This is a genomic window from Pseudomonas sp. GW823-FHT02E01, from assembly GCF_058797535.1.
This window is the reverse complement of record NZ_JBXAJS010000001.1, coordinates 87,951-199,776: the sequence shown is the minus strand read 5'-3', so window position 1 is coordinate 199,776 and position 111,826 is coordinate 87,951. Positions and strand designations below refer to the sequence as shown.

The 111,826-nt window shown below is 60.3% G+C and carries 106 protein-coding genes and 4 pseudogenes (1 of these 110 running past the window's edge); 53 read left to right on the top strand and 57 right to left on the bottom strand.

Annotated elements, in window-relative coordinates; translation table 11 throughout:
* Nucleotides 1-1,137 carry the 5' portion of an alanine racemase gene (gene alr / locus AC1RDQ_RS00900; protein WP_492585940.1) on the bottom strand. It extends 93 nt beyond the left edge of the window, so only the first 1,137 of its 1,230 coding nucleotides appear in the window; the start codon lies at nt 1,135-1,137; the stop codon falls past the left edge of the window.
* A 337-nt stretch (nt 1,138-1,474) separates the two neighbouring features.
* Between alr and AC1RDQ_RS00895 the strand changes: the two genes are divergently transcribed.
* Entirely contained in the window at nt 1,475-1,708 is a 234-nt protein-coding gene (locus AC1RDQ_RS00895; protein ID WP_090456285.1) for a hypothetical protein, read from the top strand.
* Nucleotides 1,692-1,859 carry a hypothetical protein gene (locus tag AC1RDQ_RS00890; RefSeq protein ID WP_407516494.1) on the top strand — a complete coding sequence of 56 codons (168 nt, stop codon included), beginning with the start codon at nt 1,692-1,694 and terminating at the stop codon, nt 1,857-1,859. Before AC1RDQ_RS00895 ends, AC1RDQ_RS00890 begins: the two co-directional genes overlap by 17 nt.
* A 71-nt stretch (nt 1,860-1,930) precedes the next feature.
* Here the strand turns inward: AC1RDQ_RS00890 and AC1RDQ_RS00885 are convergent, their stop codons facing one another.
* Nucleotides 1,931-2,344 (bottom strand): DoxX family protein, encoded by a 414-nt coding sequence (locus AC1RDQ_RS00885; protein ID WP_218496475.1) that lies wholly within the window; start codon nt 2,342-2,344, stop codon nt 1,931-1,933.
* A 270-nt stretch (nt 2,345-2,614) separates the two neighbouring features.
* A complete protein-coding gene (locus tag AC1RDQ_RS00880) occupies nt 2,615-3,247 on the bottom strand; it encodes a cysteine hydrolase family protein (protein ID WP_090456283.1) in 633 nt (210 codons plus the stop codon).
* 99 nt (nt 3,248-3,346) lie between these two features.
* Between AC1RDQ_RS00880 and AC1RDQ_RS00875 the strand changes: the two genes are divergently transcribed.
* Together AC1RDQ_RS00875 and AC1RDQ_RS00870 are read left to right on the top strand one after the other, a co-directional pair.
* Entirely contained in the window at nt 3,347-3,862 is a 516-nt protein-coding gene (locus AC1RDQ_RS00875; RefSeq protein ID WP_492585938.1) for a winged helix-turn-helix transcriptional regulator, read from the top strand.
* A gap of 183 nt (nt 3,863-4,045) precedes the next feature.
* Nucleotides 4,046-4,498 carry a cupin domain-containing protein gene (locus AC1RDQ_RS00870; protein ID WP_090456280.1) on the top strand — a complete coding sequence of 151 codons (453 nt, stop codon included), beginning with the start codon at nt 4,046-4,048 and terminating at the stop codon, nt 4,496-4,498.
* 173 nt (nt 4,499-4,671) lie between these two features.
* On the opposite strand, the gene AC1RDQ_RS00865 is transcribed toward AC1RDQ_RS00870, so the two are convergent.
* Nucleotides 4,672-5,091: an organic hydroperoxide resistance protein gene (locus AC1RDQ_RS00865; protein WP_349736731.1), complete on the bottom strand. Its 420-nt coding sequence runs from the start codon at nt 5,089-5,091 to the stop codon at nt 4,672-4,674.
* A gap of 232 nt (nt 5,092-5,323) precedes the next feature.
* Nucleotides 5,324-6,208, bottom strand: coding sequence for a LysR family transcriptional regulator (locus AC1RDQ_RS00860; protein WP_223531991.1), 885 nt, complete (start codon nt 6,206-6,208; stop codon nt 5,324-5,326).
* 244 nt (nt 6,209-6,452) lie between these two features.
* On the opposite strand from AC1RDQ_RS00860, the gene AC1RDQ_RS00855 reads away from it, so the two are divergent.
* The 7 genes from AC1RDQ_RS00855 to AC1RDQ_RS00825 all read left to right on the top strand — a co-directional run bounded on the left by AC1RDQ_RS00855 (nt 6,453) and on the right by AC1RDQ_RS00825 (nt 13,434).
* Nucleotides 6,453-7,871 carry an MFS transporter gene (locus tag AC1RDQ_RS00855; RefSeq protein WP_492585936.1) on the top strand — a complete coding sequence of 473 codons (1,419 nt, stop codon included), beginning with the start codon at nt 6,453-6,455 and terminating at the stop codon, nt 7,869-7,871.
* Nucleotides 7,872-8,028: 157 nt separating this feature from the next.
* Nucleotides 8,029-9,150 carry a pyridoxal phosphate-dependent aminotransferase gene (locus AC1RDQ_RS00850; RefSeq protein ID WP_492585934.1) on the top strand — a complete coding sequence of 374 codons (1,122 nt, stop codon included), beginning with the start codon at nt 8,029-8,031 and terminating at the stop codon, nt 9,148-9,150.
* A gap of 120 nt (nt 9,151-9,270) precedes the next feature.
* A complete protein-coding gene (locus AC1RDQ_RS00845) occupies nt 9,271-10,032 on the top strand; it encodes an ATP-binding cassette domain-containing protein (protein ID WP_223473811.1) in 762 nt (253 codons plus the stop codon).
* A 27-nt stretch (nt 10,033-10,059) separates the two neighbouring features.
* Nucleotides 10,060-10,842 (top strand): transporter substrate-binding domain-containing protein, encoded by a 783-nt coding sequence (locus AC1RDQ_RS00840; protein WP_090456270.1) that lies wholly within the window; start codon nt 10,060-10,062, stop codon nt 10,840-10,842.
* 170 nt (nt 10,843-11,012) lie between these two features.
* Nucleotides 11,013-11,726, top strand: a complete 714-nt coding sequence (locus AC1RDQ_RS00835; RefSeq protein WP_057396652.1) for an ABC transporter permease — start codon at nt 11,013-11,015, stop codon at nt 11,724-11,726.
* 5 nt (nt 11,727-11,731) lie between these two features.
* Nucleotides 11,732-12,430, top strand: a complete 699-nt coding sequence (locus AC1RDQ_RS00830; protein ID WP_154908666.1) for an ABC transporter permease subunit — start codon at nt 11,732-11,734, stop codon at nt 12,428-12,430.
* Nucleotides 12,430-13,434, top strand: coding sequence for a DMT family transporter (locus tag AC1RDQ_RS00825; protein ID WP_489338722.1), 1,005 nt, complete (start codon nt 12,430-12,432; stop codon nt 13,432-13,434). Before AC1RDQ_RS00830 ends, AC1RDQ_RS00825 begins: the two co-directional genes overlap by 1 nt.
* Here AC1RDQ_RS00825 and AC1RDQ_RS00820 read toward each other — a convergent pair.
* Nucleotides 13,390-13,875 (bottom strand): annotated as a pseudogene (locus AC1RDQ_RS00820) (TetR family transcriptional regulator C-terminal domain-containing protein); the annotation flags it as partial. The gene AC1RDQ_RS00825 and the pseudogene AC1RDQ_RS00820 overlap by 45 nt on opposite strands.
* A 167-nt stretch (nt 13,876-14,042) precedes the next feature.
* Between AC1RDQ_RS00820 and AC1RDQ_RS00815 the strand changes: the two are divergent.
* Nucleotides 14,043-15,059 (top strand): M14 family zinc carboxypeptidase, encoded by a 1,017-nt coding sequence (locus AC1RDQ_RS00815; RefSeq protein ID WP_492585932.1) that lies wholly within the window; start codon nt 14,043-14,045, stop codon nt 15,057-15,059.
* A 211-nt stretch (nt 15,060-15,270) separates the two neighbouring features.
* On the opposite strand, the gene AC1RDQ_RS00810 is transcribed toward AC1RDQ_RS00815, so the two are convergent.
* Nucleotides 15,271-15,639 carry a type 1 fimbrial protein gene (locus AC1RDQ_RS00810; protein WP_340317033.1) on the bottom strand — a complete coding sequence of 123 codons (369 nt, stop codon included), beginning with the start codon at nt 15,637-15,639 and terminating at the stop codon, nt 15,271-15,273.
* 263 nt (nt 15,640-15,902) lie between these two features.
* Here AC1RDQ_RS00810 and AC1RDQ_RS00805 point away from each other — a divergent pair, with 263 nt between their 5' ends.
* Entirely contained in the window at nt 15,903-16,364 is a 462-nt protein-coding gene (locus AC1RDQ_RS00805; protein ID WP_492585930.1) for an HvfA family oxazolone/thioamide-modified RiPP metallophore, read from the top strand.
* A gap of 363 nt (nt 16,365-16,727) precedes the next feature.
* Nucleotides 16,728-18,863 carry a calcium-binding protein gene (locus AC1RDQ_RS00800; RefSeq protein WP_492585928.1) on the top strand — a complete coding sequence of 712 codons (2,136 nt, stop codon included), beginning with the start codon at nt 16,728-16,730 and terminating at the stop codon, nt 18,861-18,863.
* 218 nt (nt 18,864-19,081) lie between these two features.
* On the opposite strand, the pseudogene AC1RDQ_RS00795 reads toward AC1RDQ_RS00800, so the two are convergent.
* A pseudogene (locus AC1RDQ_RS00795) lies at nt 19,082-19,261 on the bottom strand (nucleotidyltransferase family protein); the annotation flags it as partial.
* A gap of 364 nt (nt 19,262-19,625) precedes the next feature.
* On the opposite strand from AC1RDQ_RS00795, the gene AC1RDQ_RS00790 reads away from it, so the two are divergent.
* The gene (locus AC1RDQ_RS00790; RefSeq protein ID WP_090456259.1) at nt 19,626-20,285 is read left to right on the top strand and encodes a hypothetical protein; all 660 of its coding nucleotides are present in this window, start codon (nt 19,626-19,628) and stop codon (nt 20,283-20,285) included.
* A 198-nt stretch (nt 20,286-20,483) separates the two neighbouring features.
* On the opposite strand, the pseudogene AC1RDQ_RS00785 reads toward AC1RDQ_RS00790, so the two are convergent.
* Nucleotides 20,484-20,726: pseudogene (locus AC1RDQ_RS00785) on the bottom strand (SDR family oxidoreductase); the annotation flags it as partial.
* A gap of 51 nt (nt 20,727-20,777) precedes the next feature.
* Between AC1RDQ_RS00785 and AC1RDQ_RS00780 the strand changes: the two are divergent.
* From AC1RDQ_RS00780 to AC1RDQ_RS00770, 3 genes and pseudogenes are all read left to right on the top strand, one after another.
* Entirely contained in the window at nt 20,778-22,154 is a 1,377-nt protein-coding gene (locus AC1RDQ_RS00780; RefSeq protein WP_492585926.1) for an NfeD family protein, read from the top strand.
* Nucleotides 22,155-22,156: 2 nt separating this feature from the next.
* Nucleotides 22,157-22,346 (top strand): annotated as a pseudogene (locus tag AC1RDQ_RS00775) (slipin family protein); the annotation flags it as partial.
* 564 nt (nt 22,347-22,910) lie between these two features.
* Complete coding sequence (locus AC1RDQ_RS00770) at nt 22,911-23,162, top strand: hypothetical protein (RefSeq protein ID WP_492585924.1); 252 nt, start codon at nt 22,911-22,913, stop codon at nt 23,160-23,162.
* A gap of 189 nt (nt 23,163-23,351) precedes the next feature.
* Here AC1RDQ_RS00770 and phnE read toward each other — a convergent pair whose 3' ends face one another.
* The 6 genes from phnE to AC1RDQ_RS00740 all read right to left on the bottom strand — a co-directional run bounded on the left by phnE (nt 23,352) and on the right by AC1RDQ_RS00740 (nt 29,420).
* A complete protein-coding gene (gene phnE / locus AC1RDQ_RS00765) occupies nt 23,352-24,119 on the bottom strand; it encodes a phosphonate ABC transporter, permease protein PhnE (RefSeq protein ID WP_218497774.1) in 768 nt (255 codons plus the stop codon).
* Nucleotides 24,116-24,943 (bottom strand): PhnE/PtxC family ABC transporter permease, encoded by an 828-nt coding sequence (locus AC1RDQ_RS00760; protein WP_090456254.1) that lies wholly within the window; start codon nt 24,941-24,943, stop codon nt 24,116-24,118. The genes phnE and AC1RDQ_RS00760 overlap by 4 nt, the downstream gene beginning before the upstream one ends.
* Complete coding sequence (locus AC1RDQ_RS00755) at nt 24,937-25,734, bottom strand: phosphonate ABC transporter ATP-binding protein (RefSeq protein WP_492585922.1); 798 nt, start codon at nt 25,732-25,734, stop codon at nt 24,937-24,939. The genes AC1RDQ_RS00760 and AC1RDQ_RS00755 overlap by 7 nt, the downstream gene beginning before the upstream one ends.
* Nucleotides 25,731-26,582: a putative selenate ABC transporter substrate-binding protein gene (locus AC1RDQ_RS00750; RefSeq protein ID WP_090456250.1), complete on the bottom strand. Its 852-nt coding sequence runs from the start codon at nt 26,580-26,582 to the stop codon at nt 25,731-25,733. Before AC1RDQ_RS00750 ends, AC1RDQ_RS00755 begins: the two co-directional genes overlap by 4 nt.
* Nucleotides 26,583-26,868: 286 nt before the next feature.
* Nucleotides 26,869-28,047, bottom strand: coding sequence for a trans-sulfuration enzyme family protein (locus tag AC1RDQ_RS00745; RefSeq protein ID WP_492585920.1), 1,179 nt, complete (start codon nt 28,045-28,047; stop codon nt 26,869-26,871).
* Nucleotides 28,044-29,420, bottom strand: a complete 1,377-nt coding sequence (locus tag AC1RDQ_RS00740; protein WP_102671909.1) for a pyridoxal-phosphate dependent enzyme — start codon at nt 29,418-29,420, stop codon at nt 28,044-28,046. Before AC1RDQ_RS00740 ends, AC1RDQ_RS00745 begins: the two co-directional genes overlap by 4 nt.
* Nucleotides 29,421-29,696: 276 nt before the next feature.
* On the opposite strand from AC1RDQ_RS00740, the gene AC1RDQ_RS00735 reads away from it, so the two are divergent.
* The 7 genes from AC1RDQ_RS00735 (at nt 29,697) to AC1RDQ_RS00705 (ending at nt 37,337) form a co-directional block, all read left to right on the top strand.
* The gene (locus AC1RDQ_RS00735) at nt 29,697-31,058 is read left to right on the top strand and encodes a flavin-containing monooxygenase (RefSeq protein WP_492585919.1); all 1,362 of its coding nucleotides are present in this window, start codon (nt 29,697-29,699) and stop codon (nt 31,056-31,058) included.
* Complete coding sequence (locus AC1RDQ_RS00730; RefSeq protein ID WP_003201555.1) at nt 31,058-31,468, top strand: RidA family protein; 411 nt, start codon at nt 31,058-31,060, stop codon at nt 31,466-31,468. Before AC1RDQ_RS00735 ends, AC1RDQ_RS00730 begins: the two co-directional genes overlap by 1 nt.
* A gap of 10 nt (nt 31,469-31,478) precedes the next feature.
* A complete protein-coding gene (locus tag AC1RDQ_RS00725; RefSeq protein ID WP_090456242.1) occupies nt 31,479-32,153 on the top strand; it encodes a DUF1028 domain-containing protein in 675 nt (224 codons plus the stop codon).
* Nucleotides 32,146-33,315 carry an acetylornithine deacetylase gene (argE, locus tag AC1RDQ_RS00720; RefSeq protein ID WP_492585917.1) on the top strand — a complete coding sequence of 390 codons (1,170 nt, stop codon included), beginning with the start codon at nt 32,146-32,148 and terminating at the stop codon, nt 33,313-33,315. The genes AC1RDQ_RS00725 and argE overlap by 8 nt, the downstream gene beginning before the upstream one ends.
* A gap of 35 nt (nt 33,316-33,350) precedes the next feature.
* Nucleotides 33,351-34,391, top strand: a complete 1,041-nt coding sequence (locus AC1RDQ_RS00715; RefSeq protein WP_090456239.1) for an ABC transporter substrate-binding protein — start codon at nt 33,351-33,353, stop codon at nt 34,389-34,391.
* A gap of 341 nt (nt 34,392-34,732) precedes the next feature.
* The gene (locus tag AC1RDQ_RS00710; RefSeq protein ID WP_090456237.1) at nt 34,733-36,148 is read left to right on the top strand and encodes a purine-cytosine permease family protein; all 1,416 of its coding nucleotides are present in this window, start codon (nt 34,733-34,735) and stop codon (nt 36,146-36,148) included.
* Between the two features lie 124 nt (nt 36,149-36,272).
* Nucleotides 36,273-37,337 carry a GGDEF domain-containing protein gene (locus AC1RDQ_RS00705; protein ID WP_492585915.1) on the top strand — a complete coding sequence of 355 codons (1,065 nt, stop codon included), beginning with the start codon at nt 36,273-36,275 and terminating at the stop codon, nt 37,335-37,337.
* Nucleotides 37,338-37,455: 118 nt separating this feature from the next.
* On the opposite strand, the gene cls is transcribed toward AC1RDQ_RS00705, so the two are convergent.
* On the bottom strand, nt 37,456-38,751 hold the full coding sequence (gene cls / locus AC1RDQ_RS00700; RefSeq protein ID WP_223503007.1) for a cardiolipin synthase: 1,296 nt from the start codon (nt 38,749-38,751) through the stop codon (nt 37,456-37,458).
* 286 nt (nt 38,752-39,037) lie between these two features.
* Nucleotides 39,038-40,939 carry a potassium transporter Kup gene (locus AC1RDQ_RS00695; RefSeq protein WP_492585913.1) on the bottom strand — a complete coding sequence of 634 codons (1,902 nt, stop codon included), beginning with the start codon at nt 40,937-40,939 and terminating at the stop codon, nt 39,038-39,040.
* 415 nt (nt 40,940-41,354) lie between these two features.
* Between AC1RDQ_RS00695 and AC1RDQ_RS00690 the strand changes: the two genes are divergently transcribed.
* Entirely contained in the window at nt 41,355-42,170 is an 816-nt protein-coding gene (locus AC1RDQ_RS00690) for a lytic transglycosylase domain-containing protein (protein ID WP_492585911.1), read from the top strand.
* A 70-nt stretch (nt 42,171-42,240) separates the two neighbouring features.
* On the opposite strand, the gene AC1RDQ_RS00685 is transcribed toward AC1RDQ_RS00690, so the two are convergent.
* The 3 genes from AC1RDQ_RS00685 to AC1RDQ_RS00675 form a co-directional block, all read right to left on the bottom strand.
* Complete coding sequence (locus tag AC1RDQ_RS00685) at nt 42,241-42,810, bottom strand: DJ-1/PfpI family protein (protein ID WP_159390200.1); 570 nt, start codon at nt 42,808-42,810, stop codon at nt 42,241-42,243.
* Between the two features lie 787 nt (nt 42,811-43,597).
* The gene (locus AC1RDQ_RS00680) at nt 43,598-44,557 is read right to left on the bottom strand and encodes an HlyD family secretion protein (protein ID WP_150814616.1); all 960 of its coding nucleotides are present in this window, start codon (nt 44,555-44,557) and stop codon (nt 43,598-43,600) included.
* Nucleotides 44,558-44,560: 3 nt separating this feature from the next.
* A complete protein-coding gene (locus AC1RDQ_RS00675) occupies nt 44,561-44,932 on the bottom strand; it encodes a DUF3302 domain-containing protein (RefSeq protein ID WP_090456221.1) in 372 nt (123 codons plus the stop codon).
* A gap of 118 nt (nt 44,933-45,050) precedes the next feature.
* On the opposite strand from AC1RDQ_RS00675, the gene AC1RDQ_RS00670 reads away from it, so the two are divergent.
* The gene (locus AC1RDQ_RS00670) at nt 45,051-45,713 is read left to right on the top strand and encodes a VIT1/CCC1 transporter family protein (protein WP_090456219.1); all 663 of its coding nucleotides are present in this window, start codon (nt 45,051-45,053) and stop codon (nt 45,711-45,713) included.
* Between the two features lie 77 nt (nt 45,714-45,790).
* Nucleotides 45,791-46,873 carry a sterol desaturase family protein gene (locus AC1RDQ_RS00665; RefSeq protein WP_492585909.1) on the top strand — a complete coding sequence of 361 codons (1,083 nt, stop codon included), beginning with the start codon at nt 45,791-45,793 and terminating at the stop codon, nt 46,871-46,873.
* A 205-nt stretch (nt 46,874-47,078) separates the two neighbouring features.
* Here AC1RDQ_RS00665 and AC1RDQ_RS00660 read toward each other — a convergent pair whose 3' ends face one another.
* Nucleotides 47,079-48,017 carry a cupin-like domain-containing protein gene (locus AC1RDQ_RS00660; protein WP_492586390.1) on the bottom strand — a complete coding sequence of 313 codons (939 nt, stop codon included), beginning with the start codon at nt 48,015-48,017 and terminating at the stop codon, nt 47,079-47,081.
* A gap of 349 nt (nt 48,018-48,366) precedes the next feature.
* Complete coding sequence (locus AC1RDQ_RS00655; protein ID WP_492585907.1) at nt 48,367-48,843, bottom strand: hypothetical protein; 477 nt, start codon at nt 48,841-48,843, stop codon at nt 48,367-48,369.
* Between the two features lie 1,805 nt (nt 48,844-50,648).
* Here AC1RDQ_RS00655 and AC1RDQ_RS00650 point away from each other — a divergent pair.
* The 3 genes from AC1RDQ_RS00650 to AC1RDQ_RS00640 all read left to right on the top strand — a co-directional run bounded on the left by AC1RDQ_RS00650 (nt 50,649) and on the right by AC1RDQ_RS00640 (nt 52,955).
* A complete protein-coding gene (locus AC1RDQ_RS00650; RefSeq protein ID WP_492585905.1) occupies nt 50,649-52,013 on the top strand; it encodes an OprD family porin in 1,365 nt (454 codons plus the stop codon).
* 78 nt (nt 52,014-52,091) lie between these two features.
* Complete coding sequence (locus tag AC1RDQ_RS00645; protein ID WP_349736776.1) at nt 52,092-52,625, top strand: molybdopterin-dependent oxidoreductase; 534 nt, start codon at nt 52,092-52,094, stop codon at nt 52,623-52,625.
* A 33-nt stretch (nt 52,626-52,658) separates the two neighbouring features.
* Nucleotides 52,659-52,955 (top strand): hypothetical protein, encoded by a 297-nt coding sequence (locus AC1RDQ_RS00640; RefSeq protein ID WP_090456212.1) that lies wholly within the window; start codon nt 52,659-52,661, stop codon nt 52,953-52,955.
* Nucleotides 52,956-52,967: 12 nt separating this feature from the next.
* On the opposite strand, the gene AC1RDQ_RS00635 is transcribed toward AC1RDQ_RS00640, so the two are convergent.
* Nucleotides 52,968-53,726, bottom strand: coding sequence for a DUF899 domain-containing protein (locus AC1RDQ_RS00635; protein ID WP_492585903.1), 759 nt, complete (start codon nt 53,724-53,726; stop codon nt 52,968-52,970).
* Nucleotides 53,727-53,810: 84 nt separating this feature from the next.
* On the opposite strand from AC1RDQ_RS00635, the gene AC1RDQ_RS00630 reads away from it, so the two are divergent.
* Together AC1RDQ_RS00630 and AC1RDQ_RS00625 are read left to right on the top strand one after the other, a co-directional pair.
* Complete coding sequence (locus tag AC1RDQ_RS00630) at nt 53,811-55,031, top strand: helix-turn-helix domain-containing protein (RefSeq protein WP_090456209.1); 1,221 nt, start codon at nt 53,811-53,813, stop codon at nt 55,029-55,031.
* 34 nt (nt 55,032-55,065) lie between these two features.
* Nucleotides 55,066-55,698, top strand: a complete 633-nt coding sequence (locus tag AC1RDQ_RS00625; protein WP_090457930.1) for a Vgb family protein — start codon at nt 55,066-55,068, stop codon at nt 55,696-55,698.
* A gap of 253 nt (nt 55,699-55,951) precedes the next feature.
* On the opposite strand, the gene AC1RDQ_RS00620 is transcribed toward AC1RDQ_RS00625, so the two are convergent.
* The 5 genes from AC1RDQ_RS00620 to AC1RDQ_RS00600 all read right to left on the bottom strand — a co-directional run bounded on the left by AC1RDQ_RS00620 (nt 55,952) and on the right by AC1RDQ_RS00600 (nt 60,014).
* Nucleotides 55,952-56,353 (bottom strand): GFA family protein, encoded by a 402-nt coding sequence (locus AC1RDQ_RS00620; RefSeq protein WP_492585901.1) that lies wholly within the window; start codon nt 56,351-56,353, stop codon nt 55,952-55,954.
* Between the two features lie 388 nt (nt 56,354-56,741).
* Entirely contained in the window at nt 56,742-57,602 is an 861-nt protein-coding gene (locus tag AC1RDQ_RS00615) for a CAP domain-containing protein (RefSeq protein ID WP_492585899.1), read from the bottom strand.
* A gap of 175 nt (nt 57,603-57,777) precedes the next feature.
* Complete coding sequence (locus AC1RDQ_RS00610; RefSeq protein ID WP_223502976.1) at nt 57,778-58,443, bottom strand: helix-turn-helix transcriptional regulator; 666 nt, start codon at nt 58,441-58,443, stop codon at nt 57,778-57,780.
* 19 nt (nt 58,444-58,462) lie between these two features.
* Entirely contained in the window at nt 58,463-59,092 is a 630-nt protein-coding gene (locus AC1RDQ_RS00605) for a hypothetical protein (protein ID WP_150814595.1), read from the bottom strand.
* 133 nt (nt 59,093-59,225) lie between these two features.
* Nucleotides 59,226-60,014 (bottom strand): alpha/beta hydrolase, encoded by a 789-nt coding sequence (locus AC1RDQ_RS00600; RefSeq protein ID WP_492585897.1) that lies wholly within the window; start codon nt 60,012-60,014, stop codon nt 59,226-59,228.
* A 129-nt stretch (nt 60,015-60,143) separates the two neighbouring features.
* Here AC1RDQ_RS00600 and AC1RDQ_RS00595 point away from each other — a divergent pair, with 129 nt between their 5' ends.
* On the top strand, nt 60,144-61,088 hold the full coding sequence (locus tag AC1RDQ_RS00595; protein WP_492585895.1) for an aldo/keto reductase: 945 nt from the start codon (nt 60,144-60,146) through the stop codon (nt 61,086-61,088).
* A gap of 122 nt (nt 61,089-61,210) precedes the next feature.
* Nucleotides 61,211-61,864: a peroxiredoxin gene (locus tag AC1RDQ_RS00590; RefSeq protein ID WP_056727305.1), complete on the top strand. Its 654-nt coding sequence runs from the start codon at nt 61,211-61,213 to the stop codon at nt 61,862-61,864.
* A 144-nt stretch (nt 61,865-62,008) separates the two neighbouring features.
* Here the strand turns inward: AC1RDQ_RS00590 and yghX are convergent, their stop codons facing one another.
* The 6 genes from yghX to AC1RDQ_RS00560 form a co-directional block, all read right to left on the bottom strand.
* Complete coding sequence (yghX, locus tag AC1RDQ_RS00585) at nt 62,009-62,896, bottom strand: YghX family hydrolase (RefSeq protein ID WP_492585893.1); 888 nt, start codon at nt 62,894-62,896, stop codon at nt 62,009-62,011.
* Between the two features lie 150 nt (nt 62,897-63,046).
* Nucleotides 63,047-63,448: a heme-binding protein gene (locus tag AC1RDQ_RS00580; protein WP_090456193.1), complete on the bottom strand. Its 402-nt coding sequence runs from the start codon at nt 63,446-63,448 to the stop codon at nt 63,047-63,049.
* A gap of 19 nt (nt 63,449-63,467) precedes the next feature.
* Complete coding sequence (glcF, locus tag AC1RDQ_RS00575) at nt 63,468-64,685, bottom strand: glycolate oxidase subunit GlcF (protein ID WP_218497698.1); 1,218 nt, start codon at nt 64,683-64,685, stop codon at nt 63,468-63,470.
* A gap of 3 nt (nt 64,686-64,688) precedes the next feature.
* A complete protein-coding gene (gene glcE / locus AC1RDQ_RS00570; protein ID WP_492585891.1) occupies nt 64,689-65,753 on the bottom strand; it encodes a glycolate oxidase subunit GlcE in 1,065 nt (354 codons plus the stop codon).
* Nucleotides 65,753-67,252, bottom strand: a complete 1,500-nt coding sequence (gene glcD / locus AC1RDQ_RS00565; protein WP_218497694.1) for a glycolate oxidase subunit GlcD — start codon at nt 67,250-67,252, stop codon at nt 65,753-65,755. The genes glcE and glcD overlap by 1 nt, the downstream gene beginning before the upstream one ends.
* 272 nt (nt 67,253-67,524) lie before the next feature.
* The gene (locus tag AC1RDQ_RS00560) at nt 67,525-69,288 is read right to left on the bottom strand and encodes an L-lactate permease (protein WP_218497691.1); all 1,764 of its coding nucleotides are present in this window, start codon (nt 69,286-69,288) and stop codon (nt 67,525-67,527) included.
* A 178-nt stretch (nt 69,289-69,466) separates the two neighbouring features.
* Between AC1RDQ_RS00560 and AC1RDQ_RS00555 the strand changes: the two genes are divergently transcribed.
* Entirely contained in the window at nt 69,467-69,703 is a 237-nt protein-coding gene (locus AC1RDQ_RS00555) for a hypothetical protein (RefSeq protein ID WP_090456183.1), read from the top strand.
* A 38-nt stretch (nt 69,704-69,741) separates the two neighbouring features.
* Here AC1RDQ_RS00555 and AC1RDQ_RS00550 read toward each other — a convergent pair whose 3' ends face one another.
* Nucleotides 69,742-70,002, bottom strand: coding sequence for a hypothetical protein (locus AC1RDQ_RS00550; RefSeq protein WP_090456182.1), 261 nt, complete (start codon nt 70,000-70,002; stop codon nt 69,742-69,744).
* Nucleotides 70,003-70,385: 383 nt separating this feature from the next.
* Here AC1RDQ_RS00550 and AC1RDQ_RS00545 point away from each other — a divergent pair, with 383 nt between their 5' ends.
* The gene (locus AC1RDQ_RS00545; RefSeq protein WP_492585889.1) at nt 70,386-71,450 is read left to right on the top strand and encodes a hypothetical protein; all 1,065 of its coding nucleotides are present in this window, start codon (nt 70,386-70,388) and stop codon (nt 71,448-71,450) included.
* Between the two features lie 17 nt (nt 71,451-71,467).
* The gene (locus tag AC1RDQ_RS00540) at nt 71,468-71,821 is read left to right on the top strand and encodes a DUF1428 domain-containing protein (RefSeq protein WP_090456179.1); all 354 of its coding nucleotides are present in this window, start codon (nt 71,468-71,470) and stop codon (nt 71,819-71,821) included.
* 14 nt (nt 71,822-71,835) lie between these two features.
* Here the strand turns inward: AC1RDQ_RS00540 and AC1RDQ_RS00535 are convergent, their stop codons facing one another.
* The gene (locus tag AC1RDQ_RS00535; RefSeq protein ID WP_056727280.1) at nt 71,836-72,030 is read right to left on the bottom strand and encodes a hypothetical protein; all 195 of its coding nucleotides are present in this window, start codon (nt 72,028-72,030) and stop codon (nt 71,836-71,838) included.
* Nucleotides 72,031-72,152: 122 nt separating this feature from the next.
* Between AC1RDQ_RS00535 and thpR the strand changes: the two genes are divergently transcribed.
* Complete coding sequence (gene thpR, locus AC1RDQ_RS00530; protein ID WP_492585887.1) at nt 72,153-72,695, top strand: RNA 2',3'-cyclic phosphodiesterase; 543 nt, start codon at nt 72,153-72,155, stop codon at nt 72,693-72,695.
* A gap of 268 nt (nt 72,696-72,963) precedes the next feature.
* Here thpR and AC1RDQ_RS00525 read toward each other — a convergent pair whose 3' ends face one another.
* From AC1RDQ_RS00525 to AC1RDQ_RS00505, 5 genes are all read right to left on the bottom strand, one after another.
* Nucleotides 72,964-74,061, bottom strand: a complete 1,098-nt coding sequence (locus AC1RDQ_RS00525) for a polyamine ABC transporter substrate-binding protein (RefSeq protein ID WP_492585885.1) — start codon at nt 74,059-74,061, stop codon at nt 72,964-72,966.
* 204 nt (nt 74,062-74,265) lie between these two features.
* The gene (locus AC1RDQ_RS00520; protein WP_340316946.1) at nt 74,266-75,150 is read right to left on the bottom strand and encodes an ABC transporter permease subunit; all 885 of its coding nucleotides are present in this window, start codon (nt 75,148-75,150) and stop codon (nt 74,266-74,268) included.
* A complete protein-coding gene (locus AC1RDQ_RS00515) occupies nt 75,147-76,061 on the bottom strand; it encodes an ABC transporter permease subunit (protein WP_150814396.1) in 915 nt (304 codons plus the stop codon). Before AC1RDQ_RS00515 ends, AC1RDQ_RS00520 begins: the two co-directional genes overlap by 4 nt.
* Nucleotides 76,058-77,200, bottom strand: coding sequence for a polyamine ABC transporter ATP-binding protein (gene potA / locus AC1RDQ_RS00510; protein WP_102672777.1), 1,143 nt, complete (start codon nt 77,198-77,200; stop codon nt 76,058-76,060). The genes AC1RDQ_RS00515 and potA overlap by 4 nt, the downstream gene beginning before the upstream one ends.
* A 366-nt stretch (nt 77,201-77,566) precedes the next feature.
* Nucleotides 77,567-78,328: a gamma-glutamyl-gamma-aminobutyrate hydrolase family protein gene (locus tag AC1RDQ_RS00505; RefSeq protein WP_492585883.1), complete on the bottom strand. Its 762-nt coding sequence runs from the start codon at nt 78,326-78,328 to the stop codon at nt 77,567-77,569.
* A 284-nt stretch (nt 78,329-78,612) separates the two neighbouring features.
* Here AC1RDQ_RS00505 and AC1RDQ_RS00500 point away from each other — a divergent pair, with 284 nt between their 5' ends.
* From AC1RDQ_RS00500 to AC1RDQ_RS00485, 4 genes are all read left to right on the top strand, one after another.
* Nucleotides 78,613-79,989, top strand: a complete 1,377-nt coding sequence (locus AC1RDQ_RS00500; protein WP_090456168.1) for a glutamine synthetase family protein — start codon at nt 78,613-78,615, stop codon at nt 79,987-79,989.
* A gap of 184 nt (nt 79,990-80,173) precedes the next feature.
* Nucleotides 80,174-81,664 (top strand): aldehyde dehydrogenase, encoded by a 1,491-nt coding sequence (locus AC1RDQ_RS00495; protein ID WP_492585881.1) that lies wholly within the window; start codon nt 80,174-80,176, stop codon nt 81,662-81,664.
* 51 nt (nt 81,665-81,715) lie between these two features.
* Nucleotides 81,716-82,999 (top strand): NAD(P)/FAD-dependent oxidoreductase, encoded by a 1,284-nt coding sequence (locus AC1RDQ_RS00490; RefSeq protein ID WP_150814400.1) that lies wholly within the window; start codon nt 81,716-81,718, stop codon nt 82,997-82,999.
* Nucleotides 83,000-83,436: 437 nt separating this feature from the next.
* On the top strand, nt 83,437-83,985 hold the full coding sequence (locus tag AC1RDQ_RS00485) for a cupin domain-containing protein (protein WP_007975263.1): 549 nt from the start codon (nt 83,437-83,439) through the stop codon (nt 83,983-83,985).
* Between the two features lie 128 nt (nt 83,986-84,113).
* Here AC1RDQ_RS00485 and AC1RDQ_RS00480 read toward each other — a convergent pair whose 3' ends face one another.
* A complete protein-coding gene (locus tag AC1RDQ_RS00480) occupies nt 84,114-84,821 on the bottom strand; it encodes a CatB-related O-acetyltransferase (RefSeq protein WP_407516452.1) in 708 nt (235 codons plus the stop codon).
* 341 nt (nt 84,822-85,162) lie between these two features.
* On the opposite strand from AC1RDQ_RS00480, the gene yecR reads away from it, so the two are divergent.
* Nucleotides 85,163-85,633, top strand: a complete 471-nt coding sequence (yecR, locus tag AC1RDQ_RS00475) for a YecR family lipoprotein (protein WP_349736854.1) — start codon at nt 85,163-85,165, stop codon at nt 85,631-85,633.
* Nucleotides 85,634-85,768: 135 nt separating this feature from the next.
* Here yecR and AC1RDQ_RS00470 read toward each other — a convergent pair whose 3' ends face one another.
* Nucleotides 85,769-86,062 (bottom strand): fructose-bisphosphate aldolase, encoded by a 294-nt coding sequence (locus AC1RDQ_RS00470; protein WP_349736855.1) that lies wholly within the window; start codon nt 86,060-86,062, stop codon nt 85,769-85,771.
* Between the two features lie 648 nt (nt 86,063-86,710).
* On the opposite strand from AC1RDQ_RS00470, the gene AC1RDQ_RS00465 reads away from it, so the two are divergent.
* Complete coding sequence (locus AC1RDQ_RS00465) at nt 86,711-87,514, top strand: hypothetical protein (protein WP_218497660.1); 804 nt, start codon at nt 86,711-86,713, stop codon at nt 87,512-87,514.
* Between the two features lie 33 nt (nt 87,515-87,547).
* On the opposite strand, the gene AC1RDQ_RS00460 is transcribed toward AC1RDQ_RS00465, so the two are convergent.
* Nucleotides 87,548-88,285 (bottom strand): hypothetical protein, encoded by a 738-nt coding sequence (locus AC1RDQ_RS00460; protein ID WP_218497658.1) that lies wholly within the window; start codon nt 88,283-88,285, stop codon nt 87,548-87,550.
* A 190-nt stretch (nt 88,286-88,475) separates the two neighbouring features.
* Entirely contained in the window at nt 88,476-88,712 is a 237-nt protein-coding gene (locus AC1RDQ_RS00455) for a hypothetical protein (protein WP_090456158.1), read from the bottom strand.
* A 341-nt stretch (nt 88,713-89,053) separates the two neighbouring features.
* Here AC1RDQ_RS00455 and AC1RDQ_RS00450 point away from each other — a divergent pair, with 341 nt between their 5' ends.
* The 3 genes from AC1RDQ_RS00450 to AC1RDQ_RS00440 all read left to right on the top strand — a co-directional run bounded on the left by AC1RDQ_RS00450 (nt 89,054) and on the right by AC1RDQ_RS00440 (nt 92,324).
* On the top strand, nt 89,054-89,500 hold the full coding sequence (locus AC1RDQ_RS00450) for an anti-virulence regulator CigR family protein (protein ID WP_090456156.1): 447 nt from the start codon (nt 89,054-89,056) through the stop codon (nt 89,498-89,500).
* 117 nt (nt 89,501-89,617) lie between these two features.
* On the top strand, nt 89,618-90,133 hold the full coding sequence (locus AC1RDQ_RS00445; RefSeq protein WP_492585879.1) for a hypothetical protein: 516 nt from the start codon (nt 89,618-89,620) through the stop codon (nt 90,131-90,133).
* A 271-nt stretch (nt 90,134-90,404) separates the two neighbouring features.
* Nucleotides 90,405-92,324, top strand: coding sequence for a tyrosine-protein phosphatase (locus tag AC1RDQ_RS00440; RefSeq protein ID WP_492585877.1), 1,920 nt, complete (start codon nt 90,405-90,407; stop codon nt 92,322-92,324).
* Between the two features lie 518 nt (nt 92,325-92,842).
* Here the strand turns inward: AC1RDQ_RS00440 and AC1RDQ_RS00435 are convergent.
* A complete protein-coding gene (locus AC1RDQ_RS00435) occupies nt 92,843-93,790 on the bottom strand; it encodes a helix-turn-helix transcriptional regulator (RefSeq protein WP_223473444.1) in 948 nt (315 codons plus the stop codon).
* A gap of 280 nt (nt 93,791-94,070) precedes the next feature.
* Nucleotides 94,071-94,523: a hypothetical protein gene (locus AC1RDQ_RS00430; RefSeq protein WP_090456151.1), complete on the bottom strand. Its 453-nt coding sequence runs from the start codon at nt 94,521-94,523 to the stop codon at nt 94,071-94,073.
* A gap of 382 nt (nt 94,524-94,905) precedes the next feature.
* Here AC1RDQ_RS00430 and AC1RDQ_RS00425 point away from each other — a divergent pair, with 382 nt between their 5' ends.
* Together AC1RDQ_RS00425 and ppk2 are read left to right on the top strand one after the other, a co-directional pair.
* Complete coding sequence (locus tag AC1RDQ_RS00425; RefSeq protein WP_492585875.1) at nt 94,906-96,663, top strand: SulP family inorganic anion transporter; 1,758 nt, start codon at nt 94,906-94,908, stop codon at nt 96,661-96,663.
* A gap of 22 nt (nt 96,664-96,685) precedes the next feature.
* Nucleotides 96,686-97,504 (top strand): polyphosphate kinase 2, encoded by an 819-nt coding sequence (ppk2, locus tag AC1RDQ_RS00420; RefSeq protein ID WP_090456147.1) that lies wholly within the window; start codon nt 96,686-96,688, stop codon nt 97,502-97,504.
* A 49-nt stretch (nt 97,505-97,553) separates the two neighbouring features.
* Here the strand turns inward: ppk2 and speF are convergent, their stop codons facing one another.
* A complete protein-coding gene (speF, locus tag AC1RDQ_RS00415; RefSeq protein ID WP_090456145.1) occupies nt 97,554-99,737 on the bottom strand; it encodes an ornithine decarboxylase SpeF in 2,184 nt (727 codons plus the stop codon).
* Nucleotides 99,738-100,179: 442 nt separating this feature from the next.
* Here speF and AC1RDQ_RS00410 point away from each other — a divergent pair, with 442 nt between their 5' ends.
* On the top strand, nt 100,180-100,962 hold the full coding sequence (locus AC1RDQ_RS00410; protein ID WP_492585873.1) for a DeoR/GlpR family DNA-binding transcription regulator: 783 nt from the start codon (nt 100,180-100,182) through the stop codon (nt 100,960-100,962).
* A 171-nt stretch (nt 100,963-101,133) separates the two neighbouring features.
* On the opposite strand, the gene AC1RDQ_RS00405 is transcribed toward AC1RDQ_RS00410, so the two are convergent.
* The 7 genes from AC1RDQ_RS00405 to AC1RDQ_RS00375 form a co-directional block, all read right to left on the bottom strand.
* Nucleotides 101,134-102,417 carry an NAD(P)/FAD-dependent oxidoreductase gene (locus tag AC1RDQ_RS00405; protein ID WP_492585871.1) on the bottom strand — a complete coding sequence of 428 codons (1,284 nt, stop codon included), beginning with the start codon at nt 102,415-102,417 and terminating at the stop codon, nt 101,134-101,136.
* 472 nt (nt 102,418-102,889) lie between these two features.
* Nucleotides 102,890-104,248, bottom strand: a complete 1,359-nt coding sequence (gene chrA / locus AC1RDQ_RS00400) for a chromate efflux transporter (RefSeq protein ID WP_090456140.1) — start codon at nt 104,246-104,248, stop codon at nt 102,890-102,892.
* A 44-nt stretch (nt 104,249-104,292) separates the two neighbouring features.
* The gene (moaE, locus tag AC1RDQ_RS00395; RefSeq protein WP_492585869.1) at nt 104,293-104,781 is read right to left on the bottom strand and encodes a molybdopterin synthase catalytic subunit MoaE; all 489 of its coding nucleotides are present in this window, start codon (nt 104,779-104,781) and stop codon (nt 104,293-104,295) included.
* 3 nt (nt 104,782-104,784) lie between these two features.
* Nucleotides 104,785-105,036, bottom strand: a complete 252-nt coding sequence (gene moaD, locus AC1RDQ_RS00390) for a molybdopterin converting factor subunit 1 (protein ID WP_090456136.1) — start codon at nt 105,034-105,036, stop codon at nt 104,785-104,787.
* Nucleotides 105,033-105,539, bottom strand: a complete 507-nt coding sequence (moaC, locus tag AC1RDQ_RS00385) for a cyclic pyranopterin monophosphate synthase MoaC (RefSeq protein WP_492585868.1) — start codon at nt 105,537-105,539, stop codon at nt 105,033-105,035. The genes moaD and moaC overlap by 4 nt, the downstream gene beginning before the upstream one ends.
* A 43-nt stretch (nt 105,540-105,582) precedes the next feature.
* A complete protein-coding gene (gene fdhD / locus AC1RDQ_RS00380; RefSeq protein WP_492585866.1) occupies nt 105,583-106,410 on the bottom strand; it encodes a formate dehydrogenase accessory sulfurtransferase FdhD in 828 nt (275 codons plus the stop codon).
* Nucleotides 106,411-106,556: 146 nt separating this feature from the next.
* Nucleotides 106,557-107,447, bottom strand: coding sequence for a LysR family transcriptional regulator (locus AC1RDQ_RS00375; RefSeq protein WP_223502058.1), 891 nt, complete (start codon nt 107,445-107,447; stop codon nt 106,557-106,559).
* Between the two features lie 284 nt (nt 107,448-107,731).
* Here AC1RDQ_RS00375 and moaB point away from each other — a divergent pair, with 284 nt between their 5' ends.
* On the top strand, nt 107,732-108,271 hold the full coding sequence (gene moaB / locus AC1RDQ_RS00370; RefSeq protein ID WP_150814417.1) for a molybdenum cofactor biosynthesis protein B: 540 nt from the start codon (nt 107,732-107,734) through the stop codon (nt 108,269-108,271).
* Nucleotides 108,268-109,473, top strand: a complete 1,206-nt coding sequence (locus tag AC1RDQ_RS00365; RefSeq protein WP_492585864.1) for a molybdopterin molybdotransferase MoeA — start codon at nt 108,268-108,270, stop codon at nt 109,471-109,473. Before moaB ends, AC1RDQ_RS00365 begins: the two co-directional genes overlap by 4 nt.
* A 399-nt stretch (nt 109,474-109,872) precedes the next feature.
* Here the strand turns inward: AC1RDQ_RS00365 and AC1RDQ_RS00360 are convergent, their stop codons facing one another.
* Both AC1RDQ_RS00360 and moaA read right to left on the bottom strand, forming a co-directional pair.
* Complete coding sequence (locus AC1RDQ_RS00360) at nt 109,873-110,772, bottom strand: bestrophin family protein (protein WP_492585862.1); 900 nt, start codon at nt 110,770-110,772, stop codon at nt 109,873-109,875.
* Nucleotides 110,773-110,777: 5 nt separating this feature from the next.
* The gene (gene moaA, locus AC1RDQ_RS00355) at nt 110,778-111,776 is read right to left on the bottom strand and encodes a GTP 3',8-cyclase MoaA (RefSeq protein WP_154908571.1); all 999 of its coding nucleotides are present in this window, start codon (nt 111,774-111,776) and stop codon (nt 110,778-110,780) included.
* Nucleotides 111,777-111,826 lie beyond the last annotated feature (50 nt).

The following is a 111,826-nucleotide window of genomic DNA, read 5'->3' as shown; positions in this document are numbered from 1 at the left end:
GCTGACTTCGCTTGCGCCTTGTTTGCCAAACAGCACTACTTCATCACCCGCCTTGACGTCGGGTGCATCCGTGACATCGACCATCACGGTGTTCATCGAAACCTTGCCCACCACCGGCACGCGATGACCATTGATCAACACCACGCCTTTATTGGTGAACACGCGGCGATAACCATCGGAGTAACCGACCGTGATGTTGGCCAGTTTCGAATCACGTGACAGGGTGAATGTACGGTCGTAACCCACGGTGTTTCCAGCGGGATAGCTATTGACCGAGGCCACATGCGACTTGAACTGCATCACGCGCCGATACTCAGTGCGCGAGATGACGGTATCGCCAAACAACGCGCCGCCCGTGCGCACCATGTCCAGGCGCGACTCGGGTACTTCCAGGGTGGCGAAGGAGTTGGCCGCGTGCAGGGTGATTTTCTTGCGATCGAGCTGGGCCACGTCCATCAGCCAGGCCGCTTGTTCGTTGAAGGTTGCCAGGCCCTTGCGTACGTCGTCCTTATCCTCCACGGCGAAGTGGGTCATGATCGCAACCACTTCGACATTTGGCAGTTTGGTGATCGCCAGCGCGTCTTGTTTACCCTGCTCGGTAGCCATTTCCACGCCGTTACGGCTCATGCCGCTTGAGTTGAGACCGATGTGCACCTGCAGTTTGCGACCGTGTTTATGTGCAAGATCGGCCGCTTGGCGGGCGAAATCGAGGTTGCCAACCAGTTCCTCGATGTTGTACTGCAGAGCATTTTCCAGCTCCCCCAGGGAGGCGGTGCGAACACGGATTAACTGGCCTTTAAAGCCGCTTTCGCGAACCACTCGCGCCTCTTCGTTACTGGCGACCGCCACACACGGTACACCCAGCGCGATCACTGAAGGCATCACCAACCCGATACCATGACCATAAGCGTCGGCTTTCAGTACCGCACAGAGTTCCGACTTGCCGGCGAGCTCGGCTTGCAGGGTACGGATATTGTGCTCTAACGCGGTCTTATTGATTTCTATCCAGGCATTACTGATTTGCGCAGTCAGCTCGGAGTTGCCGTTAGCGAGCGACAGCGGCGCCGCCGCCTGGGCATTGCTCTGTAAAAAAAACAGGCCGAGGGACAACGCTAGAACAGTACGGGTAAAGGGCATCTGAAACTCTCCATGTAATCGGTCTTTTTATTATTCCGGTGCCGATTATTGGAAGGCGATGTAAGTTGCCGTTGTACGCCGGGTTCGAAGATGTAAAAACATGTAAGGAATTTGTTCGCGCTCAGCTTGACCCCAAGCGATGGCATCAGGAAGGTTTGTTGCCGGAACGGTTACCGCACAACAGAAATTCATGTCGCGACATTGGAGAGGGCATGACCAACGTCACTCGCCTGCACGCTCAGGTGCAGACCAACATCATGGTGAAGTGAACTGTTCAATGCTGTGGATTCATCTGCCTGCACCAGCTACTTTGAGATTTCACGCAAGGAGTTCGGACATGGCAGATAAATATGTTGGAAAAATAGTTGGGGTTGGCACAGATAACCTGGAATACGTGATTAACATCTATCAGGACGAGACCATTGAGCGCTCGCCAAACGGCATGGTTCGACATGAAGGTCTGAAGCATTTCGAAATGCAATTTGGTGGTGCCGTGAATAAAATTTCCGAAACTGAGTACGAGATTGTCGCTACGGGAGTTAGGGTCACTGTGCATGATGGTGAAAGCTAAGAGGGTCGGCCTCTCATGCCTGACGGTGAATGAGTTCGGCTTCAGCATTGCCTGGTCATTCGCAACGGCTGGCTTCATCGGCGTGCTCGGCGTAGAGCAGGCTCGTCAGCTTGGCAAGCGCTGGGCTGAGCGAAAGGCAGACGAGAGCTAATTCGCGATACGTTTCGCGAATTAGCAAATTGTGTCGCGGATACCGGGAAGGCTCGAGTGATGTTCGCGAAGCTATCTGCCATCAATCGAATACTTGCCAGGACCAGTAATGCCCAGCAGCAGCAAGCCGCCCATGATACTGAGGTTCTTGAAATATTGGGTCATGTTGGCTGCGCGCTCTGGGTCAACCATAGTCCAAAAGTGATGTCCGATTAGAGCAGTACCGAGTACGAACAAGACGAAGAGAAATGCGAGTGGGCGGGTGTAGAAACCCACGACTATCGCTATAGCGACAAAGAACTCCATGACGACCGCAATCCCCGCAGCGACCATGGGCATGGGCACGCCGAGAGAGCTCATGTAAGTAGCGGTACCGTCAAAGTTGGTCAGTTTGCTCCAGCCGGAAATGATGAAAAGGATCATCAGAAGGATGCGCGCGAGCAGGATGATCTCGTTTCTCTGATTCTCGAACAGGTTGTATCTCATGACTACCTTCCTTTTGTGATGGGCAGTTTTATATTAGCTGCCGCCTGGAAGTTCGCCTGGGCACGACAACGCACTCTCTTCTGGTAGGACTCTGAAGGATTCCCATGACAACCAAGCAACCCGACTGGGAGGCAATTGAACGTGCCTACCGGGCCGGATTGCTTTCCACCCGTGAGATCGCATCTGCCCAGGGCATCACCCACGGTGCAATCAATAAGCGCGCCAAGCGTGATGGGTGGGAGCGAGACCTCAAGGTGCCGGTCAACTGCATCACTCACCTGCCTGTGCCAGCGCGGCAACCAGTTCATCGGTGGTCAGGATGGCGTGAGCGAAGGTCGGACCGTTCAGCTCATGGGCCGAATGCATCATCTCCGGCATGAAGGCCGCGGTCGCATCCCGCACCAGGGTGACGTGATAGCCGAGTTCCTGAGCGTAACGGGCGGTTGCCTCGATGCAGGTATTGGCCAGCAGGCCGACGATGATCACGTGGGTAATGCCCTTTTGCTTGAGGCGAAAATCGAGGTCTGTATTGGCAAAACCGCTGGAGCCCCAATGTTCCTGCACGACGATGTCACCGTCCTTCGGCGCGAAGTCGGGGTGCCATTCGCCGCCCCATTCACCCCGTGCGAAGTGATGCATATGCATGACCTTGCACTGGGTGGGGCTTGGGTGATCCCAGTTTTCATAGTCGCCTTTTTCCCAGCGGCGGTGCGGTACGATGACCACCGGGATGTTGAGCGCGCGAATGGTGCGATCAAGCGTGCGCAGGTTGTCGAGCAGGCCGACTTGCTTGGCCATTGGCTCGATCAAGGGGTAGATCTTTCCGCCCTCCGACAGAAAGTCGTTGTAGGGGTCGACCAGCAGATAGGCAGTCCGGTCAAGAGGGTAGGTGGCGTTGGGCATGACGGTTCTCCGCAAAACAATCCGTGGATGGTGAAGTGTAGTTGCTCAGGATTTACGTTGATATGATAATCATAGCAACTAGGAAAGAGGCAATGCCGCATGTCGGTGAAAACAACCGTTTCTGAAACCCTGTGTCCGATCTCCCGGGCCGAAGTCATCGTTGGCGACCGCTGGACGGTGCTGGTGTTGCGGGAGTTGTTCATGGGTAGCCATCGCTTTGATGACATCCAGGCGCAGACCGGCGCTACGCCGCAAATGGTCGCGGCGCGCTTGAAGAGCATGGAGGCCGACGGGCTCGTAGAGCGCCGCGCTTATAGTGAGCGGCCAAAACGCTACGAATATCACCTCACGGAAAAAGGCGACGCGTTCTACTCGGTGGTCCTGGCGTTGCGGGCGTGGGGTGAAACCTGGTGCAAGTCGCCCGAGGAAGGCCTGGCGGTGGTCTATACCCACCGCAGTTGCGGCGAGCCGGCCGGGCTCGGACCGATGTGCGTCCATTGCGGGCAGCCCTTGCGCCGCGCGGACCTGATCAGTGAGCCGAGTGCCGCCTATGTCGCCGAACGCAGCGCCCGGCGCGACGCTTTCAAGGGCAGTCGCGGGGCGGCGGGGGAATAAGACCAACGACGTGCCCGCAGCTGCGGGTTTGTATCCGCAGGTATCCGCAACGCCCGCCGTTACCGGGGCATACAAAACCGCCGTTTCCCGACACCCGGGCGATACACGGCGGCCTTCAAATGGAACCACCGGCACCGCGCCACTTTCGGCGCGGCCTGGCGTGGTTCAACTGGAGGAAAGACAATGTTGCGTATCCACACCCGTCACACCCTCGGCAAGCTTGGTCTGGCTCTGGCCGCCGCAGGGCTCGCTACTGTAGCGAGTCTCTCTCAAGCCCAGGAAACACAGCCGGCCCCGGCGATGAAAAGCTGGCAGCAGGGCCTGCATCGCACCGACCTGGTACGCGAAGACCTGGGCGCCGCCGATCGCGAAGTCCTTCAGGTGCTCGTGGACTTCGATCCGGGCGTGACTTCGCCCAAACATGCTCACCCTGGCGTAGAGGTGGCGCACGTGATCAGCGGTACCTTTGAGTATCAACTGGAAGGTCGGGCACCGGTGACGCTCAAGGCCGGTGATTCGTTGTACATCCCTGACGGCGTCGCCCATGTGGCGAAGAACGTGGGTGGAGGCAAGGCCTCGGAACTGGCGACCTACATCGTGAAGAAAGGCGAACCGCTGCTGATCCTGAAGGAGTAGTAGGAGCGAGCTTGCTCGCGATGGTCGTTAACGAAAACGCGCGCTTGCTGGCTATGCGCGGCGCTCTTGAGACCATCGCGAGCGAGCTCGCTCCTACACCTACAGCAATTGCGGTGCTCAAAAAGCCTGGCCTGACCGGTATCAAGACGTCAGGCCAGGCTTTTCTGCATCGGTCAAACCAGATTGATTTCGACGTCGATGTTGCCGCGGGTCGCTTTGGAGTACGGGCAAGTCTGATGCGCCATTTCCACCACCTTGCGTGCGATGGTCGGGTCCAGGCCCGGCAGGCTGACATTCAGACGGGCTCGAAGGAAGAAAGCGTTTTCGGACTTGCCCAGATCGATTTCGGCATCCACCGCAACGTCGTTCGGCAAGGCCACGTTCAGCGCGACGGATGCCTTGCCCATCGCCCCGATGAAACAAGCCGACCAACCCGCCGCCAGCAGTTGCTCAGGATTGGTGCCGGCACCTGAAGAGCCGGGAGGCGAAAGCTTGATGTCCAGACGTCCGTCGGTGCTGCGCGCCTGACCGTCGCGGCCGCCGGTGGTGTGGGTCTTGCCGGTGTACAGCACGGTATCGATTGCATTGATCATGGTGGTTTTTCCTGTCAGTGGGTCGCTGGAGTGCTCGGAAAACCTGCGCTTTCCGATGCGCCACACTTTTTCATTTCCATGTACTGCACATATGTCCTGAACCTGGCGGATTTGTATCGCTGTGTAAGGTGGCCGGGGGGAAGTACAGTTCGATACAAACCGCTTGAATGCCTTCGACTGGGGAGGGTGTGGCGGTCAAGCTTGGCGTTCCACACTCAGTGTCCCGGTGGTGTTATTGACTGCAAACCTCCCACACGCACCCGCGTAGCCAGCGATGGGCCGGGTCGGCGTCCATGCGCGGGTGCCACAGCATCGAAACCGTGATCGCCGGCGTGGGGAACGGCAGGGCAAAGCAATGCATTCCCTGGCACAGGTTGCCGACGTGCCGCTGCGGTACGCTGGCGACCAGGTCCGAAGCCCGCGCCAAAGCAATCGCCGAAGAGAAGCCAGCGACAATGGTGGCGATGTCGCGCGTCAGTCCCAGCTCATTCAAGGCATCGTCCATGACGCCTTTTTCGTGGCCCCGACGCGAGACTAGGATGTGCCGGGCGGCGGCATAACGAACCGCTGTCATCTCGCCTCGAGCCAGTGGATGACCCTTGCGCACCACGCCAATGAACCGGTCGCGAAACAGCATCCGGGTCCGCACTTCCGGGCTGGTCGATTCGCCGATCACACCGGTTTCCAGGTCCACCGAGCCGTCGCGCAGCAGGGTGCTGTCCTTGTTCAGCTTCTGCACGAAATTCAGGCGGACACCGGGTGCTTCCTGATGGAGGCGTGCGATCAGTGGTGGTCCGAAATTTTCCACGAAGCCATCGCTGGTGCGCAGGGTGAAGGTGCGCGCCAGTTGATTGAGATCCAGTGCCTCGGCGGGGCGCAGGACGGCTTCGGCGTCCTGCACGAGCGCGCCGACGCGTTCACGCAGCTCCAGCGCCCGGGGCGTGGGAACCAGTCCGCGACCGGCCCGCACCAGCAGCGGATCACCCGTGGTTTCGCGCAACCGCGCCAGCGCCCGGCTCATGGCTGAGGGGCTCAGGCGCAAACGCTGCGCGGCGCGGGCCACGCTGCCTTCTTCGAGCAACACGTTCAGGGTGATCAACAGATTCAGATCTGGCATCGAATCAATTCCTGTGGGAGCGAGCCCTGTGGCGAGGGGGCTTGCCCCCGTTGGGTTGCGAAGCAGCCCCAAAATCTCTGATGCACCAAAGATCTTGTGAGTGCTACGCACTCAAACGGGGGCAAGCCCCCTCGCCACAGGGCTCGCTCCCACATTTTTGAGTGTGGCGTTGTATGCACGTATAAAGTGCAAATGCTGCGTCTTCCACCATGTTAGGTGCGGGCTTAGGCTCGAGACAACCTATTTGCGGAGTCGCGAGAAAATGAAGTCCATATCGATTCGGGGCGCCTTGGCCAGCCTGTCGTTATCCATGTTGCTGTCGTCCCTGGGCACCAGCATTGCCAACGTTGGTTTACCGACACTGGCCGCAGCGTTCTCGGCCTCCTTCCAGCAAGTGCAATGGGTGGTGCTCGCTTACCTGCTGGCGATCACGGCGTTGATCGTCAGTGTCGGGCGGCTCGGCGACATCATTGGCCGTCGGCGATTGCTGCTGATCGGCATTGCGGTGTTCACCGTCGCCTCGTTCCTGTGCGCCCTGGCGGCCAGTCTGTGGTTGCTGATTGCCGCAAGGGCCTTACAGGGCATCGGCGCGGCCATCATGATGGCGTTGACCATGGCGCTGGTGAGCGAGGCAGTGCCCAAGGCAAAAATGGGCAGCGCGATGGGCCTGCTCGGCACCATGTCGGCGATTGGCACATCGCTCGGCCCGACCCTCGGCGGTTTTTTGATTGCCAATCTGGGGTGGCAGGCGATTTTTCTGGTCAATGTGCCGTTGGGTGTTTTGGCGATTGGGCTCGCGCATCGTTTTTTACCGAAAGATTGCCGTGAGAGGAGGGCGGATCGAGCGGGTTTCGATGTCCTCGGCACCCTGGTACTGGTCTTGACACTGCTGGCCTATGCGCTGGCGATGACCCTCGGGCGTGGCGGTTTTGGTCCGCTGAACACGGCACTGTTGCTGGTGGCGATGGTTGGGGCGGGCGTGTTTGTGTTCGTCGAGCGCACAGCCGAGTCACCGCTGGTTCGAATGACGATATTCCGCAATCCGCAGCTGAGCGCAGGTTTCGCCATGAGCGTGCTGGTGACGACCGTGGTCATGACCACCCTGGTGGTGGGGCCGTTTTATCTCTCCGGCGCACTGGCGTTGAATGCAGCGAGCGTTGGCCTGGTGATGTCGGCGGGGCCGCTGGTCGCCGCATTGGCCGGGGTTCCGGCGGGTCGATGGGTCGACGGATTGGGCGCGCATCGATCCAGCATGCTCGGATTGATTGCCATGTTGACCGGCGCTTGCATCCTGCCCGCCGTGCCGACGGGCTTTGGTGCGCTCGGCTACATCGTGCCACTGGCGGTCATTACCGCCGGTTACGCGCTGTTCCAGGCGGCCAACAATACCGACGTCATGTCGAATATTGCGACGCCGCAGCGTGGCGTGGTGTCCGGTTTGCTCGGGTTGTCGCGCAATCTTGGCCTGATCACCGGCGCTAGCGTGATGGGCGCAGTGTTCGCCTTCGGTTCGGCCAGCAACGATGTTTTGCAAGCGCAACCCGAAGCCATCGCACAGGGAATGCGGCTGACGTTCGTGGTCGCCGCCGGGCTGATCCTCGTCGCCCTGGCGATTGGCGCAGTCAGCAAAATCGTTTCACGTCGCCTGATCGCGCCGTGCTGAAAAACGGCGCGACTGTCGTGAAAACGACCTGTTTGCGCTGAACGCGAAGCCTCGCGAGTTTTCTGTTGAACGAGTGTTCAGTCTGGACTATGTTGAGGGCCACCTTCCCCCGGCTGGTTGCGGGCTTGCGTTTCTTCAATTCGAACGAGGCACTGGCATGCGGTTTTCACCCTTTGTTGAACGGATCAGTGGCCAAGGCGTTGCCGCCTGGGATATCCACTACGCGGCCAACGCTGCGCAGCGCAATGGCGAGGACGTGATCATCCTCAGCGTCGGCGACCCGGATTTCCCCACTCCCGATTTCATTACCGATGCCGCCATCCACGCCCTGCGCGAAGGGGATACCCACTACACCGAAATCGCCGGTCGCCAGGCTCTGCGCGAGGCCATTGCCGGCCGCTACAGCCAATTGATCGACCGCGAACTGCAGGCGACCAACGTCATTCTCACGGCAGGTGCGCAGAATGCCTTGTTCGCCACCTCGATGTGCCTGCTCGGTGCCGGCGACGAAGTGATTGCCTTCGATCCGATGTACGTCACCTACGAAGCGACCCTCAAGGCGTCCGGCGCCACGCTGGTGCGGGTGCCTTGTGCGGCGGACTCGGGTTTCCGCCTCGATGCCGCCGTGTTGGCCAAGGCCATTACCCCGCGCACCCGGGCGATTTTCTTCTCCAACCCGAACAACCCCACCGGCGTGGTGCTGGGTCGTGAAGAACTGCAAGCCATCGCCGACCTCGCCATTGCCCATGACCTGTGGGTGGTGGTGGACGAGGTCTACGAGAGCCTCGCCTATGAGCGTGAACACCTCAGCCTGGCAGCGTTGCCGGGCATGGCCGAGCGCTGCGTGGTGATCGGCAGCCTGTCCAAATCCCATGCCATGACCGGTTGGCGCATCGGCTGGGTCGTGGCCAATCAAGCCCTGGTCAACCATGTCGAAACCCTGGTGTTGAGCATGCTGTACGGCTTGCCCGGTTTCGTCATGGAAGCGGCGCTCAAGGCTGTGCAGTCCCATGACGAAGTCACCCACGGCATGCGCGAGATCTATCGTCGGCGCCGCGATCTGGTGGTGTCCGGCCTGGCCGATTGCCCGGGTATCAGCGTGCTCAACCCCGATGCCGGCATGTTCGTGCTGGTGGATGTGCGCGGCACCGGCCTGACCTCGCTGGAATTCGCCTGGCGCCTGCTGCGCGAAGCCGGTGTTTCGGTACTGGATGCCGCGGCATTCGGTGAGCCGGCCCAAGGGTTTGTGCGGCTTTCATTCACCCTGAGTGATGAGTGACTGGCCCAGGCCTGCCAGCGCATTCGCGGCTTTGTCCAGGTACTCAATGGTGAAGCGCCCAGGCCGGTGATCGGCACGGTGACCAGCACCGCGACCGTCGAACCGGCCGCGGCCAGGACCATGATCGAGGTCGATGGCCTGCACAAACGCTTCGGCAATATCGAAGTGCTCAAGGGGGTTTCCCTGACTGCCCGCGAGGGCGAAGTGATCTCCCTGATCGGTGCCAGCGGCTCGGGCAAAAGTACCTTGCTGCGCTGCATCAACATGCTCGAAGTGCCGGACCAGGGCCGCATCCTGGTCGATGGCGAAAGCATTCACCTTAACCAGAATCGCCCCGGCGCACCGCTGGTGTCGGATGCTAAACAGCTTGTGCGCATCCGTTCCAGCCTGGGCATGGTGTTCCAGAACTTCAACCTCTGGCCCCATCGCACGGTGCTGGAAAACCTCATCGAAGCGCCGACCCAGGTCCTGCGTGAAAGCCGTGCGGAGGCCACTGAACGGGCCGAAGCCCTGCTCGAACGCGTCGGGCTGGCGGCCAAGCGCAACGAGTACCCGGCGTTTCTCTCCGGGGGACAGCAACAACGGGTGGCCATCGCCCGGGCCCTGGCCATGCGGCCCAAGGTCATGCTGTTCGATGAACCCACCTCGGCACTCGACCCGGAACTGGTCGGGGAAGTGCTGCGGGTGATCCGCTCCCTCGCCGAAGAAGGCCGGACCATGATCCTGGTGACTCATGAAATGGCTTTCGCACGCGATGTCTCTTCCAAAGTCGCCTTTTTGCACCAAGGGCTGATCGAGGAAACCGGTTCGCCGGACGAAGTGTTCGTACACCCACGCAGCGAGCGTTGCCGACAATTCGTCAACGCTCATCAGACTCGCTAACTCATCATAAAAAGACGGGAAAACAACATGGGAAATCGACGTTTTGCAAACTGGTTGACCGGTGCGGCCTGCGTATTGCTGGCCGGCATGAGCGCGGCCCAAGCGCAACCGATCAGGTTCGCGGTGGCAGCCGAACCCTATCCGCCATACACCGAAAAACAGGCCAATGGTGAGTGGAAGGGCTTTGAAGTCGACCTGATCCACAAGCTGTGCAGCGAAATGAAAGCCGATTGCGAAATCAAGGAAGTGGCGTGGGACGGCATCATTCCGTCGCTGCTGGCGAAGAAGATCGACGTGATCTTTTCCTCGATGTCGGTGACCGAAGAACGGGAAAAACAGATCGCCTTCAGCAAGGCCTACTACGATTCGGCGATTGCCGTCGTCGGCCCGAAAGAGGCTTCGGTGAAGAAGTACCCGGATGACCTCAAGGGCAAGATCATCGGTGTGCAGAACTCGACCGTGAGCGCCAGCTACCTGAAGACCTACTACGAAAAAATTGCCGACGTTAAGTACTACGACACCCAGGACTCGGCCAACGCCGACCTGATTGCCGGGCGCATCGACCTGATGATGGCCGACGGCACCGCCATGGCCGCATTCATCAAGACCCCGGATGCCAAGGACCTGGCCTACCTCGGCACCGTGCCTTATGACCCGATCTTCGGCAAAGGCGTGGGTGCCGGCCTGCGCAAGGACGACACCGAACTCAAGGCCAAACTGGACAAGGCCATCCAGGAGCTGCTGGCGAGCAAGGACTACGACGACCTCTCCCAAAGCTACTTCGGCACCAGCGTGAAGCCTGCGTTCTGACAGCCAGGTCGAACGCGAACCCTTGGAAAACGCAAATCCTTGTGGGAGCGAGCTTGCTCGCGATGAGGGCATGACAGTCAACATCCAAGTTGACTGAACCACCGCTATCGCGAGCAAGCTCGCTCCCACAGGGTCTGGCGGTGCTTTCTAACCGCCAACTGGAGACTGAAATGCCGGCAATGTTCGATCTGATCAATTTCACTGAGCAGGGATGGGGCAGTGCGCTGTTGAAGGGGCTCTGGATGACCCTGCAGATTTCCGCCGGGGCCTTTGTCCTCGGGCTGGCTATCGGACTGGTGGTGGCGTGTCTCAAGCTCGGCGCGCCAAAGCCGATTGCAGCGCTGATGCGCGGCTACACCACGTTGTTCCGGGCGGTTCCGGAATTGCTGCTGATTCTGCTGCTGTACTACGTCGGCTCCATGCTCCTCAATTCGCTGATGACCCGACTCGGCTACGGCGTGGTCAATGTCAGCGGCCCGCTGGCGGCCATCGTGGTGCTGGGGCTGGTGCAGGGCGCCTATGCCTCGGAGATTTTCCGCGCGGCGATCCAGGCGATTCCCTTCGGCCAGATCGAAGCGGCCAAGGCGTTCGGCCTCAACGGTTTTGGGCTGTTTCGCCGGGTTACGCTGCCGATCATGGCGCCGTATGCGATGGCCGGGATGGCCAACCTGTGGATCAACCTGATCAAGGACAGTGCGCTGATCAGCGTGGTCGGCACCAATGAGCTGCTGTACACCGCCAAGCAAGGCGCGGGGTCGACGCGCCACTATCTGTTGTTCTACCTCACGGCTGCCGCGTTGTATTACGCGGTGACGCTGGCGTCGAACTATCTGTCGGGTCGGCTTGAGCGACGTATTCGTCGCTGGATGCCTTTGGCTGAGTGAATGAAATGATTCCAGCGTGGATAGTTGAATACGCGGCACTGTTGGGCCGGGGGCTGCAAACCACCCTCGTCATTCTGTTGGTATCGAGTGTGTTCGGTTACCTGCTGGCGGTGCTGGTGGCGCTGGCACGGATTTCGAAAAACAAGGTGATCGCCAAGGTCAGCCTGTTCTACACCAGCGTGACGCGCGGCACGCCGTTGCTGATCCAGATCTACATCTACTACTACGGGCTGGGCAGCCTGTTTGCCCAGTTCCCGCTGATTCGTGGCAGCTTTCTCTGGCCGTACCTGCGTGATGGCTACTGGTACATCGTGTTCGCCCTGGTGGTGTCGATGGGGGCCTATGTCGGCGAAGTGATTCGCGGTGGCCTGCTGGCGGTGCCCAAGGGTGAGATGGAAGCCGCCTCGGCCTTTGGCATGACGGCGCGCCAGTCGTTGTTGCGAGTGCGCTTGCCCCGAGCCCTGCGCCTGCTGTTGCCGACCCTGGCCGGGGAAACCGTGATGCTGCTCAAGTCCACGGCACTGGCCTCGACCATCGCCGTGATCGACCTGCTCGGCGCCGCCAACGTGGTCCGCGCGCAGACCCTGCAGGTGTACGAACCCTTGTTGTTGGTGGCCGCCGTCTACGTCTGCCTGACGTTCCTGATCGAGGCGCTGTTTGCCTTTGCCGAACGGCGCGGGACGCCCGTGCGCAGGTCAGCCTGATGAGTTCGCCAACGGTTGACCGCTCGCTGCAGGGCATTGGCCTGTGCACCCTGGGCTACGCGTTCCTGGCCTTGCAGGACGCGGTCATCAAATGGCTGGTGGCCGATTATTCAGTGGTGACCATCCTGTTCTGGCGCAGCCTGGTGGTGGTCGCCGCGGTGTTGCTGGCGGGGCGCCTGCGCCTGATCCAGCGGGCGTGGCGTTCACCGAGCCGGCGCTTGCTGGTGGTGCGCGGTTTGCTGTCGATCGTCGCCTGGGTGCTGTACTACACGGCGGCCAGGGACCTGACCCTGGCCGAGATGACCACCCTGTATTTTTCCGCGCCGATCATGGTCACGGTGCTGGCCGCGGTGATCCTCAAGGAGCGCGCCAGCGGTTGGCAGTGGTTCAGCCTGATCATCGGTTTTGTCGGGGTGGTCATTGCCTGTCGCCCCGACAACATGACCGATCCGTTGCCGATCGTCCTGACCCTGCTGGCGGCGATGTGCTGGGCGTTTACCTATATCCAGCTGCGTCAGGTGGATGAGCAGACATCAGTGCTGGAGCAGATGCTGATCACCAACGTGGTGTTCGTGATTTGCATGGCGGTTGCCCTGCCGTGGACCCACACGCCATCACCGACGCCCGCCTGGCTGGGCATGCTCGGCGCCGGCCTGGTGGGTGGCATCGGCCAGTTCCTGTTGTTCGCCAGTTTCCGCCGCGCCACCGCGACCCTGCTCGCGCCGTTCGAATACACCGGGCTGATCTGGGCGTTCGCGCTGTCGAGCCTGGTCTGGGGCACGCTGATGGACATGTCGCTGATGATCGGCGCCGGGCTGATCGCCGTCAGCGGCACCCTGGCGATGATCTTCGGCCGGCATTCTTCACAGGATGTCGTCGGTGCTGAATGCTCCGTGACGCAGCCCCTTTATCCAGCAACGGCAGATGTGGAGTCCGTTGGCGGCGCTGAAGGTCTCGGGGTTCAGGCACCACTCGAGCCAGAGCCCGTCGAGCATCGCCGATAAGCCGATGGCGGCCAGGCGGGTGTCGTGAATCACGAAGCCTTCGCTGGCGGCCAGCCCGTCGAGCAACTGGCGGATCAGGTCGAGGTAGGCGCGGTAACTTTTTTCGTGGGACTGGCTGACGTGTTCGGAGTGACGGATCAGGCTCCAGAACACCACCCACACGCCGAGCAGTTTCGGGTCCATGACCCTGGGCGAGAACGAGCCTTCCAGGAAGGCATCGATCTTTTGCGCGGGTGTCTGGGCCTGCTCGATTTCCTGGAGCAGGGCAGTGGTCAGTTCGCTAGCGAGCCGCTGATAGGTGTCGGCGATCAGCGCCTCGATGCTGCCGAAATGGTGGTTGAGCAACCCCACGGACACGCCGGCTTCGGTGGCAATGCGCCGTACGGAAATCCCGGCATGACCGTCGCGGCCCAGGCAACGCAGAGTGGCGGCCACCAGCATTTCGCGACGGTCATCGGGTTCGGCGCGGCGGTTTTTCGGGGCATCGGTTGTCACAGGGTTGTCCTTGGGTGAGGTTCCACGATTCCGAGCTTAGTTGAACGTCTGTTCAATCACCAGCTACAGCAGCGATACCACGTTTTTCAGCATTCATGACGGGAGGGAAGCCAATGCCGCAGGATATTTCGTTCAGTGTTCGCAACAACAATGGCGATGCCGTGCGGGTCGGTGCCTGGCGTTATGCAGGCGACGGCAGCGGGCCAAACGTGCACCTGCAAGCCGGCGTACACGCCGATGAAATCGCCGGGATGCTGGTCCTGCACCTGCTGATGCAACGACTGCACACCGCCGAAACCCAGGGCCGGCTCAAAGGCAACATCACCGTGGTGCCGCAGGCCAATCCGCTGGGCATCGGGCAGTTTCGCCAGGGGCGGATCCTTGGCCGTTATCACGACGCCACCGGGCATAACTTCAATCGCTCGTTCGACCAGTCGACGGCCATGGCGCGACCTTCGACCTGCGTTCAGCAATGGCAAAAGAAACTGGTGCAACTGGCCGCCACGGCCGATGTGATGCTTGACCTGCACACCGACGACGAGGCGCTACCGTACCTGTACGTGCACCGCAGTTTCTGGCCCCGTGGCCGCGAACTGGCGGCGGCGATGAAGATGGACGTGGCGATCATCTGGGATGACGGCGGCGATGGCTCCTTCGAGGAAACCATTATTGCCCCATGGATACGCGACGGAGTCACAGCGGGGCGCATGGCTGCGACCCTGGAGCTGCGCGGGCAGGGCGATGTCAGCGACCGTTTTGCCGAACAGGATGCCGCAGGGCTGTACAACTGGCTGTGCGGTTGCGGTGTCATCGATGAGTCAGTGATGCCTGCAGAATGGCCCGTCGAAGCCGTGGAAATGGGCCACATGGAAACCATCATCGCCCCGCAACCCGGGGTGCTGATCTTCGAAAAAGAGCTGGGGGATTTCGTCGAAGAAGGCCAGCGCTTTGCGCGGATTCTCGGGCGCCCGGGCGATCCGTCTTCCGAAGTGGTGTTGCACGCCGAACAAGCGGGGCGCCTGGTGACGCGCTATCGCGACCGCCTGATACCCCAGGGCATGGGCGTGGCGAAATTCACCGGCAGCCGGGTGTCGCGTAACTGGAGCGGCGGGTTGCTGGACCCGAACTAAGCCTCACCTTCGCAATAGTAGTGTCATGACATTTGTGGCGAGGGGGCTTGTCGGAACGCCGCACCGCCCCGCTCGGCGGCGAAGCCGTCGCAAAACCTGCCTGCACTATCTGACTGAAGAAAAGCGGGGGCCGCTTCGCAACCCAACGGGGGCAAGCCCCCTCGCCACGGGTTCAGTGTAAGCCTCAGCCAACATCGGCCCGGCTCAGTTGTCAGGGAATGCTGAGGGTAATCAGGTAGCTCCCCGAGCGGACAGGGGAGCCTGCATCATCCACCAACGCATACTGCTGATCGAAATAGCGACCTTCCCGACCACTGTCAGCGAGCAGTTTGACGTTGACGCTGGATTGACCAACGGCGCTCACACTGGCGGTTGGCGCGATGGCGTCTGCCTCAATCCCCATCGCGCGACTCTGGGCCGGGCATTGGTAAAGTTCGAATGTGCCGTGCGTACCCACGCGTGACTGACAGCCCGGCTCCACAATGCTGCCTTGAAACCTGATGGTGCCCGGCGCCGCCAGGCACGCACCACTGAGCGCGAACAAAAGACTCAATCCCGCTGCTATACGTTTGCCGTTCATGCTTAACGCTCCTTGAGTTGTAAGGTCTAGGTCGTCAATGAACTCTAGAAGCTTGAGGCTTTTGTTGTATCGCCGTGTATCAGGGCGCCACATCTTCGTACGGCCATACAAAACCAGCGCTTTACGGATACAGCCGGGATACACCACTGGGGCCAAATGGACCTGCCAAAGCGAGAGGCACAACGCAGCTCGCAACCAGGTTTATCAACCCTTGTGGCACGACCAATAGTGGTCCAGCCGCGCAAATGATCCGGAGTATCAACATGTCTCGTATCCAGTCGAACAAAACCCGTATTGGCCTGCTCGCTGTTGCACTGGTCGGCGGTATCAACTTCGCTTCCACTGCGTTTTCCGCTGAAGCCTTGCCTCAGGGCTATCAACTGGCCTCTGCGGAAAAGACCAGCGAAGGCAAGTGTGGCGAAGGCAAGTGCGGTGCCAGCGAAGCCGGCGCGCAAAAGACCCAGGCCGAGGGCAAGTGCGGTGAAGGCAAGTGCGGCGATGCTTCTTTCGCGCGCACCGACACCGATGATGACGGCCGCGTGTCGCTCAAGGAACTGCTGGCAGTGGCGCCCAAGGGCACTGAGGAATTCAAGGCGATGGACACCAACGGTGATGGTTTCCTGTCCGAAGGTGAGGTGTACAAGTTCCGCACCAACCAGTTCACTTCCAACGGCAAGAAAGTACCGACCGAACTGTTCACCAAGTTGAGCCAGTCTAAAGACTGATCGGCCGTAAACAAAAAACCCTTCCTGTGTTGAATCGCAGGAAGGGTTTTTTGCGTGGACAGTACTGTATGGGAGAACTTTGTGAAAGTTCACTCAAGGAAGACTTATGTGTTTCTCAATATTTCATTACTTCACCGGGCAATAACCGCTTTTCAACCCCTCCTGCCCTGGAACTCTGGAGCTAGCCATGTTGCAGCGGTGGAGGGTTGGCGAATGCTACAGGGCTCATCAACACGCGGCTGCATTCGCGATAAACGGTCAGGTCAAAGTGGCGCACTTGCGATCCCTTGGAGTTGTCTAATTAGCCTCAACCCGCTGTAACGCAGTTCACGCATACCATCTCCATCAACGGAGGGTAGAACCATGGCTACTATCCCTGGCACCCTGGGTGATGACTTTCTGCTCGGCACCGAGGAAGACGACCAAATAACCGGCCTGGCCGGCAACGACAGCGTGTTTGCCCTTGGCGGCAACGACAATGTCGACGGCGGTGACGGCAACGATGACCTCTTCGGCGACCTCGGCAACGACACACTTCTCGGAGGCAACGACAACGATACTCTCGACGGCGGATCAGGCGCCGATATCCTCACCGGCGGTGCCGGCATCGACAGCTACTTCTGGACCGTGGAAACCGGTAACGAGTCCAGCTCCCTGAGCCAGGACCGCGTCACCGACTTCGAAGGTGCAGGTCAGGTCGGCGGCGACATCCTGCGGCTCTCCAGCTTCCCCAACCGCCTGGTCTTCCAGGGCGTCCGCAACGACGTACCCACGGTGGGAACCAGCCTCGGCTTCGGCAATAACGGCTTCACCGAAGTCTTCTTCGCCCTTGGCGCCGCCAGCACCCTGCTGTTCGCTGACTCCAACGACAACGGCATCTTCGACGCCACTGACTTCGCTGTGCAGCTGGACGGCATCCACAACCTGACCAGGAGCGACTTCGGCACCACCGCCTTCGTCCTGCGCGGTACTGAAGGCGGCGACGTGATCAATGGCACCAACGATCCCGACACCATCTTCGGCTTGGGCGGCGGCGATGTGATCAACGGCAATGGCGGCAACGACATCATCAATGGCGGCGACGGTAACGATACCCTGAACGGTGACGCGGGCATCGACCGGATCTCCGGCGGCACCGGCAATGACATTATCAATGGTGGCGCCGACCGCGACCTTCTGACCGGCAATGAGGGCAACGACATCATCAACGGTGGCGCCGGCAACGACACCACTCTGTCCGGCGGCGCAGGCAACGACGTCGTCAATGGCGGCGAAGGCAACGACACCCTCGACGGCGACGACGGCAACGACATCCTCAATGGCGGCGTGGGCAACGACGACTTCTTCGGCGGCGACGGCAATGACCAGATCTTCGGCGAAGACGGCAACGACGAACTGTTCGCCGGCCCCGGCAACGACATGCTCAATGGCGGCGCCGGCAACGACCTGATCATGGGTGAAGGTGGCCAGGACAGTCTCACCGGTGGTGCCGGCGACGACGAGTTCGAGTTCTTCACCGGCTTCAACCCCAGCTCGCCCTTCGCCACCTTCGATACCCTGGTCGACTTCCAGGGCGCAGGCGTAGTGGGCGGCGACACCCTGGAACTCAACAATGAGTTCTTCTTCCGCGGCCAGTTCAACGTCAATCCGCAACTGGGCGCGGTGCTGGTGGGTGGTGGCAACGGCGTGACCGACCTGTTCTACAGCCTGCGCCAGGGCAACACCTGGCTGATCGCCGACGAAAACGACGACGGTGTGCTCGACAGCCTCGACTTCACCCTGCGCCTGCAGGGCACGCACAACCTGACGGCGGGCGACTTCGGTCGTAACACGAGCCTCATCACCGCCGGCACCGAGGGGAATGATGTGCTCACCGGCACCGATGGCGACGATCGCATCTTCGGCCTGGGCGGTAATGACCAGATCTTCGGCCTGGAAGGAGCCGACTTCCTCGACGGCGGCAGCGGTGACGACGTCATCGATAGCGGCCTGGGCTTCGACGAGCTGCTCGGCGGTTCCGGCAACGACACCCTGATCGTCCAGGAATTCGCCAATGCCAGTGGCGGCGATGGCGACGACCAGCTGTTCGGGGGCGACGACCCCTTCGGCTTCCAGTCCAACCTCGACGGTGACGCCGGCAACGACACCCTGACCGCGGGCGCCAGCGGCGCCGTCATGGAAGGCGGCGTAGGCGCCGACGTATTGGTGAGCAGCAGTGTCGACGACTTCATGGTCGGTGACGTTTTCTTCGAGCCGAGCCTCGGTGCGGACAAGTTCCAGTTCGGTGCGGTGTGGGGAACGGACACCATCTTCGACTTCGAGGACGGCACTGACCTGATCGACCTGAGCACTAGCGGTTTCACCTTCGCGAGTCTCGATATTGGAGAACAGTTCGGTGAGGCATTCATTACCGTCACTGGCCAGCCGGATGTGGGAAGCATCACCTTGACCGGCGTCCCACAGGCCGCGATCACCGAGGCGGACTTCGCCTTTACCTGAGTGATCGGCGCATGCTCACGCCGGGGGATGGCGTGAGCATGCCGAGTCGCGAAACCAGAAGGGGAAAGGGGACTGATTTATTTTATTACTCCGAATGTCGGGTCGATTTCAGCCGGTCGAGGAAGGCAGAAATCGGCCAGAAGCGGACGTTCGGGAATGGCGGCTAACGATCCGAAACGGGCATGAAACTTCGAAGCTGAAACGTTTCGGCCTATCGGGAGAACCTTCAGATCCGGCCAGGTTGCGAGCCAGTTTTTTGAGCGCAGGCGGTTCAGATAGACCTGCCGTTTATCTGCTCGGAACTTTACCGTAGGTCGGACGACAAGGTTAAAGAGATCGTCTAGGCCGAGTGGTGCCGCGACCTCGACCACACCCTCTACTCCAAGCCGTACAGCTACCTTGAAACCTCAGGGTCAGGTCTTGTCTTTTGCGATCGCTATTATGCAAAAGGCAAGACCTGACCCCGCATTGCTTTGAGAAATACGAAAACCCCTGATTTCGAAAGAGATCGGGGGTTTTTGCTTTCTGGCTCCCCGGGGCCGTGTCGAAAAAGTGTCGAAGCCCCTAGAGCGCCCCAAGTGGATTGAGCCTTACCGCATCCTGCATCCAACGCCGGCTCGCCAAACTGCGAGCCGCGCACTCAAGCAATACATGAGGACGGAAGGTTGAACCGCGGCTGTGTGTCGGTAACCGGCGTCGTCTAGGCTCAATTTCTCGGTCATATTCCATCTTGGAGGCCGTGTTCCCGCAGGAGGACTGCACATGCACATCACGACTTTCACTCTCACCTTACCGACTGCCCTGTTGGCAATAGCCTGCAGTTTCGCCAGTCAGGCCCAGCAAACGGACATGACCTTCTTTGTCACTAGCCTCGGCATGGGCAAGGGCGCCGATCTAGGTGGTCTGAGCGGCGCCGATAGGCACTGCCAGACGCTGGCCTCCGCCGTCGGGGCGGGCCAGCACACCTGGCGTGCTTACCTCAGCACCAGTGCCGTCGGCAGTGCGGGAGCGGTCAATGCCCGTGATCGCATCGGCCAGGGCCCTTGGCAAAACGCCAAGGGGGTCGTCATCGCCCGCGACGTCGCGCAACTGCACGGCGACAACCAACTGACCAAGGAAATGGCCCTGGACGAACACGGGGCGCTGGTTAAGGGGCGCGGCGACACGCCGAACATGCACGACATCCTCACCGGCTCGCAGGCGGACGGAACTGCGTTCGCCGGTAGCGATGACCATACCTGCAGCAACTGGACCAGCAGCGGCGAAGGGACGGCCCAGGTCGGTCATCATGACCGAATAGGACTGCGTGACGATGCGGCGGCACGCTCGTGGAACTCCTCGCACCCCTCGCGTGGCTGCAGCAGCGAAGCCCTGGCCGGCTCGGGCGGGGCGGGGCTGCTGTACTGCTTTGCCGCAGAATGACGGGCGATACCGCTGCGGGGTCGCAAGTTGCAAGCGGGCCAGGCCGAGTAGAGTGGCCGGGGTCGCCGCATTCCTAGGCACGGCGGATCAGTGCAGAAAGTCTGTGAAACCTCAGGGTCAGGTCTTGTCTTTTGCCATCGCTATTATGCAAAAGGCAAAACCTGACCCCGTATTGCTATCCTTGCACCAGACGGAGTATCCACCATCGATGACGTATTCAGTACCAGTAATGGAGCTTGCAAGCGGCGAGACGAGGAATGTGATGAGATCGGCTACTTCCCTTGGTTTAGCGGGTCGTCCGATCGGGATGCCTCCCAGTGAGCCCATTACGATTTGGCGGCCACCCTCATAATCGGTGCCGTTCTGCATCACAATCTCCTCTACAAAGGCGACTGATGCCTCCGTCTCCACTCATCCCGGTGAAACCCTGGCTGACTCAACTACGCTTTAAGTGAAAGTTGCAGGCTGCCGAACCGGCAACTGGGAGGGGCCGTGAACAGTCACTGGTGGTGCCGCCTGCTCTTGCTGATGATACTGGTCGGATTACCGACGGGTTCGGCGACGGCCGCGGGCAGTGTCGTGGTCCTGACCGTCAACGATGCCATTGGTCCAGCCAGTGCCGACTACGTGGTGCGCGGCCTGACGCGTGCGGTGACCGAGGGCGCACAGTTGGTGGTCATCAACCTCGACACTCCCGGTGGGCTGGACACTTCGATGCGCTTGATCATCAAGGCGATTCTGGCCAGCCCCCTGCCAGTGGCCAGTTTCGTCGCCCCCAGTGGCGCACGCGCGGCCAGCGCCGGCACCTATATCCTGTATGCCAGCCACATTGCCGCCATGACCCCGGGCACCAACCTGGGCGCCGCTTCGCCGGTGCAGATCGGCGGCCTGCCCGGAACCGCGCCCGAACCGCCGCGCCCACCTACCACCGACAAGAACTCCCCGCCCGAGCCGCTGGACACCCTGACTCGCAAACAGATCAACGATGCGGCGGCTTACATCCGTGGCCTTGCGCAATTGCGCGGACGCAATGCCGACTGGGCCGAACAAGCGGTACGCGAATCGGCCAGCCTGTCTGCCGACGAAGCACTCAGACTCAAGGTGGTCGATTATGTGGCCAATGACGTGGCGGAGCTGCTCAAGCAACTGGACGGCAAGAGCCTGAATGTCGCCGGTCAAACGCTGAAACTGAGCACCGCCGGGGCTACTCTCATCGACCATGCGCCTGATTGGCGCACGCAACTGCTGGCGGTGATCACCAACCCCAGTGTGGCCTTGCTGCTGATCATGATCGGGGTCTATGGCCTGATGTTCGAATTCATGAGCCCGGGGTCGGGCGTCGGTGGGGTACTCGGTGGCATCTGTCTGTTGCTGGGGCTGTATGCCCTGCAACTGTTGCCGGTGAATTACGCCGGGGTCGGGCTCATTCTGCTGGGGCTGGCCTTTATGATCGCCGAGGCGTTTCTACCGAGTTTCGGTGTAATCGGCTTCGGTGGGGTGGTTGCCTTTGTAGTCGGCGCAGTGATTTTGATGGACACCGATGTGCCGGGCTTCGGCATTCCGTTGACGCTGATCATCGGCATGGCACTGACTAGTGCCCTGTTGCTGATGACGCTGGTCGGCATGGCGCTTAAGGCCCGACGCCGCGCCCTGGTCAGCGGCGATGCGGGTCTGGTCGGCAGCCTGGCCACGGTGACGGGGCTGCTGCCGGGCCTGCCGATGAGTGGCTGGGTGCAACTGCAAGGCGAAAAATGGCAAGTGCGGAGTAACTCGCCCCTGCGCCTGGGCCAACAGGTCCGGGTGGTGGCACGCAAGGGCGTGCTGCTGGACGTCACTGTGCAGGATGAAACTCCACCGCTAGAAGATTAATCATGTTTGGCGAATTGGGTTTTGGCGCGCTGATAGCGCTGTTCCACGTGTTGGTGGTCTCGGCCTTCCGGATTCTGCGCGACTACGAGCGCGAGGTAGTGTGTACCAACTCGCCAATTCGGGTGCTTCTGGCAGGTCAAGGGGCCGGGATTGATTCTGCTGATTCCGATGGGGCAACAGATGGTTCGCGTGGCTGGCCGGGGGAGCGACAACTAGCCAGACATGGAGGGAAAGTGAAAAAAGTAAGTCCGTGCCCTATTGCTTGAGCGTCCGCAATGGGTCGGTTGCAGCCCCTAGCGACAGGCAGGAACAGGCCAAAATCACTGTTTGTTCAGCTCTAATCAAAAATCCGCCCTATTAATACGAAAACTGCTGCTAACAAGAACGAAACCGGCACAGGCAATATCGCCTGTACCGCATTCAAACGCCTACCCGTTCGCCGAGTGAACATCCTTGCCGCGCCAACGACCAATACGAAACTTAGAACGAGTGCCCATCCAAAATCACTCATGAAAATCACCTGCCCCTACTTCATTGGAGTCCAACACTAGCACCCTAGACAGTGCCCGGAAAACACTGATGATTCTCCTCTGTTTTTACGAATGTAAAGACCGACAGCTATGGGTCGTTCTCTGCCGGTCGCCGATCCTGATCCCTCTATGCAGTCTGTGCGCGTGGGCTACACTCAAAGGTGCGCCGATTTAATCCTACTTGCGGGGGCGCTTGAGAAATACTCGCTAAAGCGGAGTAGCTACCATGCCTACTCTTTCGATTGATTCACACACCCGTCTGCTTATCGCCAAAGCCATCATCTCGACCACAGATGAAGCCGAAGCTATTCGTATCGTCCCGCTGCCGGACGGCGGTCAACTATTGCTGATGTTCAACTGCGGGCATGTCGCCGTCGATCTCGTATCGGATCAGGACGATCTGTTCGGCAACCACCGCCTTGTGTTCGACGTATCTGCACAGGTCATTGCCGACATGGAAAGCCATCGCGGCGAATAGGTCGGGTTGTTTTTTGCTGCGAAAACCATGGTCGACTTTTTTAACAGAATCAACCGATTTCTGCCTGTCGCCACCGTCAGCTTTGGGTCGTTTTCTGTCGGTCATAGCCATAAAACGTGGTAGTCAACTCCATACAAATGGTTGCTCAGCTCGAATGCAATCAGGTGAGCAAATCCATGCAATCCCCCATCACGCCTTAACCCAACGCTGCCGACTCCAACTACTCAACCCATCAACCGCAAACACCAGCACCAACATCGCCAGGATCACAGTACTAGCCTGGGCCTCCTGGAACAGGCTGAGGCTGACATAGAGCATCTGCCCCAAACCGCCGGCACCGACAAAACCCAGCACGCTGGCCATGCGGATGTTGTTTTCCCAGCGGTACAGGATGTACGCCAGCAGCTGTGGAAACAGGTTGGGCAGGGTGCCATAACAGAAGGCCCAGACGACGTTGCCGCCCTGCAGACGGATGGCTTCGGCCGGTTGCGGCGGGGTGTTTTCCAGCGCTTCGGCGAACAATCGACCCAGCACCCCGGTGGTGTGCATCGCCAATGCCAGGGTCCCGGCGTTGGGGCCGAGTCCGGCTGCCAGCACCATCAGCGCGGCCCACACCAGTTCGGGAATGGCGCGCAGGGCGTTAAGCACGAGGCGCGACGCACTCTGCAGCGGCCAACCGAAACGACCGGCCGCCGGTAAAGCCAGCACCAGGCCGAATACCGCCGCGAGCAGAGTGCCGAGGGCCGACATGGCCATGGTTTCCACGGCGCCGCGGCCGATGGCTTGCAGATGGCCGGCGCTCAGGTCCGGGCTGAGAAAACGCAGCACGTAGGCGCCCATCTGCTTCAGGTTACCGCTGCCCGTCAGTTCGCCGAGGTCGATGCCCAGGTAGCTGAACGAGGCCACGACCGCCGCGCAGATACAGAGGATCAGCAGCAGGTTGAAAAGGCGATTCATGCGAACCTCCAGCGCAACAGGCGGCTGATCTGATCGGCGAACAGCACCAGGACGAAAAAGGTCAGCAACATGCTCGCCACTTCACCACCGGCGAACATGCGCAACGACAAATCGATCTGCTGGCCCAGCCCGCCGGCGCCGACGAAGCCCATCACCACCGACGCGCGGATCGCGCATTCCCAGCGATATACCGTGTACGACAGCAGCTCCGCCGCGACATTGGGCAGGATGCCGTAGCAGAACGCCGCCAACCGGCTGCTGCCGGCTTGCATCAGTGAGTGGGCTGGGCGCTGGTCGACCGACTCGAAAATTTCCGCGTAGACCTTGCCCAGCATGCCGCTGTAGGTGATGGCAATGGCCAGCACCCCGGCCGTCGGGCCAAGGCCGACGGCGCGCACGAACAGCAAGGCCCAGACGATTTCCGGCACGCTGCGCAGGAAGATCAGCAACCCGCGCACCGGCCAGCGCAACAACCGGCCCAAGGCGCTCGGGCGACCGCTGCGCGAAGCCGCCGACAACGAGAGCGCCCGGCTGGCCAGCAGGCTGGCGGGGATGGCCAATAGCAAGGCCAGGGCCATGCCGGCGGTGGCGATGGCCAGGGTTTGCAACGTGGCTTGCCACAGTAACTGGAGGAACTCTTCGCCATGGGCCGGTGGCCAGAAGGCCGAGACAAACCGGCCCATTTCACTCTGGCTGTCAGCCTGGAGCAGCACACCCAGGTCCAGTTCGCTGAAATGAATACCGGGCCACAACAGGGCAAGCGCCAACAAACTGAGCAACAGGCGGGGCAGGGTGGCCGGGTCTCGTGTATCGCGGGTCAGCATCGTGGAATCTGCAGGCTCAAGGGCGCCACCGGCGCGGGCGGCGACAGCAGTTGCTCGTTGGCGTAGAGCTTGTCGAGCAAATCGTGGTCGACGTCGCTGGCGGAAAGATCGAACAGGATCTGCCCTTCACGCAATCCGATGATGCGCGAGAAGTGCGCCAGGGCCAGTTCCACCGCATGCAGGCTGGCGACCAGCGTCACCTGGTGTTCCCGGGCATGGCGGCAGAGAACTGACAGGGTGTGCCCGGCCAGCACAGGGTCCATCGCCGACACCGGCTCATCGGCCAGCAGCACTTCTGGCGCCTGGTACAGCACCCGGGCAATGCCCACGCGCTGCAGTTGGCCGCCGGACAATTGCTGGCACTGGGCGAACAGCTTGTCACCCAGGTCCAGCTTGAGCAGTGCCGCCCGCGCGCCTGGAACATCCACCGGATGCAACAGGCTCAACAGGCTTTTGGCAAAACCCCATTGCCCCAGCTTTCCGGCCAGCACCGCCGTGACCACCCGTTGCCGGGGGGGCAGGGGTGGTGCCTGATGCACCAGGCCGATACGCGCCCGCAGTTGCTGACGCCGACGCGCGCCAAGCTGCCAGGCGTGTTCGCCGAGTACCTCGACCGCGCCGTTGTCCGGGCGCAGGGCGGTGGCCAGCACGTTGAGCAGGCTCGACTTGCCGGCACCGGACGGGCCGATGATTGCGACTTGCTCACCGGCGCCGATGTGCAGGTCGACCTCATGCAGCGCACGCACGCCGTTGCCGTGGGTGAGGCTGACCCGGTTCAGGTGCAAGGTCATTTCAGCAGGTCGGCAGCGCGCGCGGCTTCCTCGATGCCCTTGTAGTTCTCAGGCTTGGTCTCGATGAAGCGGCTGGCGGCTTGCAGGTCCAGAATCGCTTTTTGCTCCGGGTTGGCCGGGTCGAGCGCGAGGAATGCCGCCTTGATTTTGCCAGCCAGGGCCGGGTCGAGGGTGCCGCGCACGGTCCAGTTGTAGTCGAAATAGGCCGGTGTGGTGGCGAAGACCTTGACCTTGTCGGTGTCGACCTTGCCGGCCTTGACCAGTTTTTCCCAGACGCTGGCATTGAGTACGCCGGCGTCCACTTTGCCAGCCTGAACCCAGGCGACCGTGGCGTCGTGGGCGCCCGAGTAACCGACGCGACTGAAGTAGGTTTCCGGCTTGATGCCGTCCTGCAGCATGAAGTAGCGCGGCATCAAGCTGCCGGACGTGGAAGACACTGATCCGAAGGCAAAGGACTTGCCCTTGAGGTCGGCCAGCGACTTGACGGCCGGGTCGGCGGTGATGAATTTGCTGGTGAACTGGGCGTCCTGCTCACGCTGTACCAGTGGAATGGCATTGCCGGTTTTCAGTCGCGCCTGCACGAAGGTGAAGCCGCCCAGCCAGGCCATGTCGATACGGTCGGTGGCCAGCGCCTCGACCACCGCCGGGTAGTCGGACACCGGCACGAACTCGACCTTCATGCCCAGTTGCTTCTCGAGATACTCGCCCAGGGGCTTGAACTTGCGCAGCAATTCGGTGGGGGCTTCATCAGGAATGGCGCTGACCTTGAGGGTGTCGGCGGCCTGTGCCAGCAGGGTGGAAAAGGATAGGGTCAGGCCGACGGCCAATGCCAGGGTACGTTTGAGCATGGAAGTTCTCCGGTTCAATAGCGGAAAAATGTCGATGCGCCCCGCACAAGCTGATTGCTGCACGACGCTTCGTGAGGGTAGACGAAAATGGCGCGATTATAGGGGCTCTTGCGTGCTTGACCAGCGTTGCAACAGGAGTGATGGCCTAAAAAAACCTGTAGGAGCGAGCTTGCTCGCGATGGTCGTTAACGATGCCGCGTGTTTACTGACTGAACGCGGCGCTCTTGAGTCCATCGCGAGCGAGCTCGCTCCCACAGGTTTTGCAGTGTCTCAACATTCAGGTGATTTACATCCTTGCCAACGCCTGCGCCAGATCGGCCCGCAAGTCCTCGACGTCCTCAACCCCTACCGACAACCGCACCAACCCATCGCCAATCCCCAGTTCCGCGCGGGTATCGGGCGGGATGGTGGCGTGGGTCATGATTGCCGGGTGTTCGATCAGGCTTTCCACGCCGCCCAGGCTTTCGGCCAGGGCGAAGATCTGCACGCTTTCAAGGAAGCGTTTGGTACCGGCCAGGTCACTGTTGAGGTCGAGGGAGATCATCCCGCCGAAACCGCGCATTTGCCGCTGGGCCAGTTCGTATTGCGGGTGCGACGGCAGGCCAGGGTAGTAGACCCGTGAGACTTGTGGCTGGCGCTCCAGCCACTGCGCCAGCTCCAGTGCGTTGCTGCAATGCCGCTCCATGCGCAGCGCCAGGGTCTTCACGCCGCGCAGGGTGAGGAAGGCATCGAACGGGCCGGCGATGGCGCCGACGGCGTTTTGCAGGAAGCCCAGGCGCTCGGCCAGTTCGGCGTTCTGCCCGACCACGGCGATACCGCCGATCACGTCGGAGTGACCGTTGAGGTATTTGGTGGTCGAGTGCAGCACGATGTCGAAGCCCAGCTCCAGCGGGCGCTGGATCCACGGGCTGGCGAAGGTGTTGTCGGCCACGCAGATGATGCCGCGGGCGCGGCAAGTGCGGGCGATGGCGGTGAGGTCGGTGAGGCGCAGCAGCGGATTGCTCGGGGTCTCGACCATGACCATTCGTGTGTCGTCTTGCAGGGACGCCTCGAACGCCGCCAGGTCGGTAAGGTCGACGAAGCTGAAGCGGTGCCCGGCGCTGCGCTGGCGCACCTTGTCGAACAGGCGGAAGGTGCCGCCGTACAGGTCGTTGCCCGAAACGATGTGCGAGCCGGCGTCGAGCAGTTCGAGCACCGTGGAAATGGTCGCTAGCCCCGAGGCGAAGGCAAAGCCCCGGGTGCCGCCTTCGAGGTCGGCCACGCAGCGTTCCAGCGCCCATCGCGTCGGGTTGTGCGAACGCCCGTAGTCCAGGCCTTTGTGCACCCCGGGGCTCTGTTGCAGGTAGGTGGAGTTGGCGTAGATCGGCGGCATCAACGCCCCGGTCGAAGGGTCCGGCGCTTGCCCGGCGTGGATCACCCGGGTCGCGAAGCCCTGTGGCGGGGCGTTTTTATCCTGTTGACTCATGGCAGGGATCTCCGCAAATGGTTGAGCATGTCGGTTCGGGTAATCAGGCCGTGAAAGCCCGAGGCATCCTGGATGATCGCTACCAGTCCACGGCCCAGCTCGGCTTCTAGTTCAGCCAGGGTGGCATTGGGGGACAGGGTTTGCAGTTTGTCGGTCATGGCGCTGGAGACGGCCCTGCGAAAGTGCGCAACGTCTTCATGCACGCCCAGCAGGATGTCGGACTCGTCGATCACGCCGACCAGTTGCTGCCCCTTCACCAGCACCGGCAGCTGCGAGACATCCGCCAGGCGCATGCGCTGGAAAGCCGTCAGTAGCGTGTCATCCGGGCCGACGCTGATCACTCGGCCATCCTCGAAGCGCCGCGCGATCAGGTCGCGCAGGTCGCCGTAGTGCTTGCGTTGCAGCAGGCCCTGATCGTTCATCCACTGGTCGTTGTAGACCTTCGACAGGTAACGCGTACCGGTGTCGCAGACGAAGCTGACCACCCGTTTCGGCTGGGTCTGTTCGCGGCAGTAACGCAACGCCGCCGCCAGCAAGGTGCCGGTCGACGAACCGCCGAGAATCCCTTCGGCGCGCAGCAGTTGGCGGGCGTGATCAAAGCTTTCTTCGTCGCTGATCGAATAGGCGTGGCGCACGCTGGACAGGTCGGCAATCGACGGGATGAAGTCTTCGCCAATGCCTTCCACCGCCCAGGAACCGGGGGTGGGGAGGGTGCCACCGCGGCTGTATTCGGCCATCACCGAACCGACCGGGTCGGCCAGGACCATTTCCAGGTCCGGCTGTACTCGTTTGAAGAAACGGGTCAGCCCGGTGAGGGTGCCGGCCGAACCGACGCCGACGACGATGGCGTCCACATCATGCTGGGTTTGTGCCCAGATCTCCGGCGCGGTGCTGCATTCGTGGGCCAGCGGGTTGGCCGGGTTGTTGAACTGGTCGGCGAAGAACGCATCGGGAATTTCCGCTGCCAGCCGTGCGGCGACGTCCTGGTAATACTCGGGATGGCCCTTGCCGACGTCGGAGCGGGTGATGTGCACCTCGGCGCCCATGGCCTTGAGGTGCAAGACCTTCTCGGTGGACATCTTGTCCGGCACCACCAGCACCACCCGGTAACCCTTGGCGCGGCCGACCAGGGCCAGGCCGAGGCCGGTGTTGCCGGCGGTGGCTTCGACGATGGTGCCGCCGGGGCGCAGGCGGCCATCGCGTTCGGCGGTGTCGATCATCGCCAGACCGATGCGGTCCTTGATCGAGCCGCCGGGATTCTGGGATTCGAGTTTGAGAAACAGCGTACACGGGCCGGTATCGAATCGGCTGACGCGTACCAGAGGTGTATTGCCGATCAGTTCGAGCACGGCAGGGCGGGAGTTGTCAGTCATGTCGTCACTTCCTTGCGCTATTCGCACTGGGTGGACATCGACCGGCGCTGTGCCATCAGGCGTCAATCGCCGGCATTGCATCGCTAGGACCATAGGCCGGGATCAGGCCTCCCGCAACCTTGCACAGCCGACCGGTCGGCTCGACGCTTTTTCCTCGCCAGCAACCACAAAAAACATAATTTCGCTATTTCCCGGCTCCGAACAGAATGCGGCCAACACCCTGACACCGATAGCCGCAGCAGAAGAACAACAGTGATCAGAATCGAGGCGGCAGCCATGACCGACCTGAATCAAACCACCTTTCAGAAGTGCACAGCCATGACAGTTGATAAAACCGAAATTGATACGCTTGTTGTTGGCGCCGGCCAGGCCGGCGTGGCCATGAGTGAACACCTGAGCAAACTCGGTGTGCCTCACCTCGTTGTGGAGCGCAATCGTATCGCCGAAGCCTGGCGCACCGGTCGCTGGGATTCGCTGGTAGCCAACGGCCCGGCTTGGCACGACCGCTTCCCGGGGCTGGAGTTCGACGGTCTGGACCCGGATGCCTTCGCCGGGAAAGAGCAGGTGGCTGAGTACTTCGAAGCCTACGCCCGCAAGTTCAACGCGCCGATCCGTACCGGCGTGGACGTGAAAAAAGTCGAACGTAACACCGACCGTCCCGGTTTCACCGTTGAAACCTCTGATGGCGTGATCGAGGCCCGGCATGTGGTGGTCGCCACCGGTCCGTTCCAGCGTCCGGCCATTCCGCCGATTGCCCCACAAATCGCCGGCATCGCGCAGATTCACTCCGCCCAATACTACAACCCGCAGCAACTGGCCGAAGGCGCGGTGCTGGTGGTGGGTGCAGGTTCCTCGGGCGTGCAGATCGCCGATGAACTGCAACGTTCCGGCAAGCAGGTCTACCTGTCGGTGGGCGCCCACGATCGTCCGCCGCGAGCCTATCGCAACCGTGATTTCTGCTGGTGGCTGGGGGTGCTTGGCGAGTGGGATGCCGAAGCCATGCAACCGGGCAAGGAACACGTGACCATCGCCGTGAGCGGTGCCCGTGGCGGCCACACCGTGGACTTCCGCCGGCTGGCTCACCAAGGCATGACCCTGGTTGGCCTGACCCAAGCGTTCAACGGCGCCGTGGTGAGTTTCGAAAACAACCTCGCTGACAACATCCAGCGCGGCGATGAAAACTATCTGGCACTGCTCGACAAGGCCGACGCCTACATCGAACGCAATGGCCTGGAGTTGCCGCTGGAACCCGAAGCCCGGGCCATGCTGGCGGACCCGGATTGCGTGACCAATCCAATCCTGGAGCTGGATCTGCTCAAGGCCGGCGTCACCACGATTATCTGGGCCACTGGTTACTCCACCGATTACAGCTGGCTGAAGGTCGATGCCTTCAAGGAAAACGGCAAGCCGCAGCACCAGCGCGGTGTGTCGGCCGAGCCGGGGGTGTATTTCGTGGGGTTGCCTTGGCAGTCCCGTCGTGGCTCCGCGTTTATCTGGGGCGTTTGGCACGACGCCAAGCACATCGCCGACCACATCGTTAAACAGCACACCTATCTCAACTACCGGGATGCGACCCAGCGTCAAGCCGAAGCCGCCCGTGCACCTATTCACAAAGCCAGCCTCATGGGAGTTCGTTAATGCCTACTCATACCCGCATCCGCATGTTCAACACCAAAGACACCTACCCGAACCAGACGCTGGACAACGATTTGTGCCAGGCCGTGCGCGCCGGCAACACCGTGTATGTGCGTGGTCAGGTCGGCACCGATTTCAACGGCCAACTGGTGGGCCTCGGTGATCCGCGCGCCCAGGCCGAGCAGGCCATGCGCAACGTCAAGCAACTGCTGGAAGAGGCGGGCAGCGACCTGAGCCATATCGTCAAGACCACCACCTACCTGATCGACCCGCGCTATCGCGAGCCGGTGTACCAGGAGGTCGGCAAGTGGCTCAAGGGCGTGTTCCCGATTTCCACGGGCCTTGTGGTCAGCGCCCTCGGCCAGCCGCAGTGGCTGATGGAAATTGATGTGATTGCTGTCATCCCTGAATAAGGAATTCGCCATGACTTTTTCCATCGTGGGTCGCTGCGCCGAGACTGGCCAGCTGGGCATTGCCATCAGCTCTTCGAGCATTGCCGTCGGCGCGCGCTGCCCGTGGCTGCGTGCCGGTGTCGGCGCGGTGTCGAGCCAGAACATCACGCTGCCGGCCCTCGGCCCGCAGATCCTCGATGAACTGGCCAACGGCTCGGCGCCGCCCCAGGCGCTGGACCACTCATTGACCCGCAACGGCTACAGCCAATATCGCCAGGTGGCGGTGGTGGACGCCCACGGGCGCACGGCGGTGTTCAGTGGCAACCATGCCCTGGGCATCAACAATGCTGTGGCCGGTGACCAATGCGTGGCGGCCGGCAACCTGCTGGCCAACAGTGGGGTGATCGAGGCGATGGTCGCGGCGTTCGAAAACAGCGAAGGCTGTCTCGCCACCCGGCTGATGAGCGCGTTGCAGGCCGGGCAGGACGCTGGCGGCGAAGCCGGCGCGGTGCACTCGGCAGCGCTGTCGGTGGTCGGTGACCTGACCTGGCCGATTGTCGACCTGCGGGTGGACTGGGCCGAGGAAAACCCGATTGGCGAGCTGGGCAAACTGTGGACGGCCTACGAGCCGCAATTGCAGGACTATCTGACCCGCGCCCTCAATCCGACCCTGGCCCCCGCGTATGGAGTGCCCGGCGATGAGTGAGTTGCGCAGCCGCGCCATGCTCGCGCGATTGATCGGGTTCGCCACGGTCAGCCGCGATTCGAACCTGGAGCTGATCGAGTTCGTGCGCGACTACCTGCACGAACTGGGCGTGGATTGCGAACTGATCTACAACGCCGAGCGGACCAAGGCCAATCTGTTGGCCACGGTCGGCCCGCGTGTGGCTGGCGGCATCGTGTTGTCCGGGCACACCGACGTGGTGCCGGTGGACGGCCAGGCCTGGACGGTCGAACCGTTCTGCCTGAGCGAGGCGCACGGCAAGCTTTACGGTCGCGGCAGCGCGGACATGAAGGGCTATCTGGCTTCTGTGCTGGCCGCTGTGCCGATGTTTCTCTCCAGCCCTTTAAAGCGCCCGGTGCATTTGGCGTTTTCCTATGACGAAGAGGTCGGTTGCCTCGGCGTGCGCGGCTTGCTGGAAGTGCTGCCCCAACGCATCCCGGCACCAGCGCTGTGTTTGATCGGCGAGCCGACCGAACTCAAGCCGGTGCTCGGTCACAAGGGCAAACTGGCGATGCGGTGTCACGTGCGCGGCGCCGCCTGTCATTCGGCTTACGCGCCATATGGGGTCAATGCCATCGAGCAGGCCGCGCGCCTGATCGGTCGGCTGGGTGACATCGGCACCACACTGGCTCGCCCGCAATTGCACGACAAGCGCTTCGACCCTGCGTTCTCGACCGTGCAGGTCGGAGTGATCCAGGGCGGTACGGCGCTGAACATCGTTCCAGCGGACTGCCGTTTCGATTTCGAGATCCGCGCCTTGCCGGACTTCGCCCCACAAGTGGTCGTCGATGAGTTGCAGGATTACGCCGAACAAACGTTGCTGCCGGCCATGCAGGCCGTGGACACCGATACCGGTATCCGCTTTGAAAAAATCTCGGCCTATCCCGGCTTGGCGACACCCGCCGACAGTGCAGCGGCCCGCCTCATTGCCCAGCTGTGCGGCAGCGACGAGTTCAGCACCGTGGCCTTTGGCACCGAAGGCGGGCTGTTCGATCAGGCCGGCATTGCGTCGGTGGTCTGTGGTCCCGGCAGCATGGACCAGGGGCACAAGCCCGATGAATTTGTCAGCGTTGATCAGATGGCGGCCTGTGACCGCCTGATGGATCGCCTGGCGGCTTACTTGAGTGAATCCGAACACCCATAACAACAACGGGCCGACAAGCCCCGAGGAAGCGATCCATGTCCAGATCCTTGCGTTGCAGTGTTCCGTTTGCCCTGGCGTTGTTGAGTGCCAGTGTGTGGGCGGCCCCCCAGGACCTCACCGTTATTTCCTTCGGTGGTGCTACCAAACAGGCCCAGGATAAGGCCTACTTCCAGCCCTTCAACGCCAGCGGCGCGGGCAATATCATCGCCGGGGAGTACAACGGCGAGCTGTCGAAGATCAAGGCCATGGTTTCCGCCGGTCACACCAGCTGGGACGTGGTGGAAGTCGAAAGCCCCGAGCTGTTGCGCGGCTGCGAAGAGGGCCTGTTCGAGAAGCTCGATGCGGGACGCTTCGGTGATTCGGCGAACTTCGTGCCGGGTGCGCTGACCGAGTGTGGTGTCGCAACCTATGTCTGGTCGATGGTCATGGCCTACGACCAGAGCAAGCAGGCCAAGGCGCCGCAGTCCTGGGCCGACTTCTGGAACGTCGCCGACTTCCCGGGCAAGCGCGGCCTGCGCAAGAGCGCCAAGTACACCCTGGAAATCGCGTTGCTGGCCGACGGTGTCAAGGCGGACGACGTGTACAAGGTCTTGAAAACCCCGCAAGGCGTGACGCGGGCTTTTGCCAAGCTCGACCAGATCAAGCCGAACATCCAGTGGTGGGAGGCGGGCGCGCAGCCGGCGCAATGGCTGGTGGCCGGTGACGTGGTGATGAGCGCGGCCTACAACGGCCGGATCGCTTCGGCGCAGAAGGAAGGGATGAAACTGAGCATCGTCTGGCCGCAGAGCCTGTACGACCCGGAATACTGGGCGGTGGTCAAAGGCACGCCGAACAAGGCGCTGGCGGAAAACTTCATCGCCTTTGCCAGCCAGCCGCAGACGCAAAAAGTCTTCTCGGAAACCATCCCCTACGGGCCGGTGCATCGCCAGACCCTGCCATTGCTGCCCAAGGATGTGCAGGACCAACTGCCGACCGCCGAGGCCAACCTGGCCGGCGCGCGGGCCGTGGACGCGGAGTTCTGGGTTGACCATGGCGAGGAACTTGAGCAGCGCTTCAATGCTTGGGCTGCGCGCTGATACAGGCACCGCATAACCCCTGTGGGAGCGAGCTTGCTCGCGAAAGCGGTACTTCAGTCACATCGATGTTGGATGTGCCGCCGTCTTCGCGAGCAAGCTCGCTCCCACAGGGATTTCGTCGTTCAGTTGTCATGGTGTTCTGATCAGTATTTTATTTTTATTGGTTTTTTCTGCCGGTTATTCCGGAAAACCGCGCAATCTTTTTTAAGGTTTAAAGGCACAAATTAACTAATTTTCCTCCTCTCGCTCTTTGTCCATGATCGCCTCCAACAAGAAATGCGCAGGTATGCCCGCGCACACCGAAGTACGAACACGTACTCATCCTTGCCTTGGAGTTCGTCATGTCCACCACCGCTTCATCCGCCCCGCTCATCGAGAAACACACGATCGGGTACGTCCCCCCTGAGGATCGCCACGGAAAGGTCAAAGATCTGTTCACCCTGTGGTTCGGCGGCAATATCGCGCCGTTGCCCATCGTTACCGGCGCGCTTGGCGTGCAGTTGTTTCACCTGAATCTGGTCTGGGGCATCGTCGCGATCATTGTCGGCCACCTGGTCGGCGGTGTGCTGATGGCGCTGCACTCGGCGCAAGGCCCGCAGATGGGCATTCCGCAGATGATCCAGAGTCGCGCTCAGTTCGGTTCGCTGGGCGCGTTGCTGGTGGTGGTGATTGCCGGCGTGATGTACATCGGTTTCTTCGCTTCCAACATCGTCCTGGCCGGCAAGTCGCTGCATGGCGTGGTCGAGAGCGTGCCGGTGTCGGTCGGCATCGTCCTTGGCGGCCTTGGCTCGGGGATCATCGGCATCATTGGCTACCGCTTCATCCACGTGCTCAATCGCATCGGCACCTGGGTGCTGGGCCTCGGCATCGTGCTCGGTTTCGGCTACATCCTGACCCACGTGCAGACCGATGACTTCCTGACCCGTGGCAGTTTCAACATCTCCGGCTGGCTGGCCACGGTGTCGCTGGCGGCGCTGTGGCAGATCGCATTCGCGCCCTACGTGTCCGACTACTCGCGCTACCTGCCCAAAGACGTGAAAGTCAGTTCGACGTTCTGGGCGACCTACCTCGGCTCCTCGCTGGGTTCAATCCTGTCCTTCGTGTTCGGCGCCGTCGCCGTGCTGGCAACGCCGGTGGGCATGGACACCATGGACGCGGTGAAACTCGCCACCGGCGCCATCGGCCCGCTGATGCTGGTGCTGTTCCTGCTCAGCGTGATCAGCCATAACGCCCTGAATCTGTATGGCGCCGTGCTGTCGGTGATCACCTTGCTGCAAACCTTCGCCCACCGCTGGATTCCGACTGCTTCGAGCCGGGCGGTACTGTCGCTGATCATCCTCGCCGGTTGCTGCGTGGCGGCCATCGGCGCCTCGGCGGATTTCATCGGGCATTTCGTCGACCTGGTACTGGCGTTGCTGGTGGTGCTGGTGCCGTGGACCGCGATCAACCTCATCGACTTCTACGCGATCCACAAGGGTGAGTACGACATCGCCTCGATCTTCCGCGTCGACGGCGGCATCTATGGCCGCTTCAACCCGCAGGCGCTGTTGGCCTACGCCATCGGCATCGTGGTGCAGATCCCGTTCATGAACACGCCGATCTACACCGGCCCCGTGGCCGTGCACATTGATGGTGCGGATTTATCGTGGCTGGTCGGGCTGGTGGTCACCACACCGCTGTACTACTGGCTGGCGAACCGTGATACGGCTTATCGTCGGCGCCAGAACATGGCCGGGTTGATGCCGACCAACAGTTGATCGGGCCTGTGGCACAGGCGTACCGGGTTGAAATGATTGTGTAATTCGGGATGGTCGTTTGCCGGGCGTATGGCTATGCTCAGCAAGTTTGCCAAACGCCAATGATAACAATCACAGTGAAACCATGAGCCAATCAGACACGCGTGCGACTGTTCTAGCGCTGTATCCAGAAGACTCCCGCGAGGCGGCGGCATTGCTCAAGCAGGCAGTGCCGCTGATGGTTCGTCACAACATTCCGCCCAACCCGGTGCACTACGCGCTCTGGTACACCTACAGCAAGGGCCAGGAGCCGGAGCTCAATCGGCACCTGGACCGGGTGGTCAACGACTTCGACTACTTCCCGCCGGAGTCGGCCGCCAAGCTGTTTCGCGAGTACATCATCCGCGATGAACTGGCGGACGCCCGCTCCGGGCAGCAGGACGCGATCAATCTGGTCGACGACATGGAGCGCGATGTATCGCGTAGCGTGAAGGGTAACCAGGATTTCCAGGCCAGCCTCGGCCAATACCTGCAGATGCTCGAAGAACCCGCCAGCGAGCGCTTGCCGAGCATCCTGACCCAACTGCAACAGAGCACCCGGCTGATGCAGGGGCAGCAGGAACACTTCCTCGCCCAGTTGCAATCGGCACAGCATGAAATCAAAAGCCTGCGTGACAAGCTGGAGCGCGCCCAACTGGCCGCGACCCTCGATGGCCTCACCGAATTGCTCAACCGCACCACCTTCAACCGCCAGCTTGAACAGGCCTTGAGCAACGTGGCGACGGGCGTGGCGCTGGTCATGCTGGATATCGACCACTTCAAGCAATTCAACGACCAGTACGGCCACCCCTTGGGCGACCGCGTGCTTCAGCATGTCGCCCGGGTGCTGCGTGATTCGCTGCCTGGCGAAGCGTTCGCGGCACGTTATGGCGGCGAGGAGTTTTGCGTGGTGCTCAAGGATTGTCCGGACCTGGCCGCCGCGGGCGCTTTTGCCGAGCGCCTGCGTTTGAAAATCCAGTCGCTGCGGGTCAAGGCCCGGGGCACCGACACGGTGCTGGACACCATCACCGCCTCGTTCGGCGTGGCCCATGCACAACCCGGCGATACACCGGAAAGCCTGGTGACCCGCGCAGACGACGCGCTGTACCAGGCCAAGCGCAACGGGCGCAATCAGGTGCGTCAGCAGCCTGCCGTAGCGGTCGGGTCGTAGATTTCAGTTTCACGGGGGGCAAGGTCGCTGGCAAAAGTTTACGCTGCTTCTTGGGCATGGGTTAGCGACATACCCATCAGGGTGCAGAACAGCACATCCCGGTGACACGCCACTCAACTCAGAGCCAGTACTCCCAAAGGCGCGCCATCTGCTCCTTGGCTTTCACACCGAGCGAGCGGCTCTGCCACTTTTCCATCTTGATTTCGTTCGACTTGGCGAGATCGGCCAGGAATGCCGCCTGCATTTTTTTTCCAAACCCGGCGCCCAGCACAACAACGTTGACTTCATCGTTATGCAGGAAGCTACGCCAGTCGAGGTTGGTGGAGCCGACAGTCGACCACACGCCATCGATTACTGCTGTCTTGACGTGGAGTAGCGCGTCTTTGCGTTCGTAAAGCTTGACGTTGGCTTTCAGCAGCTCGCTGTAGTAGGCGCGTCCAGCATGGAACACCAGCCACGAATCGGTGCTGCTGGGCAGCACCAGCTTGACGTCGACGCCACGTGCTGCAGCCTCCTTGAGTGCCGCCAGCAACTGCGGGTCGGGAATAAAGTAGGCGTTAGTCAGCCATATCTCGGATTGCGCGCTACGCAGCGCCGAAATCAGCGTGGCATAGATCAGGCTGAACGGCTCATTTGGCGAGCTTCCGATGGCCCGCACCACCTCGGTGCCTTTGCGCTCGGGCGGCGGAAAGTAGTGGCGAGCTGCGAGTGGTTCGCCTTTCTGGGTAGCCCAGGTTCCGATGAACAGCTTCTGGAGTTCCGCAACCACAGGCCCCTCGATGCGCAAGTCGGTATCGCGCCAGGGCAAATCACCATTTGGGCGAGTCTTCGAGTAAGAATTGAACGAGCTCCCCGAATAGACGCTGCTGATGTTGATCCCGCCGAGAAAGGCAATACGGCCGTCCACGATCAGCAGCTTTCGGTGGTCGCGCTGGTTCACGTCCCAGCCCGCTTTGGCCGTCACCGGATTGACTGGGTTGTACTCCAGCACCTTGACGCCCGCGTCGGTCAATTGAGAGAAAAACGCTGATGATGTTTTAAGGGTTCCGACGCTGTCACGGATCAGATTGACCTGTACGCCTTGCCGTTGCCGAGCGATCAGCGCGGTGGCGAAGCGCTGGCCGACTTCATCATCGTCGAGGATGTAGGTCTCCATGTTGATGTGGTCGCGCGCTGCTTCCACGGCTTTGATCATCGACTGGTAGGTGGTGGGGCCGTCCTGCAGCAAGTCGACCTTGTTTCCTTCCGTCAGCGGGCTGCCGACGATGGACTCTTCGATTGCGAGGTGCACGTCGAAGATGTCGGTCTCTGCGCCGGTGGACTCGAGTCGATCGAGAATGGCCTTGCTGCGCTCGGCTGACAGAGGCCCGTGTACCCCGTCGAGCTGCACTGGCGCAGAGGGCGCGCGAGCCATATCGGGCACTATCCTGGGCAATGTACTGCAGGAAACCACAAATGCCAGGAGCACAGCCATGCACAGAGCCAGAGGAACACACACACCCTTACATGTGGCAAAAAGATTCATCAGGCCCCCTCTTTGTGAGGACGGTGATAGCGAGTGGCGATGCCGTCACTTGCTTTGACTACTGCGCAAGGGCAGGGTTCGTCGTCAGAGAGTGCTTTTGGCCGATTGTTGCTTTTCGGGAATGGGTCGATTGCTGCCGAACAAACAAGACCGCCAGTGCGATCTTGCCAGTTCCTTACATCTCCACCTGTGTGCCCAGTTCTATCACCCGATTCAACGGCAACTTGAAGTACTTGAGGTTGCTGTTGGCGTTCTTGAGTAAAAAGGCGAAAAGGCTTTCTCGCCAACGGGCCATACCGATGCGCTTGGTCGGGATCACCGTTTCCCGGCTCAGGAAATAGGTGGTGCGCATCGGGCTGAAGTCCAGCTCGGCCAAGTGACAGAGACTCAACGCCAAGGGGACATCGGGCTCCTCGATAAAGCCAAAGTGCAGGCTGACCCGGAAGAACCCTTCGCCATACGCTTCAACCTCAAACCGTCGATCAGCACTCACACGAGGGCTGTCTTCAGACACCACCGTAAGCAATACCACTTGCTCATGCAAAACCTGGTTATGCAGCAGGTTGTGCAGCAGCGCATGCGGAACGGCATCGGACCTGGCTGTCAGAAATACCGCCGTACCCTGTACCCGATGAGGGGGCTGCGTGCGGATGCTACCGATAAACAGTGGTAGCGGCAGCGCGGTTTCGTCCAGCCGTTCAACAATGATCTTGCGGCCACGTTTCCAGGTGGTCATCAAAATGAACAGACCAATGCCAGCAATCACCGGGAACGCACCGCCCTGGAAGATCTTCGGAGCATTGGCCGCGAAGTACAGGCTGTCTACCAGCAGAAAACCGAGCAGCATCGGAACGGCCAACCAGCGCGGGGTTTTCCATAGCAGCAGGACGACGGCCGAGGACAGGATGGTGGTGATCAGCATGGTGCCCGTTACAGCGACCCCATAAGCGGCGGCCAAAGCACTGGACGACTCGAAACCAAGTACCAGCAGCACAACACCGACCATCAACGCCCAGTTAACGGTACCGATGTAAATCTGTCCCTGCTCCTGGCTGGAGGTATGCTGGATAAACATGCGAGGGACATACCCAAGCTGGATGGCCTGGTGTGTCAGGGAAAATGCGCCGGAGATCACGGCTTGAGAAGCGATGATGGTCGCCAGTGTAGAGAGTGCGACCATCGGCAGCAGTGCCCAGCCCGGCGCGAGCAAATAAAATGGATTGCGCACCGCCTCGGGGTTTTCCAGGATCAAGGCACCTTGGCCAAAATAATTGAGTACCAGTCCTGGCAATACCAAAATGAACCAGGCGCGGGCAATGGGTTTGCGACCGAAGTGCCCCATGTCTGCATACAGTGCTTCGGCGCCCGTCAGCGCGAGTACCACTGCACCAAGAATGGCCACACCGATTTCCGGATGAGCGATGAAAAAATGCGCTCCCCAGTATGGATTGAGCGCTTGCAGCACTTCCGGCCGCTGTAAAATGCCATAGACCCCCAGCGCACCCAGCACGACAAACCACAGCACCATCACTGGGCCGAACAGAATGCCGATGCGAGCCGTGCCGTGTTTCTGTATCAAGAACAGCGCCACCAGCACGATCACTGACAAAGGCACGACCCAGTGTTCAATTCCGTCAAACGCCAGCTGTAACCCTTCAACCGCAGAGAGCACCGAAATAGCCGGGGTGATCATGCTGTCCCCGTAAAAAAGTGCCGCACCAAACAGGCCAAGCAGAACGAGTATTTTACTCATTCGCGGATAAGGGGCGGCTGCGCGGCGAGCCAAAGCCGTCAACGCCATGATGCCGCCTTCACCCTGGTTGTCGGCACGCAGGATGAACAGCACATATTTGATCGAGACGACCCAAATCAGTGACCAGAAGACCAACGACAGAATACCCAGCACGCCGTCGTGGTTGGCCTGAACTCCGTAGTGGCCAGAAAATACTTCTTTCAGCGTGTAGAGGGGGCTGGTGCCAATGTCCCCGTAAACCACTCCGACCGCGGCGACGAGCAAGCCCACTCCTGACGCTTTGGATTGCGAGTTTTCATGTGCTCCGATTGCTGTTTCACTCAAGGGTCGCTTCTCTCGAATTACGGGGAGGAAATGCATGCCATCCTTGGGCAAAACGATGTGCCTGGGCCACTGAAGCCTCAAGGCGCATGGACGATCTAAAAAGTCGCGGCCAGTATCTTTGAGGGCGCAAACAGCAGTCGTAAAGAAAGCGTAAAAAATTTACGGCAGATATTCGAAACATCAGATCCAGTGGCTTGGGCCTGTCCCGCCCCGGCCCGACGCGTCGTGCGAGCAATCAGACCTGCGTCTCGCCTGGGAACGTCGGCAGCCCGTACGTCAACGCAAGTTCCAAGACCGGTTACAAGGGGTATAACTATCAGAACAAAAGGCGGGTCACCCAGAATAGGCCCTCCAAAGGCAGCGCCCGGTCCGGGCGCCCCAGGCCTGATCGGCGCCTGCGGTGCGGAGCGATGTGATGAGTTCCAGAGCATGGCGATGGGCTCGCAAGAGCTTTCTTGGCTGCATCGAGCTGGCCGTGCTGGTCACTCCACTGTGCGCCAGCGCCATGTTCAAGTGCCAAGCCAGGGACGGAACCATCAGCTACACCAGCCAGGCCATCGCCAGCGCCCGCTGCACTCGCCTCAATGGCATGGCGGGCGCCGGTGTCGGCGCCAAGGCAATGGCGCTGCCACGGGTTGTGCGGGACGACACCCCAGGCGCGGTACGGATCCGGGTGTGGACTTTCATCCACAAGGGTAATCGTCAATATGTGAGCCGGCGCCCCGTCGGGATCTCCGCACGGGTCGATGTCCTTGAGCTCTATTACATCAAGGGCTGCTATCTGTGCATGGCGCCGAAGGATTTCAAGGTCGCCTCACTGCGCCTGGACACCCATTCCTATCGGCGGGAGATCGAAGCCGCTTCGGGTCATTATGGTGTCGACAGGGCGCTGGTCCGCGCAGTGATACATGCCGAATCGGCGTTTCGCCCCAACGTCATTTCCGAAGCCGGCGCCCAGGGGCTGATGCAGTTGATGCCCGCCACCGCCGAACGCTTCGCCGTGGACGATCCGTTCGATGCACGACAGAACATTCGTGGCGGCGTGCGCTACCTGGCCTGGCTGCTCAAGCGCTTCAACGGCAACCAGATGCTGGCGTTGGCAGGTTACAACGCCGGCGAAGCGTCCGTGGTCCAGTACAACGGGGTGCCTCCCTACGCCGAGACGCAATCCTACGTCACCCTCGTGCAGTCCTTGACCGAACGCTATCGCAACCATAGCGGCCGTCCGTGAGGGGCAGAAACCGGCCAGGAGCGGACCTCGAACACATCACCTGATCGGCTGTTTTTTTAGGACGAAGCGGTCACCCGTGTTCCGCTGCCAACATTGACCTGAACTGCGAAATGATCTCTGAAGATAACCCGGCAGCTTCGAACACTGCGCAGGTAAAGCTAACGGGTGCAGGACCTGGAGCAGTTATGATGCGGTCGGCAACCACCGCTACTTGACTGCTTCGATAAAGCGTGGCCCCGTCATAACCTGCGGCATTCTGTTGTAAAAAGTCAGCGCTGTTCGAAGTATGAGGAACCGTGTCGAGAAGCCCGGCCCTCGCAAGTGCCAGCGTCCCCCCACAGATACCGGCAATTGTCGCTCCACTTGAACGACTAGCATGAAGAAAGTCCCGAATATCCGGTGCATCTGCACGCTCCCAGATCATTCCACCGATGACGACAACAACGTCCGGCTTCCAGTCCAGGCATTGTTGCAAGCTGCTATCCACAGTTACAGCCAATCCGCCCTGCGAGCGGAACTGCCCCGTAGTAGAGGTGAAAAACCTGACGTCGATCCCGTAAAACGGGGATGCGGTTCCTGCAATGAAAGCGTATTCCCAGTCCGCAAAACCGGGTGTCAGTATCAAGCCCAAGCGTGCCATCAGTCCGAATCCTCCATGAAAACGAACAACATAAAGCGACAACAAACAGATCTCAACGTCCGCTTCGGGTCTATTGTGTTGAAAAAATCCCAACGCCATCCTGACTGTTACTGGACTTGAGAAAAAAACAATGAAGTCGCCGTTGCCTCTGTAGTTACCTCTTCAACCAGGTACTTGCCGGTTCTTCGCCTGCCCTCCATCCACATCTGCATGATTCATCCTCGTCTGAAGGTGAAATGAGTGGAGCTACCTCCAACAGATACCATAGAGGACAACCACTGACACGCCTCTGGCCGCTTGATACAGGGAAATGGGATGACTGGAAAAACGGTGGGCAAGTCTGTGCAATCACCCAGCCGGTGGAACTGCAAACCATTCTGGCAATCGAAACCTTAAAGGGCGGAGCGGGCGTAGTATGGGTTACGCATTCGCATTGAACGCCCTGTAGGGCTGTAAAGCCGGGAGGGTTGCATGGAAAGGGACGCGATGTTCAAGTTCCTTGCGGGCTACCTGTTGATGTGTGCCCTGCTGGCATGGGGGGTGATCCAGGCGTCTCACTGGATTGCTTCTCGCCTGCTGCTGTATTGGATTATTTAGCGCCGACCCTCGCCGCTTCGCTCCTCCTTGTCGATTCTTCCAGTACCACAATGGTGCGATCCACTGTCTGACCTTCTCCCTCTGACCCTCAGCCTGCTCGATCAGTCGCTGCAATAACGCGATCAGACCGGTTCGCTGAACCGGCAACTGGCCCCAGTCAAGGATTGAGCCAGTTGCCGATGCTGCCAGGTTAGTGGAACGGAAAGATGTAATTCATCCATGCCGCCATGCGCAGAAGGATTTTGCGCATCATCGCGATGTGATGGAAATGCTGGCTGTACAACGCCGCCTGGCCGTAGGCGCCGCCGGGCATCTGGTCGGCGTACTGGGCATAGTCGGGATCGGTGATCTCAATGATCACCGGAACCCGGCCGGCCGGTGGTGAACCGGTAAAGCTGATCAGTGTGCCCGACGGTTGGATCTGGCCTTCGGCGATGACCGAAACGACGGTCTTGACCTTGCCTTCGAAAACCTTGCCTGGAATGCCGTCGAAAGCGACCTCGGCCTCGTCGCCCTCGGTCAGGCGCAACAGGCTGTTCTGGCGCATCCACGCGGAGAAGTAATGCCCTTCGGCGGGAATGAAGACCATCGAAGGGCGCAGCGGCAACTTGGTCGCCATCATGCCCGGACGCAGTGAAACATGGGTGACGAAGCCTTTGCTCGGCGCACGGACGGTGGTGTTGTCGAGTTCGTACTGCGCGTTGTCCAGTTGTGCCTTCAGGTCGTCACTGCGAGCGACCACCATATCCAGTTCCCGTTGGGTACTGAAGTTACGCTTGATCAACTCGGTGATCCGGGCGCGATCGGCCTGGGCGGCAATCAGCTGTGCCTTGAGGGATTTCACCCGGTATTCGAAAGGTGCAGGGTCGATGCGAAACAGCACATCGCCTTTTTCCAGGGGCTGGTTGGTCTTCACCGATACATCGATCACCTGGCCGCTGACCACGGGTATCACTGGAACCGATACGAAATAGGAACGCGCCACCTCGGAGTAGGGGTGGTTGTAGTTCATCGTGAAAATCAGCGTGCCGATAATCACGATCCCGCCCAGCACCGCCGTGGGCACCGTCCATTTGTTCAGGGGGATGCGGAAGATCTTGAAGATGGCTACGCAGAGAGCGGCATACGTCAGAATGAGTAAGAGATCCATGGCTCAAATGCCCTCGCCGAGATTGTCCGTTGGCACACGGTTCTGTGCCGTACCCATCGCTGACTCCAGGCGCTCGATCCGGCCTTGCAGCTCGGCGACCTGTTGTTCGAGGTGAACCACATGACTTTTGGGTGAATGTCCGTCACTGAAACCCCAGCCCCGGTCCTCCCGATAGGCCATCGCCCAGATCCACAGGAACGGCCAGAGTGCGTGCAAGGTGAAGAGGCTGACCCAGCCGGTGGCGTGGATCGCATCCTGGTGAGGGTGGTTGCGGTGGACGGCAATTTCATAGGGGATGTCGTGGAGCAGGATGATCCCGTAGAACAAGAAGAGTCCTACAAATATCAGTACGCCCAGGGCGAAGTATTCAAGCATGAACCAGTCCTCTTGAAGCAGATAGCGTGTGCGCCTGAGTGTAGCCGTTCAATCTACACTTGACGGGGATGCGGATATCCAGCCGGAACAACCGGTACCTGACCGACGAGGTGAGTTCATGCCAACCAATGCTCAATTCGAGAGGGCGCCTGTACTTGACCCTGTCGAGCGCATTACCGAGGTGATCTTCGGCCTGCTGATGGCCATGACGTTCACCGGCACCATCAGCGTGGCCACGGCAGACCAGGCCGCCGAACGCACGATGATGATTGCCGCGCTCGGCTGCAATCTCGCCTGGGGACTGGCCGATGCGGTCATGTACCTGTTGCGCGCACTGGTCGAGCGCACGCGCAGGATCAAGCTGTACATGGCCTTGCGTAATGGCACGGACGCCGCGGTCGGTCAGGCGCTCGTTGCGCAAGTGTTGCCGTTGCAGTTCGCGACGGCGGCCGGCAGTGAGGGCCTGGAGTTGTTGCGCCGTCGGCTGCTCGAGCAGCCCCCCTTGCCGATCAGGGCCGGCCTCGGCTGGAGCGACTTCAGGGGCGCCCTCGGTGTTTTCCTGTTGGTCGTGTGCTCGACATTTCCGTTGGTGGTGCCGTTCATACTGCTCGATCAGACGGCGCTCGCCATCCGCCTGTCCAACCTGATCGGACTCGTGGTGCTGTTCATCGCAGGCTGGCTGCTCGCCAGATACGCTGGCGCCACGCAATGGCAGGGTGGGGTGATCATGGCCGCCACGGGGGGCGTGCTGATCCTTGCAATCATTGCGCTGGGTGGATAAAAACCGGGCATCATTCAACACACTAAAGACTCGTTCTCATTTACAATTGCCCTTCCATTTACGTCGGGCAGCCTGGCATGGATGTTTTCGCCGCAATCCATCTTCATTTATCCCAGTGGGTATTCGAGCCGGTCACCCGGCAGTTCCTGGGCATTTTCGACTTCAACGGCAGACTCGGTCTAGCCTTTCTCTGCATGTCTTACAGCGTCGCCTATTGCCTGTTCCGCTACCGCAAATCCCGGGGCTTGACCGACGCGCGCTCATTCGGGCAGTTCATCGGCGGCTGCCGGGTGTACCTGCATCGCTCGGCGCTGCTCGACTACCGCTACTACTTCGTACTCGCCATCCTCAAGGTTGCCCTGGTGCTGCCCATCGTCGGCCTGGTCGATCCGTACGTCTTGCGTTCAGCGGACTACATCGCGTTCTTCACCCAGCTGTGGGGCGCGCGTACGCAAGTGGAAGAGAACCTGGCGCTGACCCTGCTCTATGGGCTGGGCGTATTTCTGGTCAAGGATTTCAGCCATTACTGGGGCCATCGCGCTTTCCATTCGCGGTATCTGTGGGCCTTCCACAAAGTCCATCATTCGGCGCCCGTGCTGGTGCCGGCGACGGCCAGCCGCGTGCACTTTCTGGAAGAAGTGGTCGAAAAGCTCACGGATATCATCTGCGTCGGCGCATTTGCCGGGGTCTTCTGGTACGCCTGCGGCGGGGAGATCAGCCGCTATACCTTGTTTGGCGTGACCTACATGGTGTTCATCTTCAATGGCCTGGCGGCCAACCTGCGTCACAGCCATGTCTGGTTTTCCTTCGGGCCGGTGCTGGAACGGGTGCTGAGCAGCCCGGCGCAACACCAGATTCATCACAGCGATGCGCCACGACACTTCAACAAGAACTTCGGCATCAATCTGTCACTGTGGGACTGGATGTTCGGAACGCTCTACGTCACCCGGTCCACACCCGAGGCCATTCACTTCGGCACCGGTGAGCAGGATCACGAGCGTTACCTGACGCTGCCGGGGTTGATCGTCACGCCTTTCGTGGACATCGCCCGCAAACTCCTTCCGGGAAAACCCCCGAAAGCACAGCCTGAAAACGGATCTGATCCGTATTTTTCAGCGCAATCTGCCTCTGTAACGGATACAGCCGCCAGCCCACAATAAGTCTTCGGTACGCCGCTCGGGCAGCACACGCCGCCCCTGTACCGCCAATTCATAGTGTGGGAGGCCCCATGGCCAAGATGACGATTTTTCTCGGTGGTTTTCTGCTGTTGACCATCCTGATCGGTATGCTGGCGACGATTCCGCCGGCGTGATTAGGTGCGGCGTTGACCTTGGGAAGGTTCATGGTGTCCAGTGCTTGAAATGCTCAATTGCTATCGATTTTCTCACGCACCGAATTTACCCAGAAGTTTATCGAGAGGGACGAAGTCAACGACCTTACTTGGTGAAACCAGCCTTCAGGTAAAAAGAGTAAATCGCCGGGTTTCAAATGCACCGCAAAAAAGCTCACATGTTTTGCTGCCGGAAACTCCTCAAAATTCGGATTTGACGGGTCGAAGTCGCAACCTTCCAGGCCGCCGTTAGGCGAAGTCGACCAACTACCCAATGCAATGCGGTGGTGAGGCGCAGCCAGCAACATAGACTTTTCTCCCCAGACTTGAGCGAAAAGGTTGTCTGAGTCATCCCGATGAAGGGGGGTCAACGAAGCCTGCGTTTCTTCGCGGGCTTGCATGACGGGCAGCGTGCAATACAGCCGATCGGCCATCCACAGCTGGCCCTTAGTGGCGCGGGCCAACAACGGCAGCACGCTGACGCGTTCACTCGCGTAGGCATCCTCGCAAGGCTGCAAGTCGACGATCTGATCCAGGTCCGGGTCGTAGACCACGACTGAAAACCCTGGCCGGGCCGCACCTCGTTCCCGCCGCAAAGCCCCCAAGCGTTTTTCGGTAGAAGGCAGGTGGTTACCGTCGACAATGCGCAATTGCCAGCCGGGCAAAATGGCGGGACAACCCAACGCCTCTATCGTCGGGGTCAGGCGCTCAGCGCTTCCTGTGACCAACGCCCGCAGCAATGCAGGCTCTGTGCGACTGACCTTGTCATAGAGCGCCGCCAAGGTAACCGGTAGGTCATCCATCTGGCGGGCAGCGGCATGCAAGGAAGGGCGCAAACCCAATGGAACAAGGGACATCAGCTCAACGATGGTCGAAAACAAAAGCTCACGCGGGTATTGGCGTTGACGGTGTTCTTCAAACACCTGATCAACCCATTTGGCAGGAACAGCCTGCTCCAGTATCAACTTGGCCATGACACTGGCCGGTGTCTTTTTTTCAAACCGCGCTAGAACTTCTGCCCACATCGTTTTCGTCACCCTGACTGGAGTTTTAGGAGATTCTAAACGAAGCCCTTGAAAGGGCTGACTCTAAGGGCGGCGTTGAATTTGAGCTTATCCCCCGGGCACTATGTACCAATTCATATACTGTACGCAGATTTTTCCTCAGGGCCTGATCTTACTTCTGGTAAGTAACAAAGATACTTTGGTTGCTATTAAAATTTGTCAAAAGTTTGATCGTTAGATTTGAGCCGGTATCATTGCTGTTAGCCGGCTCAGGATTTTTTCGCAGAGGGAGTTGTGCACCATGTGCTTTGTTTAATACTCAGCTATACACATCCCGCTCTATTATATTTGAAAGCTTCAGTAGCTTGGTGTATGGTCCCGTCAATATAGTGTTTTTATCCTTGATTGTGTGAATGATAAGCTCAGATTTGCAGAAGTAAAAAATGCTAAACATTCTTTTTTTTGGGTAGTATGCTCCATCTTTTTTTTCTGAATAATCGATGGTGAGCATTGCGCTCTTCAATGTTTCTTGGCTTATATCGATGTGGGTTCTTAATTCAGAAAGCGCTTCGTCATAATACATTAGTTTGATTGTCATAGCTAAATAACCTATAGTTCCGGCTATGGCGTTGCTACTTCGGTATGCTTCTGTTAGTCCTATTATGTTCATAAAAATAAAAACTAAACTCATCAGTGTGTAAGCCAATACGGTTTTTTCAATTAATGAAAGTAATTTAAGGTGGTCTTTTGATAATTGGTCTCTTAGCTTAAGTTTTTTCAAGGTGTCACTATTCATGGGGTCAATCACGCTACGATGCTCTGTTATAATTTTAAATCTACTGGGCGTACTCGCACTGAACTAAGGTACGTCCAGTAGAACCCCGGTTATTTAACTGGGAGTACTAGAGGGCGTCTGAGGGAAAAAAGAAGATCCCTCAAAGCCACCTGGAAAGGTACCTGGTTTCCACGCGTTAGCGGCATCTCTTCCTGCATTATAAATTCCTTCTCCTGCCATGCTTCCCAACCCGCCCCCAATTGCCGCACCCGCGAGTGGATGCCCAAGTCGAGTCCCTATAGCAGCACCTGCCGCAGTACCCAAAGTACCTCCTACGCTAGTTGCAAAAGTGCTACCATTGCTGGCGCCTGAAACTTGAGATATTTCAATATTGGATAACTTTCTCATGACTAAATATTCCTTTTTAGGCGTTAATGATCGTCAGCGTTCTATTTGTGTAGTATTCAACCTCCATTTGTTAAAAAAATTTTTACTATTCACGTCAGTAAATACTGGGATCGGAGTGTGCCTGAAACGCACAATTTCTCTAGTTGCCACTGCATTGCAACAGGTTTTTTTGTTGTATATTAGAAATGAGTTTTCATGGTTGATGAAAGCCTAGAAGAACCATCAATCTTGGAATAAAATAAATTATGGTTGAAATTACAACTGGTAAAATTACGGTCTGTATGTGCTCGCATTGGATAATGTTACGACCGAGTTTTGCATTTATAAATGATGCGCACCCCTTTGCCGTGAGCGAAAGGAATAAAGCAATTCCGAGAGAAATAGTCATTTCCACGATATCATCTATGTCCAAAACAAATTGTCCGAGGCGGATTTGAGTTTTTGTCGTAATAATATAATGCCTACTTATAGGTTTTGTATTATTAAAAATATAGCTTCATGCTCTACTTTTGATTCTTCCGCTCTAGGCACCGAACGCGGTCCGTGTTTCCTGTTACGACGCCAGTGCCGAAAACCGGCACCTGACTTGCCCAAAGCCTGTTTTACATCAAGAGGCCCTGATACTCCTATTCGATCGATCGTCAATACCCATAGGATTTGTAATGTTGGCACACTTGGCTCCAAATACAGATGAGCGTTTCTTGCCGATCCGAGACTTTTATTGTAAGTCCAAGTAGACGGCGAGCAGGCTGATGTTGCATTAATAAGCCATAAATACCGATGGCAAGACAACATGTAGTCAAAGGTCTATTTATACTGCCACGCAGCAAGCTAAGTACCATCCTGCAGATGTAGGGGGTCAGAAGTTGATGTGAGCCCTTCTACACAGGTCAGGCTCTGTACGAAAGAATTTTAAAGTACGTAGATCGTTTGTTAAGTCAGCTTCGTCCTACATTTCAAGTAAGTTTTCTTTTTTTCAAGAGAGATGATTCCTACAAAAATGCTTTCCCGTTTTAACTTTCCAGACTGTAAATTGCGCGAGCTCCACATTCCCGATTATTGAGTCAGTATTTGACCGTAACCTGGAAAACTAAAGTCGGTTGTTTTTCAAACTCTCACATGAAAAAAAAACACTCGTGTGTACCGCAGAAAACCATGCCGGCAGTAGTTTTTGCTTATGACACCTCGGTAGCGCTCGGTGACTCGGCCACCACCTCGCACGATTGCATACCCTGTAGAAATTAATTTGACTTCAGAGTCAGGTTCTTGAAAGATGCCGCCCGACCAGACTGTTTCCAGGCTCTCGCTGCGCCTATCGCTGTATACAAAAATATATAGCGAAAGCCGCCCGCCAGAGCTCAGGCAAACCCGGACCCTGGACACCAAAAAAACAAGAGACCCGCACCGGAGTAAACACAATGAAGCTGCAACCCCTGGCCCTGGCCATCACCCTGGGTGGCTTGACCCACCAGGCCATCGCCGCCGGTTTTATCGATGACAGCAAGGCCTCGCTGAACCTGCGCAATTTCTATTTCAATTCGGACAACCGGGAAAGCCAGGGCAAGGTGGGTAATGCCGCCTACACCAGCCAGGCCAAGGAGTGGGGGCAGGGGCTGCAACTCAACGTGATCTCCGGATTCACCCAAGGCACCGTCGGCTTTGGCCTGGACGCTATCGCCATGATGGGGCTGAAGCTCGACAGCGGCGGTCGCGTGGGCAAGGCCGGTATCGACCGCACGCCGGGGGCGCTGTTTCCCACGGACAGTGACGGCCATGCAGTCGATGAATATTCCAAGGGCGGCGTGACCGGCAAAGTGCGCATTTCCAAGACCGAAGCACGCCTGGGCACCCTGCAGCCCAAGCTGCCGGTGATCAACTTCAACGACGGTCGCCTGCTGCCGCAAACCTTCGAAGGCGGGCAGATCACTTCAAGTGAAATTGACGGCCTGACCCTCACTGCCGGCCAACTGCAAAGTACCAAGACCCGCAGTTCCACCGACGATATCGATCTGCGCATCGGCGGTGCGACGCGTCCCGCCGGTACTCCGGCCAGCACCGCGCTGGCCGACTCGGACACCTTCGTCTTCGCCGGCGGCGACTACAAGATCACCAAGGACCTGACCGCCCAGTACTACTACGGCAGCCTCGAAGATTTCTACCAACAGCACTTCCTCGGCCTGATCCACACAATGGCCATCGGCCCCGGCGCGCTGAAGACTGACCTGCGCTATTTCAACAGCAGCGCCGATGGCAAGAACGGCAACGCGGCCGGACGGGCCCAGGGCTACAAGAGCAGCGGTTTCTGGAAAGCGGGCGACACACACGCCGGTGAAGTGGACAACAACACCTGGAGTGCCCTGTTCACCTACAGCCTGAGTGGCCATGCATTTAGCGCGGGCTACCAGCAAGTCTCCGGCGACAGCGCGTTCCCGTTCGTCAACCAGGGCGACGGAGCCACTGCGTACCTGATCACGGACCGGCAGATCGGCAAGTTCCTCAGCGCCGGTGAGCGCACCTGGCTGGCCGAGTACGGGTATGACTTCGTGGCGCTTGGCGTGCCGGGGCTCAAGACAGTGGTCACTTATCTCAGTGGCGACAACATCGACTCCGCCGTCGGTGATCGCAAAGAGTGGGAGCGCGACCTACGGATCGACTATGCACTGCAAAGCGGTCCACTCAAGGGGGTGGGCATTTCCTGGCGTAACGCCAGCTTGCGTGGCAATGCCAGCAGCGACCTGGATGAAAATCGCCTGATCCTCAGCTACAGCCTGCCGCTGCTTTAAGCACGGCGGAGCGGTCCCGGACTGCCATCGCCCAGTCCGGGACCCCAGTGATTGGTCAACCACGACAGGAGCATCGCCATGCGTTCAATTTTTTCGACTGTGCAAAGCCTTGTTCGCCCCAGCGCCAAACCCGTGTTGTTTTCACGCCCGGCCATCAATGTGGCTGAGCAGACTCTGGAGGTGGTCGGGCAAGTGCAGATCCCGCTGTGCCTGAGCGTGGCCGACCTGCAAGCCATGCCGGGCTATGACTGGGTGCGACTGACCAGCAATACCTGCGAGGGCAATGCGCAAAAAGCACAGAAAAAGGGCTATCGCGGGGTGCTGCTGCGGGAAATTGTCCTCAAGGCCGGGTTGAAGAGTGATGACCCTAAAGGCTGGAAACGCGCCTATGTGGTGGCGCGTGCCAGTGACGGCTATGTCGCGTTGTTCAGTTGGAACGAACTGATCAATACCGACGTGGGCGATGCGGTGCTGGTGGTGTACCGACAACATTCGCACGGGCAGACGGAGCTCGGCGAACACCTTTCATTGGTCTCGGGAAGCGATCGTCATTCCGGGGCTCGTCAAGTGAAGTGGTTGCGCAGCATTGAGCTGTGCAGCATCTTTGGTTGACTCATCCACAACGCCGTACCGGGGGAAATGCCAATGCCAGTGTGCAATTCGCTTGGCCTTGATCGACATTCTACGGTCGAGCAGGTGTTGGCCGGCGAACAGTGGCCGCCCGAATTCGAAGTGGCCATGAGGGATTTGCTCGAGCAAATGGCCAACACCGACCATGAAGTGACGCTGCACAACCTCGGCCGCTTCCTCGGCGACTTCGTGCCGCGATACACGCTTAACCGTGCCGAGGAATGGCAGCAATGGGCGACCCGGCGCTGGATCTCACAGACCAAGCTCGTGCTAATGGACAAACTGGCGGACGTTTTCATCGGTGGTCAGTGACAACGCTGGCGCTCACCGGTACTCATCATGCCGACGCCACCAAGGCCCCGTTTCATTGCGTCCCTTGGGCGCGCGGTCGAGCCATTGGTACATGCTCCACAATCCGTCCAGGCCCCGTGCGTAGGTGGAGTAGGTGTGATAAATCTCGCCATCCTCCAGCACAAACGTACTCAACCCCGGCCTGTCGCGGGTATAGGTCGGCGCATCGGTGCCACAGGTCGCGGCGAATTGTTTCACCGGTTCCGGGATCTGGCTGGCGTCCATGGCATGGCCGCCGCGCTGGTAGTTGTATTCGACCAAGCCTTCGCGCTGCTGCGCTTCGGTGAAGTAGACATTGAAGTCGGCGGTGAAGTCGCTATCGGCGGCCGAGGCCCAGCGGAAGGTCCAGCCCATTCGGCGCTTGTAGGCCTGCAGTTTCGCCAAGGGTGCGCGGGATATCGCCATCAGGGTCACGTCGTGGTTCGCCAGGTGGACGACGACGGGGTCGAAGCCATCGGCGATGGCTGAGCAGGAAGGGCAGCCGGCCGTGTAGTCGGGGCCGAACATGAAGTGGTAGACCAGCAGTTGCGAGCGCCCTTGAAAGAGTTCGGCCAGGGTGGCGCTGCCGTTGTCGGTATCGAAGCGGTACGTCTTGTCGAGGCGAAACCATGGCAATGCCTGGCGTTGCCTGGCCACATCATCGCTGCGTCGGGTCAGCGCCTTTTCCGCTTCAAGCAGTTGCAGACGTGCCGCCAGCCATTGTTCCCGGGTCGCGGTTTTGTGGGTGTTCATCGTTGTACGCTCCTGGTGAAAGGTCGTGATTTAGACTAAACCCGGGTATCGAATGATGGGAGTGACAAGCGTGGCGGGATTACGATGGACTCGATGATCACGGCAGCTGCACAGGCGCTGGCGGCGGGCAATCCGCTGGGCGCACTGGACCGCGTGGCCTTGCGCGACGATGCGCCGGCCCTGGCCCTGCGCGGTATCGCCATGGCGCAACTGGGCGATCTGGTGCGGGCCAGGGCGCTGGTCAAGCGGGCGCAACGGGCCTTTGCGCCCAAGGAAGTGCTGGCCCGGGCGCGCTGTGTGGTGGCTGAGGCCGAAATCGCCCTGGCTTCGCGGGAGCTCGGGTGGCCGGTCAAGGCGCTCGAAACGGCGCGGGTCACCCTTGAACACCACGGTGACCGGGTCAATGCCGCCCATGCGCGTTATCTGCAAATCCGCCGTCTGCTGCTGATCGGTCAGCTCGATGAGGCGCAGCAGTTGCTGGCCGGACTCGACCCCGGCCCATTGCCACCGGCCTTGCGGGCAACCCATGAACTGGTGCTGGCGGGGATTGCCATTCGGCGCCTGCAATCGCACGCGGCGCGGGAGGCGTTGAACAGGGCCGGGCAGGCTGCCGGTCAAGCCGGGATTGCCGCCCTGATGGCTGAGGTCCAACACGCTGTGTATCTGCTCGATGCCCCCGCGGCACGCCTGATTGCCCAGGGTGAAGTACGGCCGCTGTTGCTCGATGATGTTGAAGCGTTGTTCTGTTCAACGTCACTGGTGGTGGATGCCTGCCGGTACGTTGTGCGCGGTTGTGGCATGTCGGTGTCGCTCGCGACGCGGCCGATCCTGTTCGTGCTCGCCCGTGTGTTGGCCGAGGCGTGGCCTGCCGACGTTGAGCGGGAAGTGTTGATCGCCCGGGCGTTCCGTCTGAAGCTTTCGGATGAATCCCATCGCGCCCGGCTTCGTGTGGAAATCGGCAGGCTGCGTAAAGCACTCAAGCCGTTGGCCGGCGTCATCGCGACAGCGCGCGGTTATGCCCTGCAATCGCCGGTGTGTACGCAGGTGGTGACGCTGGCGCAACCGGTCGAGGAAAAATTTGCCGCGGTGTTTGCCTGCCTCGCCGATGGCGAGTCGTGGTCCAGTTCCGCCCTGGCACTGGCGCTGGGTACCAGCCAGCGCACGGTGCAACGGGCGCTCGATAAGCTGACGGAGCAGGGCAAGGTGCAGTGGTTTGGCCGTGGTCGCGCGCGGCGCTGGATGACGCCGCCCGTGCCGGGATTCGCGACGACCTTGTTACTCCCGGCACCGCTGCCCGGTGGCTAGGATGAACGGCACCAACCCCATCGAGGAATGCCAGATGAAACACGCAACTGCTGAAATCATTCGTGAATATGGCCCGTTTGCCGATGTCGACCACGTGTGCGGCGTCACCTGGGACGGCGAAAAGGTCTGGTTCGCATGCAACAGCAAAATCAACGCCCTGGACCCGGAAAGCGGCAAGTTGCTGAGCTCGATCGATGTCGCTGCCCATGCCGGCACCGCGTTTGACGGGGAGCACCTGTTCCAGATCGCCGAAGACCGCATCCACAAGATCGACCCCCGCACCGGTCGCATCCTCTCGACGATTCCTGCTCCCGGTGCAGGCGCCGATTCGGGGCTGACCTGGGCCGAAGGGACGTTGTGGGTGGGCCAGTACCGCGAACGCAAGATTCACCAGATCGACCCCGAGAACGGCAAGATCCTGCGCACCATCGAATCCAACCGTTTCGTCACCGGCGTGACCTGGGTGGACGGCGCGCTGTGGCACGGTACGTGGGAAGGCGATGAAAGCGAACTGCGCCGGATCGATCCGCAAACGGGCGAAGTGCTGCAGAGCCTGAAAATGCCCGAAGGCGTGGGCGTGTCGGGGCTGGAGTCCGATGGTGGCGAGCGGTTGTTCTGCGGTGGCGGCGATAGCGGCAAGGTGAGGGTGGTGCGCCGGCCTGCATGAGTGTGGCCGGGTTGCCAAGTGCAACCTGTGTGGGAGCGAGCTTGCTCGCGAATGCAGGGTGTCAGGCAACATCGATGTTGACTGATTTGACGCCATCGCGAGCAAGCTCGCTCCCACAGGGTTAGTGGATGTACGCAAAATCTGCGAGCAACCGAAATCACTGTGGGAGCGAGCTTGCTCGCGATAGCGGTGGGTCAGTCGATATCAATGTTGAATGTGCTGACCTCATCGCGAGCAAGCTCGCTCCAGTCACTCAGTCCGTTCGTGGATGCTGATCGTTGATGTCGTACCAATCCGCTTTCGAGCTGACAAAAACATGTTTTTGCTTGTTTGGTCGGAACGGCGTATCCAGCGTACCGAGGGCAATCGAAATCCACTCGGAAAACGCTCCTGTCGAGTCAGACCAGAACAGTGAAGATCCGCAGTGAGAACAGAACTGCCGTGTGACACCCCTGGACGATTCATAGGCCTGCAGCGAATCTGCGCCGGTCATGATGCCAAGCGCGGAGGCGGGTGCGCTGGCATAGGTTGCAAATGCAGCCCCATGGCCCTTTCGGCATTGGCTGCAATGGCAATGGGTGACGGCTTTCAGGTCGGTCGACAAGCGATATTTGACGGCGCCGCAGAGGCAACTGCCGTGGTGAAACTCATCCATGTAAAGTCATCCGTGGATCGATAGTATTTTTCCGTCCTGCCATGTTTTCTGCTGGTCGAAATCGGTCTAAAAGCCCGGTTGGCAAATGTGTCTGTTTTGCTATCCTCAAAACTGTAGGTGAAGACGCAGACTGATGCGCAAAAGGATAGCAAGGAGACGTGGGGCGCGTTCCGAAGGGTACACGGTTAGAAAGATCCCCGCGCTGGGATCCAGCCCTTATGCCGTGTGAAGCAGAAGAGTTCCATTACAGTTTCACGACTCTTTTGTGGGAGGCCTGATAAACCTTGTAAGCCGGAGACCAGCACCGGCCACCTACTTGTTACATTCACCCACAAAGCCCGCTCAGTGCGGGCTTTTTAATGCCCGCAAGGTGAGTCCGGTCAGCGGCTCAAGGCGCGCCAAACAGCATCGTCCAGTAAACACCGTTGTCGCTGCGCGCGTTGGCGGCGTAAGCGGCGCCGACCTGGGTGAACATCGGGTTCATCAGGTTGGCGCAGTGCCCGGGGCTGGCGAGCCAGCCGGCCATGGCCTTGCTGGGTGAACCTTGCCCGGCGGCGATGTTTTCACCGATCTGCCGGCCACGGTAGCCAGCGGCCCTGGCGCGGTCGGAGGGCATGTCGCCGTCGGGGTCCTGGTGGGCGAAATAGTTGCCGTAGGCCATATCCTTGCTGTGGCTTTGTGCTGCGGAGCCCAAGGCTGCACTCCAGGACAGCGGCCGTGCGGCGGCGAAACGCTGGCGACCACACAGTCGCGGTTTGGCCCGGGCTGCGTTGACTTGCGCCAGCAACGCCTGAGCGGCGCTGCGTGGATCGCCGGTTTTCCCGTCGAGCACCGGCCGTGCCAGCACCACTTGCCACTCACTTCCGGCGCGGCTGACGCCGATGTCGGCGTATTGATTGTCGAGCAGTGCGGCGCAGTGCTCGTCCTGGAACATATCGAAGGCTTCTTCGGCATCCCGTGCACCCACCACGCGGATGGACCGCACCATGGTGGCCTGATAGCCGGAAGCCTTTAATCGGTCCCGCAACCCACCGCCATAGCCAACGGGAAGGGCCAGGTTCGACTTGAGCGTCAGGGGTGATAAGCGTTGCGTCGGCCGCCGGTCGCAGCGTTGCGGATGGGCGCGATAGTCGTTGATGGCGTTTACCAGTTGCCGTTGCCCATCGGCGTGGGCGGGGCTTGCAAAAACGGGGAGCAGGGAAAACAGGCACAGCGAAGATAAGCGCAAGGCAACGGCGGTTTGGCGCATGGACGGACAACTCTGATGAGATGACAACGAGGAAAGTGGGGAAAAACGCTGGGCTATGACTGGTGCCTTGAAACAAGGTTCACGGCGGGCACCTGTCTATTTGCGGGCGAAGCCATGAGTCCGACGAAGGGTGTCAGGTCGTCGGAAACCGGCAGCAACGGTTGTCACGCCAGCGCTAGGCTGGCTGATCGGTATTGCCTGAAGCAGGCTCTGTCGCGACGTCCGGGGTTTCGCTCGGACGCAGCCTGAAGCGACAGACATGCCCGCCGCGCACCATGCACTCGCTGTGCTCGACTTCACCGCCTCCCAACGCGCCAATCAAGGCCAGGTCCAGCTCGCAGACCACCGGGTGGGCAGCGGCCAGGCGATGGAACACGCAGTTATGCGCGACGATTTCCGGGGTGCCGCCTGAGCGAAAAAACACCTCGGCTTCGTAGCCCGCCTGGTTCATGTGCTGGACGATCCTGGCTTCATCCACGACCTGCTGTTCACGGTCCGAAGCCAGTTTGCGGCCCATGCTGCGCATCAGCGAGGCCAGGGCTTCAGGGCCGATGATGGCAGCGACTTCATCAATCAATACGCTGGCCAGTAGCTGATAATGGCGAGGGAACTGCTCCCGCGCGTGGTCGGTGAGCTGATACAGCTGCTCGGGGCGGCGGCCCGTCGGCCGGGTTTCGCCGCGCAGCACCAGAGCGTCACGCTCCAGCGCCGCCAGGTGTTGGCGGATCGCCGTGCGCGTGACTGCCAGGTGCTCAGCCAACTCGTCAATGCTCATGCCGCCCCCATGGTGCAGCAGTGCGTTGAGCAGGTCCTGCTGTGTTCGGCCCAGTCCTTCCAGCATGGTGTGCCCTCGCGCGATATCAGAACTTGTCCGGGAATTGCTTGACCAGCGCGCCGGTCAAGGCGTCGGCCAGGGCCAGGATGTGCGTGCGCATCATCGCCCAGGTGCGGGCTTCGCCGGTGTAATCGTGTGCCGAGAATTCATCGATCTGGGCGACGTGGTGACCGCCATGGGCCGACAACATGTTGACCAGCGTGGCTTCAGGCAGATTGGGGTTGGCGGTGGCCAGGAAAGCCGCAATCGCCTTGGCATTGCCGGTCAACTCGGTGACGGCAGCCTGCTTGCCTTTCGCGTCTTTCGCGACGGTGGCATCGCTGTAGTGTTTCACCGCGCCCCAATGACCGGCAAGCAGCTTGAGCAACTGATCGGCTGCCGGTTGGCCGTAGAGCGGGGCGATGCTGTTGGCGATTTTGGTGGCGTTGTCGACCACCTGGTCCGCCGCCACTTTGGCTTGCTTCTGGTCGGCGGATTGATTGGCCAGCGCGTAGTTTCTGATCCAGAAAATGTGTTCGACCCAAAGGTCGCGAAGGGCCAGGCGCGTGGTCAGCGCGGGGCTGTCGGCAGCGGCAGGTGAGGCGGCAGGCGTCTGGCTCCAGACCGGTTGCGCACAGAAAGCCAGCAGGAGCAAAGCCAGGATCTTGATATTCATGACGGCACCCTCTGAGAGTGGGAATGTTCGACAATATCAATATAGGCATAAAAATATGTTTTTATTGGGCGTGGATGAACTCTCGGATTAACGGTCGTATTTCGTCATGGGAAAGGCACGTTGCACTCAGGTTTTACAACCCTTCACGCAGACGTTTGAGGTAGTCGGGGCTGTCACTGATCGAGTTATGGCCCGTCCCCGCAATGACCTGCAATGACGCCACACCACGGGTGAAGTGACTCAACAGGCGCTCGGTGCTTGAGCGCGCAATCACCTCGTCATGCTCGGCCGCGATCAACAATGTCGGCACGGTGATGCGGGCGGCGTACCGCCAGGACTGAAACTTGTCCTTCAACAACCAGCGCACCGGAAACCAGCGGAACTGACGGGCGGCGAGCCCTTCGAGGCTGTTGTAGGGCGTGATCAGCACCAGTCGCGCCGCCGGACGCTCGCTGGCCAGGCGCACGGCCACCCCGGAACCCAGGCTGCGTCCGACCACTGCCACATGCGGATGGCTGGCATGTACCTGGTCGAACAACGTGATGGCATCGCGGGCAATGGCCTCTTCGGAAGGCGAGCCGGAACTCCCGCCATAACCCCGGTAATGCAGCAGATACAGGGCGTAGTCAGGGAACGCTTGGGAGAACCCGGGCAGGTTGCGCGAGACGTCTTCGGCATTGCCGCCAAAATAAATCAGCGCGTTGGGTCCCTTGTGCGGTCGGATGGACACCAGCACCTGTGCGTCGGCAGTCGGCAGGGTGAGCAGCGTCGCGTCTGTACCGACGGCGCGCGGTTGCGGGTAGTAAATCAGCGCTCGCTGGAAAACGAACAGCGCCACGCACAGCGCCAGGTACAACGCAGCGACGATGACGACGAGTAACAACAGGGTGCGCGACATTCGACTAACGTTAGTGGGCGGCATTGACTGCTCGGGGTTTGAAAATGGCTGGCGCCACAAGGCTTTCTGAGTGTAGTCAATCGACCCTTGGCGCGGGTTATCCGTATTGTCGGCGCAACAGGCCGGACCCTGGCGACTGGTGAGAAGCGTTTTATGAGCCATCCTGTGGGGTACACCCGTCGAGCAATACTCACGCTGGCTGCCGGTGCTTCGGCAGTCTTCACGTTCGGTCAGGCGGGGGCACAACCCGTGCTGTCGACGGGAACAGGAGGCAAGACCATGCAGACCCGCGCCATTCCTTCCAGCAACGAGTCCTTGCCGATCGTAGGGTTGGGCACTTACCGAGGCTTCGATGTCGAGCCTTCGCAACCGGCCTACAAGGACTTGCCCGCAGTGCTGGATGCCTTGTTTGACAAGGGGGGCAAGCTGATCGACAGCTCGCCTATGTACGGTCGCGCCGAACAGACCGTCGGCGAACTGCTGTCGATCCATGAGCCGCGCTCGCCGGCCTTTCTGGCCACCAAGGTGTGGACCCGGGGCCGCGAAGAAGGCATCGCGCAGATGGAACAATCCTTCGCCCTGTTGCAGACCGACCGGATCGACCTGATGCAGATCCACAACCTGTTGGACTGGCGGACGCACCTGCCGACCCTGCGCCACTGGAAGGAAGCTGGGCGCATCCGCTACATCGGCATCACCCATTACACGGCGTCGGCCTATGAAGAAGTGGAAGCGGTACTCAAGGCCGAGCCAGTGGATTTCTTGCAGATCAACTACGCCCTGGATGATCGCGGCGTCGAGAAACGCCTGCTGCCGTTGTGCCGCGAGCGGGGAGTGGCGGTGATCTGCAACCGGCCGTTTGGCGGTGGCGGCTTGCTGGTCAAACTGAAAGATAAGCCGCTGCCAGGCTGGGCGGCGCAAGTCGGAGTCAAGAGTTGGCCGCAACTGGCACTGAAGTACCTGCTGTCACATTCGGCGGTGACCTGCGTGATTCCCGGCACCGGCAACCCGCGCTTCATGGCGGAAAATGTCCGGGCCGGTTTCGGCCCGATGCTCACCGATGCCCAGCGTCAGCAACTGATTGCGCTGGTGGGCTAGCGACGTGTTCAACCCGTGCGGCGAGTCGCCGAACCTCTCCTATACTGAGTCGCGTCCATGCCGTTGAAAGCGCATTCGCTGCCCTGACGGCGTCCCTGTCCATCACTGCAAGGAGATCGAACATGGCTATCCGCATTGGCGACGAAGCACCGGATTTCACCGCCGACACCACCGAAGGCACCCTCAACTTTCACCAATGGATCGGCGATGGCTGGGCCATCCTGTTTTCCCATCCCAAGGATTTCACCCCGGTGTGCACCACCGAACTGGGTTACCTGGCCAAACTCAAACCGGAATTCGACAAGCGCAACACCAAGGTCCTGGGCCTCAGCGTCGACCCGGTCAGTGACCACAACCGTTGGGTCGGTGACATCGCCGAGACCCAGGGCACGGCGGTGAACTACCCGCTGATCGGCGACGAAAACCTGGTGGTGGCCAAGCTCTACGACATGATCCACCCCAATGCCAGCGGCGGCGCGCGCACGGCAGTGGACAACGCCACGGTGCGTTCGGTGTTCATCGTCGGCCCGGACAAGAAGGTCAAGGCCATGCTGATCTACCCAATGAGCGCCGGGCGCAATTTCGATGAAGTGCTGCGTCTGCTTGATTCCCTGCAACTCAATGCCAAACACACCGTCGCCACCCCAGTGAACTGGCGGCCGGGTGAAGACGTAATCATCCCGACCTCGGTGTCTGATGAAGACGCGAAGAAGAAATACCCGGATGGCTTCAAGACCCTGAAGCCGTATCTGCGGACTGTGGCTCAGCCGAAGTAGTCCCAACAGTCATACCGCCATCGCGAGCAAGCTCGCTCCCACACTGGATCTCTGCTGTACACAGATTTTGTGTTCACCAACGATCCCTGTGGGAGCGAGCTTGCTCGCGATGAGGCCAGTCCTGCTGGCCGAGTATTTCCCTGGTCAAACCAGATACTTGCGAAACCACCCCAACGTCCGTTCCCACGCCAGCTTGGCCGCCGCCTCGTCGAAGCGCGGCGTGGAGTCGTTGTGAAAGCCATGATTGCAGCCCGGATAAATGTAGGCCTCATAGGTCTTGCCCCCGGCCTTCAACGCTTGCTCATAGGCGGGCCAGCCTTCGTTGATCCGCGTGTCCAGTTCGCCGTAGTGCAGCATCACCGGGGCCTTGATCCGGGGCACTTCCTCGGCCGTTGGCTGACGGCCATAAAACGACACGGCGGCCCCCAGTTCCGGATAGGCCACCGCGGCGGCGTTGGTCACGCCACCGCCATAGCAGAACCCGGTGATACCGACTTTTCCCGTAGCGGCAGGGTGTTTCATCATCCATTCGACGGCGGCGAAAAAGTCGTTCATCAGCTTTTCCGGGTCGACCTTGGCCTGAAGCTCGCGGCCCTTGTCGTCATTGCCCGGATAACCGCCGACCGAACTCAGGCCGTCCGGGGCGAGGGCGATGAAACCGGACTTGGCCAGCCGCCGGGCCACATCTTCGATGTAGGGGTTGAGCCCGCGGTTTTCGTGCACGACCACCACTGCTGGTACTTTGCCGGTGGCTTTGGCCGGACGCACCAGATAACCGCGAACCTGGCCGTGGCCCTTGGGCGAGGGGTAGGTGATGTACTCGGCAATAATCTCCGGATCGGTGAAGGAGACCTGCTCGGCCAGCGCATAGTTGGGGCTTAGCGCTGCGAGCAGGGCTCCAGCGGTCAAACCGCCGAAGGTAAACAGCGCCGCACGGTCGAGAAACTCCCGGCGGTTGATCCTGCCGTGGGCGTAGTAGTCGTACAGTTCCAGCAGTTGCGGGGAAAAGTCTTTGGCAGTTAGACGGGTCATTGCTGCAACTCCTCATGACTGGTTTAACACGGACCCTGTGGGAGCGAGCTTGCTCGCGATGGCGGAATGTCATTCAACATAGATGTCGACTGGTCTGCCACTATCGCGAGCAAGCTCGCTCCCACAGGGGGAAGTGATGATGCCAAAACCTCATTTCACGCTCTGCGCCCCGGCCTTCGCTACCTGCGCATCCTGTTCAGGCTTGACCCCCGACACCCCGACAGCGCCAATCACCTGTCCATCGAAAACAATCGGCACGCCACCCTCAAGCGAAGTCAGCAAGGGTGCCGAGAGGAAAGCGTAGCGCCCGGCGTTGACCATGTCCTCATAGCTTTTCGATTCGCGCCGCCCGAGGGCTGAAGTGCGCGCCTTTTCGGTGGCGATGTAGGCACTGCCTGGCGCGCAGCCATCGAGGCGTTCGAGGGCCAGCGGGTGGCCGCCGTCATCGACCACCACTATGGTCACGGCCCATTGATTGGCCTGTGCTTCGGCGCGGGCGGCGGTGAGTATCTGGCCGACTTCGGCCTGGCTCAGGACAGCTTTGCGGTTCATGGGCATCTCCAGGGGCCGGTTAAGGCAAGTTGGCTTCGACCAGTTCGATCCAGTGCCGCACCGGGGTTCGCCCTGCGCCGTCGAGGTGCGACTGGCAGCCGATGTTGGCCGTGACAATGACCTCGGGATGGCCGCTTTCCAGGGCGTCGAGCTTGTTGTCGCGCAGTTGTCGCGACAGTTCAGGCTGGGTCAGCGAATAGGTGCCCGCCGAACCGCAGCACAGGTGCCCGTCGGGGACGGAGGTCAGGTTGAAACCGAGTCCGGTCAGCAGCGCTTCCACGGCACCGCCGAGTTTCTGCCCGTGCTGCAAGGTGCAGGGGCAATGGAAGGCCAAGCGTTGCGAGGCGTGGATGCCGAGTTGCTCCAGCGGTTCGTCGCGCAACACTTCCACCAGATCCCTGGCCAGCGCACTGACCTTTTTTGCCTTGTCGGCATAGGCCGGATCGCTGGCGAGCAGGTGGCCGTAATCCTTGATGAAGGCGCCGCAACCGCTGGCGGTCTGCACAATCGCCTCGGCGCCTTTTTCCAGGCTCGGCCACCACGCGTCGATGTTGCGCCGGGCGCGATCGAGGCCGGCGGCCTGGGCGTCCAGGTGGTAGTCCACGGCGCCGCAGCAACCGGCTTCGCGGCTCGCGATGACGCTGATCCCCAAGCGGTCCAGCACCCGCGCCGCCGCGGCATTGGTGTTGGGTGACAGACTGGGCTGCACGCAACCTTCGAGCATCAGCACCTGACGCTCGCGCAGGGTCATGGGTCGCGGTTTGGCCGGGTATGCACTGCGCGGCAATTTGCTTTGCAGGGAGTCGGGCAGCAGTGCGCGGAACACTTGGCCGCCATTGATCAGGCTTTTAAACAAATCCGGATGCGGCACGGTCTGCCGCAACCCTTCGCGCAACAGGCGCTGACCGAGCGGGCGTGGCACCGCCGCATCGACCACCGCCCGCCCGATGTCCAGCAGGTTGTGGTAGTCGACGCCCGACGGACAGGTGGTTTCGCAGTTGCGGCACGACAGGCAGCGGTCCAGGTGCTGCTGGGTCTTTTGCGTGACGTCGTTGCCTTCCAGCACCTGCTTGATCAGGTAAATGCGACCCCGTGGTCCGTCCAGTTCATCGCCGAGCAATTGATAGGTCGGGCACGTGGCATTGCAGAACCCGCAGTGCACGCAGGTGCGCAGGATGCTTTCGGCTTCTGCGGCGCGTGGCAATTGGCTGGCGCGTTCACTCAAGGTCGTCTGCATGGTTCAAAGCTCCGCGTACAGGCGTCCGGGGTTGAAGATACCCCGTGGATCGAGCTGTTGTTTCAGGTTGCGGTGATAGCGCATCAGGGCCGGGGGCAGAGGCTGGAATGGAGTGTCGGTCAGGCCATGGCTGAAGCAGGTGGCATGGCCACCGACCTCGTCGACGACCTGGCGGATGTACGCCGCTTCGGCATCGGATTTCAGCCAGCGCTGGGCGCCCCCCCAGTCGATCAACTGGCGCCCCGGCAACGACAGAAGCGGCGTGTTGTGCGGCAGTGACAGGCGCCAAAGCGGTTGGTCTTCATCGAAGAAACTCAAGCGCTGTTCGTTGAGATCGCCCCACCAGCAAGACTCCAGCCGTTCGCCTCCGAGGCGCTCATGGGCTGCCGATACCGAACCTTCACCGCCTTCAAGCCGCAGGTGCAGGCGTGAACCGTCGTGACAAGCCGCGCTGATCGGCAACGGCTGCTGGCCCCATTCCGCCAGGCGCAACAAGGCCCGTTCGGCGTCCATTTCCAGGCTGATACTGAGGCACTGCCGGGGTTTGGGCAGCACTTTGAGGGAAACTTCGGTAATCAGCCCGAGGCTGCCGTAACTGCCGGCCATCAGGCGCGACAGGTCGTAGCCGGCGACGTTTTTCATCACCTCGCCACCGAAGCGCAACAGCTTGCCTTGCCCTGTGATGACCCGCGTGCCGAGCACGAAATCGCGCACCGAACCGGACCACGGGCGCCGTGGCCCGGACAGCCCGCAGGCGATCATGCCGCCGACGGTGGCGCCGTCGCCGAAGGATGGTGGCTCGCAGGGCAGCATCTGTTGCGCGTCGTCCAGCACCTGCGTCAGTTGCGACAACGGTGTGCCGCAACGGGCGGTGATCACCAGTTCAGTCGGGTCGTAACTGACGATACCCCGGTGCGAGCGGGTGTCGAGAATTTCCCCGGCCGTGGTGCGGCCGAGAAAGGCTTTGCTGTTGGAACCCTGGATGCGCAAGGGCGTGACGTTTTCCAGCGCCTGATTGACCTGTTCCAGCAGTGACTGGCTGTCATCGAAATCTTCAGGGCCGTGCATCAGAAGCGCTCCAGCTCGGGGAAGGGCAATTGACCGCCATGTATGTGCATGGCACCGAATTCGGCGCAGCGGTGCAGGGTCGGAATGTTCTTACCGGGGTTGAGCAGGCCGCTGGGGTCGAAGGCGGCCTTGATGGCATGGAACAGGGTCAGCTCATCGCTGTTGAACTGCGCGCACATCTGGTTGATCTTCTCGCGGCCCACGCCGTGTTCACCGGTGATGCTGCCGCCGACCTTCACGCACAACTCCAGAATCTTGCCACCCAGGGCTTCGGCTCGATCAAGTTCACCGGGTTGATTGGCATCGAACAGGATCAGCGGGTGCATGTTGCCGTCGCCGGCATGGAACACGTTGGCCACCCGCAGGCCGTATTCGTTCGAAAGCTCGGCGATGGCGTGCAGTACGCCAGGCAGTTCGCGACGGGGAATGGTGCCGTCCATGCAGTAGTAGTCCGGCGAGAGACGACCCACCGCCGGGAAGGCATTCTTGCGCCCGGCCCAGAACAGCACACGCTCGGCTTCGTCCTTGGCCTGGCGTAACTCGGTGGCGCCGGCCTGTTGCAGTACCTGGCGCACCCGGTCGCAGTCATCAGAAACATCGGCTTCGACACCATCGAGCTCGCACAGCAGAATGGCCTGGGCATCCACCGGATAACCGGCGTGGATGAAGTCCTCGGCGGCGCGGATGGCCAGGTTGTCCATCATTTCCAGGCCACCGGGGATGATGCCGGCGGCAATGATGTCGCCGACGGCGCGCCCGGCTTTTTCCACGGAATCGAACGCCGCCAGCAGCACTTTGGCGGTCTGCGGCTTGGGCAGCAGCTTGACCGTGACTTCGGTGATCACCCCGAGCAGGCCTTCGGAGCCGGTGAACAGCGCCAGCAGGTCGAAACCGGGGGAATCGAGGGCGTTGGAGCCCAGGCTCAGGTGCTCGCCATCAACGGTGAGGATGTCGACCTTGAGCACGTTGTGCACGGTCAGGCCGTACTTCAGGCAGTGCACGCCACCGGCATTTTCCGCGACGTTGCCGCCGATCGAACAGGCGATTTGCGAGGAAGGATCCGGCGCGTAATACAGGCCGAAGGGTGCCACTGCCTGGGAAATCGCCAGATTGCGTACGCCGGGCTGAACCCGTGCGGTACGGGCGGCTGGATCGATGTGCAGGATGTTGTTGAAGCGCGCCATCACCAGCAGTACGCCTTTCTCCAGGGGCAACGCGCCGCCGGACAACCCGGTGCCCGCGCCACGGGCCACGACGGGGACGCGCAGTTCATGGCAGACCCGCAGCACCCCCTGGACTTCGTCGATGGATCGGGGCAGCACCACCAGCATCGGCGTGGTGCGATAGGCCGACAGCCCGTCGCATTCGTAGGGCTTGGTTTCCTCGCGCTGATGCAAGATCTCAAGAGCTGGCAAGCGGGTTTTCAGGGCGTGCAACAGCGCCTGTTTGTCGACGTCGGGCAAGGCGCCGTCAACGCGTTCATCGTAGAGAATGTTCATCGGCGCTCGACACTCGTTTTGTTGATGCGTGAGGTCTGTATTCGCGGTCCACTGTCTTAATCATTGGCCCGTCAGGCTCAGCTGTCCATGGGATCGTTGTCTGCTCGACGTACCACCACTCACTGTGGGAGCGAGCTTGCTCGCGATAGCGGCAGACCAGTCGACATCTATGTTGAATGACACTCCGCCATCGCGAGCAAGCTCGCTCCCACAGTGTGCGCTACGCCACGCCCGGGTGGTGAACCCGGGCGTGGATCAGGCTTAAGCAGAATTTAATGCCCGCCCACCACCATATGGCTGAACGGTGCGACGTAGGCCTGCAGCGTCACCAGGCCACCGACCAGGATCGCCAGCACAATCGAGTGGAAGAACACGTAGCGCAGGATTTCCCCTTCATGGCCGTACCAGCGGGTGGCGGTGGACGCGACCACGATCGACTGGGCGTCGACCATCTTGCCCATGACCCCGCCGGAACTGTTGGCTGCAGCCATCAACACCGGGCTGATGCCCAACTGCTCGGATGTCACCCGTTGCAGGCCGCCGAACAGCACGTTGGACGCGGTGTCTGAACCTGTCAACGCCACGCCGAGCCAGCCGAGCAGGGTGCCGAACATCGGGTAGAAAATGCCCGTCGCGGCGAAAGCCAGGCCCATGGTCGCATCCAGGCCCGAGTAGCGCGTGAGGAAGCCCAGCGCGAGCATCGCCACTATGGTGATCAGCGAATAACGCACCACCCACAAAGTGCGCAGGTACTGGTGAATCAGTTGCGGGATCGAGTACCCCATCAGCAAACCGCCGACAATCGCCGCCAGCAGAATGCCGCTGCCGGTGGCGGTGAACCAGGTGAACTTGTACACCGCTTCTTCGGTTTTCGGCGCGGCCACCACGGGCGGGACTTTCTCGACCTGCAAGTGCAGGGTGGTGAAGGTCACGACCGGCGCAAACAGCGGGTTCGCCTCGCGCATCGGCTTGCCCTGAGGATCGAGCTTGGCGGCACTGGTTTGCGGGTCGATGGCGGGGCGGGTGTCGAAGGTGTTCTTGAAGCCCTGGGTGCCCCAGATGAACACGAAGACCGTGAGGATGAGCCACGGCATCCACGCCCGCATCACTGCCGGTTTTGCTTCATTGGCAAAGGTTGCAGTGGGTACAGGCTTTTCGTCGTGCTCGGCATCGATCTTCGAGTTGTCGACCCGGCCGGACAGGGCGGCGGAGGTATGCACGGTGGCCGGTTTCCACACCTTGAGGAAACCGGTCAGGCAGGCCATGGAAATCAGTGCGGCGATCACGTCCACCAGCATCGGCCCGTGATAGTTGGACACCAGGAACTGCGGCACGGCAAAACTGACCCCGGCCACCAGGATCGCCGGCCAGATTTCCACCATCTTGCGCCAGCCGGCAAAGGCCCAGATCAACCAGAACGGCACCAGCACCGAGAAGAACGGCAACTGCCGGCCGACCATCATCGACAGCTCCATTTCATCCAGTCCGGTGACCTTGGCCAGGGTGATGATCGGTGTGCCGAGGGCGCCGAACGCCACGGGGGCGGTGTTGGCGATCAGTGCCAGCCCTGAAGCGGCGAGCGGCGAAAACCCCAGCCCGATCAGAATCGCCCCGGTCACCGCCACCGGCGTACCGAAACCGGCCGCGCCCTCGAAAAACGCCCCGAAGCAGAAGGCGATCAGCAGCAATTGCAGGCGCCGGTCATCGGTGATGCGCGCCAGGGAGTCTTGCAGCACCTTGAACGAACCGTTCTCGGTGGTCAGGCGATGCAGGAAGATGATGTTCAACACGATCCAGCCAATCGGCAGCAGGCCGTTGGCCGCACCGAACAGCGCCGCGGAACCGGCCATGCTCGCCGGCATGCCGAAGGCGAAGATCGAGATCAGCAAGGCCGAGACCAGGGCGAGCAACGCCGCCAGGTGCGCCTTGATATGAAAAAAAGCGAGGGCCGCCAGCATCACCACCACCGGCACAGCCGCCATGAGCGTTGAAAGCACCGGGTTACCGAACGGATCGTAGACTTGCTGCCAGACCATGTTCCACCTCTGCTTTTTATTGTTGGACGTGCAGATCCCCTGGGGGAGGTGGCCTTGAGTATAGGTGGCATTGCGCCGCTGTCAGGGCCGGCCTCCGGTCCTGCCAATCGGCGCATTCCGGAGGGCTGAGCTAGCATGGCCAGTAGGGTTTGAATTCAGTCAGGGGAGCAATGCAGTCATGACCGAGCGCCATATGGAGCACAAGGAAACGCTATCGAACGGATGCAACATCAAAGTCAAGGCAGAGATATTGAAGGACGGTTCGTTGGGCATGTTCATCGGTGTCTATCGGCCGGACGGCTCGGCCATCGATGAGAACCACGACCCACGGCCGCACATGCTGGACATGGAAGCGGCGATGGATTGGGGGATTGATATTGCCAAGGGGATCGGCAATAGCCAGCGAACGTTGTGAGCGGTTGCCGTCCGTGCCCGGGCGACCGGCGGTCGCTGTCAGAACCCGAACGAACGGGCCGAGCCTTTTGCCAGTTCGACATCCAGCAGATGCTCGACCAGCACGTCATTCAAAAAACGGAACTGATCATTGAGCCCGACCACTTCGTTGCTGAAGTGATGATCGGCTGCCGGGATCAGCAACGCCTCGAACTTCTCGTCGAACAGAAGAGTCAACTCTTTACGTGACTCGAATTCCTGCGCGTAGAAATTGTTGCCGAACACCGGAAAACGTACGGCGAGGGTGACAGTGTGAATCATGATGTTTGTTCCTCGCTCAGGACGTACCAGGCAAACACACTCAATGTGAACGCCGTCAGGGCCAGGCAGGTCAGCAGATGGATCAGCATGAGGTTCCCCTCCGATTCGGGGTTTCGTGTTGGCTTGGAATTGATCCTACGCTGACGGCGTTCAAGCGGAAGGCAATCGCGGCGATGGTGAATATCGACGCAAGTGATGGTGCAATTTGCGCTGTCTGCTCTGGCCCCATCGCGAGCCGGTTCGCTCCCACAGGTTCACCGCCGACCAGGGGGGGAGCGAGCCTGCTCGCGATGGCGGCCTACAGAGCACCGCCACCTATACTTAAACCGATGGTTTCGAGTGTCGGGCATTTCGTCCGGTGCACACTGCGGGAAGTCGCAATCTTGAGCCTGCGTTCGCTGATCGTCGCCGTGCTGGTGGTGTTGGCGGGGTGCGCCACACCGCCGCGTGCGCCGGTGGAAGTGGTGCCGGTCATCGTCTCAACGAGCACCTGGCAGCAAGTGGACCGGGAGATCGTCGCTGCGTCGCAGTCAGCCACCGAGCAGACCAGAATCTATGCCCGCGGCGCCATGGAGTACTGGCGTACACGGGTCTATGAGTTGACCGAACAGAATTTCATTCCGTGGTTCAGCAGCTACTGGACCCAGGAATGGCTGTCGGTGAAGGTCAGCTGGTACACCCTCAGCGCCAAGGGTGAGCAGGACGCATCGGAAAAACGCCTGGCGGCGTACCTGCTCGAAGCCTATCAGGAGAAGGTCCTGGCCCCGGCGGCATTGGAAGTCGATCCCGATGCGATTCTCGGTCTGGCAGCGGCGTTCTACGTCGACATCCTCAAGGAAGAGCTGCAGAAAACCTCCACCCGCCACGGCGTGCCGATGGCCCAGCTCAACGGGCGCATCCAGAAAATCCCGGCCATCGCCCTCGGGCCGCCGCCGGCGCGGGACGCCTCGTTGTACCAGATCGTGCACACCGAATCGCTGAACACCTTGCCGGCCTTCGCCGCGCTGGTCGACAAAATCCACAAGGCCGGTGGCGACAAGGGGGTGGGTTCGACTGACACCGCGATGGCGCCGGTGGCCAGGCGCGCCAGCCGGCGGATGGAAGCCGAGATGGCCCCGCGCGGGGCCGCCAGCGCCGTGGCCGCGGCGGCCGGGAGACTCGCCGGTGGCTTGATCACGGTAGGGGTGGCGGGCATTCGCGCACTGATTCAGGCCAATGACCGGCCCGACAGCGAGGCGCTGATCCGCAGCAGCCTGGGCAATACCTTCGACAAGGCCTGGCTCAAACTGGTGCAGAACCCGACCACCGGCGTCATGGCTGGCACGCTTTACATGGCGGGGCAGATCGAAGGCAGCCTGGCGGTGCGTACTGAACCACCGGTCGGTTTGAGTACCGGCGCTGTCGATTGGACGCCAGCGCAATCGACTACCCAGCAGAACACCCCATGACCCAAGGAGAAATACTCATGTCTTATGTCGATGGTTTTATCGCTGCCGTACCCACCGCCAACCGTGAGCAATACATCAAACACGCCGAAATCGCCGCCTCGATTTTCAAGGAAAACGGTGCCTTGAGCGTGGTCGAATGCTGGGGCGAGGATGTCCCGGAAGGCAAGGTCACCTCGTTTCCAATGTCGGTGAAGCTCAAGGAAGGCGAAACCGTTGCCTTTGGCTGGATCGTCTGGCCGGACAAGGCCAGGCGCAATGCCGGAATGGACAAGATGATGCAGGACCCGCGCATGAAGCCGGACGTCAATCCGATGCCCTTCGATGGCCAGCGCATGGTGTACGGCGGGTTCGAATTGCTCCTCCAGGCCTGACGCCTTACGCGGGATCACTCCGGCGTCGGGGTGATCCTGCAACTCTTGCGCTGGCGGATCTCGTCGTCCGTCGGCCGCTCGCGGATGAACTCGAAGCGCGGCTCGCCTTCGCTGTAGTGCACCAGCCAGCCCCATTCCAGCTTGAGTTCATCCTGGCCGGGCTCGGGCGGTCTGGCCCACCATGGTTCCTTGCTGATGATCTGTCGCATGGCCCCCTCCGGTTTTTCGGGATGCTAAAACTATAACGCGCCTGCCCCACGATGCCAGGAATGCGCTGGTCGGTACGCGAGTGTTGGGTACACTCAGGCAGTCTTCCCACGAGGTGTCCGGCATGAACGACGAATCCCGCGAGCCGTTCAAGCGTCTGTTCTTTGCGCTGAACTGCGCCCCGGCCCAGCGCCGGGAGATAGCGCAGTGGCGCAGTGCGCTGCAACTGCGTAACGGACGGCCGGTGCCGGCGGAAAACTTTCACCTGACGCTGAAGTTTTTGGGGGCGGTGGGCGCGGCGCAGATTGCTGATATCTGTACCGCTGCGGCGGCGATCCGTACACCGGGCGAGCGCTTGACGGTGGTGCTGGATCGGTTGGACGTGTGGCGCAGGGCAGGGGCGCTGGTGCTCGCACCGGAGCAGGCGCCCCCGGCATTGTTGCGCCTGGTGTACGCCCTGGAACAGGCGATGTTGCCGTTCGGGCTGGAGGAAGCGCCAAGGGAATACCGTCCGCATCTGACCCTGGCACGGCAGTATCGGGCACCGGTGCCGGAGTCCGCAACGGCGCCGGAATTCTTCCTGCGTGCCGACCGGTTCACCCTGTTCGAATCCCACAAGGGCCGCTATCGGGCACTGGCCGAATGGCCTTTGATCGATCCCCAATAAAAAAGGCGCCCGAGGGCGCCAAAATTCACCTGAACCGAGGGAGCCAGGTGAGGCCGTTCTACTTGCAGGAGAGGCAGCGGTGGTAAGGCGCTGCGTGAACGGAAATGGGTAAAGCTGAAATGTGTGCTGGCTGTTCTGGCCTCATCGCGAGCAAGCTCGCTCCCACAGGGGGGAGCGTCGTTCGCACATCATTGGTTCAACACGGACCACTGTGGGAGCGAGCTTGCTCGCGATGGCAATCTCAGGCTCAGCAGATCAACTGAGTGAATTACTGGCCCAACTTCACCTTGGTCCAGCCACGGGTCATGATCCGCTGGACGGCAATCGGTTGGTCCGGCACGGCATAGAGCGTGGCCATCACCGCTTCCGGCGGGTAGGAGCCCGGATCGTTGCGGATCGCTTCATCGACCAGTGGCGTGGCCGCAGCGTTCGCGTTGCTGTAGCCGATGTTGTTGGTGATGTCGGCAATCACGTCGGGGCGCATCAGGAAGTTCATGAACAGGTACGCGTTCTCGACGTTGGCGGCATCGCGCGGGATGGCGAGCATGTCGTAGAAACTGGCGGCGCCTTCTTTCGGGATGCTGTAGTCGATCTTCACCTTGTCCCCGGCCTCCTGGGCGCGGGCCTTGGCCTGCAGCACGTCGCCGGAGTAACCGACGGCCACGCAGATGTTGCCGTTGGCCAGGTCCGAGATGTATTTCGACGAATGGAAGTACGCCACGTTCGGGCGAATCTTCATGAACAGCGCCTCGGCTTCGGCGATGTGCTGTTTGTCCTGATCGTTCACCGGGTAGCCCAGGTAGTGCAGGGCGGTCGGGATCATTTCAGTCGGCGAATCGAGGAAACTGATGCCGCAGGCTTTTAGCTTCTCGGCGTTTTCCGGTTTGAACAGCAGGTCCCAGGAGTTGGTCGGGGCGTTGGCGCCGAGCACTTCCTTGACCTTCTGCGGGTTGAAGCCGATGCCGATCGAACCCCACATGTACGGGATGGCGTGGGCGTTGTCGGGATCGCTCGCGGAGGCGTTTTTCAGCAGCACCGGGTTGAGGTTTTTCCAGTTCGACAGCTTCGACTTGTCCAGTTCCTGATAGACACCGGCCTTGATCTGCTTGGCCAGGAAGCTGTTGGACGGCACGACGATGTCGTAGCCGGATTTACCCGCCAGCAGGCGTGCCTCAAGGGTTTCGTTGCTGTCGAAGACATCGTAGGTCACCTGGATGCCAGTCTCGTCCTCGAATTTCTTGACGGTGTCCGGGCCTATGTAATCCGACCAGTTATAGACGCGCAGAACCTTGTCATTGGCCTGGGCGCCGGTGGCGATTGCGCCCAATAAGGACAGTGTCAGCAGAGCCCTGCCAAACATTTTCATCGGTACAACTCCATTTTTTTATTCAAAAACACAAAACAGTGAAAACAGCACCTGTGGCGAGGGGGCTTGCCCCCGTTGGGTCGCGCAGCGGCCCCAAAACCGGATTCCGCGGTGTTTCAGTTACACCGAACGCACTGGTTTTACGGTTGCTGCGCAGCCGAACGGGGGCAAGCCCCCTCGCCACAAAGAGCAAACCACAGCGTCTTAGGCGGTGGCTTCCAGCATTTTCTTTTCAGGTTGCTGCCAGGATTCGCTGGCGGTCTGGTCCATGGCTTCCTGGATCGCGCGCTTGCGGGTGGCTTCGGCACGACGGCTGAAGTACCAGACCATGAAGGTCACGATCGACACTGCCAACAGGATCAGGCTGGCCACGGCGTTGATCTCGGGCTTGACGCCCAGACGCACCGCCGAGAACACCTCCATCGGCAGGGTCGTGGAACCCGGGCCGGACACGAAGCTCGCCAGCACCAGGTCATCCAGCGACAGGGCGAACGACATCATGCCGCCGGCCGCCAGTGACGGCGCGATCATCGGAATGGTGATCAGGAAAAACACCTTGAACGGCTTCGCACCCAGGTCCATGGCCGCTTCTTCGATGGACAGGTCCAGTTCGCGAAGGCGGGCGGAGACTACCACCGCCACATAGGCGGCACAAAACGTGGTGTGGGCGATCCAGATCGTGACGATGCCACGCTCCATCGGCCAGCCGATCAACTGCGCCATGGCCACGAACAGCAGCAACAGCGACAGGCCGGTGATCACTTCAGGCATCACCAGCGGCGCGGTGACCAGGCCACCGAACAGCGTGCGGCCCTTGAAGCGTGTGACGCGGGTCAGGACGAACGCGGCCAGCGTCCCTAGTGCGACTGCCGCAATCGCGGTGTAGCAGGCGATTTCCAGCGAGCGCAGCACCGAACCCATCAACTGGCTGTTGTCGAGCAAACCGGCGTACCACTTGATCGACCAGCCACCCCACACCGTCACCAGCTTGGAGGCGTTGAACGAGTAGATCACCAGAATCAGCATCGGCAGGTAGATAAACGACAGGCCGAAAATCAGCATGAACTTTGAAAATCCGAAGCGTTTCATCCCCGTGCCTCCATCTCTTTGGCCTGGCTGCGGTTGAACAGCAGAATCGGCACAATCAGGATCAACAGCATTACCACCGCCAGGGCGGACGCCACTGGCCAGTCGCGGTTGTTGAAGAACTCTTGCCACAACACACGGCCGATCATCAGGGTTTCCGGGCCGCCCAGCAGTTCCGGAATCACGAACTCACCGACCACCGGAATGAACACCAGCATGCAACCGGCGATGATGCCGTTCTTGGCCAAAGGCACAGTGATTTTCCAGAAGCTGTTGAAGGTGCTCGAACCCAGGTCCGATGCGGCCTCCAGCAGGCTCTGGTCATGTTTGACCAGGTTGGCGTACAGCGGCAGCACCATGAACGGCAGGTATGCATAGACGACGCCTATGTAGACGGCGATGTTGGTGTTGAGGATCTCGATCGGGTGCGAGGTCAGCCCGGTCCACATCAGGAACCCGTTGAGCAGGCCGTTGTTGCTGAGGATGCCCATCCACGCATAAACGCGGATCAGGATCGCGGTCCAGGTCGGCATCATGATCAGCAGCATCAGCACGTTCTGCGCTTCCTTGCTGGCCTTGGTGATGGCGTAGGCCATCGGGAAACCGATCACCAGGCACATCACGGTGCTGAAAAACGCCACCTTCAACGAGCCCAGATAGGCGGACAGGTACAGCTCATCCTCGCCCAGCAGGGTGTAGTTGCCGATGTTGAGCAACAGCTGGAATTTCTGCTCGGCGAAGGTGTAGATCTCCGAGTAGGGCGGAATGGCCAGGGCCGCTTCCGAGAAGCTGATCTTCATCACCAGGAAGAACGGCAACATGAAGAACAGGAACAGCCAGATGAACGGAATCCCGATGACGAACTTGCGCCCGCTGGGGACCCACCTCAGGAATTGCTGATTGAAGGTTTTCATGCGCGCAGTACCACGCCGCTGTCGTCTTCCCACCACACGTAGACCTGATCGTCCCAGGTCGGACGCGCACCACGGCGTTCGGCGTTGGCCATGAACGACTGGACGATCTTGCCCCCAGGCAGCTCGACGTAGAACACCGAGTGCCCGCCCAGGTAGGCGATGTCATGCACTTTGCCAGCGGACCAGTTGTAGCGGTTATCCGGCTTGACGGTGCTGACCAGCAGTTTTTCCGGGCGGATCGCGTAGGTGATCGACTTGTCCTGTACCGAAGTGCTGACGCCGTGACCGACGTAGATCTTCTGCTCCAGGTCCGGGCTGTGGATGATCGCGTGACCTTCCAGGTCCTCGACCACGGTGCCGTCGAAGGCGTTCACGTTGCCGATGAATTCGCAGACCATGCGGCTGACCGGTGCTTCATAAATGTCCACCGGGCTGCCGATCTGGGCGATCCAGCCCAGGTGCATGATCGCGATACGCTGGGCCATGGTCATGGCCTCTTCCTGGTCGTGGGTCACCATCACGCAGGTCACGCCCACGCGCTCGATGATCTCCACCAGCTCCAATTGCATCTGCGAACGCAGCTTTTTATCCAGTGCGCCCATCGGTTCGTCGAGCAGCAGCAGCTTCGGACGCTTGGCCAGGGAACGGGCCAGGGCCACGCGCTGACGCTGGCCGCCGGACAGTTGGTGCGGCTTGCGCTTGGCGTACTGGGTCATGTGCACCAGGCGCAGCATCTCCTGCACCCGGGCGTCGATTTCCGCCGCTGGCAAACGGTCCTGCTTGAGGCCGAAGGCGATGTTCTGCGCTACCGTCATGTGCGGGAACAGCGCGTAGGACTGGAACATCATGTTGATCGGTCGTTCGTACGGCGGCATGTCGGTGATGTCGACACCGTCGAGCAGAATCCGGCCTTCGGTCGGGCGCTCGAAACCGGCGAGCATGCGCAGCAGGGTCGATTTGCCGGAACCGGAACCACCGAGCAGGGCGAAGATTTCACCCTGGTGGATTTCCAGGGACACATCGTCCACAGCGATGGTTTCGTCGAACTTCTTGGTGACGCGATCGATTTTCACCAACACCTTTTTCGGTGCCTGGTGACCCTCAAGAGCCTTCCTGTAGATGCTGGAGGCGTTTGCCATGTGAAACTCCCAACAGGTTTCAGTCGCCCGGCCAACACGGCCCGGCTTAATAGTGGATTGCAAACCCGTATCGGGGACTTCGGTCAGAACGCAGACCCTGTGGGAGCGAGCTTGCTCGCGATGAGGCCGGCACAATCGACATTGATGTCACCTGACACATCGCTATCGCGAGCAAGCTCGCTCCCACAGGGATTTGCGTTTGCTGATCGAACTCACCCATACCGCTCGGGTTTATTCGGCGCCGCCATCCTGGCTGCCTGGTCGTACTTGTTGTTATTGCAGTGTGTTGTTTCCGCGAGCGGGGCACGCACAAGCGCCTGCCCGCTCGCGTTGGGCAGTCAATCGTTGAATGTGGGTATCAGGTCGTCAGCTCGAGTGACGCAGTGCCGCCCGTTGCCGACAGGCTTCGCCGAACGCCTGGAAAATACTCAAGTAAGGAGGGTTGTTCAGCACTTGCCATTCCGGGTGCCATTGCACGCCGAGGGCAAAGGCCTTGCTGTGCTCGACGGAGATCGCCTCGATCAGGCCATCGGGCGCGACGGCTTCGGCGCGCAGGCCGGGCGCGAGGCGGTCGATGCCCTGGCTGTGAATCGAGTTCACCTGGAACACCGCAGGCAGCTCCAGCGCTTCGAACACACCGCCGGGCTGCACATTCACCTCATGGGCGGGGGCGTATTGCACGGCCAGGTCCGGATGGTCGGCCTCGCGATGGTCGAGCAAGCCAGGCAGCTCATGGACCTTCTGATGCAGGCTGCCACCGAACGCCACGTTCATTTCCTGGAAACCACGGCAGATGCCGAGCACCGGCACGCCCGCTGCAATAGCGGCGCGGATCAGGGGAAGGGTGGTGGCATCCCGCGCCGGATCATGATCCGTGCCGGGGGCACTGTCGGGGCCTTGATAGTGGAAGGGTTCCACGTTCGACGGCGAGCCGGTCAGCAACAGACCGTCGAGCTGCAGCAGCAGGTCATCGATTTCGGTCAGGTCGCCTAAGGAAGGAATAACGACAGGCAGCCCCAGTGCCGCAGCGCTGACAGCACGCAAGTACTTGTCACCGCTGATGTGGTAGGGGTGCAGGCCAATCTGTTTGACGCACGCAGTAACGCCGATCAATGGCTTGAGTGCCATTTTTATCACCTCGAAGTTTCACACTTGAACGAGCTTTTCCGGAGCTTAGCCTTGTTGATTTTAATTAACAACTCTCATGTAAAAAATTCTAAACGCCGCACGTCCGATCTTCAGGGTTTACGCGTGTTTGAGGGCGTATCTGGCACTCTCGTCCCCCTGAGAGGCCCGAAAATAAACGTTGAAAGGCCAGGTGTTCGCTATTGACTTCACTTTGCCTTTCGGATTGACTGGGCTCGTGAAAGGGCGGTGAACATAATAATTAACAGTAAAAAAATAGGTGCATCATGTCGGTCCCTCTGCGTGCCGTTCAACTCAACGAAGCAAACGCATTCCTTAAGAAACATCCTGAGGTTTTGTACGTCGACCTTCTGATTGCGGATATGAACGGTGTGGTGCGCGGCAAGCGCATCGAGCGCACCAGTCTTCATAAGGTTTACGAGAAAGGCATCAACCTGCCGGCCTCTCTGTTTGCTCTGGACATCAATGGTTCCACGGTGGAAAGCACCGGCCTGGGTCTGGACATCGGCGATGCCGACCGGATCTGCTACCCGATCCCCGGCACCCTCAGCATCGAGCCATGGCAGAAGCGCCCGACCGCGCAACTGTTGATGACCATGCACGAAATCGAAGGCGAGCCATTCTTCGCCGACCCGCGTGAAGTGCTGGCCAATATCGTGCGCAAGTTCGACGACATGGGTCTGACCATCTGCGCCGCGTTCGAACTGGAGTTCTACCTGATCGACCAGGACAACGTGAACGGTCGTCCGCAATCGCCACGTTCGCCGGTGTCCGGCAAGCGTCCGATGTCGACCCAGGTGTACCTGATCGACGACCTCGACGAATACGTCGATTGCCTGCAAGACATCCTCGAAGGCGCGAAAGAGCAGGGCATCCCGGCTGACGCCATCGTCAAGGAAAGCGCCCCGGCGCAATTCGAAGTCAACCTGCATCACGTGGCTGACCCGATCAAGGCGTGCGACTACGCGGTCCTGCTCAAGCGTCTGGTGAAGAACATCGCCTACGACCACGAGATGGACACCACCTTCATGGCCAAGCCGTATCCGGGCCAGGCAGGTAACGGTCTGCACGTGCACATTTCGATTCTCGACAAAGAAGGCAACAACATCTTTGCCAGCGAGGATCCCGAGCAGAACGCCGCGCTGCGACACGCGATCGGCGGTGTGCTCGAGACCCTGCCGGCGCAGATGGCGTTCCTTTGCCCGAACGTCAACTCGTACCGTCGTTTCGGCGCACAGTTCTATGTACCGAACTCGCCGAGCTGGGGCATCGATAACCGCACCGTGGCCGTGCGTGTACCGACCGGCTCCAAGGACGCCGTGCGCATCGAGCATCGTGTAGCCGGTGCCGACGCCAACCCGTACCTGCTGATGGCATCGGTATTGGCCGGTGTTCACCACGGTCTGACCAACCAGATCGAACCGGGCGCCCCGGTGGAAGGCAACAGCTACGAGCAGAACGAGCAGAGCCTGCCGAACAACCTGCGCGACGCCCTGCGCGAGCTGGACGACAGCGAAGTCATGGCGCGCTACATCGACCCGATGTACATCGATGTGTTCGTGGCGTGCAAGGAAAGCGAGCTGGCCGAGTTCGAGAACTCCATCTCGGACCTTGAGTACAACTGGTACCTGCACACTGTCTGACGGCGTTGGCGGCACACACAAATCCTGTGTGCACCGCCAAACCCTGTGGGAGCGAGCTTGCTCGCGATGAGGCCATCACATTCAACATGGATGGTGTCTGACCCACCGCTATCGCGAGCAAGCTCGCTCCCACAGGGATTGCGGTTCTTTTCAGATTCTTATTCCCCTGCGTCGAGTCACAACCATGACAAACACTCGCAGCGATTGGGAGCAGCGCTTCCAGTCCCTAACCATCGAAGGTCGCGCATTCATTGACGGCCAATACTGCGCGGCCGCCAGCGGCGTGACGTTCGAATGCATCAGCCCCGTGGACGGTCGTTTCCTGGCGAACGTCGCCAGCACCGACGAAGCCGACGCCAATACAGCGGTCGCCGTGGCGCGTCGTACGTTCGAATCCGGCGTGTGGGCCAACCTCGCCCCGGCCGAGCGCAAGCGCATCCTGATCCGTTTCGCCGACCTGATCCTGGCGAACCAGGAAGAACTGGCCCTGCTCGAAACCCTCGACATGGGCAAGCCGATCAGCGACTCCATGAGCATCGACATTCCGGCGACCGCCAACGCGATCCGCTGGACCGCCGAAGCCATCGACAAGATCTACGACGAAGTCGCCGCCACGCCCCAGGATCAACTGGGCCTGGTGACCCGCGAAGCGGCCGGCGTGGTCGCGGCCATCGTGCCGTGGAACTTCCCGTTGATCATGGCCAGCTGGAAATTCGCCCCGGCCCTGGCAATGGGCAACTCGTTCATCCTCAAGCCTTCGGAAAAGTCCCCGCTGACCGCGATCCGCATCGCGCAGCTGGCGCTGGATGCCGGCATCCCGAAAGGTGTGTTCAACGTCCTGCCGGGCTACGGCCACACCGTTGGCAAGGCGCTGGCGTTGCACATGGACGTCGACGTGCTGGCCTTCACCGGCTCCACGGCGATTGCCAAGCAGCTGATGGTTTACGCCGGGCAGAGCAACATGAAACGCGTCTGGGCCGAAGCCGGGGGCAAGAGCCCGAACGTGGTGTTCGCCGACGCGCCGGATCTGCGCGCGGCAGCACAGGCGGCGGCCAGTGGCATCGCCTTCAACCAGGGTGAAGTCTGCACTGCCGGTTCTCGCTTGCTGGTGGAGCGTTCGATTCGCGAGCAATTCATTCCATTGTTGGTGGAAGCCCTGCAAGCCTGGAAACCGGGCCACGCCCTCGACCCTGCGACCACCGTCGGCGCGGTCGTCGACCAGCATCAACTGGACAACGTACTGCGCTACATCGGCATCGGCAAAGAGCAGGGCGCCGAACTGATCGCCGGCGGCAGCCGCACCCTCGAAGACACCGGTGGCCAGTACGTGGAACCGACGATTTTCGACGGCGTGACCAACGCCATGACCATCGCCCGGGAAGAAATCTTCGGCCCGGTGCTGTCGGTCATCACCTTCGACACCTTCGATGAAGCCCTGGCGATTGCCAACGACAGCATCTTCGGCCTGGCCGCCGGTGTATGGACCAGCAACCTGAGCAAGGCCCACACCTTCGCCCGTGGCCTGCGTGCCGGCAGCGTCTGGGTCAACCAGTACGACGGCGGCGACATGACCGCGCCGTTCGGCGGGTTCAAGCAGTCGGGTAACGGTCGGGACAAATCGCTGCACGCGTTCGACAAGTACACCGAACTCAAGGCGACCTGGATCAAGCTCTGATAACAATAAAGCGACGGTCGCCGGCTCTGTCGGCGGCCATCGGAGAACTGTATGAAACAAGCACATGTAAACAGCTACTACGCCGCCACCCGCAACTTCACCGGTGATTTCCCGGTGCTGGAAGGGGCGGTGGACTGCGACGTCTGCGTGATCGGCGCCGGCTACACCGGCCTGTCCTCGGCCCTGTTCCTCGCTGAAGCGGGCTACAGCGTGACCGTGCTCGAAGCGGCCAAAGTCGGCTTCGGCGCCAGCGGTCGCAACGGTGGTCAACTGGTCAACTCCTATAGCCGCGACGTCGATGTCATCGAAGAGCGCTACGGCGACAAGACTGCCGAGGTCCTCGGCAGCATGATCTTCGAAGGCGCCGACATCATCCGTCAGCGCATACAGCACTACGACATCCAGTGCGACTACCGTCCCGGCGGCATCTTCGCGGCGATGAACAAAAAGCAACTCAAAGGCCTGGCCGAACAGAAGAAGAGCTGGGAACGTTACGGCAACAAGAACCTGAAAATGCTCGACGCGGCCGACATCAAGCGCGAAGTGGGTTCCGACGCCTACGTCGGCGGCCTGCTGGACATGCAGGGCGGCCACATTCACCCGCTGAACCTGGCCCTGGGCGAAGCCTCGGCCATCATCGGCCTGGGCGGCAAGATCTACGAGCAGTCGGCGGCGGTGGAAATCACCTACGGCGAGCCGATCACCGTGCGCACCGCCAAAGGCGTGGTGAAGGCCAAGTACCTGCTGATCGCCGGTAACGCCTACCTGCCGCAAGGCCTGGACAACCGCGTGACCAGCAAGAGCATGCCGTGCGGTTCGCAGATCGTCGTCACCGAGCCGTTGTCTGAAAAGCAGGCCCGAAGCCTGATCACCAACAACTACTGCGTGGAAGACTGCAACTACCTGCTCGACTACTACCGCCTGACCGCCGACAACCGCCTGCTGTACGGCGGCGGCGTGGTCTACGGTGCACGCGAGCCGGACGACATCGAACAATTGATCCGCCCGAAGATCCTCAAGACCTTCCCGCAATTGAAGGACGTGAAGATCGACTACCGCTGGACCGGCAATTTCCTGCTGACCATGTCGCGCATGCCGCAATTCGGCCGTATCGAGAAAAACGCCTACTACATGCAGGGCTACAGCGGCCACGGCGTCACCTGTTCGCACCTGGCCGGCAAACTGATCTCGGAAATGATCCGTGGTGACGCCGAGCGCTTCGATGCATTTGCCTCGCTGCCGCACATGCCGATGATCGGCGGGCGTACCTTCTCGGCGCCGTTGACCGCCCTCGGCGCGGTGTACTACTCGCTGCGTGACCGTTTCGGGATCTAGGTTTTACCTCACCGGCGGCTGCCCCAAAAAGGTGCCGCCGGTTTTTTATTTCAGCAACACAGCAAATCCCCCTGTGGGAGCGAGCTTGCTCGCGATAGCGGTCTGACATTCGACATTGATGTTGACTGACCCGCCGCCATCGCGAGCAAGCTCGCTCCCACAGGTCTTGTGTCTTGACCCAGAATTATCATCAACAGGTTCTTTTTTTCAGCCGTTTATCGAACCTGCTGAGCATTACGAACAAACGTGATTTAATAGCCGCCTTTCACGTTTCCGGGACCGGAAAACGGCGTGATCCGCGCCTGCACTCCACCCCTCCATTATCCCTGTAGGAGCGAGCCTGCTCGCGAAAGCGTTGGTTGAGTCGACATCAATGTTGAAGGTCAGATCGCAATCGCGAGCAAGCTCGCTCCTACGGGTTGGCACATAAGGCTGTCATGGACACGGGCTCACGACTCAAATTAGTACGCGAAAGCTACAAACTGTCCCAGCGCGAGCTGGCCCGGCGTAGCGGCGTCACCAATGCAACCATCTCCCTGATCGAACAGAATCGGGTCAGTCCTTCCGTCAGCTCCCTGAAGAAATTGCTGGAGGGCATCCCCATGTCCCTGGCCGACTTCTTCACCTTCGATCAGCCGCCGCGCGAACACCAGTACGTCTTCCGCGCCAACGAACAGCCCGACCTCGGCCGCCATGGCCTGCGCTTGCTGCTGATCGGCGCGTCCGTGCCAAGCCGGCAGATGCGCCTTCTGCGCGAGCAATACGCACCGGGCGCAAGCTCGGGCGAAGAGCCGATCGTGCATTCTGAAGGCGAGGAGTGTGGGTTGGTGACCCGGGGTACCGTGGAGTTGACCGTGGATGGCCAGGTGAGTGTGCTCAACGCCGGGGACGGCTATTACTTCCCGACGACCTTGCCGCACCGGTTTCGCAATATCGGGGCGGATGAGGCGGAAATCATCAGCGCCAACACACCGGCGAACTTCTGATAACCGCTTTTTGGGCAGGGATCATCAGGATCCAGCCGTTAAAACCCGCATCTGATGCGGGTTTTTTTATAATTTGAATCTGGTTTGGCCGGGCATCTTGAATGTGCAGTGTTGGTCATTTCCGCTGTTCAAGACGAAATACTGCACCCTTTGCGGGTTATTTCGATCTGTTGGTAGTCGGCACGCGTTTCTTTCTGCAGGGTGGCCAACAGAGATAAAGTGGCTTGCGGATCATTGAGCGGTAATGTCTTGAGTACCTCGACATCAACCTCCCACCACTTGCTGTTGATCAGCGCCTCAATCAACTCGGGTGTATGCCGATACTTGACAACTTTTGCCGGGGTGCCAGCAACAATGGCGTACGGTGGCACGTCATGGGCAACCAGGGCGCGGGTTGCGATGACAGCGCCGGTGCCTATGGTCACGCCTTCCAGGATCATCGCGCTATGGCCTATCCAGACGTCATGCCCAATCGTGATGTCCGCAACCTCCGGGTCGTAAACCAGCGCAGTGTCGGTATATTGAAAGGGATGTGAACTGAGCCAGTCCAACGGATGCGAGCTCTTTTGTTGGCCGATAAAACAGCTGCTGCCGATGGAGCAAAACCTGCCAATGGATGAGACCGCCGAAAGGACGCAGTCACTGCGGATATAGGTATGCGCACCGATTTCCAGCTTTTTTGACTCTATGACCACATGCCCAAGCGTCACGCCTTCTTCTAGGGTCACTGTCGATCTTTTGTGCAGCGACAATAAACCGCCCGCCACTTTGCATTTGTGTTTGCGGATCCATCTTTTCCAGTAACTATTTCGCAAGTAACTAATTATTGTTTTCATGAACAGCTGTCTTGGATATCCGTTATAGGGCATGGCCCGGCCCCATGAGCCAACGGCCGAGTCTAAATGAATCGGCCGGGGGGAGATGAACTTTTTAGACGTTACTCAACAACCGCTTTTGTGCGTCTCGGTCCCTGATCAGTGCAGGAGCTGTGCCGAATGTGGGTCGTGAGCAATGCGCTGCGAATACACCAGCGAATTTCTGATCAGGGATTCAAGGATCATTGTTTGGCCGCAAATTTCCGTCGTTGTTGATCGTCCATCCAAAAATCGTTTTTGTGGACAGGAAGAAGGCGCATTGCCATTATTGCACTTCTTGCACCTCAAAAGGATTTCTTCTCATGCGTAAGCTACTGCTTCTGGTCATGTTAGCCGTTGTAGTAACGGGTTGTTCCAGTCGTAAAGAATTTTACGCAACCGGCGGGAGCCGGGCGGATGGTTCGATTGATATGGCTTACGACTTCAAAGCTTTCGAGACTCCGATTGTTGATTTAAAGCAGGCTGAGTCAATTGCAAACAACAAATGCGCGGTGTGGGGTTACGAGCGCGCAGAACCCTTCGGGGGTAAAACCCTGAATTGCCATTCAAAGGATGGTTGGGGTAACTGCAACGCCGGGCAGATGATCGTCAAGTATCAATGCATTGGAAATATCACGCCATCAAACCAGGCATCAGCGTCTGCGGGGTCGTCTGTACCGGTTGGAATGCTGACTCCTGCTCAGTACAAGGAAGCGCGAGTAAAGGCGCTGATGGACAAAAAACTCCCTTACGCTGAGTACCAGAAGGAATATCAGGCGATCATGGCTGAATAGTTCAGTCGATATCGTTTCCGCTGCCCGGATTCAGTTCTTCATGTGAGTGCGGTTGTCGGTTGAAAAGCAAAAAGTGAGATTTTGAGTGAGCAACAAAAACCCGCAGAAATGCGGGTTTTTTGTGCGTAAAAAGTTTCACTCTCCCTTCGCGACCTCAAATCCCCGCTGCTCAATCACCCCAAACACATCCCGCACATCCTGAAGCAGAATCCGCGAAATGTTGGTGACGGTGTTGATGTCGTTTTCGGCGTAGTCGGGGAGGCTGGTGCAGGCCATGAGGTTGAGGTATTGCAGGACGGCGTTCAGGCGTTCGGCGGCGCAGTTGTGGAGCTCGCGCAGCGGGGCGTCGCTGTCGATGAGGAGGACGGGGTAGCTGGTGGCGATTTGTTTCATGGGGGTGAAGCGGGGATGCGGACTGTTAGTCGTCATAAGTAAAACTTCCTCGTATCTGTAAGAAGAACTACTCCCGCTCGCTGCGATTCGAATGGGGTGGTAGCTATGTGCGGGTTCGCAGACCGAGGATACGAGGAACCCGGCAGACCCGAAGATCTCCCACACACAGCCACCATAAAGCGACATGCGGGCGCAGATGCGACCGTCATCGGCTTGATGGACTGCAAGGTTACTACACGTATCTACAGGGCTGCGAAACCCTGTCGCCAACTCAAGTCAGCGACGGGCGCACATTAGGTGTCGATCTCCAGCACTGCAACCGGCCTGTAGGACGCCAAATGCCCCCTGTGGCGAGGGAGCTTGCTCCCGTTCGGCGGCTCTGCCGCCGTAAAACCGGGCACTGCGATGGGTCTGAGGAAATGAGTTGCAAAGGATCGGGGCCGCTTCGCAGCCCAGCGGGAGCGAGCTCCCTCGCGACAAAGGGACAAGTCCTACAAATTTTCCAGACGTCAAGATTGAACGTTCGTCGGATGGCGGGTTGCTACCATCGCAATTGCCTGCCGATATCAACACGGCTGCTACGCTTGGTCGTTGCAGTGCCCGAGTTCCATTCCTGCTCACGCTGCAAGGGTAATCACGGAGTGCGACATCCATTCCTGTCGGCAACCTGCACGGAGGCAGGCGATGGTGATCAAAAGCATGGCCGATTCGACTGCGGCGGGGAGTCTCGAGCCGCTCGATCGGGAAGAAATCGAGCGGGTGCTGGCGCTGTTGCTGGTCAGCCCGCTGTTTGCCAAGTCCAGGCGCATGGGCAGTCTGTTGCGCTTTCTGGTTGAGCACGACCTTCAGGCTTGCAATACGCCGCTGACCGAACACGCCATCGGCATCGCGGTGTTTCGTCGTGACCCGGCAGTGTATTGCACGGGCGACGATCCGGTGGTTCGAGTGCAGGTGGGGCGCTTGCGGCGCAAGCTCGCAGCGCATTACGCCGGCAACGGCCAGCAGGACCCGGTGCGCTTCAGCATTCCACCCGGGTGTTATCGCTTGACCTACCAGCGGCTGCGGCCCAAGGGCGTCGGCACTCGCCATCCTGTGGTCCAGATCCAGCCGTTTACCTGCCTTACCCGCGATGGCGATGACTTTACCCGGGGTTTGTGCGAGGAGTTGAGCTGCCGACTGTTCGAGTCGTTCGAGCAGGCGCAGACCGGGACCAATCATGTGTTGATGCGGGTGGCACGTAACAGCGAGCCGGTACCGGACTTCAAGCGCGGCGGGCGTTACAGCTATTGCCTGGAGGGCAGCGTGCGGGTCGAGCCTTCGCGGGTGCGAGCGTCATTGCGCCTGGTGGATGTGGCGCAGGGGCGGATTCGCTGGTCGGCGCAGTTCGATCGTGATCGACCCCATGGCATCGCCACCCAGGAGGACCTCGCGCAGTCGATCTGTCGCTCGCTGACGGGCTACTTCGCCACGGCGGGCAAAGAGGAGTGAAAGGGCAACCGCAAGGTTGCCCCGGCATGATGGTTACACGGTTTTCCACTGACCGCCTTCGTAAAGGCGACCTGCGGTGTTATCGAACGTCAAGTCGATTTCGATCGCCTTGGAGCGTGAGGTACTGAACATGGTGCTGGTCTGTACGTTCTGTTCGAACCACACGAGGATGGTTTCCACCGGCGTCAGTACGGTTTCACCGGTGACCACCTGATCCACCGCAACGTAAATGGGGGTGCTGACCTGATTGCCATCAATGCCGGTAGATAACTGGTTGATACCCGGATGGATGGGGTCGTAGTCATTTACAAAGGTTATGGAAATGTTCGGTCCCCCGGTAACCGCCGAACTCAGCAGACCGTGCTCATCGAGTGTCGATGTTTGCCCCAGGCCGATATTGACGATGTTGGTCGAGACTTTGACCTGCACATTTGCCTTGAACAGGTTGGACGCAAACAGCTGATATTGAGGCGTCCAACTGAACTCGTTGTTGCTCAGGTAAGCATCATAGGACTGCCAGACCACGTTGTAGTCGGCGTCACCCACCTTCTTGGCAAAGCACAGCTTGTAGCCGGACTTCTTGAGCAGCGCCAGGTCGCCGGCGGCGATTTCGATGGTGACGGTTTTTTGCGAAGCCGCCAGGGCCGACCTCAGTACCCGGCCGTAATCCGCCGCTTTCAGTTGCGTTGCACCCATGATCGACTTGACGGCTTCTTGCACATCATTGTGAAGCTGCTGGCTCTTTTGGCTGACAGCGATTGATTTGCTCATGGTTTCCCTCTTCCTTGGTGGTGTGTTGGGCAAACAATGGGCTGCTGGCGCTTGGCGCTGCAGTCCATTGACGGCTTCACTCTAGGGGCGAGGGGCAGGGCGGCTAAGTGTCTTGGTGTTACAAGCGGGTATCGGGGGTGTATCAGGGGCCGGGTCAGCGGGGCAGCCGATCGGCCGCCCCGCCTTGACCTCAGGCGGCCCGGGCATCGGCCCAGACGAAGTTCCAGCTGGTGCGTTTGCCCTTGGCGATCTCGATCAGCTTGTTCTCGTACACCGTATGATTGACCACGCCGGTGTAGGTCAGGGTGCGGGCGGCATTGGTCCCGGTGACCTCGCCCGGCTTGCCGCCCGACTCGACCATGGCTTTTTTCATGTCGGCATCCGACGGGGCGCTGCTCTGGTTTTTTTCCACTTTGACGAAACTCATGATTCACCTCTTCCGTGATGGGGGGATCGGTGCCAACGCGGGCCGACAAGTCGACGACCCAGTTCCACACCGACGGCCATACTCTATTGGCCAGTTCGGCGGCGCAGAAGTGACAACTGCGGCGCTGAGGTAACAATCGGGAAACAGCGCCACGCATTGAAGTATCTGCGACGTATCAAGCGTGGATTCACATCGAAGAAGGTTGCGGCGAATGCCCGGACGTGAAACCTGGTTTCGAGCGGATGAGCGCAGACGGTTCATGGCTCTGTGACTCGATGGAACCAACTACGTCAATAGCGTCTAAATTTCAGGGAACATTTCCCACCACGAAGGAGTGACTCATGTTCAGGTCTCGATCTTTGATTGCAGCAATCACCTGTTTGACCCTGATCAGCGGCTCGGCGACGGCGCTGGCTGATCCCGGTAACGGCCAAGGTGGCGGGAAGGTCAACCATGGCAACCAGGGCAGTCATGGCAACAAGAACAAGAATTCCGGCGGCGGGGACTGGAGCAATGGCCCGAGCATCAACCGCAGCAGCGTGCTCCAGATCATTGGCGTGAACACGGGCTACTGGAGCCCCGGGCCTGATTTGCCACCGGGCATTCAAAAGAACCTTGCCCGTGGCAAGCCGCTTCCACCCGGCATCGCCAAAAAACTGGATGGCCGGCTGGTCGGCAGGCTGCCCCACTACGATGGCTACGAATGGCAGCAAGTCGGTACGGACCTGATCCTGGTTGCGCTGGCCACCGGGCTTGTCTATGAAATTCTCGACGGTGCGTTTGATTAACGTGTGGAAGGTCTTCCCGTTGACTGAGGGTGCTCCAGCCGTCTGTCGTGGCACTTGAACTGTTCCAGGGATATCGCGTCATACGTCACGCGATATCAACCTCCTACGGAAGCAATCATGCTTTTTAAAAACAAGAGTCTCGTTGCTGTAATGTCATGCGCCATGATGCTTGCAGCCGCTCCGTTACTCCCTGATGGCCTGTCGATCATGGGTTCCGCATACGCGAAGGATGGCGGTGGCGGTGGCGGTGGCGGTGGCGGTGGCGGTGGAAACGGCGGCGGTGGCGGTGGCGGAAATGGCGGTGGTAATGGCGGCGGAAACGGCGCAGGCCACGGCGGCGGTATGGGGGGCGGACACGCCGGTACAGGCCACTCCGGCAGTAACGGCCGCGGCAACGGGCTGAACAGCGACCATGCCGGCAAATCCGTGCGCGACCATGGCCTGAGCGGGAACCACTACGGTAGTGAGCGCAACGATGATAACGGTCATGGCACCACGACCTCAGGCATCGCCCATTCCAAAGATACTCGCGGCATCTCCAAGGCCAGGGCTATTTCGGCCTCGACGCCGGGTGAGCACAACACCAAGGGCTTGAGTAAAGCCGGGCAGTCGACCTCGAAAAAAACCCATTGAGTTCGCGGCGACAGATCAGTTTCTGAAAAGCAAAAAACCCGCTGGAAGGCGGGTTTTTTATACCTGGAAATTGACCACCGGCCACCACACACCTCGTTCCCCGCCAGGCACATCACTCACAACCAGCTCCCCCAGCGGGCATTACACGGACAGAAAACGAGCCGCGGGGACACATCGCGCAGTGATTTGCGTTCGTGGGCGATTTGTCATGTTCAACGCCATTTCATTGTAGATATTAGTCAGCCCAACGCGATTTCAATGAGGCTGCACTGTGTTCCAACGACTTGTGTGTTCGCTGTCTGTTTTGAGCCTGTCCATCGCTGCCGCCCAGGCGGCCGAGACAGTCCCCCTCAACACTCCTCGCCTGAAGAGCATCGATAACATGCGCGATGTCGCCGGTCTCACCACCGCGTATTCGACGGCCAATGACGGCACGATGCGTGGCGGGGTGTTTTACCGCTCCAACGCGCTGACGCCATCGGCGGCGGATCTGGCAACCCTCAACGGTATGGGCATCAAGGCGGTCTACGACCTGCGCACGCCAACCGAAATCGCCGCCACGCCCGACACGATGCCCACGGGTGCGACGTACACCAACATCGACATCATCGGTGGCTCCACGTCGGGTGCGAACATCACCAACGTTGCGTTCCACAGCGCCGCCGAAGCCACCGCCATGATGCAGGACACCAACCGTGATTTCGTCCGCAACCCGGGGATGCGCAGCGAGTTCAACCAGCTGTTCAATGAGCTGGCCACCGTCGACGGCGCCGCGCTGTTCCATTGCACCGCCGGCAAGGACCGTACGGGCTGGACCGCCGCTGTGCTGCAAAGCATCGCCGGGGTCGACGATGCCACCATCATGAGCAACTACCTGGCGACCAACGACTACACCGCCGCGCGCATCAAGGCGACCCTGGCGGCGTTGCCACCGAGCCTGGCGACCATCTATGGGCCGCTGATCGGTGTGGAGGCCAGTTACCTGCAAGCCGGCCTGGACGAGGTGACCGCGCAGTACGGCACGATGGATAACTACCTCAAGGAAGGTCTTGGCCTGTCCCAGGAAACCATCTACGTGCTGCGCGGCAAGATGGTGTTCTACAACAGCCTGCCTGGCGCAGCGGACCTGGCCGGCAATGCCGCGGCCGGCGCGCAGTTGTTGCAGCAACTGCAGAACAGCAACTTGTCGGGCACCTACAGCGCCTACAACTACTACCTGCAGTCGGCCATCGATGCGGGCAGCCTCGGGGGCGTGGAGTCCACCGTCGGCGGTCAGGTGCACGCCGACGCCGCGAGCTACCTGCTGCGTCAGGGCGCGATGATCGAACAGGCCGCCGCGCCGTTCACCAGCGGCATCGACCTCAAGGCCGGGCAATATCGCCTGTGGAGCACCGCCCTGGCGGGGTACCTGGGCACGGATGGTTCGTCCCAGGCCTCCAGCAGCAACGAGCATAGCCAGGGCATGATGATTGGCCTGACCCAGCGCTTTTCCGAACAGCTCAGCGCCCATGCCAGCTTCGGCTACAGCAGCGGCAATGTCGGCGGCGCCGGTGGCGAGGCCGATACCGACCTGACCTTCTTCAGCGTCGGCGCACGCTTTGCGCCGAACGGTCTGGAACGTGGCCTGTTTGTGGATGCCAATGCCAGCGCCGGCTATCTCGATTACGAGAGCAAGCGCGAACTCGGCGGCGGTCTGGGCACGGCCAGGGGCGACAGCCATGGCAACCTCACCGGCGCGACCCTGGCGCTCGGTTACCGTGTGCCGGTGAACGGCGTGACCCTCGAACCGAGCCTCGGTGTGCGGGTCAGCCACGTCAACCTGTCGGGTTTCCAGGAAAAAGGCAGCGAACTGGCCCTGGACGTCGACGGCATCCACGAGACCCGCAAGAGCGCGGTGGCCAACCTCAACGCATCCTTTGCACCTGTCAGCCTCGGTGCCTGGCAAGTGGTGCCGGGTGTGCAAGTGGGCTACGAGCATGTGTTGGGCGACCATGAAGTCGACAGTGAAGGGCAACTGCTGGGCCTGGACATCGAACAGCAAGCCGCCTTCGACAACCGTGACCAGTTCACCGGTGGCGTCAACGTCATGGCCAACCTTGGTCCGTGGAGCGTAGGGGCGCAAGTCGGCGCCAGTGGTGGCGGCGACAGCCACGGCTTCAATGGCGGCCTGAAGGCCAGTTATCTGTTCTGACGATCAGATCAAACAATCTGTGGGATCGAGCTTGCTCGCGAAGGCGGACTAGCAGCCGACGAAGAGGGTGGCTGACATACCGCCATCGCGAGCAAGCTCGCTCCCACAGTGTTTTTTTGTCGTACGCGGGATTTGTGTTCGACACCGATCAATGGTGGGAGCGAGCTTGCTCGCGAAGAGGCCGTGTCAGTCGACATGGATGTTGAATGTCACTACGCCATCGCGAGCAAGCTCGCTCCCACAGTGGTTTTTGTCGTACGCGGGATTTGTGTTCGACACCGATCAATGGTGGGAGCGAGCTTGCTCGCGAAGAGGCCGTGTGAGTCGACATGGATTTTGAATGTCACTCCGCCTTCGAGAGCAAGCTCGCTCCCACAGTGGTTTTTTGTCGTACGCGGGATTTGTGTTCGACACCGATCAAAGTGTGGGAGCGAGCTTGCTCGCGAAGAGGCCGTGTCAGTCGACATGGATGTTGAATGTCACTCCGCCTTCGCGAGCAGGCTCGCTCCCACACATCCTCAATTGGTCGCCATGGGTCGCGTTCTCCGGCCTTTTCTCACGTCTGCGGGACTGATGCCGTAGGCACTCTGGAAATACTGGCAAAACCGGCCGACATTGCTGAAGCCGTGTTGCAAGGCCACGTCCGTGACCGAAGGCGATACACCCTGGGACAGCGCGGCAAAGGCGCGTTCCAGGCGTACCTGGCGCTGATAGGCAACGATCGAGGTGCCCATGAAACGCTGAAAACCCTCCTGCAATGCGCGCAGGCTGACGTTGGTCAATTGCGCCAGTTCGGTACCGCTGGCCAGTCGGTCGGGATGCGCCTGAATGTACTCGACGGCCAGCTTCACATGTCGCGGCGCTATCAGTGGGGAGGGGCGCTGAAGGGCCTCGGTGAAGTTGTGCGGCCAGGTTTCGAGCACCGCGTCGACCAGCATTTCGCGAAGGCGTGAGGGCATCAGCGAGCCCGTATTGATCAGCAGGTCGAACTCGGTTCCGGTGGCCAGGTCCACCAGCGCCTTGATGCCCTGCAAGGCGGGTACGCTCAGATCCACCACGGGCTCAAAACAGATTTTTTGCAGGATCGGCTTGCCGAGCAACATCGACAGTCGTTCGGTGATCAGCGCCCGGCTGATCGAAATCCCGTGCTGCGCATGATTGTCGACAAAGCGCGCCGAGCGGACCTCGGCCTTGTCGATGGCCAGGCCGATCTGGGCGAAGCCAACCGACTCGGTGACGTGGTTGAAGATGATCTTGCCGGCGGTGGGAATGACGAACGTGATTTCATCAAGGGGGGCGGGAAATGCCACCGTGAAGTCACCGTGAAAGTGCATGCGACGAAAGCTGACACCTTCGTGTCTGCCGTAGACCCCGCCGATGCTGATGCTTTTTGGCGGCGGCGCAGAGTCGGAGTAAAGGTTGCCGAACAGGTTCAAGAACAACGCGCCAAAGTCGTCACAGCTCATGTCGTTGGACCTGATGATGATTTGCTTGCGCGTCGTGCTTGAGTACACCTGTAGTGTCACCTTGAGCGGTTGGGCAAAGCCCGGTACGGGGAACTGCCGATCGGAGTTCGAACGGATGCGGTTCGGGAAAGCGCTAGGACGTTATCAGTGACTAATGACAGGTTTGTTACCGGTTGTTGCCCCTGTCGCCGCCAGCTCCGTTCACCCGACGCCACCGCTCGCACCGCACAACGGGTGGCACGAGCGGTACCGGGGCGTGGGCGGCCTGCAATGGCCGCGGCTATTTCACCGGTTCTGTTGCCTTGATATCCCCGCAAAAAATATCGACGTTGCCATCGGTCGAAGCCGTTCGCACGACCACCGAATACTTGCCGTCAAGCAGGGTTTGCAACGGCACAGGCGCGGTTCTGGTAAAAGACCAGCCGCGTACGGGTTGGCGTTCGGTGTTGACGGTGTCGTTCATCGCGTAAGCGACTGACCCGGGTTGCTGGCAGGTGCCGTTATTGATGAAAGAGTAAAGACGCAGGGGCAGCGTAACCCCCATTGGAGCACCGCTGATGAAGAAACTGAGCCCCGTTTTCTTGTCCCAGTCGGTCAAGGTGACGGTGCCGATCTGACCGGCGTTTTGCCGGGTGGCGACCAGGTTAACGTTCACGCCATGGGTCGAAGAAGTGGTGCAGCCGAAAAGGCTTGCCGCAACCACGAGTGCTGCCAGTGAGGTTTTGAGCTTCATTGCCAAACTCCTGAGTTGAAGAACTGCAATGGGGAGAATTAGCGGGTATAGCTCATTTATCGCTTTCATGACGTCGTCCATACGAGGCTTCCACTTTCAGGAAGGACGTGTTGGAGGTGTTCGGGCTCAATCAACGAATCCCTTCATCGCCGCGCAAACCGGCTACATTTGTAATCTACCGAGCCCGATTGCCCGGACGTTTGCCGGTGTATTCAACCCATGCCCCACCCTTGGAATTTCCTCAACCTGAGCTGATTGCCCGCCGGCACACGCGCTTCGATGCCTTTGAGGGTTTGCAATGGTTGCGCGTGCAGTTAAAGGATTGTGCGGTCTGTCGAGCCCACTCATCATCCGCATGGAAGATTTGCCACTGGAGTGACCGATGAATCAACAAGGCAGCCATCCGCAAGAGCGGATTCCAGGCACTCCACAGCGGAGAACCTTGCGCAGCCTGTTGATCCCGGAGTGGCTCGGCAGCTACCGGCCAGACTGGCTGCGCAGCGATGTGGTCGCCGGGCTGACGGCAGCGGCCGTGGTCATTCCCAAGGCGCTGGCGTACGCCACCATTGCCGGCCTGCCGGTGCAGGTCGGGCTGTACACGGCGCTGGTACCGATGGTGATCTATGCCGTGCTCGGCACGTCGCGCCCGCTTAGCGTCAGCACCACGACCACCCTGGCCATTCTTGCCGGCTCCGCGTTGGGCCAGATCAGCCCCGATGGCGATGCGGCGACCTTGCTCGCCGGTTCCGCCACGCTGGCCCTGATGGTGGGCGCGATCCTGATTGTCGCGGGGTTGCTGCGCCTGGGTTTCGTCGCCAATTTCATTTCCGAGCCGGTACTGGTGGGTTTCAAGGCCGGCATCGGCGTGGTCATTGTGCTCGACCAGTTGCCCAAGCTGTTGGGCACGCACATCGACAAAGGCGGCTTCCTGCACAATCTGGTGGCCACGGTCCAGAGCGTCGGCCATGCCTCGCTGCCGACCGTGGCGGTCGGTGTGTTCATGGTCCTGCTGCTGGTGGGCATGAAGCGTTTTACGCCCCGGCTGCCCGCACCTTTGATTGCGGTGGCGCTTGGCATCATCGGCATGAGCCTGTTTGGCCTGGAGCGCTTTGGTGTGTCCGCCGTGGGCGTGGTGCCGATCGGATTGCCCGCACCGACCCTGCCGGTTTGGTCGATGGCCGAAACCCTGTGGTCCTCGGCGATGGGTATCGCGCTGATGAGTTTCACCGAAACCATCGCGGCGGGGCGCGCTTTCGCCCGCAGTGACGAGCCCGCGCCACAACCGAATCGGGAACTGCTGGCCACAGGCGTTGCCAACATCGGTGGCGCGTTTCTCGGGGCCATGGTCGCCGGTGGCGGGACCACCCAGACGGCAGTGAACCGCCTGGCCGGCGCCCGTTCGCAACTGGCCGCACTGGTCACCGCCGCACTGGCGCTGGGCACTTGCCTGCTGCTGGCACCGCTCATTGGCCTGATGCCCAACGCCACGCTCGCCGCCGTGGTGATCGTGTATTCGGTGGGTTTGATCGAACCGGCGCAATTTCGCGAAATCCTGTCGGTTCGCCGTACCGAATTTGCCTGGGCCGTGGTGGCCATGATCGGCGTGATGCTGCTGGGCACGCTGCAAGGGATCGTCGTGGCGATTATCGTCTCGTTGCTGGCCCTGGCCTACCAGGTCTCCGACCCGCCCGTGCACGTACTTGGACGCAAGCCCGGTACCAACGTCTATCGTCCGCAGGCCACCGACAACGAAGACGACGAACACTTTGACGGATTGCTGTTGCTCAGGCCCGAAGGACGGGTGTTCTTCGCCAATGCCGAGCGCATCGCCGACAAGATCCGGCCGCTGATTGACGTGGCGAATCCCAAGGTCGTGGTCCTGGACCTGCGCAGTGTGTTCGACCTGGAATACACCGCGCTGAAAATGCTCACCGGCGCGGAGCAGCGCATGAGTGAGAAAGGCATTTCACTGTGGCTGGTGGGCATGAGTCCGGGCGTATGGGACATGGTCATCAAGGCACCCCTGGGCCATGTGCTGGGCGAGGCGCGCATGTTCCTGAACCTGGAACAGGCGGTTGAACATTATCAGCGCAGTCGACGCGCAATGAACGCGGCCGGGGGCACTCCGGACGCTATGTGACGCATTGAAGGAGGTAACGGGCATGGCAAAGAAGAAGGCGGCAACCAAAAGCAAACCGGTCGAAAGCGGCAAGCTCAAGAACAAGGATTATCTCGAGGAACTGGCGCGGCTGCATGTCGAGATGGTCAAGCTGCAGGAGTGGGTGCAGCACTCGGGCGCCAAGGTCTGCATCGTCTTTGAGGGCCGTGATGGCGCCGGCAAGGGCGGGACAATCAAGGCACTGACCGAACGGGTCAGTCCGCGGGTGTTCCGGGTGATGGCGCTGCCGGCACCGACCGAGCGGGAAAAAAGCCAGATGTATGTGCAACGTTATCTGCCGCACCTGCCGGCGGCCGGTGAAGTGGTGATCTTCGATCGCAGCTGGTACAACCGCGCCGGTGTCGAGCGGGTCATGGGGTTCTGCAGCGACGAGCAGGTGCACACCTTTCTCACCGGGGTGCCGCGCGTCGAGCAGGCACTGGTCGAATCGGGAATCATCCTGATCAAGTACTGGCTTGAAGTGAGCCAGGAGGAGCAGACCCGACGCCTCAAGTCGCGTATCACCGACGGGCGCAAGATCTGGAAGCTGTCACCCATGGACCTCAAGTCCTATAACCGCTGGTACGACTACTCCCGTGCCCGGGACGACATGTTCAAATTCACCGACACCGAATTCGCCCCGTGGCGGGTCGCCAACTCGAATGACAAGCGACGGGCGCGACTGAACATCATCAGTGATGTGCTGAACAGTATTCCTTATGAAGAAATACCGCGGGCAAAAGTGAAACTGCCCAAACGCCAAAGTCCCGGAAACTATCGGGATCCGAACTATCCGTTCAAGTACATCCCGGAAAAATTCTGATCGATGCATTGGGCAGGAGCCGGCCCACGCCAGCTCCTGCTGCATGCCATCAGGCCTTGATCACGTACCCATACGCCCGGGTACGACCGCCTTCCTGCTTCAGATACACACCCTGCAGCTCCGGCGTGAAGCCGGGCAAGCGGTTGATGCCTTCTTCCAGGGCCAGGAAGTACTTGAGCACCGCGCCTCCCCAGATTTCACCCGGCACCACGCACAGCACCCCCGGCGGATAAGGCAACGCACCCTCGGCCGCAATGCGCCCGTCGGCATCCGCCAACGCCACCAGTTCGACGTTGCCGCGGATGTACTCGATTTGCGCTTGCTGCGGGTTCATGGCCTTTTTCGGGAAGTGTTCCTTGCGGAACATGTCCTTCTGCAACTGCTGCACATTGTGGTGGCGGTACAGGTCGTGCATTTCCTGGCAGAGCTGGCGAATGGTGTAGTTGCGATAGCGCTCCTGATGCTGCGCGTAGATGGCCGGCAGCACCCGGCTCATCGGCGCGTCATCGCTGATGAAGCGTTCGAAGCGGGCGATCTGCGCGGCCAGGTGGGTCATCTTCGCCCAGTCTTCGGCCGGGGTGAGCAGGAACAGGATGGAGTTGAGGTCGCATTTTTCCGGAACGATGCCGTTCTCGCGCAGGAAGTTGGCCAGGATGCCGGCGTGAATGCCGAAGTCGGTGTAGCTGCCATCCACCGGGTCGATGCCCGGCGTGGTGAACAGCAACTTGCACGGGTCGATGAAGTACTGCTTCTCGGCGTAGCCGGCAAAGGCGTGCCAGCGGTCCTTGGGGTGGAACTCGAAGAAGCGGATGTCATTGGCAATGTCTTCGGTTGGATAGTCTTCCCAGGCGCGCCCTTCAATGGTATCCGGCACGAACGGCCGGACCATGGTGCAGGCTTCGAGGATCAACTTGCGCGCTTCGATGCCGAACTTCACACAGTCTTCCCACAGGCGCAGGCCGCTGCGGCCCGAGTGAATGCGCGCATTCACATCCAGCGAAGCGAACAGCGGGTAGAAGGGGCTGGTGGACGCCTGGGCCATGAACGCGTTGTTGAGCCGGTGATGGTTGCAATAGCGCGCCTGGCCTTTGATGTGGCGGTCCTTTTTGTGCACCTGGGAAGCCTGGGAAAAACCGGCCTGCTGTTTGTGCACCGACTGGGTGACGAAGATGCCCGGGTCGTTCTCGTTGAGGTCGAGCAACAGCGGCGAGCAGTCTTTCATCATCGGGATGAACTGCTCGTAGCCGACCCACGCCGAGTCGAACAGGATGTAGTCACACAGCTTGCCGATGCGGTCGACGACTTGCCGGGCGTTGTAGACGGTGCCGTCATAGGTGCCCAGTTGAATGATCGCCAGGCGGAACGGCCGTGGCAGTTGCGCCTTGTCCGGGGCGACTTCGGCGATCAGTTCGCGCAGATAGTCTTCGTCGAAACAGTGGGCGTCGATGCCGCCGATGAAGCCGTAGGGGTTGCGCGCGGTTTCCAGATACACCGGCGTGGCGCCGGCCTGCAACAGCGCGCCCTGGTGGTTGGATTTGTGGTTGTTGCGGTCGAACAGCACCAGATCGCCGGGGGTCAACAGGGCGTTGGTCACCACCTTGTTCGACGCCGAGGTGCCGTTGAGCACGAAGTAGGTCTTGTCGGCGTTGAACACCTGCGCGGCGTGTTTCTGCGCCAGCAGCGCCGGGCCTTCGTGGATCAGCAGGTCGCCGAGCTTGACGTCGGCGTTGCACATGTCGGCGCGAAACAGCGTTTCGCCGAAGAAATCGAAAAACTGTCGCCCCGCCGGATGCTTGCGAAAGAACTGGCCGCCCTGGTGACCGGGGCAGGCAAAGGTCGCGTTGGCCGCCTCGGTGTACCGTTTGAGCGAATCGAAGAAGGGCGGCAGCAGGCTTTCTTCATAGGCTTTGGCCGCTGTCTCCAGTTGGTTGCCATGGTATTCGACGTTACTGGGGGACAGGTCGAAGATGCCGTTCACCTGCAGCAGCACGTCATTGAGGTGTTTGTAGACTTCCCGGGGGCGGGTGCTGGTGCCGGGGGAAGGCACCAGGAAAATCGGCACATCAAAACCGGTGCGCTGAATGACGTCCAACGCTCCAGCCAACACATCATTGACCGACACCACCGCCACGGCGACGTCGGTGAAGTCGGTTTGACTAAGCGGGACTACCTCCCGGGCGTTCAGGAAACATTCGGAGGCGCCATCACTGGCGGCGATTTTCAGAGCTTTCATGGGTGGTGTCTCCTGGCGGGCACTCAATTGTCCGCAGCTTTTTTAGAGATCAACTTCCGGAGGAGTCTTCCAGTTCCCCTGATCGGAAATCGTGTCACCACTGGTTATAGAGCATATTTCTGATCTGTCAGGCGTTTTACCGCGACCTTGCACAACTTGACGTCTCACGACCTGTCGGTCAGGCGTGAACCAGCGCAATCGTGAACGAGACCACGATCATGCACGCAAAAGCAAAATTGATATTCATGAGGTTTCCATCCGAAACATGAGTGACGGCGCCATCTTGAACAGGTCACAGCAAAATAAAAAATTCGGCGTAATGATTTGAAAGATCGAAAAAAATGATACTTGGAGGTGTTTGCCCGGCCGCCCGTTTGTGTTTGTCCCGTGCTTTGGCTAATCTCGCCGAAGAGCGCAATTTCACGCATAAACGGGCAAAAACATGCACGATAACCATTCCGCTGCCGAACTTCCATCCGTACGCCGGCAAAAAATCCTGTTGATCCTCGAACGAGACGGCAAGGTCATGACCTCGGAGTTGAGCCAGCATTTCGCGGTGTCCGAAGACACCATCCGCCGGGATCTGGCGGAACTGGCCAGTGTCGGCCTGGTGCAGCGGGTACACGGCGGGGCGTTGCCGCGTCCCAAGGACACGGGCAAGGACTATTTCACCCGGATCAGTGAAACCGATGAGGTGAAAACCCATCTGGCGCAACTGGCTGCGCGACGGGTGCAAGACGGTCAGATCGTAGTGTTCGATTCCGGCACTACCACCTTGCAGATCGCGCGTTCGCTGCCGGCGGACATTGCCATTACCGCGATCACCGCGTCGCCGATGACCGCCATCACCTTGTCCGAATACAAAGGCGCCAAGGTGATTCTGGCGGGCGGCCAGCTCAACCCGGCGACGATGTCGGCCAGCGGTCACGAAACCCTGCGGTTGCTGGCGGGCATCAAGGCCGATCTGCTGTTTACCGGGGTTTGCGCGATTCACCCGCAGGTGGGCTTGAGCTCACTGCATTTTGATGAGGTGCCGGTGAAACAGGCGATGCTCGACTGTGCCTCTCACGTGATTGCCGTCACCACGGCGGACAAACTCGGGGCGGTGGAACCCTTTGTCGTCGCGCCTTGCAACCGCGTGCACACGCTGATCACCGAACGGCATGTGGCGTCTGGCAATGTTGAAGATTACCGGGCGCTGGGGATCGAGGTGGTGCAGGCTTGAGTGGGTCTTTGTGGGAGCGAGCTTGCTCGCGATGGCGTACTTTCAGCCGACATCACTGCTGAATGAGACACCGCCATCGCGAGCAGGCTCGCTCCTACAGGAATCGATGTCGACCAAAAATCTCCTGGCCAGCACAAACAACATCCATGTTGAATGTATTGGCCAGTAACCTCAGCGCAGTCGCTCAAGCATCTGGTAGTACCACATGCCGGCGGCGAGCATCGGGTTGCCGAGCAGGTCGCCCATGGGCACGCGGATGTGCTGGCAGGCGGCGAAGGTGTCGAACTGTTCCAGTTTTCCTGTGATCGCACGGCCCATGATTTCGCCCATGATGTGGGTGGTGGCGATGCCGTGGCCGGAGTAGCCCTGGCAATACCAGACGTTGTCCGACAGCTTGCCCAGTTGTGGGATGCGGTTGATCACGATGCCCATCGCGCAGCTCCACTGGTAATCGATGGCCACGCCTTTGAGCGCCGGGAAGGTCTGCTCGATGCACGGACGCAGCTCGGCGGCGATGTCGCGCGAATCCTTGCCGCTGTAGTTGGCGCCGCCCCCGAACAACAGGCGACCGTCAGCGGTGAGGCGGTAGTAATCGAGCACGAAGCGGCAGTCATAGACCGCCAGGTCTTCGGGGTTGATCTGTCTGGCCAGATCGCCCAGCGGCGCAGTGGTGACGATGCCGCCCATGGCCGGGAAAATCTTGCCCTTGAGCTTGCCCGGTTCCAGCTTGTGGTAGACGTCGCCGGCCAGCAGCACCTGGTTGGCGTCGATGTATCCGTGGGCGGTGCGCACTCCAGGCGTGTCCCCATGGATGATCTCCAGCACTTCGCTGTTCTCGAAGATCAACGCACCGAGGCTTTCGGCTGCGCGGGCCTCGCCGATGCACAGGTTGAGCGGGTGCAGGTGCATGTTGCGGGTGTTCTTGATCGCGCCGTGGTAGAGGTCGCTTTGCAGCAGATCGCGCACCTGGCTGCGGTCGAGCAGGCTGACCTCGTCGCCCATGCCGCGGTGCACCGCCTCTTCGTAATCCTTGCGCAAGCCGACCATGTGCGCGGGTTTGTACGCCGCGTGCAGGTGACCGTGCTTGAGGTCGCAGGCGATGCCGTATTTTTCCACGCGCTGCTGGATGATCTGGTGCCCGCGCCAGCGCAGGTTCCAGATGAAATCATCGACTTCATCACCGATGGTGCGGCGCATCTGTTTGCGCATGGCTTCATCGCCCGACAGGCTGCCGGTGACCTGGCCGCCATTGCGCCCGGTGGCGCCCCAGCCGATCTTGTGGCTTTCGACGATGGCGACCTTCAGGCCTTTTTCCGCCAGCTCGACGGCGGTGGCCACGCCGGTGAAACCGCCGCCGATGATCACCACGTCAACCCGGTGCCGGCCTTGCAGCGTCGGGTAATCGGTGTCCTGGTTGAGGGTGGCGGTGTAGTAGGAATTGCAACGTTGAGTCATGTCGGTGTCCAGGCAGAATTGGGAGAAACCAATGCCAGTCAGTCGAAGTGCGCAACCTGTAGGAGCGAGCTTGCTCGCGATAGCGGAGTGTCATTGACGTTGATGTCGAATGACACTCCGCTATCGCGAGCAAGCTCGCTCCCACAGGGATTGCATACGCTGAGCAAACGCAGGGATAGCGAAGGAGGGGGCTCGCCGATCAGGCGAGCAGGGCGCTATCCGGCGGACGTGCGGAGTGACGCAGTTTGGAGCGGCGCAGGGCCATGGGCAGGTTGACGATGCGCTTCATGCAATGCCGTCCACGGCCAGCAGCGAGGTGGCCTGGATCGAGAGGTTCAGCAGGTGCTGTTCTGACGGCAAAGTACGCATGGCGCAGGTTTCCGGCGGCGGAAATCGTCGGTGGCCAGTAGCACAAGCCATCCGGGGGATGGCTGGATACTAGGGAGGATTGCGGCGCGTGTAAATGTTTGATTCAGAACATCAGGTGCACACCCAGGCCGATCAACCCGCAGCCGATCAACACCTCGATCACCCCGCGCTTGAATCCAAGCAATGCAACGCCCGCGACTATCGCGATCAGCAGCGAAGGCCAGTCCAGTGCTCCTTCGAAGCCTTTGGGCCACAGCACGTGGTAGGCAAAGAAACAGGCCAGGTTGAGTATCACGCCCACCACGGCGGCCGTAATGGCCGTCAGTGGCGCGGTGAACTTGAGTTCGTTGTGCGTCGATTCCACCAACGGCCCGCCGGCGAGGATGAACAGGAACGAGGGCAGGAAGGTGAACCAGGTCACCAGCGTCGCGGCGATGGCGCCGGCAACGAAGGCCTGATCCGGGCCGAAGACCTGATGCACGTAGGCGCCGATAAAACCGACGAAGGCGACAACCATGATCAACGGACCCGGCGTGGTTTCACCGAGCGCCAGGCCGTCGATCATCTGCGTCGGTGTCAGCCATCCGTAGTGGCCGACCGCGCCCTGGTAGACATACGGCAACACCGCGTAGGCGCCGCCAAAGGTCAGCAGCGCGGCCTTGGTGAAGAACCAGGCCATCTGGGTCAGCGTGCCTTCCCAGCCGAACAGTGCGGTGAGCATGGCCATGGGCAGTGTCCACAAGATCGCACCGATCACGGCCAGGCGCGCAAGTTTCCAGCCACTGAAGCGGGCGTGTCCGGGGGTTGGGGTGTCGTCGTCGATCACTGCCGGGCCGTAGGAGCGTTTCGCAGCGCTGTGGCCACCGGTCCTGAATTTTTCCGGTGCCAGTCGCCCGCCGAAATAACCGATGACCGCCGCGCCGAGCACGATCAACGGAAACGGCACATTGAGCACGAAGATGGCCACGAAGGACGCGGCGGCGATGCCCCATAACCAGCCGTTCTTCAGCGCCCGCGAGCCGATCCGGTGAGCCGCCTGCACCACGATTGCCGTGACCGCAGGCTTGATCCCGTAGAACAGTCCGGCGACCACGGGCACGTCACCAAAGGCGATGTACACCCAGGACAGCGCAATCAGGATGAACAGCGAAGGCAATACAAACAGCACGCCAGCGATCACACCGCCCCAGGTCCGGTGCATCAGCCAGCCGATGTAGGTCGCCAACTGCTGAGCCTCTGGCCCGGGCAGCAACATGCAGTAGTTGAGGGCATGCAGAAAGCGCCGCTCGGAGATCCAGCGCCGGCGTTCGACCAGCTCCTGATGCATGATCGAAATCTGCCCCGCCGGCCCGCCGAAACTGATGAAACCAAGCTTGAGCCAGAACAGGAAGGCCTCGCGCAGGCTGATGGACCGGGGTTGCAGTACATCCTGTTGCGTGATCGGGGAGGGCGTGGGGCTCAAGCGGAAACTCCTTGTGCAGAAAAGCTTTGAGCCGATGACTGTAGCTAGGCCGGAGCGCGTTGCATAGCCGCCTCATGTGGCCTATCTGCCCAGCGCTCGACGGCTGACCGGTCGCTGTCACGGGCATCGACCCAGCGTGCGCCGGACGCCACGTCTTCGCGTTTCCAGAACGGGGCGTCGGTTTTCAGGTAGTCCATGATGAATGCACAGGCTTCGAAAGCGGCTTGACGATGGGGGCTGCTGACGCCGACAAACACGATCGGCTCGCTGATCGACAACGGGCCGATCCGATGCACGATCTGCACGGCCCTCAATGGCCATCGGGTCCTGGCATTGTCGACGATTTTTTGCAGCGACCGTTCGGTCATGCCCGGGTAGTGCTCCAGAAACAACCCGCTGACCGCCTCACCCTGATTGATGTCGCGCACATAGCCGACGAAGTTGACCACGGCACCCACGCCCGGATCGTTTGCCTGCAGGCTGTCGATCAGCCGGCCGACGTCGAACATTTCACGCTGGACCCGAACCGTCATGTCTCAACCCCCGGTGACCGGTGGAAAAAAGGCGATCTCGTCATAGTCCTCGATCACCCGGTCTGGATGGCACAGCTCCTGGTTCAGCGCACACATCAGGTTGCTTTCACCCAGCACATGGCTCCACACCTCACCGCGAGCCATCAGCAGTCGGCGCACGTCCTCGATGGTCTTGAGGCTGTCAGTCAGGGGCAGTTTTTCACCGCCCAGGTTGAGCTGCTCGCGGTAACGGGCGAAGTAATTGATCAGGATCATTGTGCGTCCTCGAACTTGAAATGACCGGAGCGGCCACCTTGTTTACTCAGCAGGCGGACGTCATCGATGACCATGCCTCGATCCACTGCCTTGCACATGTCATAGAGGGTCAGCGCCGCCACGCTGACGGCGGTCAGGGCTTCGAGTTCGACCCCGGTCTGGCCCTCGACGCGGCACGTACCGAGGATTTTCACGCTGTCCGGAGTGCAGGCCTTGAGTTCGACGTGGATCGAACTGAGCAGAAGGGTGTGGCACAGCGGGATCAGCTCACGGGTTTTCTTTGCCGCCATGATTCCGGCGATCCGCGCCACGGCAAATACGTCGCCCTTGGGGTGTCCGTCGCTTTGAATCAGCTTCAGGGTTTCCGGGCGCATCCGCACCCAGGCCTGGGCCTGGGCTTCACGCAGCGTCGAGGTTTTTTCGCTGACATCGACCATGTTGGCGCGACCCTGGCTGTCGAGGTGGGTCAGGCCATTGGGCGATGCATCTGAAATGTCTGTCATGGGAGTTTCCTGCGCTTGCCAGCGCGGTGATCAGGTGAAGGCATCATGCCGGGCTGTAAATGCGTGATGCGTTGCGGTGGGGGATGTGAATCAGGTTGAGGCGATGTTTGATTGCCCATTGCACGGTCAGGGCGGTGGGTGCCGACAGACTGACCAGCGTACCGAGCCTGGCCCTGACGGCCTTGTGGATCAGTTCGAGGCTGCAACGGCTGGTGACTACGGTGAAGCCGTAACGGCTGTCGATGCCGGCGTGTTGCAGGGCACCGATCAACTTGTCCAGCGCGTTGTGGCGGCCAATGTCTTCGCGGCAGATCAGCGCGTTGCCTTGGGGGGCGAAGTACAGCGCCGCGTGCAGCGCACCGCTGCTGCGGGCCATTTGTTGGGCCTGTTCGATGCGGTTGCGGATGTCGATGAAATGTTCGGCGGGCGGCAGGGCAACCGACTCGAGAATCTCCAGTTTCGGCAGGGCCTGCTCCAGCGCTTCCACACCGCACAGCCCGCAACCACTGGTGCCGGCCATTTGCCGACGATGGTTCTTCAGCGCCCAGAATGCGCGGCTGGAGATCTGCACGTCGGCTTGAACGGCCTGGTCGAATCGGGTGAGGCGCAAGTCGTAGATTTCACTCTGGTCCTCAACGATGTCGTTGCTGACGCTGAAGCCACGGATGAAATCTTCGAGGTTGCCCGGCGACACCATCATCACCGCCTGACTCAGACCGTTGTAGGTGATTGCCAGGGCAATCTCTGATGCCAGCGCCGCCTGACAGACTGACGCGGCGTTGTCGTACTCGCGAAAGTTCACACTCAACGGTTGGGGCGCGGGGGCATTGGTGTCGCTTCGAACATCGGTTTGTTCAACTTGGCACAACATGAAAATAACCTCGAAGCGCTGAATTAAGTTCAGGCTACGGGTAACTTTAAACAGCGTCCAATCGCTTGTTCCGATGTGCCGATTGGTGATGTCTATCAAACTGGGCAAACATGTCCGGTTCGGTTTTTTTTAAAACCGAAACTTGATCAGTCAGTCCGGCTGAATAACGTTCGTGCTTCGGCGAAACACTTTTCGGCAATCGCCGAACGCGGTTCGGTCTTGCGCATCACCAGGCCCAGGGGCGCGAGTACGCTGGCATCCGGCAATTCGATGAACGCCAGGTGTTCAATGGGCTCTTCCAGGCCACTGTCCAGCGGCATGATCGCGCAGCAGAAACCCTCGTGAATCGCCTGCAGCAACTGGTAAGTCGAATCGCTTTCCAGGATCGGTTGCGGGTCCAGTCCGCGGCTGCGAAAGCTCAGGTCGATGGATTTGCGGTAGTGCATGCCGTTGCTGAGCATCCCCAGCGGCAGTTCGGCGGCGTCCTCCCAGCTCATTTGCATGCCGTCGAAATGGAAGTGGCGATTGTCGTACAGCAGGCCGACGCGGGTTTCGCCGATCTCGAAAAACTCGAAATAGCTCGGGTTGACGTGATCGAGGTAGCACACGCCCAGGTCCAGCTGATTGTTGCCAAGGCCCTCGATGATCTGGTCGGAACTTAAAGACGACAGGCTGTACTTGAGCTCGGGAAAGCTGCGGGACAGGCCCTGGATGTAGGTGACCGGATTGAAGCTGCTGAGGGGTACCAGCCCCAGGCGCAGGTTGCCCACGAGCTGACCCCGGCACGCGGCGGCCTCGGCGAAGAGCCCGTCGTGGGCGGCCAGCAGGGTCCTGGCCCACGCCAGCACCCGTTCGCCGGCCTCGGTAAAACCCTCGAAGCGCTGGCCTCGGGTGACCAGCACCAGGTCCAGTTCATCCTCCAGGTTGCGCAGGCGCATCGACAGCGTGGGCTGGGTGATGTGGCAGCGCGCGGCCGCCTGGCCGAAGTGGCGGGTCTGCTCCAGGGCGATCAGGAACTTGAGTTGTTTGATGTCCATGACGGCACCTGCTGGCGGGGAGTGAAGGGTTAAGTATTGACTCAGGTGCGCAAGACACAAGGCGAGGCAGAAATCGTGAGCCGAGACGATCTCATTGTCTTCGGTGTGCGTCCAATCACTACTATCTAAGGTGTTATCGACGGGCTCTATCATTGCTGTTGTTTCTGGTCTTTTTATATTGATAGATTGGCTCGATAGTCTGGTTGGTTAGAGTGATTAGACACGGCTTGAATTATCGAATTAGTCTCCGGAAGTCATTTAATCAATATCTGCCGGAGAACCCCATGAGCGTCAAACCGGATGCATTGTTTATACCCCTGAATATTGCCGTGTTGACTGTTAGCGATACCCGCGAATATGCCAATGACACCTCCGGCCAATTACTCGTCAGTCGTTTGCTGGAAGCCGGCCATACCCTCAGCGAGCGCAACCTGCTCAAGGACGACCTGTACAAGATCCGCGCGCAGGTGGCGAACTGGATTGCCGACGACGGTATCCAGGTGGTGCTGATCACGGGCGGCACCGGGTTTACCGGCCGCGACAGCACACCTGAGGCAGTGGCCTGTTTGCTGGATAAACAGATCGAAGGCTTCGGTGAGCTGTTCCGGGCGATTTCGATCCTCGACATCGGCACCTCGACGGTGCAGAGCCGAGCATTGGCCGGGCTGGCCAATGGCACGCTGGTCTGCTGCCTGCCGGGTTCCACGGGCGCCTGCCGCACCGCGTGGGAAGGCATCCTCGCCGAGCAACTCGACGCGCGCCACCGGCCGTGCAATTTCGTACCGCACCTCAAGCCTATGCAGGCTTGCGGGACGCGCGGATGAGCTATTCACCCTTGATGCCGGTGGAGGAGGCCATCGAACGGTTGCTGACAATGGCCGAGGCACAGTGGATTGAAGACAGTGAAGCGGTGCCGCTCAGTGCCGCACGGCAACGGGTGTTGGCCAATGACCTGGTGGCGACCCTCGATCTGCCGCCGTGGCCGAACAGCGCCATGGACGGCTATGCCCTGAATGTCGACGGTTGGGACGGGGCACCGCTGACCGTGTCGCAACAGGTATTTGCCGGTCACGCCCCCCAAGCACTGGCACCGGGAACCTGCGCGCGCATCTTCACCGGCGCCCCGGTTCCGCCAGGTGCCAACGGCGTGGAGATGCAGGAGAACACGCAAGTACTGGATGACGGACGTATCCGCTTCAAGCAGCCATTGAGCGCCGGCAGCAACATCCGCCCGCAAGGTCAGGAGAACCGCGTCGGCGATGTGCTGCTGCGCGCCGGCAAGCGTATCGGTCCGTTCGAACTGGCGGTCGCGGCAGCGCAGGGCTGCACCCATGTGCAGGTCGTGCGGCGACCACGGGTGGCGTTGCTGTCCACCGGCGATGAACTGGTCGATCCGGGCACACCGCTCAAGCCCGGCAGCATCTACAACAGCAACCGCACATTGTTGAGCCATTGGTTGAATGCGTTGGGTTGCGAGGTCATCGAGGCCGGCATTCTCCCCGACGAGCCACGCCAGACGCGACTCAAGCTCGAACAACTGCAACACACGACGGACCTGATGCTCAGCACGGGCGGCGTGTCCGCCGGTGACGCCGACTGCCTCGGCCAGGTACTGCGCGAGTGCGGCAAGCCGTTGCTGTGGAAACTCTCGATCAAACCCGGCAAGCCATTGACCGTGGGCCACTTCGGCCGCGTGCCGGTGATTGGCCTGCCGGGCAATCCGACCTCGGCGTTGGTCACTTTCGGTCTGTTGGCCCGGGTTTATCTGTTGCGGATTCAGGGGGTCGAAGACGTCGAGCCTTTGAGCTTCCCGGTCAGGGTCGGCTTTGCCTGGCCCAAACCCGGAAGCCGCCGCGAGTACCTGCGAGCGAAACTCGAAGCCGGTCGCGCGGTGCTCTATCCGAACCAGAGTTCCGGCGTGTTGCTGGGCGCATCCTGGGCCGATGGGCTGGTGGAAGTGCCGGAAGGCTGCACACTGGAAGCGGGCGACACGGCGCGGTTTATTCCCTTCAGTGAGCTGTTCTGAATTCCGCAAACAAACTGTGGGAGCGAGCTTGCTCGCGATGAGGCTGGCAAATCCAACAGAGATGTTGGCAGGCAGACCGCTATCGCGAGCAAGCTCGCTCCCACAGTTTTGATCTTCAGTGAATGTCAACCTTGCGACCGGCCACAATCCCTGTGGGAGCGAGCTTGCTCGCGATGAGGCTGGCAAATCCAACAGAGATGTTGGCAGACAGACCGCTATCGCGAGCAAGCTCGCTCCCACAGTTTTGATCTTCAGTGAATGTCAACCTTGCGGCCGGCCACAATCCCTGTGGGAGCGAGCTTGCTCGCGATGAGGCCGGCAAATCCAACAGAGATGTTGGCGGGCAGACCGCTATCGCGAGCAAGCTCGCTCCCACAGAATTTGTGTGTTTCTTGAGTATCAGTTCAACACAAAATCCACAGGCTCCAGTTGCGGTGGCAGTTCCGTCACACCCAGGGCCGCCAGCACATCGCGCTCGATATTGCGCACGATGGCATCGGTGGGCAGGTCGTTTTCGTCGCGGCCGAAGGGGTCTTCCAGTTCATCGGCAATCGCATCCAGGCCGAAAAAGGTGTAGCTGACAATCGCGGTGAAAATCGGTGTCAGCCAGCCCAGGGGTTCGGCCATGGCAAAGGGCAAGAGGATGCAGAACAGGTAAATGGTGCGGTGCAGGAGCAAGGTGTAGGGGAAGGGTAGCGGGGTGTTCTTGATCCGTTCACAGACGGCCTGGGCATGGGTCAGGTTGGTCAAATGGTTGGCCATGAGCGTGTAGCGCCAGTCGTTGATCGCCCCGGATTCGTTGAGTGACGAGCACTGTTGACCGACCTGCATCAGTATCTGCCCGCTGATGTCCGTGGTGTTGCCCTTGGGCATCGGGTGCAGCCAGTCGCCACTGGCGGCCATTTCGTTTTCCTGGCGCAGGCGCGCGTTGAGGGCATGGGCGAAGCCGCAGAGGTTGCTGAGGATCGTGTGGCGCTCAGCGGTGTCCTTGATCACCAGGGTTTCACGAATCATCGAGCGGATCTCCACGATCACATCGCCCCAGGCCTTGCGCGCTTCATACCAGCGGTCGTAGCAGGCGTTGTTGCGAAAGCTCATGAAGATCGACAACGACAAACCCAGCAGCGTGAAGGGCGTGGCGCTGACCTTGGAAAAGTAGCTGGGATGCAAGGTTTCGATGAGCACGATGGCCGAGGCGAGCAGTGTCACCATCAGGCTGCGCCAGGCGATGCGTTTGGCAATCGAACCCTTGAGGGACGTCAGCACGCCGATCAGGTTGGGTTTGGGTCTCACGATCATGGGTTTCAGCCGCCCGTCATGTTCATGAAGCGAATGACCTGAACATCGTCGTTCACTTCGAAGTTGTGTCGATAAGGCTTGAGTTTCATGGCCTCGATAATGGCTTTTTCCAGGCGCTCGGGCTGTCCGGGGTGGCTGCGCAAGACCGCCTTGAGATCCACGGAGTGCTCATTGCCCAGGCACAGCAGCAGACGTCCCTCCACGGTCAGCCGCACCCGATTGCAGGTGCCGCAAAAGTTGTGGCTGTGGGGTGAGATGAACCCCAGGCGAATCTGCGGCGCCTCGGCCAGGCGCCAGTAGCGCGACGGACCCTGGGTCGACTCGGCGGAATCAATCAAAGTGTAGCGTTCGGCAATGCGTTCGCGGACCTGGCTACTTGCGAAAAACGATTCGGCGCGGCTGTGCTCGTCGATGGTGCCCAACGGCATTTCCTCGATGAAGGAGATGTCGAGGTTACGGTCGATGGCGAAGCTCACCAGATCATTGATCTCATGGTCGTTGCGGCCTTTCATGACCACGCAATTGAGCTTGGTGTTGCGAAATCCCGCCTGGTTGGCCGCGTCGATGCCCTTGATGACCTGCGCCAGGTCACCGGTGCGGGTCAGTTCGCGAAAACGTTGCGGGTCCAGGCAATCGAGGCTGATGTTGAGGCGCTTGACCCCGGCTTCGAACAACGGCCCGGCCAGTTTGGCCAGCTGCGAACCGTTGGTGGTCATGCACAGTTCACGCAGGCCGGGCAGGGCGGCGATCTTCTCGCACAACTGCACCACGCCCGGACGGATCAGCGGCTCGCCACCGGTCAGGCGGATCTTGCGGGTGCCCAGCGCCACGAAGCTTTGTGCAAGTTGATAAATCTCTTCCAGCGTCAGCACCCGTTGGCGGGGCAGAAACTGCATGTCCTCGGCCATGCAATACACGCAACGGAAATCGCAGCGGTCGGTGACCGACATCCGCAGATAATCCACGCGCCGGGAGAACCCATCGATCAAGACTTGTTCTGACATGACACCCTCGCTTGGCACGCATTGAATGAATGTTCCGTGTAGGAGCGCTG

Excerpts from the sequence above, each read along its gene's own strand:
- AC1RDQ_RS00660 (WP_492586390.1), bottom strand. The coding sequence starts at position 48,017 with ATGGCCAAGTTGATACTGGAGCAGGCTGTTCCTGCCAAATGGGTTGAT.
- AC1RDQ_RS00635 (WP_492585903.1), bottom strand. The coding sequence starts at position 53,726 with ATGAACACCCACAAAACCGCGACCCGGGAACAATGGCTGGCGGCACGT.
- AC1RDQ_RS00500 (WP_090456168.1), top strand. The coding sequence starts at position 78,613 with ATGTCGGTCCCTCTGCGTGCCGTTCAACTCAACGAAGCAAACGCATTC.
- AC1RDQ_RS00800 (WP_492585928.1), top strand. The coding sequence starts at position 16,728 with ATGGCTACTATCCCTGGCACCCTGGGTGATGACTTTCTGCTCGGCACC.
- moaA (WP_154908571.1), bottom strand. The coding sequence starts at position 111,776 with ATGTCAGAACAAGTCTTGATCGATGGGTTCTCCCGGCGCGTGGATTAT.
- AC1RDQ_RS00620 (WP_492585901.1), bottom strand. The coding sequence starts at position 56,353 with ATGGATGAGTTTCACCACGGCAGTTGCCTCTGCGGCGCCGTCAAATAT.
- fdhD (WP_492585866.1), bottom strand. The coding sequence starts at position 106,410 with ATGTTGTGCCAAGTTGAACAAACCGATGTTCGAAGCGACACCAATGCC.
- AC1RDQ_RS00715 (WP_090456239.1), top strand. The coding sequence starts at position 33,351 with ATGTCCAGATCCTTGCGTTGCAGTGTTCCGTTTGCCCTGGCGTTGTTG.
- AC1RDQ_RS00685 (WP_159390200.1), bottom strand. The coding sequence starts at position 42,810 with ATGGCACGCTTGGGCTTGATACTGACACCCGGTTTTGCGGACTGGGAA.
- phnE (WP_218497774.1), bottom strand. The coding sequence starts at position 24,119 with ATGAATCGCCTTTTCAACCTGCTGCTGATCCTCTGTATCTGCGCGGCG.
- AC1RDQ_RS00460 (WP_218497658.1), bottom strand. The coding sequence starts at position 88,285 with ATGAGCAAATCAATCGCTGTCAGCCAAAAGAGCCAGCAGCTTCACAAT.
- AC1RDQ_RS00690 (WP_492585911.1), top strand. The coding sequence starts at position 41,355 with ATGAGTTCCAGAGCATGGCGATGGGCTCGCAAGAGCTTTCTTGGCTGC.
- argE (WP_492585917.1), top strand. The coding sequence starts at position 32,146 with ATGAGTGAGTTGCGCAGCCGCGCCATGCTCGCGCGATTGATCGGGTTC.
- AC1RDQ_RS00595 (WP_492585895.1), top strand. The coding sequence starts at position 60,144 with ATGAGCCATCCTGTGGGGTACACCCGTCGAGCAATACTCACGCTGGCT.
- AC1RDQ_RS00650 (WP_492585905.1), top strand. The coding sequence starts at position 50,649 with ATGAAGCTGCAACCCCTGGCCCTGGCCATCACCCTGGGTGGCTTGACC.
- glcD (WP_218497694.1), bottom strand. The coding sequence starts at position 67,252 with ATGAACATTCTCTACGATGAACGCGTTGACGGCGCCTTGCCCGACGTC.
- AC1RDQ_RS00610 (WP_223502976.1), bottom strand. The coding sequence starts at position 58,443 with ATGCTGGAAGGACTGGGCCGAACACAGCAGGACCTGCTCAACGCACTG.
- AC1RDQ_RS00805 (WP_492585930.1), top strand. The coding sequence starts at position 15,903 with ATGTCTCGTATCCAGTCGAACAAAACCCGTATTGGCCTGCTCGCTGTT.
- AC1RDQ_RS00360 (WP_492585862.1), bottom strand. The coding sequence starts at position 110,772 with ATGATCGTGAGACCCAAACCCAACCTGATCGGCGTGCTGACGTCCCTC.
- moaD (WP_090456136.1), bottom strand. The coding sequence starts at position 105,036 with ATGATCCTGATCAATTACTTCGCCCGTTACCGCGAGCAGCTCAACCTG.
- AC1RDQ_RS00830 (WP_154908666.1), top strand. The coding sequence starts at position 11,732 with ATGATTCCAGCGTGGATAGTTGAATACGCGGCACTGTTGGGCCGGGGG.
- AC1RDQ_RS00405 (WP_492585871.1), bottom strand. The coding sequence starts at position 102,417 with ATGACTCAACGTTGCAATTCCTACTACACCGCCACCCTCAACCAGGAC.
- speF (WP_090456145.1), bottom strand. The coding sequence starts at position 99,737 with ATGAAAGCTCTGAAAATCGCCGCCAGTGATGGCGCCTCCGAATGTTTC.
- AC1RDQ_RS00735 (WP_492585919.1), top strand. The coding sequence starts at position 29,697 with ATGACCGACCTGAATCAAACCACCTTTCAGAAGTGCACAGCCATGACA.
- AC1RDQ_RS00890 (WP_407516494.1), top strand. The coding sequence starts at position 1,692 with ATGATGGTGAAAGCTAAGAGGGTCGGCCTCTCATGCCTGACGGTGAAT.
- AC1RDQ_RS00535 (WP_056727280.1), bottom strand. The coding sequence starts at position 72,030 with ATGCGACAGATCATCAGCAAGGAACCATGGTGGGCCAGACCGCCCGAG.
- AC1RDQ_RS00435 (WP_223473444.1), bottom strand. The coding sequence starts at position 93,790 with ATGAGCTGTGACGACTTTGGCGCGTTGTTCTTGAACCTGTTCGGCAAC.
- AC1RDQ_RS00455 (WP_090456158.1), bottom strand. The coding sequence starts at position 88,712 with ATGAGTTTCGTCAAAGTGGAAAAAAACCAGAGCAGCGCCCCGTCGGAT.
- AC1RDQ_RS00605 (WP_150814595.1), bottom strand. The coding sequence starts at position 59,092 with ATGAATATCAAGATCCTGGCTTTGCTCCTGCTGGCTTTCTGTGCGCAA.
- glcF (WP_218497698.1), bottom strand. The coding sequence starts at position 64,685 with ATGCAGACGACCTTGAGTGAACGCGCCAGCCAATTGCCACGCGCCGCA.
- AC1RDQ_RS00760 (WP_090456254.1), bottom strand. The coding sequence starts at position 24,943 with ATGCTGACCCGCGATACACGAGACCCGGCCACCCTGCCCCGCCTGTTG.
- AC1RDQ_RS00810 (WP_340317033.1), bottom strand. The coding sequence starts at position 15,639 with ATGAACGGCAAACGTATAGCAGCGGGATTGAGTCTTTTGTTCGCGCTC.
- AC1RDQ_RS00645 (WP_349736776.1), top strand. The coding sequence starts at position 52,092 with ATGCGTTCAATTTTTTCGACTGTGCAAAGCCTTGTTCGCCCCAGCGCC.
- AC1RDQ_RS00410 (WP_492585873.1), top strand. The coding sequence starts at position 100,180 with ATGCACGATAACCATTCCGCTGCCGAACTTCCATCCGTACGCCGGCAA.
- AC1RDQ_RS00860 (WP_223531991.1), bottom strand. The coding sequence starts at position 6,208 with ATGCCAGATCTGAATCTGTTGATCACCCTGAACGTGTTGCTCGAAGAA.
- cls (WP_223503007.1), bottom strand. The coding sequence starts at position 38,751 with ATGGCTCGCGCGCCCTCTGCGCCAGTGCAGCTCGACGGGGTACACGGG.
- AC1RDQ_RS00560 (WP_218497691.1), bottom strand. The coding sequence starts at position 69,288 with ATGGTCTGGCAGCAAGTCTACGATCCGTTCGGTAACCCGGTGCTTTCA.
- AC1RDQ_RS00895 (WP_090456285.1), top strand. The coding sequence starts at position 1,475 with ATGGCAGATAAATATGTTGGAAAAATAGTTGGGGTTGGCACAGATAAC.
- AC1RDQ_RS00740 (WP_102671909.1), bottom strand. The coding sequence starts at position 29,420 with ATGACTGACAACTCCCGCCCTGCCGTGCTCGAACTGATCGGCAATACA.
- AC1RDQ_RS00555 (WP_090456183.1), top strand. The coding sequence starts at position 69,467 with ATGACCGAGCGCCATATGGAGCACAAGGAAACGCTATCGAACGGATGC.
- ppk2 (WP_090456147.1), top strand. The coding sequence starts at position 96,686 with ATGGCAAAGAAGAAGGCGGCAACCAAAAGCAAACCGGTCGAAAGCGGC.
- AC1RDQ_RS00640 (WP_090456212.1), top strand. The coding sequence starts at position 52,659 with ATGCCAGTGTGCAATTCGCTTGGCCTTGATCGACATTCTACGGTCGAG.
- thpR (WP_492585887.1), top strand. The coding sequence starts at position 72,153 with ATGAACGACGAATCCCGCGAGCCGTTCAAGCGTCTGTTCTTTGCGCTG.
- AC1RDQ_RS00840 (WP_090456270.1), top strand. The coding sequence starts at position 10,060 with ATGGGAAATCGACGTTTTGCAAACTGGTTGACCGGTGCGGCCTGCGTA.
- AC1RDQ_RS00850 (WP_492585934.1), top strand. The coding sequence starts at position 8,029 with ATGCGGTTTTCACCCTTTGTTGAACGGATCAGTGGCCAAGGCGTTGCC.
- AC1RDQ_RS00705 (WP_492585915.1), top strand. The coding sequence starts at position 36,273 with ATGAGCCAATCAGACACGCGTGCGACTGTTCTAGCGCTGTATCCAGAA.
- AC1RDQ_RS00540 (WP_090456179.1), top strand. The coding sequence starts at position 71,468 with ATGTCTTATGTCGATGGTTTTATCGCTGCCGTACCCACCGCCAACCGT.
- AC1RDQ_RS00815 (WP_492585932.1), top strand. The coding sequence starts at position 14,043 with ATGCCGCAGGATATTTCGTTCAGTGTTCGCAACAACAATGGCGATGCC.
- AC1RDQ_RS00450 (WP_090456156.1), top strand. The coding sequence starts at position 89,054 with ATGTTCAGGTCTCGATCTTTGATTGCAGCAATCACCTGTTTGACCCTG.
- AC1RDQ_RS00495 (WP_492585881.1), top strand. The coding sequence starts at position 80,174 with ATGACAAACACTCGCAGCGATTGGGAGCAGCGCTTCCAGTCCCTAACC.
- AC1RDQ_RS00580 (WP_090456193.1), bottom strand. The coding sequence starts at position 63,448 with ATGAACCGCAAAGCTGTCCTGAGCCAGGCCGAAGTCGGCCAGATACTC.
- AC1RDQ_RS00425 (WP_492585875.1), top strand. The coding sequence starts at position 94,906 with ATGAATCAACAAGGCAGCCATCCGCAAGAGCGGATTCCAGGCACTCCA.
- yghX (WP_492585893.1), bottom strand. The coding sequence starts at position 62,896 with ATGACCCGTCTAACTGCCAAAGACTTTTCCCCGCAACTGCTGGAACTG.
- AC1RDQ_RS00365 (WP_492585864.1), top strand. The coding sequence starts at position 108,268 with ATGAGCTATTCACCCTTGATGCCGGTGGAGGAGGCCATCGAACGGTTG.
- glcE (WP_492585891.1), bottom strand. The coding sequence starts at position 65,753 with ATGCACGGCCCTGAAGATTTCGATGACAGCCAGTCACTGCTGGAACAG.
- AC1RDQ_RS00375 (WP_223502058.1), bottom strand. The coding sequence starts at position 107,447 with ATGGACATCAAACAACTCAAGTTCCTGATCGCCCTGGAGCAGACCCGC.
- potA (WP_102672777.1), bottom strand. The coding sequence starts at position 77,200 with ATGGCAAACGCCTCCAGCATCTACAGGAAGGCTCTTGAGGGTCACCAG.
- AC1RDQ_RS00725 (WP_090456242.1), top strand. The coding sequence starts at position 31,479 with ATGACTTTTTCCATCGTGGGTCGCTGCGCCGAGACTGGCCAGCTGGGC.
- AC1RDQ_RS00770 (WP_492585924.1), top strand. The coding sequence starts at position 22,911 with ATGCCTACTCTTTCGATTGATTCACACACCCGTCTGCTTATCGCCAAA.
- AC1RDQ_RS00675 (WP_090456221.1), bottom strand. The coding sequence starts at position 44,932 with ATGCTTGAATACTTCGCCCTGGGCGTACTGATATTTGTAGGACTCTTC.
- AC1RDQ_RS00515 (WP_150814396.1), bottom strand. The coding sequence starts at position 76,061 with ATGAAAACCTTCAATCAGCAATTCCTGAGGTGGGTCCCCAGCGGGCGC.
- AC1RDQ_RS00465 (WP_218497660.1), top strand. The coding sequence starts at position 86,711 with ATGGTGATCAAAAGCATGGCCGATTCGACTGCGGCGGGGAGTCTCGAG.
- AC1RDQ_RS00480 (WP_407516452.1), bottom strand. The coding sequence starts at position 84,821 with ATGAAAACAATAATTAGTTACTTGCGAAATAGTTACTGGAAAAGATGG.
- AC1RDQ_RS00525 (WP_492585885.1), bottom strand. The coding sequence starts at position 74,061 with ATGAAAATGTTTGGCAGGGCTCTGCTGACACTGTCCTTATTGGGCGCA.
- yecR (WP_349736854.1), top strand. The coding sequence starts at position 85,163 with ATGCGTAAGCTACTGCTTCTGGTCATGTTAGCCGTTGTAGTAACGGGT.
- AC1RDQ_RS00755 (WP_492585922.1), bottom strand. The coding sequence starts at position 25,734 with ATGACCTTGCACCTGAACCGGGTCAGCCTCACCCACGGCAACGGCGTG.
- AC1RDQ_RS00665 (WP_492585909.1), top strand. The coding sequence starts at position 45,791 with ATGGATGTTTTCGCCGCAATCCATCTTCATTTATCCCAGTGGGTATTC.
- AC1RDQ_RS00445 (WP_492585879.1), top strand. The coding sequence starts at position 89,618 with ATGCTTTTTAAAAACAAGAGTCTCGTTGCTGTAATGTCATGCGCCATG.
- AC1RDQ_RS00870 (WP_090456280.1), top strand. The coding sequence starts at position 4,046 with ATGTTGCGTATCCACACCCGTCACACCCTCGGCAAGCTTGGTCTGGCT.
- AC1RDQ_RS00550 (WP_090456182.1), bottom strand. The coding sequence starts at position 70,002 with ATGATTCACACTGTCACCCTCGCCGTACGTTTTCCGGTGTTCGGCAAC.
- AC1RDQ_RS00845 (WP_223473811.1), top strand. The coding sequence starts at position 9,271 with ATGATCGAGGTCGATGGCCTGCACAAACGCTTCGGCAATATCGAAGTG.
- AC1RDQ_RS00600 (WP_492585897.1), bottom strand. The coding sequence starts at position 60,014 with ATGCCGCCCACTAACGTTAGTCGAATGTCGCGCACCCTGTTGTTACTC.
- AC1RDQ_RS00885 (WP_218496475.1), bottom strand. The coding sequence starts at position 2,344 with ATGAGATACAACCTGTTCGAGAATCAGAGAAACGAGATCATCCTGCTC.
- AC1RDQ_RS00680 (WP_150814616.1), bottom strand. The coding sequence starts at position 44,557 with ATGGATCTCTTACTCATTCTGACGTATGCCGCTCTCTGCGTAGCCATC.
- AC1RDQ_RS00590 (WP_056727305.1), top strand. The coding sequence starts at position 61,211 with ATGGCTATCCGCATTGGCGACGAAGCACCGGATTTCACCGCCGACACC.
- AC1RDQ_RS00615 (WP_492585899.1), bottom strand. The coding sequence starts at position 57,602 with ATGCGCCAAACCGCCGTTGCCTTGCGCTTATCTTCGCTGTGCCTGTTT.
- AC1RDQ_RS00710 (WP_090456237.1), top strand. The coding sequence starts at position 34,733 with ATGTCCACCACCGCTTCATCCGCCCCGCTCATCGAGAAACACACGATC.
- AC1RDQ_RS00655 (WP_492585907.1), bottom strand. The coding sequence starts at position 48,843 with ATGAATAGTGACACCTTGAAAAAACTTAAGCTAAGAGACCAATTATCA.
- AC1RDQ_RS00790 (WP_090456259.1), top strand. The coding sequence starts at position 19,626 with ATGCACATCACGACTTTCACTCTCACCTTACCGACTGCCCTGTTGGCA.
- AC1RDQ_RS00520 (WP_340316946.1), bottom strand. The coding sequence starts at position 75,150 with ATGAAACGCTTCGGATTTTCAAAGTTCATGCTGATTTTCGGCCTGTCG.
- AC1RDQ_RS00630 (WP_090456209.1), top strand. The coding sequence starts at position 53,811 with ATGGACTCGATGATCACGGCAGCTGCACAGGCGCTGGCGGCGGGCAAT.
- moaC (WP_492585868.1), bottom strand. The coding sequence starts at position 105,539 with ATGACAGACATTTCAGATGCATCGCCCAATGGCCTGACCCACCTCGAC.
- AC1RDQ_RS00880 (WP_090456283.1), bottom strand. The coding sequence starts at position 3,247 with ATGCCCAACGCCACCTACCCTCTTGACCGGACTGCCTATCTGCTGGTC.
- AC1RDQ_RS00490 (WP_150814400.1), top strand. The coding sequence starts at position 81,716 with ATGAAACAAGCACATGTAAACAGCTACTACGCCGCCACCCGCAACTTC.
- AC1RDQ_RS00505 (WP_492585883.1), bottom strand. The coding sequence starts at position 78,328 with ATGGCACTCAAGCCATTGATCGGCGTTACTGCGTGCGTCAAACAGATT.
- AC1RDQ_RS00875 (WP_492585938.1), top strand. The coding sequence starts at position 3,347 with ATGTCGGTGAAAACAACCGTTTCTGAAACCCTGTGTCCGATCTCCCGG.
- AC1RDQ_RS00625 (WP_090457930.1), top strand. The coding sequence starts at position 55,066 with ATGAAACACGCAACTGCTGAAATCATTCGTGAATATGGCCCGTTTGCC.
- AC1RDQ_RS00750 (WP_090456250.1), bottom strand. The coding sequence starts at position 26,582 with ATGCTCAAACGTACCCTGGCATTGGCCGTCGGCCTGACCCTATCCTTT.
- AC1RDQ_RS00470 (WP_349736855.1), bottom strand. The coding sequence starts at position 86,062 with ATGACGACTAACAGTCCGCATCCCCGCTTCACCCCCATGAAACAAATC.
- AC1RDQ_RS00825 (WP_489338722.1), top strand. The coding sequence starts at position 12,430 with ATGAGTTCGCCAACGGTTGACCGCTCGCTGCAGGGCATTGGCCTGTGC.
- AC1RDQ_RS00730 (WP_003201555.1), top strand. The coding sequence starts at position 31,058 with ATGCCTACTCATACCCGCATCCGCATGTTCAACACCAAAGACACCTAC.
- moaE (WP_492585869.1), bottom strand. The coding sequence starts at position 104,781 with ATGACGGTTCGGGTCCAGCGTGAAATGTTCGACGTCGGCCGGCTGATC.
- AC1RDQ_RS00670 (WP_090456219.1), top strand. The coding sequence starts at position 45,051 with ATGCCAACCAATGCTCAATTCGAGAGGGCGCCTGTACTTGACCCTGTC.
- moaB (WP_150814417.1), top strand. The coding sequence starts at position 107,732 with ATGAGCGTCAAACCGGATGCATTGTTTATACCCCTGAATATTGCCGTG.
- AC1RDQ_RS00430 (WP_090456151.1), bottom strand. The coding sequence starts at position 94,523 with ATGAAGCTCAAAACCTCACTGGCAGCACTCGTGGTTGCGGCAAGCCTT.
- AC1RDQ_RS00745 (WP_492585920.1), bottom strand. The coding sequence starts at position 28,047 with ATGAGTCAACAGGATAAAAACGCCCCGCCACAGGGCTTCGCGACCCGG.
- AC1RDQ_RS00865 (WP_349736731.1), bottom strand. The coding sequence starts at position 5,091 with ATGATCAATGCAATCGATACCGTGCTGTACACCGGCAAGACCCACACC.
- AC1RDQ_RS00835 (WP_057396652.1), top strand. The coding sequence starts at position 11,013 with ATGCCGGCAATGTTCGATCTGATCAATTTCACTGAGCAGGGATGGGGC.
- AC1RDQ_RS00485 (WP_007975263.1), top strand. The coding sequence starts at position 83,437 with ATGGACACGGGCTCACGACTCAAATTAGTACGCGAAAGCTACAAACTG.